Origin of the sequence: Micromonospora sp. PLK6-60 (assembly GCF_019890675.1) — a bacterium.
Lineage (GTDB): Bacteria > Actinomycetota > Actinomycetes > Mycobacteriales > Micromonosporaceae > Micromonospora.
Genome location: NZ_JAIOAA010000003.1, coordinates 451,867 through 567,209, shown reverse-complemented (window position 1 = coordinate 567,209; position 115,343 = coordinate 451,867). Strand labels below are relative to the sequence as shown.

Here is a 115,343-nt window from a genome sequence, read left to right as displayed (position 1 = left end):
CGAAGCTCGGCCCCCGGGTGGACAGCGCGGACCTGCCGCCGTTCTGCCTGACGCTGGAGCGGTTCGAGGCCCGGTTCCTGGAGTCCGGCCAGCCCGAGTTCTTCAACGCCACCGTCTCCGTCGAGGAGCAGGGGAAGGCCGCCCGCGCCGCCGACTTCTCGGTGAACTCGCCGCTGCGGCTCGACGGCGCCAACGTCTACCTGCTCGGCCACGGGTACGCCCCGGTGATCCGGTACACCGACCGGTTCGGCCGCAGCCAGACCAGCACGGTGCCGTTCCTGACCACCGGCGACATGGGGCTGACCAGCGAGGGGCTGGCCGCGTTCCCGGACGCCAACGTCGACCCGAAGACCGGTCGCCGGGACCCGAACCTCCAGATGGCGTTCACCGGTCTCTACCTGCCCACCGCGCCGGACTCCCCGCCGTTCGTCCGCTCGCAGTATCCGACCGAGCGGAACCCGGCGCTCAACCTGATCGCGTACCGGGGGAACCTCGGCCTGGACGCGGGCATCCCCGGCTCGGTCTACAAGCTGGACCAGCGGCAGGTCGACGCGGGCCGGGTCAAGCAGGTCGGGGACAAGCTGCTCCGGCGGGGGGAGAGCTGGAAGCTGGACGACGGCACCACCGTCGAGTTCCTGGGCACCGAGCGGTACGTCACCCTCTCCGTCCGGAAGGACCCCGGCTCGACGCTGCTGCTGGTCAGCAGCGGGACGCTGCTGCTCGGGCTGATGGGCTCGCTGTTCGGCCGGCGGCGTCGGGTGTGGTTCCGGGTGGTCCCGGCCGGTGGCGACCCCGGCAACGGATCTCCGACGAGCGGTAGTAGTTTGGTGGAGGCCGGCGGACTGCCGCGTACCGACAATCCCGGGTTCGCCGACGAGTTCACGCAGCTCGTGACGGCGGTACGCGGGGACGCGAAGCCGGCCGGGAGCCGAGAAGGGGCCGAGTGATGTCCGCACTCTCCGACCAGCTGGTCACGTTCGCGATCCTGGCGTACCTGGTGGCCATGATCAGCCACGCCGTCGAGTACGCCCTCGGCGACGCCCGGCGCCGCACGGCCGCCGCGGCGCCCGCCCGCGAGCTGGTCGGCGCCGGGGTGGGGGCCACCGGCGAGGTCGAGCCGCCGGCCGCGGACGACGCGCCGCCGGTGCGGGACCGGGTGGCCGAGCGCGGCCGGTTGGCCGGCCGGATCGCCGTGGCGGTCACCGCGCTGGCCGCCGCGCTGCACCTGGGCGCGCTGGTCACCCGCGGGGTCGCGGCCGACCGGATGCCGTGGGGCAACATGTACGAGTTCGTGCTCACGGTGACCTGGATCGGCGTCGCGGCCTGGCTGGCGGTGCTGGTCAAGCGCCCCGGGCTGCGGCAGCTCGGGCTGTTCCTGACCCTGGTGCAGGTGCTGCTGCTGGCCTTCGCGGAGCTGAAGCTCTACACCGAGGTGGTGCCGCTGGTGCCGGCGCTGAACTCGTACTGGTTCATCATCCACGTGTCGACGATCGTCTTCTCCTCCGGCATCTTCCTGCTGGGCGTGGTGCCGGCGGTCGCCTTCCTGATGCGCAACGGGTACGAGCAGGGCCGGCGGAGCTTCCCGTACACCCTGGCCAAGCGGCTGCCGGCGGCGGCCGCGCTGGAGCGGTTGACCTTCGGCCTGCACGCCTTCTCCTTCCCGATCTTCACCTTCGCGGTGATCGCCGGGGCGATCTGGGCGGAGGCGGCCTGGGGTCGGGCCTGGGGCTGGGACCCGAAGGAGACCTGGGCGTTCATCTCCTGGGTGGTGTACGCGGGCTACCTGCACGCCCGGGCCACCCCGAGCGTGCGGCGCAACGTGGCCACCTGGATCGCCGTGCTCGGCTTCCTCACCGTGCTGATGAACCTGTTCGGGGTGAACTTCTTCTTCACCGGCCTGCACTCGTACGCGGGGATCTGACCCCGGCCGGTGGGTTGACTGACCCCACCGGCCGGACCCGTACCGGTCAGTGGCAGCTGCCGGTGCCGGAGTCGGTGAAGGTCCCACCGGCCACCGGCAGGAACTGCCAGGTGTAGCTGCTCGGGGAGAGGGTCAGCCGGAGCACCCCGAAGGTGTTCCCGTTCTTGACCTGACTGTTCGCGGCGGGCGAGGGGAACGTGCTGCGCAACGGTCGGCCTCCGGTGCCCACCACCCATTCCCGGATGCCCCGGGTCGGGTCGGCGACCCCGGCCGGGTTCTGCGGGGCGAACCGTTCGTACTGGTGGTTGTGGCCGTTGATGACGATCTCGGCACCGGCGTCGTAGAGCGCCTGGAAGAGCGGCCGGACGTTGGACGACGTCCGGCCGGCGGAGCTGAACAGCGGGTGATGGTACTGCGCCAGCGTGCAGCGGGCCGGGTGCGTGGCCAGGTCCGCGCGCAGCCAGCGCTCCTGGGGTGAGCCAGCCTGGCAGCCGCCCACCTGCGAGCAGTTGGAGTTCAGCACGATGATGTGCCAGCCGGCCTTGTCGAAGGAGTAGTAGCCCTTGCCGGGCGGCAGGACCGACCCGAAGTAGTTGAAGGTGGGGGTGGCTCCGGCGGTGATGTAGTCGTGGTTACCGAGGATGGGCTTCGTGCGGTCCTTGAACCGGCCCCAGGTCGGGCCGTAGCAGTTGGCAAGCTGCGCCGCCGTTCCGCTGTCGGTGAGGTCGCCGCCGGCCATCACGGTGCCGGGCTCGCGGGCGATGATCTGCGCGGTCTGCTCCGCGCCGGTGGTGGAGCAGGCGGAGATGTCTCCGGCGTTGAGCAGCACGTTGTCGCCCGTGTTCGGGGAACCGGTCCCGACGATCAGCTGCGGGGCGAGGGGACCGGACTCTCGGCTGTCGTAGAAGGCGCCGTCCGGGTTGCTGGACGAGAGGGAGAAGGCGACGACGCCGTTGCCGGTGACGGCACCGGTGATGGTGAGCTCGTACCAGGTGTTGCTGTGTACCTTGCCGATCGAGCCGAGCGGAGCGCCGATCGACGCCGGCCGGCTGGCGTAGGTGAGCGTGTTCTCCGACCAGCCGGTGCCGACCTGCTGGACGGTGCCGCCGGCCGGGCTGGGCGCGTTGGCGGTGGTCTGGACGTGCAGCCGGAGCCGGACGCTGGTGACCGGCTCGGTCAGTTGGGTGACCGCGAACTGCAGGTACGAGATCCGGGTCGGGGCGGCACCGACCACCAGAGAGTTGGCGCTGTTGAAGTTCGTGCCCGGGCTCGACGAGCTGACAAACGTGTCCTGGCTGGGGAGGAAGGTCCGGGTGGTGGTCGCCGCCGCCGCCGGCGGTGCGCCACCGAGCAGACCGACCGCGAGGACGAGGGCGGTCAACACGCCCTGGGAAGCGCGTCGGTTCATGGGATCTCCGTTCCGGCGACTCACCTGTGCCGCTTGCTGGGCACGGCGGGACGCTCGTGGTGGGCACCCAGTGAACGCAGCGCGCCGTCACCGGAGTGTGATCGCCGTGCGACCCGCCGTGACGCCAGCGGTCGGCGGGCGTCCCGGTGCCACCGGCGCGGGAGCGACGGTCAGCTCGCCCGCGCGCGGTGGGTCGCAGCCCGGCCGGTGAGCACCCCGTCGACCTGGAGCGTGACCTGGTAGGCGATCTCCGGGATGTCGGCCAGGTCGACCCGGTCGGCGCGCAGAGCCAGCTGGGCGTGCAGCTCGCGGGCCACCGCGTCGCGGATCTGCTGGAGCAGGGGCGAGAGGCCGTCCGGATCGCCGGACACGTACGCGTCACTCATGCCGCCAATCGTTCGCCTCGACCGCGCGCGTGTCATCCCGCCCCGCGCAGGATGTAGAACTACACCTCTTGAAACTGTGGTTCTACGAAATGTGTCAGGTGCCGAACCAGCCGGGCACGTCGAGGCGGAAGACGTCGGCGGCGGTGACCCGGCGCAGGTCGTCCTCCAGCGCGGCGACCCGGTCCGCGCCCAGGGTGGCGCACCACCTGTCGCGCAGGTCGTCGAAGATCACCGCCGATCGGCGCAGCCCGTCGAGGCCGCGCGGGGTCGTACGGACCAGCTTGCGGCGGGCGTCGCGGGGGTCGTCGGTGCGTTCCAGGTAGCCGAGGGCGACCAGTCGGTCCACCGTCTTGCCCGCCGCCTGCTTGGAGACGCCGAGGCGGTGGCCCAGGTCGGAGGCGGTGGTGCCGGCGGTGCCGACGGCCTGGAGGACGAAGCCGTGCAGCGGACGCAGCTCCGGGTGCCCCTGCCGGGCCAGCTCCGCGTGCAGGTCGTCGATCAGGGTACGGAAGCCGGCCAGCAGCAGCAGCGGCAGCGCGAAGCCGGGGCGGTCAGGTGTTGCCATGTTCGACAACCTGGTTTACGGTTTGGTCAACCACATTGACTATCGTATCCGAGAGGGGTCGGCATGTCCCGACCGGCGTTCACCGCACACACCCCCGACACCGCGCCGGCCGCCGCCCGGCCGGTCATCGCCGGCGTCGCGCGCCACCTCGGCCACCTGCCCGCCGCCGTGGGCCTGATGGCCGAGTCACCCGAGCTGCTCAAGGGCTTCCTCGCCGCCAACGCGCTCTTCGAAGCCACCGCCCTCGACCCGGTCGAGCGGGAGGTGGTCGTGCTCACCGTCGCCACCCGCAACTGCTGCCACCTCTGCGTCGCCATGCACACCGCCACGCTCACCCGGCACGGCGCCGCGCCCGAGCTGATCCGCGCCCTGCGGGCCGGCGAGCCGCTGCCGGAGCCCCGGCTGGCGGCGCTGCGCCGGTTCACCGTCGCCGTGCTCGACCACCGGGGCGCGGTCCCCGACGCCGAGCTGGACGCCTTCCTCGCCGCCGGTTGGCGGCCCCGGCACGCGCTGGACGTGGTGCTCGGCGTCGGTACCTACACCATCTCGACCTTCGCCAACCGGCTCACCGACGCCCCCCTCGACGAGCCCCTGATCCCGTACGCCTGGACGCCGGGCGCCGCCGGCAGCGTGCTGCCGGCGGCGTGACGCCCGCGTGGGGTGCCGGTGGCCTGCTGCGGCGGCGTGCTGCCCGCGTGGCCTGTGGCGGCGTGACGCCCGCGCGCTGCCGGCGGTGTGGGCGAGGGGTGGCGTCAGTCGCGCAGGAAGGGCAGCAGCAGGCGGGTCAGCTCCGCCGGGCGCTCCTCGAAGAGCCAGTGACCGCTGTCCTCGACCACCCGGCCGTCGACCGTGTCGGCGTACCGGCGTACCTGGTCGGCCACCTGCCCGCCGAGGCTGGCCCCGGCGCCGACGGCGAGCACCGGCATCGGCAGCGGCTTCGTCCGGTACGTCGCGTTGTCCGTGATGTCCTGGGCGAAGGCCCGGAAGTAGCCGAAGCTGGCCCGCAGGTGAGCTGGGTCGCGCAGGTGCCGGGCGTACTCCTCGATGTCGTCCGCGCCGATGCTGCCCTTGTTGACCATGATCGAGTCGGTGAAGCGGTCCACCCAGAGTGACTCCCGGCCGGTGACCAGCTCCTCGGGCAGGCCGTTGGCGAGGTTGAAGAAGCCGAAGTTCCACACCGCCGGCCCGGCGGCGGTCAACGCGGGAAACGTGTAGACGCTCTCGTCCGGAATCGGCGCCTCGGTCAGCACCAGCCGCGCGACCTCGTCGGGGTGGGCGGCCGCGTAGGCGTACGCGACCATGGTTCCCACGTCGTGACCGACCAGCCGGATGTCGCCGGTCAGGCCGAGGCCGGCCAGCAGGCCGTGCAGGTCGGCGGCGACGGTCTTCTTGTCGTACCCGCCGGCCGGGGCGTCGCTGTCGCCGAAGCCGCGCAGGTCGGGGGCGACCACCTGGTGCGACCGGGCCAGCTCGGGCAGCAGGTGCCGCCACATCCGCCAGCACTGCGGGTAGCCGTGCAGCAGCACCACGGTCGGTCCCTGGCCGCCCCGGACGTAGTTGATCGCCACGTCACCGACCTGGGCCCGCTGCTCGGTGAATCCCGCCGGCACCCGTTCGTCGCCCACGCCATCCCCTTTCCCACGCTGGGGCGCTCGACTACCCGGCTGGCCTCCGTCCATGCCGCTGGGGTGTTAACAGGGGGCCCCGCCTCTACCGAATGCGTTAACAAGGGCCCCTTCCTTGCACCTCAGTGCGGTGGGGGAGGATGGTTGCATGGCTCGTGGGTTTCCGTACACCGATCTCAAGGACTTCCTCGCGGCCCTGGAGGGTGCCGGTGAGCTGCGGCGGGTGAGCGCCCCGGTCGACCCCACGCTGGAGATCAGCGAGATCGTCACCCGGACCGTCCGCGCCGACGGGCCGGCGCTGCTCTTTGAGCGGCCCACCCGGGGCGAGATGCCGGTGGCGATCAACCTGTTCGGCACCGAGAAGCGGATGGCGATGGCGCTCGGCGTCGAGTCGCTTGACGAGATCGGCGCGCGGATCGGTGAGATGCTCAAGCCGGAGCTGCCGCAGGGCTTCGCCGGCATGATGGGCGGGCTCGGCAAGGTCATGCAGCTCAAGTCCATGCCGCCGAAGAAGGTCCGGACCGCCCCCTGCCAGCAGGTGGTCTACCGGGGCGACGACGTCGACCTGGACCGGCTGCCGGGGTTGCAGGTCTGGCCGGGCGACGGCGGGATCTTCCACAACTTCGGGCTGACCCACACCAAGCACCCGGAGACCGGCAAGCGCAACCTCGGTCTCTACCGGCTCCAGCAGCACGGCCGGAACACGCTCGGCATGCACTGGCAGATCCACAAGAATTCCACCGCGCACCACGCGGTCGCCGAGCGGCTCGGCCAGCGGCTGCCGGTGGCGGTGGCGATCGGCGCCGACCCGGCGGTCGCCTACGCCGCCAGCGCGCCGCTCCCCGCCGACATCGACGAATACCTGTTCGCCGGCTTCCTGCGCGGCGAGCGGGTGGAGATGGTCGACTGCCTGACCGTTCCGTTGCAGGTGCCGGCGCACGCGCAGGTCGTGCTGGAGGGCTACCTGGAGCCGGGTGAGCGGCTGCCGGAGGGGCCGTTCGGCGACCACACCGGCTTCTACACGCCGGTCGAGCCGTTCCCGGTGCTGCACATCGAGGCCATGACCACCCAGCGCGACCCGGTCTACCACTCGATCGTCACCTCCCAGCCGCCGCAGGAGGACCACGGCCTCGGCAAGGCCACCGAGCGGATCTTCGCGCCGCTGCTGCGCTTCCTGATCCCGGACATCGTCGACTACGACCTGCCCGCCGCCGGCGTCTTCCACAACTGCGCGATCGTGTCGATCCGCAAGCGCTACCCGAAGCACGCGCAGAAGGTGATGAACGCGATCTGGGGCGCGCACATGATGTCGCTGACCAAGCTCATCGTGATCGTCGACGAGGACTGCGACGTGCACGACTACAACGAGGTAGCGTTCCGGGCCTTCGGCAACGTCGACTACGCCCGGGACCTGCTCCTCACCGAGGGCCCGGTGGACCACCTCGACCACGCCTCGTACCAGCAGTTCTGGGGTGGCAAGGCGGGTGTCGACGCGACCCGCAAGCTGCCCGAGGAGGGCTACACCCGGGGCTGGCCGGAGGAGATGACCATGTCGCCCGAGGTGGTCTCGCTTGTCGACAAGCGCTGGAAGGAGTACGGGATCTGATGGCGACCGCCGTCGAGGAGCGACCCGGACGCGTCACGTCCTTCCTCAAGCTCGTCGCGATCGAGCACTCGGTCTTCGCGTTGCCGTTCGCGTACCTGTCGGCGCTGACCGCGATGCAGGTCAACGGCGGGCGGGTGCGCTGGCTCGACCTGCTGCTGATCACCGTGGCGATGGTCGGCGCGCGGACGTTCGCGATGGCCGCCAACCGGATCCTCGACCGGCGGATCGACGCCCGGAACCCGCGTACGGCGAACCGGGAGCTGGTCACCGGGGCGGTGAGCGTCCGGACGGCGTGGACCGGCGCGGCCGTCGCGCTTGTGGTCTTCCTCGCCGCCGCCGCGCTGCTCAACCCGCTCTGCCTGGCGCTGGCGCCGCTCGCGGTGATCCCGCTGGTGGTCTACCCGTACGGCAAGCGGTTCACCAACTGGCCGCACGCCATCCTGGCGATCGCCCAGGCGGTCGGCCCGGTCGGCGCCTGGCTGGCGGTCACCGGCACCCTCCACGGCTCCTGGCCGGCCTGGCTGCTCGGCGCGGCCGTCGGCCTGTGGATCGGCGGCTTCGACCTGATCTACGCCTGCCAGGACTCGGAGATCGACCGGGAGATCGGGGTGCACAGCGTCCCGGCCCGCTACGGCCGGCGCTTCGCGCTGCACGCCTCGACGTTCGCGCACGTGGTGACGTTCGCGCTGTTCATCTGGTTCGGCGCGCTGGTCGGCTTCGGCTGGCTGTGGTGGATCGGGCTGGCGCTCACCGCCGTGGCCTTCGGCTACCAGCACCTGGTGGTCAGCCCGACCGACCTGAGCAAGGTCAACCGGGCCTTCTTCACCGCCAACGGCTTCGTCGGCATCGCGCTGTTCGTCTTCGCCCTGCTCGACCTGGTGCTCCGCCTCGGTCTGCGAGCGTGAGCCGGTGCGCGAACCATGGGTGGTGGGAGTGTCCGGGGCGTCCGGGACGCCGTACGCCGCAGCGGTCCTCCGCGGGCTGCTCGACGCCGGGCAGCCCGTCGACCTGATCGTGTCCCGGGCGGCGCGGCTGACGATCCTGGACGAGACCGGGCGGCCGTTCCGCGACGGGCACTGGGCCGAGGACCTTGCCGGCTGGCTCGGCCGGGACCTGGCCGACGCGGACCTGCGGCACTGGCCCGCCGGGGACCTCGCGGCCGGCCCGAGCAGCGGCTCCTACCGGGTACGCGGGATGGCGGTGGTCCCGGCGAGCACCGCGGCCTGCGCCGGGATCGCCATCGGGCTCTCCAAGGATCTGCTGCAACGGTCGGCGGAGGTCAACCTCAAGGAACGCCGGCCGGTGGTGGTGGTGCCCCGGGAGACCCCGGTGACCCGCAGCCACCTGGAGCACCTGATCGCGTTGCACGACGCCGGCGCGGTGGTGCTGCCGGCCAGCCCCGGCTTCTACGGCGCCGGCGCCGCCGCCTCGGCCCCGCAACTTGTCGACTTCGTGGCCGGCAAGGTGCTCGACGCCCTCGGCGTGCCGCACACCCTGTTCCGCCGGTGGTCAGGACAGCTGGGAGCGGACCGGTCCTGAGCCCGGTCCGCGTACCCTCGGCACCACTCAGTACATGCCGGCGTTGGCCGGGCCAGGGCCGGTCGAGGCGGTCGGGCCCGCATTTCGCGGCTTGCCCATCTCCTCCGCCTCGTCCAGCATGCCCTCCCCCTCAAGCAGGGCCCGCACCTCGGATTCCCGAAACCGGCGATGCCCGCCTGGAGTCCGGATGCTGCCTATCCGGCCGGCCGCCGCCCATCTCGTCACAGTTTTCGGGTCCACCCGAAACAGCGCAGCGACCTCACCCGGTGTCAGCAGGCGATCTCCAGTGTCCACAGCCCCCTCCTCGCGTCGACGAAGCCCCCGGCTGAACACACTGCCCCCGGCCGGTGCGAGCCCAGAGCCGTCATGAGGGACGTATGGCAATTACAGCACCAGCGACCTGGCCTGTCCGCCAAACGCGAAAAAAGCACTGAGTGGGAAGTTAGTAAATGGTACCGGCGGCGGGGTCCCCTGACTGCGAGTCTGCGAACTGTTACCTGCTGTCATGTCCAACGGACGCCGAGCGCCGGGCGTTACGCCGGGGCAGATAGGGTCACCGTCCGTGGACGCCATCGACCTGAGCCTCGTGGAGCTGCTCCGCGGCAACGCCCGTCTGTCGTACGCCGAGCTGGCCCGGCAGGTCGGGCTCTCCGCTCCGGCCGTGCACGAGCGGGTCGGCAAGCTGGAGTCCAGCGGCGTGATCCGGGCGTACCGGGCCGAGGTCGAGCCGGAGGCGATCGGGCTCGGGGTCACCGCGCTGATCGGCATCGTCGAGGACTCCACCGCCGACACCGACGACGTGCTGGAGGCGTTCCGGCAGATGCCGGAGATCGAGTCCTGCTATTTCATGGCCGGCGTGGAGTCGTTCCTGCTGAAGGCGCGGGTCGGCACGATCGCCGAGCTCGAACAGCTGATCGTGCGGTTGAACCGGACGGCCGGGGTGGCCTCCACCCGGACCGGGATCGCGCTGTCGACGAAGTGGGAGAACCGCCCCCAACCCCTCGCACCCCCCACCCCCTGACCGTCCCCTGACCGCCCCGGCCGGGGCCCACGTGGCCGCGGTCGCCGATGGACCCCGCGGTCGCGGATGGTCGGCTCGCGGCATCACCGTGCTCGGCGACCCGCCGAGGGGGCTGTTTCGGGCGGGCTGGCCCGGGGCCACCCGGCCTGCGGGCACGAGGCCGGCAGGTACCTCATCCACGCCCTACCAACTTGACCTCACAAACGAATCAACGACCCCGCTCTTTGCCGCAGGTCGGCGCTACGGAGCCACCGAATGATTCGTCTACGGCATCAAGTTGGTAGGGCGTGGAACGCACCCATGCGGGGTGTGGTGTCGGCGTGTCGATGCGTCCGGTCGCCTGCGGCCTCGCGGGGCGCGACGTGTCGGGCGTCCGGTCGCCGCCCGCGTCCGGGTCGTTGTCGGGGTGTCGGCGGCTGTAGAGGGGCCGGCTTGCGGCATGTCGCGGTGTCCGGGGGCGGGGAGGTGCCGGCTGCGACGTGTCGCGGTGTCCTCGGCCGGGAAGGGGCCGGCTTGCAGCGTGTTGGGGTGTCCGGGCGGGGAGGGGTGGGCTCTGGCGTGGCCGAGGTCGCGGCGATATCGTGCGCCGATGACGTGGCCGGCACGGGGAGCAGCGCGGGAGGTGGCCGTGGTGACCGGGGCGGCCGGTGGGCTCGGCCGGGCCATCGCCGCCGCGCTGCACGCGGACGGGTGGCGCGTACTCCTGACCGACCTGGACCCCGACGCGGCCCGCGCCGCCGCCGCACCGCTGGGCGGCTGGTCCCGGGCGCTCGACGTGCGGGACGAGGCGGCCTGCGCCGAGGTGGCCGCGACGGCGGCCGACACCCCGGGCGGGCTCGGGCTGTGGGTGAACAACGCCGGCATCCTGGTCACCGGGGCCTCCTGGACGCACGACGCGGCGACCCGGCGGCGGGTGGTCGAGGTGAACGCGCTCGGCGCGATGAACGGCACCATGGCCGCGCTGGACGTGCTGCGCCCGCGCGGTCGCGGGCACGTGCTCAACGTGGTGTCGCTGGCCGGGCTGGTCGCCGCCCCCGGCGAGACGGTCTACGCCGCCAGCAAGCACGCGCTGCTGGCCTTCAGCGTCGGCACCCTCGCCGACCTGCGGCTGGCCGGCCTGCGGGACGTACACGTGTCGTGCCTGTGCCCGGACGGGATCTGGACGCCGATGCTGCACGACCGGCTGGACGACCCCGGGGCGGTGGCCTCGTTCACCGGCGCGATGCTCAGCCCCGAGCGGGTGGCCGCGCGGGCCGCCCGGCTGGCCCGGCGCCCCCGCCCGGTGGTCACCCTGCCCCGGTGGCGGGGCGTGCAGGTACGCCTTCTCGACGCCTTCCCCCGGGCCGCGCTGGGCCTGCTGCCGGTGGTCCGGGCGGCCGGGCTGGCCGGCCAGCGGCGGCAGCGCCGCCGGGTCGGGCCGGAGCCGAGCTGAGCTCACTTGTAACGTTGCCGGCGTGACACATCTGGACCGGTGCGACGAGGCCAGCCGGACGTGGGTGACCGAGGCGATCGCCACGGTCGAGGCCGACGCCAACCGGTCCGCCGACACCCATCTGCTGCCCTTCCCGCTGCCCCGGGCCTGGGGGATCGACCTCTATCTCAAGGACGAGTCGGTGCACCCCACCGGCTCGCTGAAGCACCGGCTGGCCCGCTCGCTCTTCCTCTACGGGCTCTGCAACGGCTGGATCGGCCCGGAGACGACAATCGTCGAGGCGTCCTCCGGCTCCACCGCGGTCTCCGAGGCGTACTTCGCCCGGATGCTCGGGCTGCCGTTCATCGCGGTGATGCCCGCGTCCACCTCGCCCGAGAAGATCACCCAGATCGAGTTCCACGGCGGCCGCTGCCACCTGGTCGACGACCCGGCCCGGGTGGTCATCGAGGCCCGCTGGCTGGCCGAGGACACCGGCGGGCACTTCATGGACCAGTTCACCTACGCCGAGCGGGCCACCGACTGGCGGGGCAACAACAACATCGCCGAGTCGATCTATGCCCAGCTCGCCCTGGAACGGCATCCCGTGCCGGCCTGGGTGGTGGTGGGCGCGGGCACCGGCGGCACCAGCGCCACCATCGGCCGGTACGCCCGCTACCGGCGGCTGGCCACCAAGCTGTGCGTGGTCGACCCGGAGCACTCCGCGTTCTATCCGGCCTGGCAGGCCGCCGACTGGTCGGTCCGGACCGGCCGGGGCTCGCGGATCGAGGGCATCGGCCGGCCGACCGTCGAGGCGTCCTTCCTGCCCTCGGTGGTGGACCGGATGGTGCAGGTGCCCGACGCGGCGTCGCTGGCCGCGATGCGGGCCGGGTCCCGGATCCTCGGCCGCCGGGTCGGCGGCTCCACCGGCACCAACCTCTGGGGCGCGTTCGGGCTGATCGCGGAGCTGCTGACCGCCGGCCGGACCGGTTCGGTGGTGACGCTGATCTGCGACGCCGGGGAGCGCTACGGCGACACCTACTATTCCGACGAGTGGGTGGCCGGGAAGGGGCTGGACCTCGCCCCGCACCTCGCCACCATCGACCGGTTCCTGACCACCGGCGCCTGGCCCGCCTAGACCCTGTCCTGGCGCGGGGTCAGCGCGGGTCGACCCGCTCCGCCAGCCCCGGGTACCGCACCACGAAACCGTCCGGGTCGACCTCCAGGTCGGCGGTGAAGGAGTCGCTGGCGTAGCGCACCCGACCCGGGCCGAGCGAGGTGTAGACCTGCTCGGCGGGAATCACCGCCAGGCCAGGCAGCAGCACCCAGGCGGCCGTGATCGGGTGTGCCTGGTCGGCGGGGAGGCGGCTCAGCCCGAGCCGGCGGATCGGCAGCGTGTTGGTAAGCGGGGAGCCACCCAGGTCGACGTCGAGCGCCTCGGCCAGCCGGTCCGGGTCGTCCGTGCCGGGCAGGCCGGCCGGCGGATGCCCGGCCGCCCGCAGCGCCGCGTCCAGGTCGCCCTCCTCACCGGTCCGCACCCGCCACCCGTCCCCGGCCCGCTCCAGGCGTACGCTCCGCGCCCAGCCGGCGCCCTCCGCGTCGACCTCCAGCCGGCTGGTCGACCAGTCCGGCGCGACGGTCAGCCGGTAACGGCAGGTGTACGGGATCGGGTCCACGGCCAGCGCCGTGCCCTGGGCGGTCAGCCCCGGGCCGTCGTCGAACACGACGTGCTCCGAGCCGGCGGTGTCGGTCCGGGACCAGAAGAGCGACTTCGGCATGCTCGGCACGTTACGCGACGGAACCGACACCGGCAGCGGATGCGCGAACGCCGCCGCCGAGCGGGTGCTCGACGGCGGCGTTCGCGGTGTGCCCCTCGGGGGCCGGGTCGTCAGTGGGTGCGGGCTGGCGGGCGGCCACCGAAGCCGCGCCGGTCGTCCCGCGGCCGGTCGTCGCGGCCCCGCCCCTCGGGCCGGAACCCGCCCCGGCGCTCGGCCGACCGGAAGTCACCCTGGTCGCCGTAGCGCCGCTCGCCGTGGCCGCCCTGGTCGCCGTAGCGCCGCTCGGCCGGCGGGCGGTCCTCGCGGCGGCGGTCGCCGAAGCCCCGTCCGGCGTCGGGCCGGTCGTCGTGCCGCCGCTCACCGAAGCGCCGGTCGTCGCGGGCCGGCTGGCCGCCGAAGCGCCGGTCGTCGCGGCCGTGCTGGTCGCCGTAGCGCCGGTCGTCGCGGGCCGGCCGCTCACCGAACCGGCGGTCGTCGCGGCCGTGCTGGTCGCCGAAGCGGCGGTCGTCGCGGCGCTCGCCCCGGTCGACGTGCCGGTCGCCGCCGAAGCGGCGCTCGCCGCCGGCCCGACCGCCGAAGCGGCGGTCACCGCGTCCGTCCCGGTCGGCGGAACCGCGCGGGCCGCCGCGGCGCGGCTCCGGCTCGTCCCGTACCGGCACCCCGCTCGGCTCGCGCGCGCCGGTCAGCTCGGCCAGCGCCGCGTCGCCGGCCCGGACCCGGAGCTCGGCCGGCTCGACGCCCGCCCGCTCCAGCATGGCCAGCGTGGTGCGGCGCTGCTTCGGCAGCACCAGCGTGGCCACCGCGCCGGACTCGCCGGCCCGGGCGGTACGCCCCGCCCGGTGCAGGTAGTCCTTCGGGTCCTTCGGCGGGTCCACGTGCAGCACCAGGGAAACCCCGTCGACGTGGATGCCGCGGGCCGCGACGTCCGTGGCGACCAGCACGCTCGTCCGGCCCTCGCGGAACTCGGCCAGGGTGCGGGTGCGCATCCGCTGGGTCTTGCCGCCGTGCAACCCGCCGGCCCGGACGCCGACCGCCGCGAGCTGGTCGACCAGCCGGTCCACCCCCAACTGGGTACGGGCGAAGACCATCGTCCGGCCGTCCCGCGCGGCGATCGAGGCGACGACGGAGAACTTGTCATGCGGCGGGATCAGCAGCACGTGGTGGTCCATGGTGGACACCGACGCGGTGGAGGGGGCGGTGGAGTGGGTGACCGGGTCGGTCATGAACCGCCGGACCAACGCGTCCACGTCCCCGTCGAGGGTGGCCGAGAAGAGCAGCCGCTGGCTGTCCGCCGGCGTCTTCGCCAGCAGCTCGGTGACCTCGGGCAGGAAGCCCATGTCGGCCATCTGGTCGGCCTCGTCGAGCACGGTCACCTCGACGTCGTCCAGGCGGCACACGCCACGGGCGATCAGGTCGCCGAGCCGGCCCGGGGTGGCGACCACGATCTCGACCCCGCGCCGCAGCGCGTCGATCTGCCGGTCGTACGGCACCCCACCGACGGCGGTCTTGAGGAAGATGCCCACGGCCTTGCCCAGCGGCAGCAGCGCGTCGTTGACCTGCATGGCCAGCTCACGGGTGGGCACCAGCACCAGGGCGCGCGGGTGCAGCGGCCGGGCCCGGTTGCGGTCGGCCAGCCGGGCGATGATCGGCAGCCCGAAGGCCAGGGTCTTGCCGGAGCCGGTCTGGCCCCGGCCGAGGACGTCCCGGCCGGCGAGCGCGTCCGGCAGGGTGGCCCGCTGGATCTCGAACGGCGTGGTGATGCCCTGCCGGGCGAGCGCGCGGACCAGCTGGTCGGGCAGGCCGAGAGCGGCGAAGTCCGGGGTGCCGGCGGGCTCGGTGGAGGTGTCGAGGGCGGACGGGAACGTGCCGGGGTCAGCGAAGGTGGTCAACAAAAGCCTTTCGAGCGGGCGGGGCGCATCTTCGCGATGGCCCGCCGCGCTGAACGCCGCTGATTCGCCCGCAAGATCGCCCATGGGCGCGGCAGAACGCGCGCCAGGTCAGTGATCCCGACAAGTGTACGGCGATCGGGCCGCTCCGCCCACGCCTGTGGCCGGTAGTGGGCGGGCTCACCCGGCCCGAGGCGCGGCTCACCCGGCCGGCGGCGCGGCTCACCCGGCCCGAGGCGCGGCTCCTCATCCCGGCTGGCGGCGTGGCTCACCCGGCCCGAGGCGCGGCTCCTCATCCCGGCTGGCGGCGCGGCTCACCCGGCCCGAGGCACGGGTCAGCCGGAGAGCAGGTTGCCGAACAGCCCGTCCAGCGCGTCGTTGGCGAGCACGATCACGAGCACGCTGATCGCCACCAGCAGGGCCAGCGCGGCGGCCAGCACGACGACCACCCGTACCGTCCGGGAGCGGGTGGTCGTCGGCTCCTCGGCCCAGCCCTGGGCCAGGATGTGCCCGGTCAGCGACCCGGAGTTCTCCACCGGGTTGCCGGCCGGGAAGGAGACCGTCGCGAATCCCGGCCCCTCGGTGCCCCCGTACCCCGTGGTGGCCAGGTCCGGACCGCCGCGGTAGGCCCGACCGGTGGGCGCGGCGGCGGCCGGGGACCACGCCGGTCCGCCGGCAGCCCCGGCAGCCCCGGCGGGTCCGGCCGGCCGGTCGGACCGGCTGGCCGGCTCCGCCCGGCGGTCGGCCGGCTTGGTCGGCGGCGGCCAGGCGGGCAGCGCCGGAGCCGGCACCACCGGCGGGGCGGCCGGCGCTGGGGGTGCCGACGGCGCTGGGGGTGCCGACGGCGCTGGGGGTGCGACGGCCGGTGGTGCTGGTGGTGCGGCGGCCCGTGCCGCCGGCGGAGCCGGGCGTGCGGCGGCCCGTGCCGCCGGCGGAGCCGGGCGTGCGACGGCGGGCGGGGCCGGGCGTGCGGCGGCGGGTGGGGCCGGCACGGAGGCGGTACCCCGGGGTGCGGCCATCGCGGGCGGCGGCGGGAACGGCGGTGCCGGCATCGGCCCGGGCGGACCCGGCGGTCCGGGGATCGGCGGCCCCGGCGGCGGCACCGGAGGGCCGGGCACCGGGGGGATCGGACCGGGCGGCGTGGGTCCAGGGCGGGGCGGGGCGGGAACCGGCACCGGAGGCGGCACGGGCGTCGGCGCGGGCGTGGGTGCGGGTTCCGGCCCGGGCACGGGCGTGGGCGCTGGTTCCGGCCCCGGCACCGGGCTGGGCGCGGGTTCCGGCTCCGGGGTGGGCGGCGTCGGCGGCTGGGCCGGCTCGGGCGGCTGGGCGGGCTCCGGCGGTTCGGGGTTCACCGGGCCCGACCGGTAGACGGTGGCCTGGCCGCCGTGCGCGGCGGCCGGCGCGGCCTCGGTGGCGGCGACCCGGTTGAGGCCGGGAACCGAGGCGGTGGCCCGGGCCGCGCCACCGGCGGCGGGGAGCCGCCGCTGCTCCGGCAGGTGCGCGGCGGCCGGCTCCGATACGGCGGCCGGCTCCGAAGCGGCGGTCGATCCCGGCAGGGCGTCCGGTTGCGCGGCGGCCTTCGGTTCCAAGACCGGGTTCGGTTTCGAGGCAGCATTCGGTTCCGAGGCAGCATTCGGTTCCGAGGCAGCATTCGGTTCCGAGGCAGCATTCGGTTCCGAGGCAGCATTCGGTTCCGAGGCAGCATTCGGTTCCGAGGCGGCGTTCGGTTTCGGGGCCGCGTCCGGCTCCGAGGTGGTGTCCGGTGTCGTGGCTGCGTTCGGTTTCGGGGCGGTGGTCGCCACGGATGCGGCGGGCGGCTCAAGTGCGGCGCTCGCCTCGGGTGCGATGCCCGACTCGGGTGCGGCGGCAGACTGACTCGGCGCGACCGCCCGGGGCGCGGGCGCGGGTGCCGGGGTGGCGGGCGCGGCGTTGGCGGGCCCGGGGCCCGTGCTGCTCGCCGGCGGGGCTGACGAGGGCGGCCCGGCCTTCTCGAAGGCGGACCAGCTGCCGGCCGTCGCCACCGAGGCGCCGGGTCGGCGCCGGTCCAGCGGGGGCGCCCCGGACGGCGCGGCTGCCGGCGTGCCGGCCCGGTACGTGGTGGCGGTCGCCCGCCCGCTCGGCACGGCGTCGCCCTCGACCGGCGCCGCGGCGGTGGCCACGGTGACCCGGCCCCGGGCCGGCGCACCCGCCGCACCGCCGCTGATCGGCGTGGCGCTGACCGGAACGGCACTCACCGGACGGGCGGCGGCCTCGTCCGTAGCCGGGCTGCCGGGCTCCACGACGGACGGATCCTCGCCCGTGGCACGGGTCGCGCCCGCCCCGGCCGGTACGGGCGGCGGAGTCCCGCCCGGAACCTGTTGCTCACCCATGCTCGACCTCCGCGCCCACGCCCGCTCGGGACCGGGGATGCCGATCCGCGAGTGCCTGATTGTCACCGTGCCACATTCCGGCCCGACCGCACAGTCGGAGCGGACGGTTGCGGTCAGTTGCCGGGGCTGCTGCTGGTCGACGTGCTGGCGGAAGAGCTGGTGGAGGCGTCCGCGGACGAGCTGGTGGACGCGTCCGCCGAAGTGCTGCCCTCGGGGTCGGCGCTGCCGCCGTCCGGGTTGGGCGCGTCGCTGGTCGTCGCCGGCTCGGTGGGGGCGGTGGTTTCGGTGGGTTCGGGCGCGGACGTGGTGGGCGGCGGTGTGGTGGTCGGGGGCGTCGTGGTGGGCGGCGGGGTGGTGGTGGGTGGCGTGGTCGGCGTACCGCTCGGGCTCGGCGTGGCCGACTTGGTGGGCGTCGGCCTCGGCGTGGTGCCGCCGGTCGGCTTCGGAGTCGGGCTGGTGGTGCCGCCCGGCTTCGGCGAGGCGCTCGGCGTCGGTGTCGGCGTGGGCGCGGCTCCGCCGGTGGGCACCGGCTGCGGGATCGTGGTGGGGGCGGCCGGTCCGGGGACGGCGCCGACCACCCGGGTGGCGGCGTAGAGGCGGGACCAGCGGACCGTCGAGATCTTGACGACGTCGCCCGTCCGGGGCGCCTCGACCATCTTGCCGCCGCCGATGTACATCGCCATGTGGTGGATGGTCGTCCAGCTGCTGCCCGAGGCGAAGAAGAGCAGGTCACCGGGGAGCAGGGCGGACGGGTCGACGGTGCGGGTCCGGGTGGCGTAGTACTGGTCGCGGGCGACCCGGGGCAGGCCGTAGTAGCCCGCCGAGCGGTACGCGGCCCAGACCAGCCCGGAGCAGTCGAACGTGTCCGGCCCCTCCGCCGCCCAGACGTACGGGTCGCCGAGCTGGGCGAGCGCGTAGCGGACGGCGGCCAGCGCCTGCGGGTGGGCGGTCATCCCGACCGCGTTGCGGCCGACCCCGTTCGGGCCGGTCAGGTAGCCCGACCCGATCCGCTGGTCGACGGCCTCCTGCTGCTGCTCGATCCGGTTCAGCTGGAGCGCGTTGTCCCGGCGCAGCGTGACCAGCCGGGTCTCCTGGCTGCGCAGCGACTGCTGGGTGCCGGCGAACCGCGCCGCGATGTCCCGGTCCCGCGCCTGCGCGGCCTGGTACGCCTGGTTGGCCACCTCCTCGGCGGCCCGGGCCCGGGTCAGGTCGCCGGTCACCCGGGTCTTCGACGGCTCTCCCCGCTGACCCTGGTTGATCCGCTGGAGCTGGCTGAGCTCCTCGAGGTTGCGGGCGAAGTCGCCGGGCGGCAGCGCGGCGGCGGCCTTGAACGCGCTGGCGGCACTGCGGTCCGCCTGCTCCTGGGCCTGGGCCAGCGCCGCCCGCGCGGCGGTGAGGTCACGCTCGGCGGTGGCGAGCTGGGTGGCCGTCTCGGCGCGCTGCTGGCGCAGGGTGAGCAGCTCGTCGCCGAGCTGCCCGACCTGGGCGTCGACCGCGTTGATCAGGGCCATCAGCGGGCCGTCGGTGGGGCTGGTGGTGGTCGGCACGGCCGGCCGGTCGGTGGCCGGCGGCACCGGTGCGCCGGTGCCGGGCAGGAACAGCGAGCCGGTGACCAGCGGGCGGGACCCGGTGTCGGGCACGGTGTCCGGCAGCGGCGGCTCCGCGTACGCGGGGCTGGCGATCGCCGCGGCGACGACCGCGCCGAGCAGCGCCGCCCACAGGCGCGGGCGCAGTATCGGCGAGATCACCGGGCTCCTGCGTCGTTGCCGTGCCCTGCGCCCGCTGTCGCTCATTCCGCTCCCCGCCCGGCCCCGCCGCCGCGCAGCCGGGCGCGGTGGTCGGGAGCTGTCAGTGTGTGTCGTCCCCCACCATGTCTTACCTCACCAGGGCAAAGATGTCGATGTGCGGAGGGTGACGGTGGGCTGAAGAACGGGTGAGCCAGGTCGCTGCCCGCGCCCGGCCCGCCGGTCCGTCGGGGATCCGACGTAGGCTCGACCGGGACCGCAGGTGGAAGGGACGTGGCTTTCGATGGACGCCGGACTCAAGCGCGAGCTCGAAGCGAAGGTGTACGCCGGGGAGCGGCTGACCCGGGAGGACGGGGTCGCCCTCTACGAGAGCGACGACCTCTCCTGGCTCGGGCGGCTGGCCCACCACCGGCGCACCGAGCTGAACGGTGACCGGGTGATGTTCAACGTCAACCGGCACCTCAACCTGACAAACGTCTGCTCCGCGTCGTGCGCGTACTGCTCGTTCCAGCGCAAGCCGGGCGAGAAGGACGCCTACACGATGCGCATCGACGAGGCGGTCCGCAAGGCCAAGGAGATGGAGGACGAGCAGCTCACCGAGCTGCACATCGTCAACGGCCTGCACCCGACGCTGCCCTGGCGCTACTACCCCAAGGTGCTGCGCGAGCTGAAGGCCGCGCTGCCGAAGGTCAACCTGAAGGCGTTCACCGCGACCGAGGTGCAGTGGTTCGAGAAGATCAGCGGGCTGAGCGCCGACGAGATCCTCGACGAGCTGATGGACGCCGGCCTGGAGTCGCTGACCGGCGGCGGCGCGGAGATCTTCGACTGGGAGGTCCGGCAGCACATCGTCGACCACGCCTGCCACTGGGAGGACTGGTCGCGGATCCACCGGCTGGCCCACTCGAAGGGCATGAAGACCCCGTCGACCATGCTCTACGGCCACATCGAGGAGCCCCGGCACCGGGTCGACCACGTGCTGCGGCTGCGCGAGTTGCAGGACGAGACGGGCGGCTTTCAGGTCTTCATCCCGCTGCGCTACCAGCACGACTTCGTCGACTCGGCGGACGGCAAGGTCCGTAACCGGATCCAGGCCCGCACCACGATGGCCTCGCCGGCCGAGTCGCTCAAGACCTTCGCGGTCTCCCGGCTGCTCTTCGACAACGTGCCGCACGTGAAGTGCTTCTGGGTGATGCACGGCCTCTCGGTGGCCCAGCTCTCGCTGAACTTCGGGGTGGACGACCTGGACGGCTCCGTCGTGGAATACAAGATCACCCACGACGCCGACTCGTACGGCACGCCGAACACCATGCACCGGGACGACCTGCTGCACCTGATCTGGGACGCCGGCTTCCGCCCGGTCGAGCGGAACACCCGCTACGAGACCGTCCGGGAATACGACGCGGCGCCGACGCTGGCGCAGCGGCGGGCCGAGCCGCAGCAGGTCTGGGCCTGAGCGGGCCCGGTCAACCCCTGTTCACCTGCCGGCCGTCCGGCGCGTGACTGATGGTGTCCGGATGGTCCGGCGGCCGGCATAGACCGTCCGTGTGCTCCGAAAACTCGCTGCCCATCTGTTGACCGTGCTGAGCCTGGCCGCGCTGGGCCCGGCGGCCGGTGCCGTCCTGGCCACCCCGGCGCAGGCCGCCCCGCTCGGCGGGGTACGGCTCTCGGCCACCACCGGCACCGTGGACGCCACGCCCGTGTTCGCCGCCGCCACCGCCTCGGCGCCCTGCCCACGCGGCTTCGGCCGTAACGCACAGCTGCGGGTCGGGCCGCCGGGCGGGCCGTACAGCAACCTGGCTCGGCCGCTGGTCGGCGGCGGATACGACCGCCAACCGGTCACCGCCCGGCCCAACCGGTCGTTCGCGATTGCCCTGGGCGGCGCGCCGGTCGACGGCGAGTGGTGGGTCGTCGTCGAGTGCGTCAGCGATACCCAGGGGGTGCATCCCGACCGGTTCGTCACCCCGATCACCGTCTCCGGCCGCCAGTGGCGGGCCGGTCGTCCCGCCGGGGCGCCGGCCGCGACGGCACGCTCCACCAACGGCCCGCTGGTCGTACCCGGCTCCACCGGAGCGGCGGGCGCGCCGCCCGTCGGTCCGGCGCCGGCCACCACCGGCCCCGGGCCGACCGCCAGCGGGGTGGGGGCCACGGGCGGCCCGAGCGTCCCCGCCGCGGCCGCCGCGGCCGGGCCGGAGCCCAGCGCGGCGGCGCCGCGGCTGGCCGGCAACAGCGGGGTGGGGGTCGCCTCGCTGGCCAACGTCTGGTGGATCGTCGCGGTGCTCGGCGCGCTGGCCCTGGTCGGCGCCACCTGGCTCACCACCCGGCGTTCGCCCGGTGCCCCGCGCGGCCCGCGCCGCTGACCGATTCCCCACCGCCGGCCGGTGGCGTCCACACCGGACGCTTCCGGCCGGCGCGTCCGTGTTACCGCCACGAAACCGGCGAAGCGGTCCCCGGTCCCCCCTCTGGCCAGCGGAGGTATCCGAATGGTGGATGCCCCGGTACCCGCTGTTCACATGCTGCACGTCTGGCGTGAGCGGATGACGCCGCACCGAGTCACCGACGCCTCCGACGCTGATCGGCGTCAGGTCCTGGGGAAGCGGCAGCAGGTGCGCGCCGGACGCGCACGATCAGGGAAGGGATCCAGGTGCAGCATTCACGATTCGTGTTTCTCGCCGCGCCGATGCCCGGGCCGCAGCAGGGGCAGTTGGTCGATGGCATCCGTTGGCTGCTCGTCTCGTCGAACAACCGGCCGCTGGGCCGCGGTACGGCCTACCACGAGGTCTACGCGCAGTGCCGGGAATCGGTGCTCGAACTCCAGGCCAACGCGGCGCGGATCGTGGCCCAGGAGGGCACCGTGCCGGCCAGCGGCCAATGGGTCTGGCGCGTCCAGCTGGACGACGTGCCGGTCGCCCTGTCCAGCCGGTCGTACCTGCGGGCGCGGGAGTGCAGCTACAACCTGGAGCGCTTCCTGGAGGCGCTGCCGCACGCCGAGGTGGCGGACGGCACCCGCACCGTGCGCCGGGACCGGCGGCGCGCGGCCGAGCCGGTCAGCGCGGTGGCCGAGCCGGCCGTCGTACGGCTGATCCCGCCGGCGCGGCTGACCTACCGGCTCCCCACCAGGTTGACCCCGCGGAAGCGAGACGCAGGCTGATGACCGTTGTCGTGACACCGTCCGACGCGCCGGCGGCCGGTGCGCCGGCCGACGCCCCGCGGCGGGTACGCCAGCGCCGAACCCCGACGGACCTGGTCTTCCGCGGCGTGATCCGGTTCGGCGGGATCGTCGTGCTGCTGATCATGTTGCTGGTCGGGATCTTCCTGACCCTGCGCGCCGTGCCCGCCCTGCGCACCATGGGCTGGCGGTTCCTCACCGCGCAGGAGTGGGACCCGGTCGGCGGCAACTTCGGCGTCGCCGGTGTGCTGATCGGCACCCTGCTGATCGCCGCCGTGGCGATCGTCATCGCGGTGCCGCTGGCCACCGGCACCGCGCTGTACATCGCCGAGTACGCCCCGCGCCGGATCGCCCCGATGCTTGTCAACCTGGTCGACCTGATGGCCGCGGTGCCCAGCGTGGTGTACGGGATCTGGGGCCTCTACCTGTTGCAACCACACCTGCTGGTGGTCGGTGAGCAGGGCGAGGGGTTGCCCCGCTGGCTCGCCACCTACCTCGGCTGGTTCCCGCTGTTCCGGGTCGACGGCTACGACCCGCGCGACCCACTGGGCAGCAACAGCGCGCTGACCAGCTCCACGTTCATCGCCGGGATCATCGTGGCGATGATGGTCACCCCGATCATCTCCTCGGTGATGCGGGAGGTCTTCTCCCAGGCCCCGGTCGGTGAGCGGGAGGGCGCGTTCGCCCTGGGCGCGACCCGCTGGGGCATGATCCGCTCGGTGGTGCTCCCGTTCGGCCGGGGCGGGATGATCGGCGGCACCATGCTCGGCCTGGGCCGAGCGCTCGGCGAGACGATCGGCGTCTATCTGGTCATCTCGTTCGTCTTCGTGATCCAGCCGCACATCCTGCAGAGTGGCGGCGGCTCGATCTCCTCCCTGATCGCCCTCCGCTACGCCGAGTCCAACCCGATCGGCATCGCCGGCCTGATGGCCGCCGGGTTGGTGCTGTTCGGGATGACCCTGCTGGTCAACTTCGGCGCCGGCCTGATCATCAACCGCAGCCGCTCCGGCGCGGCCAGCGACGCCTGAGGAACCGCTGATGACGCCGAGACACGCAGCCCTGACCGCCGAGCCGGACGTCGCGCCGGTCACCGCGCCGCCGCCTGCCACCACCATCCCGGTACGCCCGGACCGCCCCGCGACCGGCGAACGTCGACGGACCCTCACCACGGTCCGCAACACCGACGTCTTCGCCGTACTCGGCGCGGCGGTGGCCGCGGTCGGGACGACCTCGCTGCTCTTCGCCCAGCTCGCCCCGTTCGACGGCGCGCTCGGCTTCGTGGTGGTGGCGTACCTGCTCTTCCTGGCCTTCCACCTGGCGCTGGTCTCGCTGGACGAGGCCGGCCCGGTGGTCTGGGACCGGTTGGCCGGGGTGCTGGTGCACAGCCTGGCGGTCGCCATGCTGGTGGCGCTGGTGGTGGTGGTCGGCTTCACCCTCTATCGCGGCCGGGACGCGCTCGGCCACCTCAACTTCTATCTGGAGGACATGCGGGTGGCCGGCCCGCTGGACCCGCTGACGGTGGGCGGCATCCGGCACGCGGTCATCGGCACCCTGGAGCAGATCGCCATCGCGCTGGCGATCACCATCCCGCTCGGGCTGCTCTGCGCGGTCTTCCTCAGCGAACTGCCCGGGGCGTTCAGCCGGTTCGTCCGGATCATCGTGGAGGCGATGACCGCGCTGCCGTCCATCGTGGCCGGCCTGTTCATCTACGCGACGCTGATCCTGGCGCTGGGCCGGATGAAGTCAGGGCTGGCCGCCGCGCTGGCGCTGAGCGTGATGATGCTGCCGATCATCATCCGGGCGGCGGACGTGGTGCTGCGGCTGGTCCCCGGCACCCTGCGCGAGGCCAGCCTGGCGCTGGGCGCCTCCCAGTGGCGGACCATCTGGCACGTCGTGCTGCCCACCGCCCGCTCCGGAGCGATGACCGCGATCATCCTGGGCACCGCGCGGGGCATCGGCGAGACCTCCCCGGTGCTGCTCACGGCCGGCTTCACCCAGTTCACCAACGCGAACCCGCTGCAGGCCAACCAGGTCTCGTTGCCGCTGTTCACCTTCGACTCGATCCGGCGCCCGGACGAGACCATGATCGCCCGCGGGTTCGGCGCGGCGGCCGTACTGCTGGCCCTGGTCCTGCTGCTGTTCGTGCTGGCCCGGCTGCTCGGCGGCCGGGCGCCCGGCCAGCTCAGCCGGGGTCAGCGCCGCCGCCGCGCGCTGGCCTCGCGGCGCGACGCGCTGCGCTTCGCCGCCCGCGACCGGGCCCGGCCCGCCGGCGGGCGCCGCACCGATCCCCGGACCGCCACCCCCGGCGGAGACCCCGACCCATCCGATGCGACCACGAGGTAGGACATGTTGACACCGCGGATCCGCCGTCGCCGACCGACGACGTCCCGCCTGGCCCGGCTGGCCGCCGCCGCGGCCGTCGTGGCGATGGTGCTGAGCGTGTCGCCGCCCGCGCAGGCATCCGGCCGGCTGGTGCCGATCGTCGGGATCGGCTCCACCTGGAGCGCCAACGCGATCAGCACCTGGGCGCGCAACGTGCAGGCCCAGAACATCCAGGTCGAGTACGAGGCCGCCGGCTCCACCCAGGGCCGGGTGCAGTTCCGGGAGGGCAAGGCGCACTTCGGTGTCTCGGAGATCCCGTACGGGATGCGGGACATCTTCAACGGCACCGACAGCAAGGGTTCCCGGCAGTCGGCGTACATGCCGATCGTCGCCGGTGGCACCGCCTTCATGTACAACCTGAAGATCGGCGGCCGGCGGGTGACCAACCTGCGGCTCTCCGGCGACGTGCTCGCGAAGATCTTCACCGGCGTGATCCGCAAGTGGAACGACCCGGCGATCAGGGCGGACAACCCGGGGCTGACCCTGCCGTCCCGCTCGATCGTGCCGGTGGTCCGCCAGGACGGCTCCGGCACCACCGCGCAGTTCACCCTCTGGATGAGCAAGCAGCATCCGCAGGTGTGGGACGCGTACTGCGCGAAGTTCAACAAGCCGGCGCCGTGCGGGATCACCTCGATCTTCCCGCGCCGGGCCGGTGACGGCACGGTCGGCGCCAACGGCTCCGACGGGGTCTCCGGCTACGTCCGGCAGGAGAACGCCGAGGGCGCCATCACGTACGTCGAGTACTCGTACGCGATCAACGCGAAGTTCCCGGTGGTCAAGGTGCTCAACGCCGGCGGCTACTACGTGGAGCCGACGGCCGACAACGTCGCGGTGGCGCTGACCAGGGCGCGGATCAACACCAACAAGAGCTCCGACGACTACCTGACCCAGATCCTCGACGACGTGTACGGCTCCGCCGACCCGCGGACCTATCCGCTCTCGTCGTACTCGTACATGATCATTCCGACGAAGCTCGAGTACAACCTGACCACCGACGCCGGGTTCACCCTCAGCCAGTTCTCCTACTACTTCCTCTGCGAGGGGCAACGCCAGGCCGAGGTGCTGGGCTATTCGCCGCTGCCGATCAACCTGGTCAAGGCCGGGATGGAACAGGTCCAGAAGATCCCCGGCCACGGCACTGTCGACATCGCCGCGAAGCTGCGGACCTGCAACAACCCGACCGTGTCGCCGGACGGCGGCAACGCGCTGGCCAAGAACGCCCCGCAGCCCTCGCCCTGTGACCGCCGCGGCAACACCCAGAGCAGCGCCGGCACGGCCGGGGCTCGCCAGGACACCCCGGTCCTCCCGGCGGCCCGCTGCACCGGCACGGGCGCGCCCGCCGGGGGCGGCAACACCGGTGGCGGCAACACCGGCGGTGGGAGCACCGGCGGCGGCAACACCGGCGGCAACACCGGCGGCGGGGCCACCGGCGGGGGCACGCCGAGCGGCGGCGCCACCGGAGGCACTGGCACGCCCGGGGCCACCCCGACGGCCGGAGCCCCCGGCCTGCCGGGCGTACCCGACGGCGGCACCGCCCCGCAGGTCGACCCGGACACCGGCGAGGTCGTCGCGGCCGGCGGCGCCGGGGTGGCCGGCGGTGAGCAGGTCGCCGCGGTGCCGGTGGCGCTGGACGGCGAGGGCGGCTGGCGGCTCCGGCACACCACCATGCTGCTCGCGGCCCTGCTGCTGGTCGTCCTGATCGTCGGCCCGCCGCTGGTCTCCCAGGCGCTGGCCAACCGGCGTCGCGACGACCACCGGGGCGACCGGTGAGCGCCCGCCGACGCTGGGCGGCCCGCGCCGCGCTGCTGCTGGCCGTCGCCGCGCTGCTGCCGGTGCCGCCGGCCGCCGCGCCGGCCCGGGCCGAGGAGACCGGCGGCTCGGCGGTGACCGTGCCGGGCGTCAAGGTGGCCGGCGGCGAGGACTTCAGCGCGCTCGCGGTGACCGTCGACCAGACCCGCGACCTGGTCAACCAGGCCGTGGTGGTCAGTTGGACCGGCGGCACCCCCACCCCCCGCGACCGGGTGCTGGGGGTGGACTTCCTCCAGGTGATGCAGTGCTACGGCGACCCGTACGCGGCCGACGACCCGGACGGGCTGGCGTTCCGGGAGACCTGCCAGTTCGGCGCCAAGGTGGACACCCCGGTCATGCCGTCCGACGTGCCCGCCGCCGCGGCGGCCAACGCCAACTCGCGGGAACTGCGCATCGACTCACCCGACTATCCGGCCAAGGACCCGAAGGAGACGCTGCCGGAGGACGCCCGGATGGTGCCGTTCCGGCCGGTGTCCTGCCCGGTCGGCGCGACCGGCTGCGAGCGTCCGCGCACCCCCGACGGCAGCGCGGCACAGCCGTTCCCGCAGATCACCGACCCGCAGACCGGTGCCGAGCGGGAGGCGTACCCGGACGAGGTGCTGGCCGGCTACTTCAACAAGTCGGTGACGAACGAGTACCCGTACGCGCTCACCGCCGCGGACGGCACCGGACGGATCTCCTTCGAGGTGCAGAACTCCTCCCTCGCCCCGGACCTCGGCTGCGGTGACCCCTACACCGACGCGCAGGGGGCCCGACAGCCGTCCCGGCCGTGCTGGCTGGTGATCGTGCCGCGCGGGCACCGGCACCCGTACACCGGGGCGGACGTGTCGGCCGACGACGCGCCGCAGGGCTCCCCGCTGATGGTCCGCAACTGGCAGTACCGGATGGTGGTGCCGTTGGCGTTCGAGCCGGTCAAGGGCTACTGCTCGGCCGACCAGGCGGAACGCATCACCGCCGGCACCGAGCTGGCGGCCGAGGCCGCGTCCGCCTGGCGACCGGCGCTCTGCGCCACCGCGAACGGGCCGTCGATCAGCTACTCGCCGATCGGCGACGACGAGGCGGCCCGGCAGCTGCTCACCCCGTCGGCCAACGCGCCCGGCCTGATCTACAGCTCCGACCCGGTGCCGACCACCGCCGACGATCCGGTGCTGGTGCACGCCCCGGTCACCCTCTCCGGGGTGGTAATCGCGATGAACATCGACGTCAACCTGGAGAACGTGCCGCTGCCCGAGGAGGTCGCCCGGCTGCGCGGCACGGCGGTACGCGACCTGAAGCTCACCCCACGCCTGGTGGCGAAGCTGCTCACCCAGTCGTACCGCCGGGACGTCCCCGGTGGCGGCGGCAAGGCGCTGGAGAAGAACTACGACAGCATCAAGCGGGACCCGGAGTTCCTCGACCTGAACCCGGTCTTCGCCGACTGGGACCGTCGGGCCGCCGTCACCCTCAACGGCCTGATGGTGCCGAACGGCAGCTCGGTGGCCGCCCGCGCGCTCTGGCAGTGGATCCTCTCCGACCGGGCGGCCAAGGCGTGGCTCAGCGGGATCCCCGACGGCGACATGGTGGTCAACCCGGCGTACGGGTCGCTGTTCGGCGGGGAGGCGCCCGACTACTTCCCGAAGGCGGACCGCTCCTGCTACGAGGAACGGGAGGGCGCCGAGCTCTACCAGCTCTGCTCGCAGGAACTGCGGCCGTACACCGGCGGCTTCGGGCCGGGCGCGGCGAGGACGCTGCGCGGCGACACCGGCGCGTTCGGGCAGTCGCTGAACCGGAACGTGACCCCGCCCCGCTTCGAGAAGCTGCCCCGGGAACAGCCGGGCTTCCGGTTCACCATGTCGGTCACCGATTCCGCCTCGGCGGCCCGGTACGGGCTGTTCACCGCCCAGCTCTGCAAGGCCACCCAGAACGCCGACGGCAGGTGGACCCCGGACGACTGCCGGGCCCCGTCGACGCCGGCGATCAGCGCGGCGGTCGCCACGGCCGGGCCGAGCCAGGTGGCCGGGGTGTCGGTGATCGATCCGGCGACGGCCTGGGCGACCGCGGGGGCGTACCCGTTGTCGCTGCTGACCTACGCGGTCGCGGACACCACAGACCCGATCGACGCGCGGCGCGACTACGCGCGGTTGCTCCGGCACGCGGCCGGTGACGGGCAGCGGCCGGGTGCCGCGCGGGGCCTGCTCCCCGAGGGGTACGTGCCGCTGCCGGCGGCGTTGCGGGCGATGACCGAGGCCGCCGCGGCCCGGCTGGAGCGGCCGGCCCCGGCCACCTCGTCGCCGGTGCCCTCGGCGCCGATCGCGGCGCCCGCGACCTCCGCCCCCGGCGGCGCCACGGGCGGCGGCTCGCCGCCCCCGGCCATCGGTGCGCCGGCGCCACCACTGCCACCGCCGCCGGCGACCGGCACCGTTCCGTCGAGCAACGCGCCGGTGCCCGGCAGCCAGGCGGCCTCTCCGCAGCCGTCCACCCAGCAGGCCGGGAACCGCACGCCGGGCAGCCCGGTCGGTGGCCTCCGCTACGCGATCATCGTGATCTTCGCGGTCGGCCTGGTCGGTGGGGTGGCCGGACCGATCCTGCGTCGATTCGCCGGCCGATTCGCGTCCCCGGGCGGGCCGGAATGAATACGCGTGCGAAATCCCGACTGTTTGTCGGCTGCCGTTCATCCGGCCTGAATGTTGGCGAGAGACCGATCTCCGAAACGTTTGTCCGGGCGCGGTTTCAATGGCCGTGGAAATGTCGAGACGATGACTCCGGCTTGCCCGCCGATCGGGTGAGCGGAATTGTCATGCCCCGCAGAAAGGGAGCAGCATGAAGGTCAGATCCATCAGCAGGGTGGCCGCGGCCGGTTTCGCCGCCGTGGTCGCCACCGGCCTGGTGGCCGCGCCGGCCGGGGCCGACCCCTCGCCGGTCACCGAGTACCGGACGCTGGCCGGTGTCGGCTCGGACACCACCCAGGACGTGATGAACGGTCTGGGCAACGTGATCACCAGCGGTGGCAACAAGGTCATCGCCTCCTGGGACGCCCGGGGCACCAACAACGTCAAGACCCGGGCCGCGAACTGCGACTTCCCCCGGCCGAACGGGTCCAGCAACGGCCGCCGGGCGCTGCGCGCCGCCGAGGGCGAGGACATCGGCCAGGGCGGCCCGGGCTTCTGGTCGAACACCAACGTGGTGAACTGCGTCGACTTCGCCCGCTCGTCGAGCTACGGCGGCGGCAGCGTGCCGTCGAGCACCGGCAACTACACCTACATTTCGTTCGGGGTGGACGCGGTGACGCTGGCCCGCAACGTCAACGGCGACCTGCCGGTGAACGTGTCCTTCGCCCAGGTGCAGCGGGTGTACCGCTGCTTCGACCGGAACATCGCCGGCAACCCGGTGAGCCCGGTGATGCTCCAGTCCGGCTCGGGCACCTGGGACTTCTGGTCCAGCAAGGTCGGCATCACCGAGGTGGAGATCAACCTCGGCGACTACCCGTGCCTGGCCGCCGACACCGACAGCAACCCGGCCACCCCGGCGGTGCCGGTGATCGCCCGGGCCCAGGAGCACGACGGCACGGTCCTCGACGGCTTCCCGACCCGGGTGGTGCCCTTCTCGGCCGGCCAGTTCATCGCCCAGGGCAACGCCACGAAGATCGCCAGCCTGACCGGCGTGACCGTCGCCGACCGGCGCGGCGAGGCCGCCCTGAACGGCATCCGCCCCACCGGCGGCACCCTCCAGCAGCCGGTCGTCGGCGGCGTACTCAACATCAACTTCCCGCTGCGCCGGGACGTCTACAACATCGTCCCGACCGCGGACCTGACCCAGCCGCTCATCCAGTCCACCTTCGTGGGCGCCGGCTCGGCCGTCTGCTCGGCCACCGTCAACGACGGCGGCACCGCGCGGAAGGTCGTGGAGCTCTTCGGCTTCGGCATCCGCCCCACCCTGGTCTCGCCGCTCGAGGCCAACTGCGGTTACACCAACCTCCGGTTCGCCAACTGACGATCCGGTCACGCCGGCCCGGGTGTCCGAACGGCACCCGGGCCGCCCGCCCGACCTCGGGCGGGACCCCACCCGGCGTCCCACCGACGCCGCCCGAGCAGCAGAGGACGTAGATGAGCAGGCCCGGCATCGCCCGCGTCGCGGCGGCAGCGGTACTCGCACTCTCCGTGTGCACCCTCGTCGCCGGGGTGGTACTGACGTTCAGCGGACCGGCCCGGGCCGCGTCGCTGGGCGGCGTCACCCTCTCCCAGACCACCGGCAGCGTGACCGACAACCCCATGTTCACCAGTGCCACCACTGCCGCCTGCCCGGAGGGCTACGGCGAGAACGCGGCCCTGCGGATCGGCCGGCCCGACACCAAGCCGTACAAGAACCTGGCGGTCGCCCTGGGCGGCGGCGACTACGACAAGGCCCCGATCACGGTCAACCCGAACCGGTCCTTCGCCACGGCGGCGGGCGCCACGCCCGAGGCCGGCACCTGGTGGGTCGTGCTCCAGTGCTACAGCCTCACCAAGGGTGAGCACCCGGACCTGTTCCACACCCCGATCCTGGTCTGTGGCAGCACCTGGACGACCGCGGCCACCTGCTCCACCGCGGTCGCCACCAGCACCATGCTGACCGCCGCGCCGACCGGCACCGTGGACGCCGGCACCGAGGTGACGCTGACCGCGAGCGTCGCGCCCACCGCCGCCGGCACCGTGCTGTTCCGCCGGACCACCGCGGCGGAGACGGTCGACGTGGGCAGCGCCCCGGTCAGCGGCGGCAGCGCCGTGCTGAAGACCACCGACCTGCCCGGTCCCGCCGGCAACGAGGCGGAGAAGGTTCACCTGCTGACCGCCACCTTCCAGCCGGCCGACCCGGCCGGCTACCTGCCGTCCACCTCGGAGCCGGTCGAGCTGACCGTGGTGCCCGCCGGCGCGGTCACCGTGACGCTGGCGGCGGACAAGCCGAGCCCGCAGGCACCCGGCAGCGCGCTGACCCTGACCGCCACGGTGGCCGCCCGAGCGGCCGGCGACACCCTGCCGGCCGGCTCGGTGGAGTTCGTCCGGTTCCCGACCGGCGAGGTGACCGGCGAGGTGTCGATCGCCATCGCGGACGTGATCGAGGGCGCCGCGACGCTCGCCGTGCCGGACCTGCCCAAGGGCGGCCACGACCTGAAGGCGCTGTTCGTGCCGGCGCCGGGCAGCCGCTGGACCGCCGCGGAGTCGGCTCGGCTGCCGTTCGTCATCGGCACGCCGCAGTCGACCGCCACCACCCTGGCGGTCCGCCCGACCGGGCCGAAACCGCAGGGCACCGAGCTCACCCTGACCGCGACGGTCACCCCGGCCGCCGCCGCGGGCAGCGTGCAGTTCCTCGACGGTACGGCCGCGCTCGGCGGCGCCCAGCCGCTCACCGCCGGCACGGCGACCCTGAAGACGACCCAGCTGATCGCGGGCGGTCACACGCTGACCGCGGTCTTCACCCCGACACAGCCGGCGGACTTCGCCGCGTCGACGTCCGCGCCGGTGGCCTACCAGATCACCGAGCCCCAGCAGCAGGACGAGCTGACCGTGGTCGACGAGGAAGGCACCACGCTGGGCACGAACCCGACGCTGCGGCCGGGCCAGCGGGTCACCGTGACCGCCCGGGGCTTCGCCGGCGCCGAGCGGGTCACCGTGTCGCTCAACGACGACGCGCCGAAGACGGTCGACGCGGTCGACGGGACGGTCACCTACCGGCTGACCGTGCCGACCGACGCGCCCGACGGCGCCGCCCGGCTGACCCTCGCCGGCGCCGCCCACCGGGTCGTCTTCGACTTCGTGGTGGCCGGCGACGACGGCGACGGGGACGGGGATGGCGACGGGGATGGCGACGGGGATGGCGACGGCGACGGCGACGGGAACGGCACCGGCGACGGCGGCAGCGGTGGCGGCGGTGGCGGCGGTGGCGGTGGCGGCGGTGGCGGTGGCGGTGGTTCCGGCGGAGGTCGGTTGCCCACCACCGGCGTCTCCCTGATCGGCATCGGCCTGACCGGCATCACCCTGGTCGGCGTCGGCGGCGGCGCCCTGCTGCTCGGCCGGCGGCGGCGCGAGCCGGCCCCGGTGATCTGGCCGGACGAGCAGCTCAGCACCTGATCCATCCACCGTCGCCCGGCGGCGGTCTCGCGACGAGGGAAGAGAACCATGTCGACGCTCACCATCGAGCCGGACCGGCCCCGGTCGGCTCCACCGGAACCGGCCCCGCGCGCCATGCCGGGCCTCCAGGTGCCCGGCACGGCGCTGAGCATCCTCGCCGCGCTGGCCCTCAGCCTGGTCTGCCACCTCACCCTGGTCTCCCAACTCGCCTACGAACGGGACCAGCAGACCGCCTTCGCCGAGTTGCGGGGGGAACTCGCCCGGGGCACCGCCCCGGTGGGCCAGTTCCGGACCGACTTCGACGACTCGCCGGAGGGGACGGAACGGCTGGTCGGCCCCGGTACCCCGGTGGCGATGCTGACCATCCCCCGGGTCGGCCTGCGGGCCGTGGTGCGCGAGGGCACCGACGGCGGCGTGTTGCGGGCCGGCCCGGGCCACCGGCGGGACACCGTCCTGCCGGGGCAGGCCGGGACCAGCGTGATCATGGGGCGCCGGGCCGCGTACGGGGGGCCGTTCCGCGACCTCGACCTGCTGGTGCCCGGCGACGTGGTCACCGCGACCACCGGCCAGGGCACCCACACGTACGTGGTGACCGGGCTGCGCCGGCCGGGCGACCGGGCACCCGAGCCGGCGCCCGGGCAGGGCCGGCTCACCCTGATCACCGCGCTGGGCACCGAGTTCATGCCGACCGACGTGCTGCGGGTGGACGCCAACCTGGTCAGCGAGGTGCAGCCCACCCCGGCCCGGCGCTTCGGCGCGTCCGCGCTGCCCGCCGCCGAGCAGGCGATGGCCACCGACCCGGACGCCTGGACCCCGGTGCTGCTGTGGGGGCAGGCGCTGCTGCTGGCCGCGCTCGCCCTCACCTGGCTGCGCAGCCGCTGGGGGCGGTGGCAGAGCTGGATCGTCGGCCTGCCAGTCCTGCTCGCCATCGGCGTGGCCACCGCCGACCAGGCCATCCGCCTCCTGCCCAACCTGCTCTGACCGGCCCCGGCACGGCAGCCGACCGGCGTTCCACGTGGAAGGACGCAACGTGACAAAGCTCGACACCCAGACCGGGCATCCCGGCGGGCCGGCCGACCGGGGGGACACCCTGCTCGACCTGCCCCGTACGCCGGCCGGCAGCGACCTGGCCAGCCTGGACGCCCGGTCCATCTCCGCCTGGTTCGGTGACCACAAGGTGCTGGACCGGGTGTCGCTGACCATGCCCGCCGGGCAGGTGACCGCCCTGATCGGCCCGTCCGGCTGCGGCAAGTCGACCTTCCTGCGGATCCTCAACCGGATGCACGAGCTGGTCCCGTCGGCGTCGCTCGCCGGTGAGGTGCTGCTCGACGGCCGCGACCTGTACGCCCCGGCCCGGCGGATCACCGACGCCCGGCGCCAGGTGGGGATGGTCTTCCAGAAGCCGAACCCGTTCCCGGCCATGTCCATCTACGACAACGTGCTGGCCGGTCTCAAGCTCACCGGCACCAGGGCGTCCCGGGGCACCCGGGACGCCCTGGTCGAGGAGACGCTGACCAAGGCGGGCCTGTGGAAGGAGGTCCGGGACCGGCTGCGGCAGCCCGGCGGCGCCCTCTCCGGCGGCCAGCAGCAGCGGCTGTGCATCGCGCGGTCGCTGGCCGTCCGTCCCCGGGTGCTGCTGATGGACGAGCCGTGCTCGGCGTTGGACCCGACCTCGACCCGCCGGATCGAGGAGACGATCGCGGAACTCGCGGTCGAGGTGACGATCGTCATCGTCACGCACAACATGCAACAGGCGGCCCGGGTCTCCGACCAGTGCGCGTTCTTTCTGGCCGCGCAGGGAACGCCCGGGGCGATCGTCGAGTACGGCCCGACGAAATCGATGTTCGACAACCCACAGGATCAGCGCACGTACGACTACGTGAATGGCCGATTCGGCTAGCCGTCAGTCACGTCGAACCGTCCATTCGGCCGACGGGGAAACACCGGAAATTCGCTTTGCGCACGTTCGGCGGAGACATTCGCCTGCCTGCCGGGACACAGCCCGTGTGGAGCCTGATCGCGGCCGGTCCGTGGGGACCGGACCGGGCTTCACCCTCACGAGAGGAAGTGATTCATGAACAAGCGTGTGCTCGCCCGCGCCGGAGCCTTCGCCGGCTCCGTCATGCTGGCCGCCGGCCTGGTGGTCGGGGTCAGCGCTCCGGCGCAGGCAGCTTCGCTGGGTGAGGTGTCCCTGTCGCAGACCAGCGGCAGCGTCACCGACACCCCGATCTTCGCCAGCGCCACCACGGCGGCCTGCCCGACCGGGTACGGCGAGAACGCCAACCTGCGCATCGGCCGGCCGGGTGGCCCGTACTCGAACCTGGCCGTCGCGCTCGGCGGCGGCGGTTACGACCAGGCGCCGATCACCATCAACCCGAACCGCTCGTTCTCCACCGCCATCGGGGGCGCCCCGGCCGCGGGTGAGTGGTGGGTCGTCATGGAGTGCTACAGCCTCACCGAGGGTCGTAACGCCGACGAGTTCCGCACCTCCATCACCGTCACCGGCAACACCTGGCGGGTGCCGGTGGCCGAGAACACCACCACCTCGCTCGCCGTCTCCCCGGCCAGCCCGGTGTCCCAGGGCACCGAGGTCACCCTCACCGCGACGGTCGCGCCGGCCGCCGCCACCGGCACCGTCGAGTTCCGGCGGGGCAGCTCGGTGCTCGGCACCGCGCCGGTGACCAACGGCACGGCGACCTTCGCCACCACCGCCCTGCCGGTGGGCACCTTCGCGCTGTCGGCGGCGTTCACCCCGGCCGACGCCACCGCCTTCAAGCCGTCCGCCTCGACGGCGACCTCCTTCCAGATCACCGCCGCCCAGGGCGCCATCACCGCGCCCGTGGAGATCATCGCCGACGTCGAGGCGGGCGCCTTCAGCCTCGCCGTGGCGAGCCCGACCGCCACGCTGACCGGCGGCACCGTCGGTGGCACCGCCACCGGCGCGCTGCCCACCGCCACCGTCACCGACCTGCGGGGCACCAACGTCGGCTGGGACCTCACCGGCCAGCTGGAGGACTTCACCCTCGGCGCCGACACCATCGCCAGCAGCAAGCTGAGCTGGAACCCCAGCGCCGCCAAGACCAGCGGCTCGGGTGCGGTGACGGCCGGTGCCGCCGCCGACCTGGGCGACACCCGCACCCTCTGCTCCGCCGCTCCCAACGCCAGCGCCGGCACCTTCACCTGCGGCGCCGGCCTGCGCCTGTCGATCCCGGACGACGTCGCGCCGGGCGAGTACTCCGCGACCCTGACCCTGACCCTGGCCTGACGGCCGGTCTTCCCGGGTGACCTGCCCGGGAAGCAGTGGCGGAGGCGTCACCGGTGTCCAGCCGGGGCGTCTCCGCCGCGTCCGTGCCCGCGTACCCCTCCCGGGAGCCGACATGACCCACCACGCCAACCCCGCACGACGCGTCCGGGCCCTGTTCGTCACCGGCCTGGTCCTGCTCGGCACGCTCCTCGTGCCGCCACCGGCCGCCGCGGTGACCGCCGGGCCGCCGGCCGCCGCCGCCCCGCCCGCCGCCGACGACCCGACCTGGACGATGGTGCCGTCCAGCCCCACCGGGCCCAAGGGCCGCCGGCAGTTCGACTACGAGTTGGCCCCGAAGGAGCAGATCACCGACTGGTTCTCGGTGAGCAACCTCAGCACGCGGCCGATCCGGGTGGACCTCTACCCGACCGACGCGTTCACCGCGCTCGACGGCGGGTTCGCGCTGCTGCCGCGCCGCCAGGCGCCCAGCGGGGTCGGCGCCTGGATCCGGCTGCCCAGGGCCAGCACCACCCTGGCCCCCGGCAAGCGGGCCGACATGTCCTTCCGGCTGGCGGTGCCGGCCGGCACCGCGCCGGGTGACCACGTCGGGGGCATCATCGCCTCGGTCACCGAGCAGCAGGTCGGCGAGGACGGCCAGCGGGTCGAGGTCGAACGGCGGATCGCCGCCCGGGTCTACCTTCGGGTGGCCGGACCGCTCCGGCCGGCCGCCGGGGTCACCGGCGTGCAGGTCGACTACGACAACCCGATCGTGCCGCTGCCCGGCGGACGGATGGCGGTCACCTACCGGATCACCAACACCGGCAACGTGCGGCTGTCCGGCAAGGCCCGGGTCCAGGTCAGTGGGCCGCTCGGCGTACGGCTGGCCACCGGGGACCTGATCGACCTGGCCGAGGTGCTGCCGGACTCCGAGATCCGGCTCCGGCAGGAGTTCGACCACGTCGTACCGGCCGGACCGCTCACCGCCACCGTGGTGCTCAACGCCACCACGACCAAGGGGCCGCTGCCGTCGCTCACCGGCACCGGCTCGACGGTCGCCGTGCCGTGGGCGCTGCTCGGACTGCTGGTCCTGGTGCTCGCCGTGGTGGCGTACCGGCTGTGGCTGCGCCGCTCCCGCCGACTGGTGACGGCACTCGACGCGCCGGCCGCGCCAGCCCGGCAGCCCGAGCGGGTCGGCCGGTGAGCGCTGGCCGGGTCACCAGCGTGGCCACCCGCCGCCTGCTCGGCGCGGTCACCACCGCCGTGGCGGCCCTGGCCGCGGTGCCGTTGCTCGCCCTGGGGTCACCCGCCGGGGCGGCCGTCACCGCGCCGGCACCGGCGGGCAGCACCAAGGCCACGGTCCGGATCGGCGTCTCGATCGGTCCCAAGCCAGGCGCCACCCCGTCCGCGACGCCCGGCGACCCGTCGCCGACGCCCGGCACCCCGTCGCCCACCCCCGGCGACCCGTCGCCGGCCCCCGGCACCCCCGACCCGACCGGCCCGGGCACCCCGATGCCGACCGGTTCGGCGGGCACCCCGCCGGGAGGTGGCGGTGGGGTGCTGCCGCGTACCGGGGTGGCCGTGGGCGGCTTCCTGCTGGCCGGTGGCGCGCTGGTCGGCGCCGGGGTGGCGCTGCGCTGGGCGGCGCGCCGGCGGGCCGTGGCCGAGGGCTGGCTGAGCCGCACCGGCGGCTGACGGCCCTGCCAGGGCGGGGGCGGGGCCTCGCGTACCCTCGTACCGTCATGAGTGAGCAGCGAAGCGCCTTCCCCCGCCGGGACGCCGAGGGACGCGTCCTCACCCTGGGCGACCTGCTCGGGATCAGCCTCGCCGGCTGGCTGATCGGCATGCTGGCGCTGGTGCTCTTCGACTGGGCCTTCGCCGGGCTGGGCGCCGGCTCGTTCGGGCACACCAACGGCTGGCTGGCGGTCATCCTGCCGGCCTGGCTGTTCTGGGACGACTTCCGGGCCTGGGAGTTCGGCGCGGCCCGGGTGGTCGCGGCGCTGGTCGCCGCGGCGCTCGCGGTGGTCGCCGGGCTGCTGCTGGCCGGGCTGGCCGGCGGCCTGGCGCCGCTGGCCACCGGCGGGCTCGCCGCGGCCGGGTTCACCGTGGTGTACGCGGTGCTCTGGTTCCGCGGTGTGCACTGGCTGGCCCGACGGACCGGCTGAACACGTGCCCGGCGCTGTGCCGGGCGGAACGAACGGAGTGGTGGAACGTGAGCGCGGCGGTCAAGTACACGCTGGGCCGGATCGGGCTGTTCGTCGCCGTGCTGGCGGCCCTCTGGTTCGTCGACATGAACATGTTCCTGCGGCTGATGGTGGCGCTGGTGTTCTCCGCCGCGCTCTCGTTCTTCCTGCTGCGTGGCTGGCGGGACGAGATGGCCGGTGAGATGGCCGAGTCGGCGGCCCGCCGCCGGGCGGACAAGGAGCGGTTGCGCTCCGCGCTGGCCGGCGACGACCAGCCGGCCGGGAACGAGCCCGAGGACCGCCGAAGCTGACCCCCGGCGTGGGGTGTTAATAGGGGGCCCCTCCTATGCAAAATGCGTTAACAAGGGCCCCCTCCTTTCACCTCACCAGTTGGTGGAGCCGGGGACGTGCGGCCAGGGCCGGTTGGTGGGCTTGATCAGGTAGGCGATGCCGCCGGAGCCGCCGGCCACCGTGCCGTTGGCCCGGTAGCGCTTGGTGCGCAGCCAGATCTGCTCGAACTGCTCGCGCTGGTACACGTTGCGCACCTCGGCGTTCGACGACGAGGCGGGGTCGTTGACGATCACGTCCCCGTCGGCGGTGAAGCCGACCACCACGAACAGGTGGCCGGAGGTGCCGTAGTTCGAGCCGTCCAGCTCCTCGGCCAGGAAGGACTGCGAGGTGACGACGGGGATGCCGGCCTTGATGAACCGTTCCACCTCGTCCAGCGAGTGCAGCCGGGTCACCTTGGCGTCGATGCCCGGGAAGCTGGCCGCGTACGCGGTGTTGAACGGCCAGTTGCCGGCGCCCTCGTACTCGTAGTCCCAGGTCATCCGGGCGGCGTGGGCGACCTGCGGGTCGGTGTAGCCGGGGGTGACCCAGGCCAGGTCGGCGGGGCTGGGGCCGCGCCCGTAGTACTCCAGGACCATGGTGGTCGAGGTGGGGCTGCACCAGACCTGGCCGCCGCCGCCCCACTCCGGGTAGTTGCCCCGGTGGATCATCTGGGAGCGGGCCGGCACGGGCAGTTCGGTGCCCCAGGCGATGCCGCCCTTGCTGGGCGTGACGGTGAACCGGTCCGGCACGTTGGAGCTCATCGCGCCGAGCATCCGGACCCGGGGCGAGGCGGTCTGCCCGGGCGCCCGGTAGAGGGTCAGCCGCAGCTGGTACGAGCGCAGCAGCACGCCGGCCTCGGCGTCGTCGATGGCGAAGGTGTCGGTCCAGATGCTCGACCAGGGGTCGCCCTGGCCATCCAGGGTGGCCCGCTTGACGTCCTGGTCGCCGGAGGCCCAGCGGCCCAGCACGAACCAGGGGGTCTGCGCGCCGGTGTTGTACGTCCCGTGCAGCTCCACCTGGATCCAGGTGCCGGCCGGGGTGTCCGCGTTCCAGGAGGCGACCAGCTCGGTGGCGTCGAAGCCGATCTGCCGCTCGGGCGAGGTCCAGGTGGCGTACTCCCAGGTGCGGGTGGTGCCGCTGTGTTCGTCGGTGAACTCGGTGGTGCCGGCCGGGCGGCCGATGGTGATCCCGGTGCGGTGGCCGGGGACGGCGTACGTGCCGCGGTGCTCACCGGTACGCCAGTCGGGGTGGCTGGACCAGTCCTGGTAGGTGATCTGCTCGTCGTGCCCGGCCACCGGCAGGTTGTTGCCGGCGTGGGCCGGCACGGTGGTGGCGAGCAGGGTGAGCGCGGTCAGGCCGGCGAGGGTCGCCGTGCGCATCGGGTTCGTGACCATGGCAGCTCCACAGGCTGAGGCATTCTTGCCGTTCACTGTCGCGCCCGGAGGGAACTTTCGCCAGAGGTTCGGGCGAGGAAAATTGTTGCCGAAGTGAGGATCCGGTCGGGATGCCCCCAGACAGTGATGGATATTGATCTGGCGAGGGGTCTCCTGGTGGAGTGTGCGCACAACGGGATCTCCCGTACCCCGAGGAGGTTTTCCATGGCCCTCCGCACGTCCACCCTTCGCCGGCGGCTGGCGCTGCTCGTCGTCGCCGGGCTCGGCGTCGTCAGTGTCGCCGCCACCCCCGCCGCCGCGCGGCCCGCGTCGGACCGGTCCGCCGAACCGGCCGCCGTCGGCTACCGCGTCATCGGTCCGCGCACCCTCGCCGACCGGGACGCCGTCGCCCGGACCGGCGCGTCCGTCGACTTCGTCGAGCACGGCAAGCTGCACGTCTCGGCCACCCGGGCCGAGGCCGCCGCCATCGCCCGCCTCGGCTTCACCCTGGAGCGGGAGGCCACGCCGGACCGGCGGGCCGACGGCGACGTCGGCACCCTCGCCTTCCCGCCGGCCGATTCCAACTACCACGACTACGCCGAGCTGACCGCCGTGGTGAACCAGGCGGTCGCCGACCACCCGGCCATCGCCCGAAAGATCAGCATCGGCACCTCGTACGAGGGCCGCGACCTGATGGCGGTGAAGATCTCCGACAACGTCGGCACCGACGAGAACGAGCCGGAGATCCTCTTCAACGCCCAGCAGCACGCCCGCGAGCACCTGACCGTCGAGATGGCGATCTACCTGCTCAACCTCTTCACCGACAGCTACGGCAGCGACTCCCGGATCACCAACATCGTGAACTCCCGGGAGATCTGGATCGTGCCCACCGTCAACCCGGACGGCAGCGAGTACGACATCGCCACCGGCTCGTACCGGTCGTGGCGGAAGAACCGGCAGCCCAACAGCGGCTCCTCGAACGTGGGCACCGACCTGAACCGGAACTGGTCGTACCAGTGGGGCTGCTGCGGCGGCTCGTCCGGCACCACCTCGTCGGACACCTACCGCGGCCCGTCCGCCTTCTCCGCCCCGGAGACGTCTGCGCTGCGCAACTTCGTCAACAGCCGGGTGGTCGGCGGGGTGCAGCAGATCAAGGCGAACATCGACTTCCACACCTACTCGCAGCTGGTGCTCTGGCCGTACGGCTACACCTACAGCGACACCGCCACCGGCATGAACGCCGACCAGAACAGCACCTTCGCCACCATCGGCCGGCAGATGGCGGCCACCAACAGCTACACCCCGGAGCAGTCCAGCGACCTCTACATCGCCGACGGCACCAGCATCGACTGGATGTGGGGGGTGCACGGCATCTGGGCGTACACCTTCGAGATGTACCCGGGCTCGGCCAGCGGCGGCGGCTTCTACCCGCCCGACGAGGTGATCCCCGCGCAGACCTCCCGCAACCGGGAGGCGGTGCTGATCCTCTCCGAGTACGCCGACTGCCCGTACCGGGCGATCGGCAAGCAGGCGCAGTACTGCGGCACCGGCGGCGGCAGCACGGTCTGGTCGGACACCTTCGAGACGGCGACCGGCTGGACGATCAACCCGGCCGGCACCGACACCGCCACCTCCGGCCAGTTCGAACGCGGCGCCGCGCAGGCCACCACCTCGTCGGGGGCCAAGCAGCTCACCCCGTACGCGGGCAGCAACGACCTGGTCACCGGCCGGCTGGCCGGCACCGCGGCGGGTGACTACGACGTCGACGGCGGGGTGACCAGCGCCCGGTCACCCGCGGTGACCCTGCCCTCGACCGGCACCCTCACCCTGTCGCTGGCCTGGTATCTGGCGCACGGGTCGAACTCGTCGTCGGCCGACTACTTCCGGGTCAGCGTGCTGCACAACGGTGGCACCACCACCCTGCTCAACGTCGCCGGGGCGGCCACCAACCGCAACGGCGCCTGGACCGTGTCGAACCTCAACCTCACCCCGTACGCCGGCCAGTCCGTCCGGATCCAGGTCGAGGCGGCCGACGCGTCCACCGCCAGCCTGGTCGAGGCGGCTGTGGACAACGTCACCATCACCAGTTCGTAACCCCGAGGCGGGGCCCCGGCCCGCCCCCACCGGGGCCCCGCCACCCCCTGTCGGTCTCCGGGCGTGCGCTACCGTGCTACCGACCGTTCCGCAGCGAAGCCGGTGAGAAACCGGCGCTGTCCCGCAACTGTGATGTCCCATCGCACCGGCCCTGGCCGGCGGCGGTGCGGACGAGCCAGGTCGCCTGCGGCGCGGTCGCGACACGCGCTCTCGAGGAAGGGCGCCTCGCGGACGGGCGGCCTCAGCAGTCCTGTCGGCGAAGCACCACGCTCCTCGACCGACAGGAGGACCGATGTCCAGACGTACCCCCCGGGTGCTCACCGCCCTGCTCGCGGCCGCCGCGCTGACCCTCGGCGGCTGCGCCGAGAAGGCCGCCGACCCCACCCCCGCGGCCGGCGGCGACGCCCCCGCCGCCAGCTTCCCCGCCACCGTCGGCGACCTGACCCTGGAGAAGCGGCCCGAGAAGATCGTCTCGCTGTCGCCGACGGCGACCGAGATGCTCTTCGCGATCGGCGCCGGCCCGCAGGTCACCGCCGTCGACGACCAGTCGAACTACCCGGCCGAGGCGCCGAAGAGCGACCTCTCCGCGTTCCAGCCCAACGCCGAGGCGATCGCCGGCAAGGCCCCCGACCTGGTGGTGCTCTCCGACGACCGGAACAAGATCGTCGACCAGCTCGCCAAGCTGAAGATCCCGGTCTTCCAGACCCCGGCGGCCAAGACGCTTGACGACACCTACCAGCAGCTCACCGACCTGGGCACGATCACTGGCCACCCGACCGAGGCCGCCGACCTCACCCAGCGGATGAAGGACGACATCGCCAAGCTGGTCAAGGACCTGCCGCAGCGGTCGGCGAAGCTGACCTACTTCCACGAGCTGGGCCCCGAGCTCTACACCGCCACCAGCAACACCTTCATCGGCTCGCTCTACACCCTGGCCGGCCTGGAGAACATCGCCGACCCGTCGGACGCCGACGGCAAGGCGGCCGGCTACCCGCAGCTGTCCCAGGAAGTGATCGTCAAGGCCGACCCCGACCTGATCTTCCTGGCCGACACGAAGTGCTGCCAGCAGACGCCGGCGGCGGTCCAGGCCCGCAGCGGCTGGGCCGGCCTCAGCGCGGTCAAGAACAACCAGGTCGTCCCGCTCGACGACGACATCGCCTCGCGCTGGGGCCCGCGCGTCGTCGACCACGTCCGGGCGATCGTCGACGCGGTCGCCAAGGTGCCGGCGTGACGGCCCACCGGTGACCACCGTGACACCCGTCCGGCCGGCCGGGACGCGCCCCGCCGCGCCCCGGCCGGCCGGGCTGCGCCCGCGCTGGCTCGCCGTCGGGGTCGGCGCGGTGCTGGTCGCGCTGCTCGCCGGCGTCTCGCTGGGCCCGGTCAGCCTGCCGCCCGGCAGCGTCGCCGTCGAGCTGCTCAACCTGCTGCCCGGGGTGCACCTGGACAGCGGGCTGACCGCGAGCGAGGCCGTCATCGTCACCGAGCTGCGGCTGCCCCGGGCGGTGCTCGGGCTGCTGGTCGGTGCGCTGCTGGCGCTGGCCGGCGGCGCGTACCAGGGGGTGTTCCGCAACCCGCTGGCCGACCCGTACCTGCTGGGCGTGGCGGCCGGCGCCGGGCTGGCGGTGACCGTCGCGATCGTCCTCGGGGCCAACGCCGAGGGGTTCACCGGGATGTCGCTGACCGTCCCGCTGGCCGCCTTCGCCGGCTCCCTCGGGGCGGTGGCGCTGACCTACCTGCTCGGGGCGGCCGGCGGCCGGGACCGCTCGCCGGCCACGCTGATCCTGGCCGGGGTGGCGGTCTCCGCCTTCCTCTCCGCCGGCCAGACCTACCTGCTGCAACGGCACGCCGACACCATCCAGCCGGTCTACTCCTGGCTGCTCGGCCGGCTGGCCACCGCCGGCTGGTCCGACGTCCGGCTGGTGCTGCCGTACTTCCTGATCACCGCCGTGGTGGTGCTGCTGCACCGGCGGGAGCTGGACGTGCTCTCCCTCGGCGACGACGAGGCCACCAGCCTCGGCCTGCACCCGCAACGCTCCCGCTACCTGCTGATCGCCGCCGCCTCGCTGGGCACCGCCGCGGCGGTCTCCGCCTCCGGGCTTATCGGCTTCGTCGGCATCATCGTGCCGCACACCGTACGGATGCTGGCCGGCTCCAGCTACCGGGTGGTGCTGCCGCTGTCCATGCTCTTCGGCGGCGCCTTCCTGGCGCTCACCGACGTGGTGGCCCGGACCGCCGCCGCCCCGCAGGAGATCCCCATCGGCGTGGTCACCGCGCTGCTCGGCGGCCCGTTCTTCGTGCTGGTCCTGCGCACCGCCCGGCGGGTGTTCCCGTGACCGCCGCCGTCGAGGTGCGGGACCTGCGGGTGACCCTGGACGGCGCGCCGATCCTGGCCGGGGTCGACCTCACCGTCGCGGCCGGCGAATGGGTCACCGTGATCGGCCCGAACGGCGCCGGCAAGTCGACCCTGCTGCGCGCCGTCGGCGGCCTGCTGCCCGCCGGAGCCGCGGTCTCCCTCTTCGGTACGCCGCTGCGGGCCCTGAAACCGCGCGAGCGGGCCCGAGTGGTGGCCACCGTCGCCCAGTCCCCGGCGGTGCCCGCCGGCATGTCGGTGCTGGACTACGTCCTGCTCGGGCGCACCCCGTACATCCCGCCGCTGGGCCGGGAGTCGGCCGCCGACCTGGCCGCCGTGCACGACGTGCTGGACCGGCTGGACCTGGCCGCCTTCCACGGCCGGGAGCTGGCCACCCTCTCCGGCGGCGAGCGGCAGCGGGTCTTCCTGGCCCGGGCGCTCGCCCAGGGCGCCACCCTGCTGCTGCTCGACGAGCCGACCAGCGCGCTGGACATCGGCCACCAGCAGGAGGTGCTGGAGCTGGTCGACCAACTCCGCCGGGAGCACGGCCTGACCGTGCTCGCCACCATGCACGACCTCTCCGTCGCCGGCGAGTACGCCGACCGGCTGGTGCTGCTCGCCGCCGGGCGGGTGGTCGCGGCCGGCCCGCCGGCCGAGGTGCTCACCGAGGAACTGCTCGCCAGCCACTACCGGGCGCACGTCCGGGTCGTGCGCGGCGAGCACGGGCCGTTGGTGGTGCCGGTGCGGCCGAGGTAGAAGGAGGGTGCCCTTGTTAACGCATTCTGTATAGGAAGGGCCCCCTGTTAACACTTCCGCCGCGCCCGCCGGGCGAGGTGCGGGGTCAGCGGGTGAGGGCGGTGACCGAGAAGAGCGCGCCGGTCGGGTCGCGCAGCGCGGCGGTACGGCCGCGCGCCGTGTCCCGGGGCGGGACCAGGATCGTGCCGCCCAGCTCGGCGGCGCGGGCCGCGCTGGCGTCCGCGTCGGTAACCGCGAAGAACACCGACCAGTACGCCGGCAGGTCGTCCGGGTAGCCGTCGCCGAGCGGCGGCATCATCCCGGCCACGATGCGTGCCCCGCACCGCCAGCGGGTGTACTCGGTCCCGTCCGCCGGCTGACTCTCCGGATGCCAGCCGAAGACCAGCTCGTAGAAGACCTTCGCGCCCTCCGGATCGGGGCTGACCAGCTCGTTCCAGCACATCGCCCCGGGGGCGTCGAACAGCTCAGCCCCGCGCATCCGCATCGGCTGCCAGACGCTGAACACCGCGCCCGCCGGGTCGGTGAACACCCCCATCCGGCCCTGGTCGAAGACGTCGAACGGGGCGATCAGCACCTGACCGCCGGCCGCCTCGACCCGGGTGGCCGCCAGGTCGGCGTCGTCGGTGGCGACGTACGTCGACCAGATCGGCACCTGGTCGGCGGTGGCCGGCGGGCCGGCCCCGGCGACGGCCCGGCCGTTGCGGAGAAACGTGGTGTAGCCGCCCGCCTCCGGTTGCGGCGCCACCCGCCCGGTCCAGTCGAACAGCTCGGAGTAGAAGCGGGTCGTGCCGGCCAGGTCGGGGGTGGCCAGGTCGGCCCAGCAGGGCGTGCCGGGCTCGATGGCGCTCACGATTACCCCTTTCGGCCGAGGGCGGCCCGGACGGCACGCCCTGCCGGCATCGTGGCATCGCCGGCAGGTCGGGCGCGGAGGAATCGGACAAAAGGTCAGGTGAATCGGCGGCCCTCGTCCCGCCGGTACGCCCACCCGGCCAGCCCGGCCAGCGCCACGATCCAACCGCCGAGCATGCCGAGCGCCACCGGGTCGGGACGCCAGTCGGTGACCGCCGTCCACATCAGCTCCACCGCGCCCCGGCTGGGCAGGTACGGCGCGATCACCTTGACGAACCCGGGCGCGTCGTCCGGCGCGGAGAGCAGCCCGCCGCCGAATGCCAGCGGGAAGAAGATCACCTGCGCCACCACGATCGCCGCCTTGCTCGGCAGCGAGTAGCCGATCGCGAGCCCGAGCAGCGTGAACGGCACCGACACCACGGCGACGCCGAGCGCGCCGAGCAGGAACTGCGCCGCGCTCACCCGGGCCGCGGTGGCCACCGCCGCGATCACCACCACCGGCAGCATCGCCAGGTAGGTAAGCGCCAGGCCGGCCAGGATCCGGCCGGCCAGCCGCGGGCCGGGCCCGGCCGGCAGGGTCCGGGTGTACGGGTTCCACGGCTGGTCGCGGTCCTCGGCCACCCCGATGCCGTACTGGAAGACGTTGGCGCTGAGCACCGCGAAGGTGACCATCGCGGCGGTGGCGTAGGTGGCGCCGACCGGATCGTCCCCGGCGAACGGCACCACGAAGAAGAGCATCGCCGCGGCGGGGAAGAACATGCTGCCGACCACCGCGATCGGGACCCGGAGGATCTCCAGCAACTGGTAGCGGGCGTGGAGCAGGGTGAGCCGCACGTCGAATCTCCTCAGGCGGTGGCGGTGGCGGTGGACGGCGTCGGGTCGCCCTCGGTGATGGCGAGGAACGCCTCCTCCAGCGACGTGGGCCGCACCTCCAGGTCGCGGAACGCCACCCCGGCGGCGACCAGGTCGCGGACCAGCTGGTCGGCGTCGGTGGTGAGCAGGTGGGTACGCCCGTCGGTCCGCGTCGCGCTGACCACCCCGGGCAGTTCCGGCAGCTGGTCGGCGGTCAGGCTGACCCGGCGTACGCCCACCATGCCGCGGACCGCGTCCACCGTGTCGTCGGCGAGCACCCGACCCCGGCCGATCACCACCACCCGCTGCGCCAGTGCCTCCACCTCCTCCAGGTAGTGGCTGCTGAGCAGCACGGTCCCGCCCTCGGCGTGGAACGCGCGGACGGCCTCCCACAGGGTGTGCCGGGCCGCCACGTCCAGGCCGGTCGTCGGCTCGTCGAGGACCACCAGGCGGGGCCGGCCGACGAAGGCCAGCGCCACCGCGAGCCGGCGACGCTGGCCACCGGAGAGCCCGCCGGTCTGCCGGCGTACCTGGTCGGCGAGGTCGAACCGGTCGAGCAGCTCGGCGCGGGGCACCGGGTCGGGGAAGTGCGCGGCGACGAAGTCGACCACCTCGCCGACCCGCAGCGTGCCGGGCAGCCCGGTCTCCTGCGGGGTGACCCCCAGGGCGCGCCGCGACGCCGCGTCGCGCGGGTCCCCGCCGAACAACTCGACCCGGCCGGCGGACGGCTTGCGCAGGCCGACCAGCAGGTTGATCAGGGTGCTCTTGCCGGCGCCGTTCGGCCCGAGCAGGCCGACCACCTCGCCGGCCCGGACCGCCAGGTCGACCCCGTCCAGGGCGATGACGTCGCCGTACCGGCGGGTGACCTGCTCGGCGCGCGCGAGGATCATGGCGGCTCCCTGCGGGGTTGCGGTCCGTCGAGTGTGCCGCCCACCGTTGTAGCGCCCCACCGCCACCCGCAGCCGTCCGCGCCACCGGCGAGGGGTGTTAGGAGGGGGCCCTTCCTATACAGAATGCGTTAACAAGGGCACCCTCCTTTCACCCGAGCGGGGTGGGGAGGGGGGTGGTGTGCAGCACGGTGAGGCGGGAGACCGCCCGGGTCAGCACCACGTACAGCCGGTGCAGCCCGCGCGGCTCGGCGGCCACGATCGCGGCCGGCTCGACGACCACCACGTGGTCGTACTCCAGGCCCTTCACCAGTGTCGCCGGCACCACGGTGACCCGCGCCGCGGCCTCGACGTCGTCGGCGGTCGCGGTCGCCACGCCCGCGTCGGCGAGCGCCGCCCGGAGTCGGTCCACCTCGTCGTCCGCGGCGATCACCCCCACCGAGCCGTCGTGCGCCAGCGCCGCCCGGACCTCGGCCACCGTGGCCGCCGCCAACTCCTCGACGGTACGCACGTCAAGCGTCCCGTCGTGGCGCAGCGACTCGGCCGGGGGTACGTCCACGGCGAGCGCCGGCAGCAGCCGGTTCGCGAACGCCACCACGACGGCCGGCACCCGGAAGCCGACGCTGAGCGGGACCACCACCGCGTCCGGCTTGCCCAGGTGGGCCAGGGTCTCCCGCCAGTCCCGGGCGGCCCACGGGGCGGTGCCCTGGGCCAGGTCGCCGAGCAGCGTGATCGAGCCGTGCTCGCTGCGCCGGGCGATGGCCCGGCACTGCATGGGGGAGAGGTCCTGCGCCTCGTCCACCACCACGTGCCCGAAGCCGCCCGGCCGCTCGATCAGCCCGGCCGCCTCGTCGATCAGCACCGCGTCGGCGGCCGTCCACCGGGTCGCCTTCGGGGTGCGGCCGAGCGCGGTGCCCCGCGTCGCCCGACCCCGCCGGGCCGCCGCCCGGTCGCCCACCGCCCGGCCGCCGGTCGCCTGGTCGCCCGCCGCCTGGTTGTCCGCCGCTCGGTCGCCCGGGGCGGCGGCGCCGCGCAGCAGCGCCTGCTCCTCGGCGGTGAGCAGCCCGTCGGCCGCCGCGGCGAGGAAGTCGGCGTCGGCCCAGAGCAGGTGCAGCAGCCCGTCCGGGGTGAGCGCCGGCCAGACCGCGTCGAGGAACGTGGTCACCGGCTTGGCCTTGCCCATCCGGCGCAGCCAGGCGTCGCTCGGGGACTCCGCCCGCCGCGCCTCGGCCTGGCGTTGCAGCAGCCCCACCACCCGGGCCCGGACCCGTTCGCGGCCGGTGGCGTAGGGCAGGCCCTCGGCACGGGTCTCCTCGACCAGCCGGTGCAGCGGGTCCAGGCCGATCCGCCAGCGGAACGAGCCGTCCGACACCATGATCGGCTCGGTGGGGGCGGCGATGTGCGCGTCGACCGCCCGGCGCAGCAGCTCGGCCATCCGTACGTCGTGCTTGAGCGCCGCCACCGCCGGATCCTCGACCGCGCGGACCGGCACCCGGGCGATCAGGTCCTCCACCGTCGCCTGCTCGACCTCGACCTCGCCGAGCGCGGGCAGCACCGCCGCGATGTAGGACAGGAACGCCCGGTTCGGCCCGACGATCAGCACCCCGGACCGGCGCAGCCGTTCCCGGTGCAGATAGAGCAGGTACGCGGCCCGGTGCAGCCCGACCGCCGTCTTGCCGGTGCCCGGCGCGCCCTGCACGCAGATCGAGTCGGCCAGCTCGGCCCGGACCAGCTCGTCCTGCTCCGGCTGGATGGTGGCGACGATGTCCCGCATCGGCCCCACCCGGGGCCGCTCGATCTCGGCGGTGAGGATCCGGCTGGCGGTGCCCAGCTCCTCGCCCCGGTCCAGGTGCTCGTCCTCGAAACTGGTCAGCACCCCGGTGCTGAAGCCGAACCGGCGCCGGACGGCGACGCCCTGCGGGTCCCGGGCGCTGGCCCGGTAGAACGACCGGGAGACCGGGGCCCGCCAGTCCAGCACCAGTGGCTCGCCCAGGTCGTCGGTGACGTGCCGCCGCCCGACGTGGTACTCCCGCCCGGCGTGGTCCGGATCATGCGCGCCGAAGTCCAGCCGGCCGAAGAAGAGCGGGGTGGTCGGATCGTCGGCCAGCTCCTCGACCCGCCGGGCCATGTGCCGGCCGAGCTGTTCGGCGGTGTACGCGTCGCCGGCCACCTTGTCGCCGGTGGCGAAGAGGGCCTCGGCCCGCTCGCGCATCCGGCGCAGGGCGGCGCGGGAGGCGGCCAGGTGGGCGCGTTCGGCCTGGAGGTCGGTGTCGAGATCGGTTGGGGACACGATGAATCCTCACGGATGGCTCGCTGCTCGCTCGCGTCTCCGGGGCGGATGGCCGGCGCCCGGCGCGGGACGTCCGCTGCGGTGCTGTCTCACCCCGGCCGTCAGGCGGTCGTCAACGTTAGTCGACGGCGCTCCGTGCTTCCACAGAATTTCGCGGTGGCGCGGCGGGGGCGGGATCATGGGGGTATGACGGAGGCGCGTGGGGAGTCGCGCCGGGTGACGATCAGCGACCCGCGGGTGATGCGCGCGCTGGCCCATCCGGCCCGGATCTCGATCATGGATTATCTGAGCACGCTCGACGGCGGCGCGACCGCCACCGAGTGCGCGGAGATCGTCGGCCTGTCGCCGAGCGCGACCAGCTACCACCTGCGGGAGCTGGCCAGGTCGGGGCTGGTCGAGCAGGCGGCCAGCCGGGGGGACGCGCGGGAGCGGGTCTGGCGCAGCGCCGGCCGGGGCTTTGTCGTCGACGCCGGCCAGGCGGCCGGCCCGGAGGCGCGCGCCGCCGAGGTGGCGTTGGTCGAGGCGCACCTGGCCCGGGACGCCGAGCGGACCCGGGAGTGGTTCCGGCGCGCCAGTGACGAGTCGCCCGAGTGGTACCAGGCGACGCTGTTCAGCGACACCGTCCTGCTGCTCACGGCCGCCGAGTTGGCCGAGTTGAACGAGCGGGTGCTGGCGCTGTTCGCCCCGTACCGCCAGCGGGACCGGCGCGGTGCCGCTCCGGCGGGGGCGCGCCCGGTGGCCGCCCAGTACAAGGTGCTGCCGCTGCCGTAGGTCTTGTGTCGATCAGTTGTGAAGGATTATTTTCGAAGTATGTCCTTCACAACTGACGGCTCGCGCTGGTCCGACGTGTGGATCGCCGCGATCACCCGCGGCACCACGATCTGCGGCGAGTTCCTCGCCGCCACCGCCCTCGCGCTGGCCCTCCAGGGCGCGGGCGCCGGCGGGCTCGCCGTCTCCGGACTGCTCCTCGCCGCCACCCTCCCGCTGGTGCTGCTCGCGCCGCTGACCGGGCGGCTCGCCGACCGGTGGGACAGTCGCACGCTGCTGATCACGGTGGGCGTACTCCAGTCCGGGATCTGCCTGCTGCTCGCGTACGCCGAACACCCGGTCCTCATCGTGGCCCTGGTCGGCCTGCTCGCCTGCGGCCTGGCGGTGACCCAGCCCTGCCTGGCGGCGCTGCTGCCGACCATGGTCCGGCGGGCGGACCTGCCCCGGGCCAGCGCGATCCACCAGACCGCGGTCTCACTCGGCGCGCTCGGCGGACCGGCGCTCGCCGGCCTGCTGGTCGGCCAGTTCGGCACCCGGGTGCCGCTGCTGCTGGACGCCGTGAGCTACCTGGCCCTGGTCGGCGCGGGCCTGCTGCTGCGCACCCGCCGGGGCGGCCGGCGGCCCGCCGCCACCGGCACCACGACGGGTGGCCCGGCGCCGGCGTGGCGGCTGCGCCGGGACCCGCTGATGCTGGCCATGGTGGTCACCACCGCATCGGTGATCACCGCGATCGGCGGCATCAACGTGGTCGAGGTGTTCTTCATCCGCGAGACGCTGTCCTCCTCGACCACCATGTACGGCCTGGTCGGCGCGGCCTGGATGGCGGGCATGCTGCCGGGGAGCTGGCTCGCCGCCCGGCTGGCCGGCCGGCTCAGCGACGACGGCGCGCTGGTCTACGGGGTGCTCACCACCCTGGGCGGCTGCGCGCTGATGGTGGTGTGCGCCGCGTTCGTCCCGGCGGCCGGGTTCCTGATCCCGCTCTGGCTGGTCGGCGGGGCGGCGAACGGCGGCGACAACGTCTTCGCCAACCTGCTCACCGCCCGGCGGGTGCCGGAGGCGGCGCGCGGTCGGGCGTACGCGGTGAACGGCGCGGCGGTGCAGGGCGGCTCGATGACCGGCTACCTGATCGGCGGCGCGCTGCTGACCGTGTTGCCGCCCCGGCCGGTGATCGCCGGCCTCGGGGTGGCCGGCCTGCTGGTGGTGGCGACGTTCGTGCCGTTCGTCGTGCGGGCCGTCCGGCGGGCCGGGGGACTCCCGACCGGTCGGGCGGCGCGGGTGTCGGAGCGGGCGGTGGCCCCGGCGGGAGCCCCCGGGATCCCGGCGGTGCGGGACGGGGCGGATGCGGAGTTCGCCACTCGGTGGACCGCCCGGTGAGCCGGCGCCTCCCGGCAGGGATACGGTCGGGCCATGGTCGATCGCGTCGCGCGCCCCCGGGTCGGGCACATCCAGTTCCTGAACTGCCTGCCGATCTACTGGGGGCTGATGCGCTCCGGTGCGCTCATCGACGTCGACCTGCACAAGGACTCGCCGGACCGGCTGAGCGCGGCGCTGGTCGCCGGCGATCTGGACATCGGCCCCATCTCCCACGTGGAATACCTGCGGCACGCCGACGAGCTGCTGCTCCTGCCCGACCTGGCCGTCGGCAGCGACGGGCCGGTGCTCTCGGTAAACGTGGTCTCCACGAAGCCGCTGGCCGAGCTGGACGGCGCCCGGGTGGCGCTGGGCTCGACCTCGCGTACCGGGGTGCTGCTCGCGCAGTTGCTGCTGGCCGAGCGGTACGGGGTGCGGCCGGAGTACTTCCGCTGCCCGCCCGACCTGACCCAGATGCTGCTGGAGGCGGATGCCGGGGTGCTGATCGGCGACGTCGCGCTGCGCGCGCTCTACGAGGCGCCCCGCCGTGGGCTGGCGGTCACCGACCTCGGGCAGGCCTGGCGGGACTGGACCGGGCTGCCCATGGTCTTCGCCGTCTGGGCGGTCCGCCGGGACTTCGCCGCCGCCCACCCGGGCCTGGTCAAGGAGGTGCACGAGGCGTTCCTGCGCTCCCGTGACCTCTGCCTCGCCGAGCTGGACCAGGTGGCCGAGGCGGCCGCCCGCTGGGAGCCGTTCGACGCGGCGACGCTGGCCACCTACTTCCGGACGCTGGACTTCTCGCTCGGCGAGCGCCAGGTGGCCGGGCTGCGCGAGTTCGCCCGCCGGGCCGCCGCGATGGGCGAGGTCCCGGCGCTGCCCGAGGGCGGCCCGAAGTTCTTCGCCGGCTGACCGCCCGATTCCGCCGGGTCGGGCTCACCCCGCTGGCCCGGATCGTCTCCACCGGCCGCAGCCGGCCGGGCACCCGGTCGTCGGGGCGCAGACCGCCGCGGGACCGGTCGGGGCTCAGACCGCCGGGCGAAGCAGGGCCTTGGTGATGCGCTGGCAGTTCTGCATGCCGTAGTCGTAGCCCAGGCCGATCGGGTAGCGGACCATCACGCCCATCGTCCAGGTGTCGCCGATGGCCAGGCAGTTGATGTGGATCTCCTGCTCGCGCTGCCGGTCGATCCAGCCGTTCTTGATCGCGATGGTCTTCCGCTCGGCGGCCGGGAACGCCTTGCGGATGCCGAAGTCGCCGGGGGCGTTGACCTGCCGCATCTCGTTGAGCAGCCACTTGGTCCACTTCGGCCCGGCGGCCCGGCCGTCGGAGATGCAAAGCCCCATCCGGGCGGTGTCGCGGGGCGAGAGGTTGGTCCGGCTCCAGCCGCCGTCGGCGGCCGGCTTGCTGTCGGTCAGGCCGCAGGTCGAGATCAGTCGCTTGATCGACGGGCTCCGTCCGACCAGGTTGTAGAACTGCTCGGCGCGGGTGTTGTCGCTGTCCCGGATGACCAGTCGGGCGTCGGCGAGCCGGGCGTCGCTCGGCGTCTTGCCCTGCTCGGCGGTGCGGCGCAGGTAGTCGGCCACGATCCACGACTTGATCATCGAGGCGGTGGTGCTGGTCTGCGCCATGTTCTTCGAACCGATGATGGCGCCGGTACGGGTGTCCAGCACGCTCCACGAGTACCAGCCCTTGATGCCGAGGCTGGCCAGCGAGCGGGCCTGGAACGGCAGCGGCTCCAGCGACGGGGTGGGCGACGGCGTCGGCGAGGGGCGCGAGCTGCGGTTGGTGGGCGCCCCGGTGGACCGGTCCGGCGTCGAGCCGGACCAGCTCGGCGCGGCGGCGGTGGCGAGCGGGGAGCCGGGCATCAGCCGCAGCGAGACCAGCGCCACCCCGACCAGAGTGATGACGACCGCCACGAACAGCAGCGGTGAGTTCCGGTTGCGCCGCCGGGGGGCGCGCCGGGTGCCGGCCATCAGAGCTTCCCGGCCGGGGTGGGCGACGCCGTCGGTGTGGCGGCCGGCTGCGCGGCCACCAACTGGGTGGCCACGCTGGCGCAGACCTTCGCGCCGTACGTCAGGCCCTGTTCGGTCGGGTACCGCATCATCACTGCGAGGCTCCACTTGTCGGTCACGGCGAGGCAGTTGACGTGCCAGTTGCCGTCGTACTGCAACGGGGTCCAGCCGTTCTTGATGCTGACCCGGGTCCGATCGGTGATCGACGGGGGCAACCCGTCGATGATGCCCCATCGACCACCACCGAAACGCTTCTGCTGGTCCGCCACCGAGCCGCGGACCTTCGACATCTCGTCCAGCACGAATCCGGTCCACTTCGGCCCGGCGGCCCGGCCGCCGGCGACGCAGTCGCCGAGGCGTACCGCGTCGCGGGGGGACATCTGGGTGAAGCTCCACCAACCGAGGTAGCCGCGCACGGTGCCGGGGTGGGTGTCGGTCAGCCCGCAGGTGGAGATCATCCGGTCGATGGTGGCGGCGCCGCCGGCCGCCTTGTAGAGGGCGTTGGCCGCGTCGTCGTTGCTGTCCCGGATCGCGGTGACCACGTTCTGCCGCATCTCCTCGGGCGGCTCCTGGTCGCCGAGCCCGCGCAGGTAGTCCGAGGCGAACCAGATTTTGATCATCGACTCGGTGGAGCTGGTCGACGTCATGTTCGTCGCGCCGGAGATCCCGCCGGACGTGCGGTCCAGCAGCGCCCAGGAGAAGAACTCGCCGTCGAAGTCCACCGCGACCGGGCCGGCGGCCAGGGTGGCCGGGCCGGTCACCGTGCTCTGCGGCACGGCCACCCGGTCCGCGGCGCCGTTGCCGGTGACGACGTCGTCGCCGACCAGCCGGGCGTACGCGGTGGGAGCCACCGCGACGCCGCCCGCGAGCAGGGCGGCCGCGGCCAGCGCCAGGGTCATGCGAGGTCGCATGAGCGGGTGAACTCCAGATGTCGGGGCCGGGGGGACCGGCGGCTGTGGCGAATCTGCGGCCTGACCGGCCGGGGGACGCGGCCTTCGCCGGGCTGGCGATCGTCAGGTGCCGATCGTTCTGGGCCGAAAGTCTACGTCCGGACGGGCGACGCGCCAGTGTCCGACGCGCCTGGGAGGGCCCGGAGCACGGGAAAAAGAGCGGCTTTGCCGCGCTTGGGAGGATTCATCTTTGAAAAGTGGTCGAGGTCACAGCGGCCGGCCGCTCCGGAGCCCCGCGGGGTTCCCGGCCTCCCAGCGGTTCCGGTCACCGGAATCCTGTTACACGCCTCTGGCGTGCCGATCGTCGAGCTGTAACACTGTCTGCATGTATGGCAACGACTTCTCCGCCCCGGACGACCCGCCCGGCGGCGGCCTGCTCGGTGAGGTCGAGGCCGCCGAGGCGGCGCTGCGCGAGGCGGCGGCCCGGGCCCGGCGCTCCGGGGCCGCCCCCGGCGAGGACCTCGACGCCTACTTCGCCGACGTGATCGAGGCGGACCAGAAGATCGAGCCGCGCGACTGGATGCCGGACGACTACCGCCGCACGCTCATCCGGCAGATCGCCCAGCACGCGCACTCCGAGATCATCGGCATGCAGCCGGAGGGCAACTGGATCAGCCGGGCCCCGTCGCTGAAGCGCAAGGCGATCCTGCTGGCCAAGGTGCAGGACGAGGCCGGTCACGGCCTCTACCTGTACGCCGCCGCGGAGACCCTCGGCATCGACCGCGACGAGCTGGTCGAGCTGCTGCTGTCCGGCCGGCAGAAGTACAGCTCGATCTTCAACTACCCCACCCTCACCTGGGCCGACGTGGGCGCGATCGGCTGGCTGGTGGACGGCGCCGCGATCGTCAACCAGGTGCCGCTCTGCCGCTGCTCGTACGGGCCGTACGCGCGGGCGATGATCCGGGTCTGCAAGGAGGAGTCGTTCCACCAGCGGCAGGGCTACGAGATCCTGCACACCCTGGCGCACGGCACCGAGGGCCAGAAGGCGATGGCGCAGGACGCGGTGGACCGCTGGTGGTACCCGTCGCTGGCGATGTTCGGCCCGCCGGACGCCGACTCGACCCACTCGGCGAAGTCGATGGCCTGGAAGATCAAGCGCTTCTCCAACGACGAGCTGCGCCAGCGCTTCGTGGACATGTGCGTCGGCCAGGCCGAGGTGCTCGGGCTGACCCTGCCCGATCCCGACCTGCGCTGGAACGACGAGCGGCAGGCGTACGACTACACCCAGCCCGACTACGACGAGCTGATGCAGGTGATCAAGGGCAACGGCCCGTGCAACCGGCAGCGGATGGAGCACCGGCGCCGCGCCCACACCGAGGGCGCCTGGGTCCGGGAGGCCGCCGCGGCGTACGCCGCCAAGCGGGCGGAGAAGAAGGAGAAGGTCGCCGCATGAGCAAGGAAACCTCGCCGCTCTGGGAGGTCTTCGTCCGGGCCCGGCGCGGGCTGTCGCACACCCACGTGGGCAGCCTGCACGCCCCCGACGCCGAGCTGGCGCTGCGCAACGCCCGGGACGTCTACACCCGCCGCCAGGAGGGCGTGTCGATCTGGGTGGTGCCGGCGAGCGCGATCACCGCGTCCAGCCCGGACGAGAAGGACGCCTTCTTCGACCCGGCCGCCGACAAGGTCTACCGGCACCCGACGTTCTACGAGGTTCCGGACGGGGTGGCCCACCTGTGACCGGGACGCACTTCGAGTTCGCCCTCGGCCTCGGCGACGACGCGTTGATCGCGGCGCAGCGGCTCGGCGAGTGGACCTCCCGCGCGCCGGAGATGGAGGAGGACATCGCGCTGGCCAACATCGCCCTCGACCAGCTCGGCGCGGCCCGCCTGCTGCTCACGTACGCGGGTGAGCTGGAGGGCGCCGGCCGGGACGAGGACGCGCTGGCGTACCTGCGCGACGACCGGCAGTTCCGCAACTGCCTGCTGGTCGAGCTGCCCAACGGCGACTTCGCGGTCACCATGGCCAAGCTGTTCTTCCTGTCGGCGTACCAGCTGCCGCTCTACGCCGCGTTGGCCGGGTGCGCCGACGAGCGGCTGGCCGCGATCGGGGCGAAGGCCCGCAAGGAGTCGGCGTACCACCTGGACCACGCCGCGCTCTGGGTGAAGCGGCTCGGCGACGGCACCGAGGAGTCGCACCGGCGCATGCAGGCCGCGGTGGACGAGGTCTGGCCGTACGTGCACGAGCTGTTCGCGGCGGACCCGGCGGCGCCGGTCGACCCGGCCACCCTGCGGGCCGACTTCGACGCCACCGTCGCCGACGTGCTGGACGAGGCGACGCTGACCCGGCCGGCCGACGGCTGGGCGCCGGGCGGCGGCCGGGCCGGCGTGCACACCGAGCACCTGTCGTTCCTGCTCGCCGAGATGCAGGTGCTGCACCGGGCCCACCCCGGAGCGCGCTGGTGACCGACGCCAGGGACGCCGTGGCGGCGGTGGTGGACCCGGAGATCCGGGTCATCACCATCGACGAGCTGGGCATCCTGCGGTCGGTCGACGAGGACCCGGCCACCGGCCGGGTGGTCGTGACCATCACCCCCACCTACACCGGCTGCCCGGCGATGGACGTGATCCGCGCCGACATCCGCCGGGCGCTCGCCGCGGCCGGTCACCCGGAGGCGGAGGTACGCACGGTCTACAGCCCGGCCTGGAGCACCGACTGGATCTCCGAGACCGGCCGGGCCAAGCTGACCGCCGCCGGCATCGCCCCACCCGCCCCGGCGCGGGTCGGCACCGTGGTGCCGCTGACCCTCGCGGTGCGCTGCCCGCGCTGCGGCTCGCCCGAGACCGAGCAGGTCAGCCGCTTCGGCTCCACCGCGTGCAAGGCGCTGTGGCGCTGCCGCTCCTGCTTCGAACCCTTCGACCATGTGAAGGCGCTGTGACTGTCACCATCACCCGCCCGGTCCGTCGCCGGCCGGCCTTCCACCCGCTGAGCGTGACGGCCGTCGACCGGTTGACCGACGACGCCGTCGCCATCACCTTCGCCGTGCCCGAGGAGCTGCGGGGGACCTTCGCGTTCTCCGCCGGTCAGCACCTGACCGTGCGGCTCCCCGGCTCCGGCGGGGCGAACGGGGAGGACGTGCGGCGGTCGTACTCGATCTGCTCGACCCCCGGCGACCTGGCCCGGCACGGCCGGCTGCGGATCGGGGTGCGGGAGATTCCCGGCGGTGCCTTCTCCGCGTTCGCCTGCGGCGCGCTGCGGCACGGCGACACCGTGGAGGTGCTGCCGCCGCTGGGGCACTTCACCACCGCGTTCGCGCCGGACCGGGCCCGGCGCTACGGCGCGGTGGTCGCCGGTTCCGGCATCACCCCGGTGCTGTCGCTGGTCGCGACCGCGCTGGCCGTCGAGCCGGCCAGCACCTTCACCCTGGTGTACGGCAACCGCACGGCGAACACGGTGATGTTCGCCGAGGAGCTGGCCGACCTGAAGGACCGGTACCCGACCCGGCTGCACCTGGTGCACGTGCTCTCCCGGGAGCAGGGCGAGTCGCCGCTGCTCAGCGGGCGGATCGACGCCGACCGGCTGACCCGGCTGCTGGAGACGGTGGTGCCCGGGGACGCCGTCGAGGAATGGTTCCTCTGCGGCCCGTACGCGATGGTGCTGGACGTCAAGGCGGTGCTGACCGCGCGCGGGCTGCCGGAGTCGGCGGTGCGCACCGAGCTGTTCCACGTCGACGCGCCGCCGGAGCCGGTGCGCCGTCCCGGCGACGAGCCCGGGTCCGGCGCCGAGGTGACGATCGTGCTGGACGGACGGTCGTCGACCTTCACCATGGGCCCGGACGAGCGGGTGCTGGACGCCGCGCTGAAGGTCCGCGGCGAGCTGCCGTACGCCTGCAAGGGCGGGGTCTGCTCGACCTGCAAGGCCAAGGTGGTGGTGGGCGAGGTCACGATGGCCCGCAACTACGCGCTGGAGCCGGACGAGGTCGCGGCGGGCTACGTGCTGACCTGCCAGTCCAGCCCGACCACCGACAGGCTGACGGTCGACTACGACGCGTGACTCCGGGGCCCGTTGGGCGCGGACGTGACTCCAGGTGATCGCCGGGCTGGCCCCGACCACCCCCATCGCCGCCTTTGCTCTGCTGCCGCGGAGGCAACACGTGGCCTGAGCAGGAATTCCTGGGATGGTCCGGCGGGATCGAGGCGGGGACACGTCCTACCGCGGGTGACTGTTGCGGATGAGGCAGCAGAGCAAAGGTTGGCGGGTGAGGGTGAGCCGCGGCGTCGACGTGACGGAGGGTGTCGGCCGCCTCCGCCCCACGCCGGAGACGTCACATCGGGGTGGCCGCTCGTCGTCCGGACGGGACGGCCGACGTAGGCTCGGGGGCGTGACGGTGAGCCGGGAGATCGACGACATCCTGCAGCGCGGCGCGGACGGCGGGCGGATCACGCCCGAGGAGGCCCTGCTGCTCTACACCGAGGCGCCCTTCCACGCCCTGGGCGAGGCGGCCGACGCGGTGCGCCGACGGCGCTACCCGGACAACGTCGTCACCTACCTGATCGACCGCAACATCAACTACACGAACGTCTGCGTGACGGCGTGCAAGTTCTGCGCCTTCTACCGCGCGCCCAAGCACAAGGAGGGGTGGACCCACCCCACCGAGGAGATCCTGCGGCGCTGCGGCGAGGCGGTCGAGCTGGGCGCCACCCAGGTCATGCTCCAGGGCGGGCACCACCCCGACTACGGCGTGGAGTACTACGAGGAGCTCTTCTCCTCGGTCAAGAAGGCCTACCCGCAGCTGGCCATCCACTCGATCGGCCCGAGCGAGATCCTGCACATGGCCAAGGTCTCCGGGGTGAGCCTGGACGAGGCCATCGCCCGGATCAAGGCCGCCGGGCTGGACTCGATCGCCGGCGCCGGCGCCGAGATGCTGCCCGAGCGCCCGCGCAAGGCGATCGCCCCGCTCAAGGAGTCCGGCGAGCGGTGGCTGGAGGTCATGGAGCTGGCCCACCGGCAGGGGGTCGAGTCGACCGCCACCATGATGATGGGCACCGGCGAGACCGCCGCCGAGCGGATCGAGCACCTGCGGATGATCCGCGACGTGCAGGACCGCACCCAGGGCTTCCGGGCGTTCATCCCGTGGACGTACCAGCCGGAGAACAACCACCTCAAGGGGCGCACCCAGGCCACCACCCTGGAATACCTGCGGCTGGTCGCGGTGGCCCGGCTCTTCTTCGAGACCGTGCCTCACCTGCAGGCGTCCTGGCTGACCACCGGCAAGGACGTCGGCCAGCTCGCCCTGCACATGGGCGTGGACGACCTGGGCTCGATCATGCTGGAGGAGAACGTCATCTCCTCGGCCGGCGCCCGGCACCGCTCCAACCTGCACGAGCTGATCGGCATGATCCGCACCGCCGGCCGGATTTCGGCCCAGCGGGACACGCTCTACCACCGGCTGGCCGTGCACTGGACCCCGGCCGACGACCCGAGCGACGAGCGGGTGGTCTCGCACTTCTCGTCGATCGCCCTGCCCGGCGGCGGAGTCGGCCGGTCGCTGCCCCTGGTCGAGGCCAACTGACCCGCGAGCCACGGGGCATCGCCCGAGGTCGAAACCCGTTATCGTCCCGTCGGTACGTTTCCGTACCCACCTACCGACGGGGACCGAATGAACCGCGCCCACAGACTTCTGCGTACCGCGGCGGCGGCGCTGCTCGCCGCCGGCGGGCTGCTCGTGCCGGCGGCGCCGGCGCAGGCCGCCGGCACCGCGACCGACCTTGAGGTGGTCAGCTTCTCCGGCGGCCGGCTGACCGTCGACACCTACGTCAAGACCGGATTCGCCCGGATCCGCAACAACGGTCCCGGTACGCCGTCGCGTCTGGTGGTCACCCTGGACCGCAGCCAGGTCCCCTTCCAGTACCTGATGGTCCAGCCCGCCTGGCCGGACTGCACGTCCAACCAGTACGGCACGGTGGTGACCTGCCCGGTGCCCCAGGACCAGATCCCGGGTCCGGGCGGCACCCTCGAGTTCCCGTTCGTCGTGGGTCGGATGGACTTCGATTCGGTGACCGCGTACGCCGAGTTCACCCTCAGCGTCGCCGCACCGGAGGACACCACGCCCGGCAACAACTCGGCGACCTTCGGGGTCGAGGTCAGCGAGGAGAGCGGGGTGGACCTCGGCGTCCTCGCGCCGGACGTCACCCGGCAACTCACCTGGCCCAGCACGCCGGAGCAGGACGCCGAGGCCCCGCCGCTCAAGCCGGGCACCGAGACCCTGGTGTACGCGGACATCGTCAACCAGGGCAACCGGGTGGCCGGCGGGCTCGGCGTCGCGGTCCGCCTCCCCGAGGGGGTCACCTTCACCGACAACCTCAAGGAGTGCACCTACACGCCCGACCGGCGTACCGCCGAGTGCCGCTCGGCCCTGCCGCAGCTCGCCCCGCGCGAGGGGGTGGTCGGTGTCTTCCCGGTCAAGGTCTCGGCGGAGGTGCCGGTGCCGGCCCGGCTCACCGGCGGTCAGGTGGCCGTCTGGGCGCTGGATGAGCTGCCGGCCGATCGGGGCGGCCTCAGCCGGTCGACGCTTCCCGGCTACCTGCGCGCGCTCGACGCCGAGGAGGTGCGGGACTTCGACCCCACCGACAACACCGACGACTTCGCGGTGCTGCTCGCCAAGCCGAAGCCGGCCACCCCCAGCCCCAGCCCGAAGCCGAGCGACACCGGGGCGCCGACGCCCGCGCCCACCCCGAGCCACGGCGACGGTCAGGGCGGTGGCACCGGCGGTGCCGACGGCGGCCTGCCGGTGACCGGCGCGCCGGCCGTGCTGATCGGGGTCGTCGGGGCCGGGGTGCTGCTCGCCGGTGGGGTGCTGCTGCTGCTCGCCCGCCGACGCCGGGTGGTGCTGGTCAGCCCGGGCGACGAGGATTCGACGACCTGACACCGAGGGGGCCGACCGGTCGGTCCCGGCGGCCGAACGGGGGAGCGCCCACGCCGACCAGGGCGGGCAATTCCGCCAATCGCGACATCACCGACCCGCCGCTGGTCACAGCCCGGGAAAGATCGAGCGTGGAGGCTGGTGTGCGGGTCCGGCGGCCGCTAACGTCGCGGCTCGTAGCGCTCCTCACCTCGGCCTCGGCGGGGTGTTGACCAGGGGAGGAGCGGCGGAGGCTCGTCCTCCATCGGCCCAGGAGGGCCGTTCACATAACGCACGGCAGTCGGGAGCGGGACGATCTCGTCCCGCTCCCGCTGTGTCCGCGGACACAGCGACATGCCGCGAGTCGGCCCCTGCCCGGCCGCGGACACCGCGACATGCCGCAGGTCGGCCCCTCCGCGATCGTGGGCGAAACCCCGGCGGGGGTCCTGGCATGGCGGGGCGGCCTTCGATAGCGTCCGTCGGGTTCCGCAACTTCCCGTCCCTTACCCCGGGGGATCGATGATCTTCAGCAAGTGCTCGTCCCTGGCCCGGGCCGGTGCCGCAACCCTGCTGGCCGTGGGTGGCCTGGCCGCCGCGGCCCCGGCCGCGACGGCCGCGCCGCCGGCCCCGCCCGCCCGGCCGGGGTCCGCCGCCCCGGAGTCCACGCAGGTCGCCGACCTGGCCCTGGTGCCGCTCAGCACCCGGCTGGCCCAGGGGGTCCAGGAGGCTCGGGCCAAGCCGTTCAAGTTCACCGTGGACAACACCCGGGGCGGGGCCACCGCCCGGGGCGTGACGTACACCGTCGACGTCAGCAACCTCAACCGGGACCGGGTCGGCTACCTGGTCGACCCGGACTGCGCGGCGGACCGCGGCCGGGACAGCTTCACCTGCCCGATCGGCGACGTGGCCGCCGGCACCAGCGAGGACTTCGGCATCCCGCTGTTCAGCACCGGCGGCCGGGGCGGCGCCGGCAGCCTCACCGTGACTGTCGCCTCGGCCACCGATCCCGAGTTGGGCGACAACACCGTCGACCTCGACGTCACGGTGACGGAGCCGGGTCACGACCTGATCGCCTGGGCCCAGGACGTCCACGCGGACACCGAGGTCGACGGCGACGACGCCGGGGAGCGCAACCTGAAGGGGGTCCGGCCCGGCGAGACGGCGCCGCTGGACTGGCTGGTGCACAACGCCGGCAGCCGCCCGACGACCGGTGTCTTCTACGGCATCACGCTGCCCGCCGGGGCCACCTTCGCCCAGTTGCCGCCGGGCTGCGTGCGGCAGGAGATCGAGGGGCTGGCCCAGGCGCTCTGCGAGGACGCCGGAGTCGTGCTCGGGCCGGGTCAGGTGTACACGGACACGGTCCGGGTGACGGTCGACGCCCGGGTGGAGGATCCGGTGCTGCGGATCGGCAACCTCTTCGCGGTGGGCCTGGACCGGGCGGCGGCGGCCGGCCGGGCCCGGCAGGCGCCGCGGGGCGTCACCGAGGCCCAGCGCCGGGCGCTGGCCGAGGTCGACGAGGGCGACGACAGCGCGGTCTTCGACGTCTTCGTCGACCTGTCCGCCCCGCCCTCGCCCGATCCGACCGGTCAGCCCACCCCGTCGCCGACGGTGGCCCCGACCGGCGAGCCGACCGGGGAGCCGACGGTGGCCCCGACCGGGGAGCCGGACGGGTCGCCGACGGCGGCCCCGCCCGCCCCGCCCACCGCGTCGCCGGGCGTCGGCGGACCGGCCGCGCCGGGCGACGGCGGTGGGGACGGCGGTGGCCGGACCGGCGGCGGGTTGGCCCTCACCGGTGCGAAGGTCGGTCTGATCGGCGGCGTCGGGGCGGGCGTGCTGCTCGTGGGCGCCGCGCTGCTGGTGCTCACGCGTCGCCGCCGGACCGTGCCGGTCGCGCCCGGCGACGAGCGGCCCGCCGACTGAGCGTGCCCGGTCACGAGGGGGCGCGGTGCTGTCACCGCGCCCCCTCGCCGGTCCGGGGGGCGGCGACCCGACCGGCGTACGGGCGCGGTCGGCTGGCAGAGTGGAGGGGTGAGCCGTACCCCGCAGGGCCAGCGCGCTGGCCTGGACAAGCAGCCGCACGAGGTCGCCGCGATGTTCGACGGCGTGGCGGCTCGCTACGACCTGACCAACACCGTGCTCTCCTTCGGCCAGGACCGCTTCTGGCGGCGGGCCACCCGGGCGGCCCTCGGGCTGCGTCCGGGGGAGCGGGTGCTGGACGTGGGGGCCGGCACCGGGGTCTCGACCGAGGAGCTGGCGCACTCCGGGGCGTACGCGGTCGGTGCGGACCTCTCCCTCGGCATGCTGCACGCCGGCAAGCGGTCCCGTCCGGCGGTCCCGCTGCTGGCCGGGGACGCGCTGCGGTTGCCGTTCGCCGACGCCAGCTTCGACGCGGTGACCATCTCCTTCGCGCTGCGCAACGTGACCGACACCGACGCGGCGCTGCGCGAGCTGGCCCGGGTGACCCGGCCGGGCGGGCGGCTGGTGGTGTGCGAGTTCAGCACCCCGGTCAACCCCGCGTTCCGCACGGTCTACCTGTCGTACCTGATGCGGTCGCTGCCCGCGGTGGCCCGGACGGTGTCCAGCAACCCGGACGCGTACGTCTATCTCGCCGAGTCGATCCGGGCCTGGCCGGACCAGGTGGGGCTGGCCGCGCGGATCCAGCGGGCCGGGTGGGGCCGGGTGGCCTGGCGGAACCTGACCGGCGGGGTGGTGGCGCTGCACCGGGCCGTCCGCGACTGACGGTCGGGTTCCGGCGCAAGTACGGCATATGGAGGAATAGTCCACTTTGCCCACGTAAGCTCGGGCGCATGACCCGAGCAGAGGCCGAAGCGACGGACCAGGACGCCGCGGAACTCATCGCCCAGCTCCGCGCGCTGGCCGGCGCGGACCCGGCCGACGTCCGGCAGGTCGTCGCCGAGGTGCTGGCGGCGCTGGACCGGGCGGCCGGCGGCGCGCTGCGTGAGCACCTGCCGGAGGCGATCCGCGCCGACGCGGGGCTGGACGTGGCGCGGCGCGGCTGACGCCCCCAGTGGATGCTCACCGGCTGTCACCTCGGTGAGTTAGGCACCCCTAACCCGGCTTCCGTATGACGCCGGTCATAGACTCCAACCCGATCGGCTTGTGAACCATTTCACGAGCATGCGGGAGGAGGCGCAGATGACCGCGGTGGAGAACGACGCCGACGTGATCGTCGTGGGCGCCGGTCCCGGAGGATCGGCTACCGCGTACCACCTGGCGCGGCACGGCGTACGCGTGCTGCTGCTGGAGAAGACCGAGTTCCCCCGGGAGAAGGTCTGCGGCGACGGGCTGACCCCGCGCGCCGTGCGCCAGCTCGTCCGGATGGGCGTGGACACCTCGCCCGAGGCCGGCTGGCTGCACAACAAGGGCCTGCGGGTGATCGGCGGCGGGGTACGCCTGGAACTGGACTGGCCGGATCTGGCCAGCTTCCCGAACTACGGCCTGGTCCGCACCCGGCTGGACTTCGACGACCTGCTCGCCCAGCGCGCCGTCGCGGCCGGGGCGAAGCTGCGGACCGGCGTGAACGTGCTGGGCCCGGTGCTCGGCGCCGACGACCGGGTGATCGGCGTGCAGGCCGAGGTGGGTCCGGACAAGGAGCCGGCCACCTTCCACGCCCCGCTGGTGGTCGCCGCGGACGGCGTCTCCGGCCGCTTCCCGCTCGCCCTCGGGCTGGCCAAGCGGGAGGACCGGCCCATCGGGGTGGCGGTCCGCCGCTACTACCGGTCGCCGGCCAAGCACGACGACGACTACCTGGAGTCGTGGCTGGAGCTGCGGGCCAAGGACAGCGACGCGCTGCTGCCCGGCTACGGCTGGATCTTCGGGCTCGGCGACGGCCGGGTGAACGTCGGCCTCGGCGTGCTCAACTCCTCCGCCGCCTTCGGCAAGACGAACTACCGGCGGCTGCTCACCGACTGGCTGGCCAACACCCCGGAGGACTGGGGGATGACCGACGAGGCCAACGCGGAGGGCCCGATCCTCGGTGCCGCGCTGCCGATGGGCTTCAACCGGGTCCCGCACTACACCCGGGGGGTGCTGCTGGTCGGCGACTCGGGCGGCATGGTCAACCCGTTCAACGGCGAGGGCATCGCGTACGCGATGGAGTCCGGCGAGCTGGCCGCGGAGGTCGCGGTGCAGGCGCTCGCCCGGCCGGCCGGCGCCGACCGGGAGCGGGCGCTGCTGGCGTACCCGCAGGAGCTGAAGGCGCGCTTCGGTGGCTACTACCGGCTCGGCGGGATCTTCGTGAAGCTGATCGGCCGCCCGGAGGTCATGCGGATGGCCACCAAGCACGGCATGCCGCACCCGATGCTGATGCGCTTCGTGCTCAAGCTGCTGGCCAACCTGACCGACCCGCGCGGCGGGGACGCGATGGACCGGGTCATCAACGCGATGACGAAGGCGGCCCCGGCCGTGTGATGCCCACCGACCAGCGGTTCCGGGGGCGACGGCGCCCCCGGCCCGACAGAGATCGACCCCCCGCCGGCCGAGGTCACGAGGGACGTGAATAGTGTGATTTTCGCCAACCGTCGAGGTCAGGGAAGGACGAGCAGGAGACAACGATGACGCTCTCGCCTTACGCACCGATCATCGGGCTGTTCGCCCTCGCCGCGGCGTTCGCGCTGTTCTCCGTGGCCGCCGCCCGCTTCGCCGGTCCCCGCCGGTACAACAAGGCCAAGCTCGAGGCGTACGAGTGTGGCATCGAGCCGAGCCCGCAGCCGGTCGGCGGCGGCCGGTTCCCGATCAAGTTCTACCTGACGGCGATGCTCTTCATCGTCTTCGACATCGAGATCATCTTCCTCTACCCCTGGGCGGTCTCCTTCGACGCCCTGCCGATCTTCGGCTTCGTGGAGATGGTCCTGTTCATCGTCGCGGTCTTCGTCGCGTACGCCTATGTGTGGCGGCGCGGCGGCCTGGACTGGGACTGAGGGAGGTACGTCAGATGGGCATCGAGGAGAAGCTCCCCGCCGGCGTCCTGCTCACCTCCGTGGAGAAGCTGGTCAACTGGTCGCGGAAGTCGTCCGTCTGGGGCGCCACCTTCGGCCTGGCCTGCTGCGCCATCGAGATGATGGCCGCCGGTGGTCCGCACTACGACATGGGCCGCTGGGGCATGGAGGTGTTCCGCGCCTCGCCGCGGCAGGCGGACCTGATGATCGTGGCCGGCCGGGTCAGCCAGAAGATGGCCCCGGTGCTGCGCCAGATCTACGACCAGATGGCGGAGCCCCGCTGGGTGCTCTCGATGGGCGTCTGCGCCAGCAGCGGCGGCATGTTCAACAACTACGCCATCGTGCAGGGCGTCGACCACGTGGTGCCGGTGGACATGTACCTTCCGGGCTGCCCGCCCCGGCCGGAGATGCTGATCGACGCGATCCTCAAGCTGCGCGAGAAGATCATGTACGAGCCGCTGGGCGCGAACGGCCGCAAGATGCTGGCGGCCCGCCAGGAGCGCGGCGACGTGCCGGTGGTCCCGTACGGCTCGATGCCGTCGTCGTACCGCAGTGACAAGGCCCGGCGGGCCGAGTGGACGAAGGCGGTCCGCGAGGGGCGCGAGGAGCAGCTGCGGATCGAGAACTGGATGAAGGCGCAGAACCACCTCCACCCGCACGGGGGCATCAAGTGACTGAGGGCAACCAGAACACCGGTGGGGTGCCGGTACCGGTCAACCCCGCCGGCGCGAGCACCGGCGCACCGGCCGAGTACCCGCCGGCCAGCCCGGCCGGTCGCGGCATGTTCGGCATCCACGGCACCGGCGACGTCTCCGGCTTCGGCGGCCTGGTCCGCCAGCGCAAGCCGATCGAGGAGACCTCCCGGCCGTACGGCGGCTACTTCGACGAGGTCCGCGACGCGCTGGAGGAGGCGTACCCGGAGTTCGGCGACGCGATCGAGAAGGTCGTCGTCGACCGGGGCGAGCTGACCATCCACGTCCGGCCGGAGCGGATCGCCGAGGTCTGCCAGGTGATGCGGGACGACATGGCGCTCCGCTTCGAGCTCTGCTCCTCGGTTTCCGGGGTCGACTACCTCGGTGCCGACGAGCGGCGGCTGCACGTGGTCTACCAGCTCACCTCGATGACCTACCGCCGCCAGGTCCGGCTGGAGGCCGCCGTCTCCGTCGAGAACCCGCACCTGCCGAGCGTCACCGCCGTCTACCCGACCGCCGACTGGCAGGAGCGGGAGGCGTACGACATGTTCGGCGTCGTCTTCGACGGCCATCCCGCCCTGACCCGGATCCTGATGCCGGACGACTGGGAGGGGCACCCGCAGCGCAAGGACTACCCGCTGGGCGGCGTCCCGGTGGAGTACAAGGGCGCCGAGATCCCGCCGCCGGACCGGAGGAGGTCCTACCAGTGACCACGTCCAACTACGCCACCGAGCGTGAGACCACCGAGGGCAAGGTCTTCACCGTCACGGGTGGGGACTGGGACGAGGTCGTCTCCGGTACCGACCCGATCAACGACGAGCGGATCGTCGTCAACATGGGTCCGCAGCACCCGTCCACGCACGGCGTGCTCCGGCTGGTCCTGGAGCTGGAGGGCGAGACGGTCCGCGAGGTCCGCTCGGTCGTCGGCTACCTGCACACCGGCATCGAGAAGAACCTCGAATACCGCAACTGGGTCCAGGGCTCGACCTTCGTGACCCGGATGGACTACCTGGCCCCGATCTTCAACGAGACGGCGTACGCGCTGGCCGTGGAGAAGTTGCTCGGCATCACCGACGACATCACCGAGCGGGCCACCACCATCCGGGTGCTGATGATGGAGCTGAACCGGATCTCCTCGCACCTGGTCTGGCTGGCCACCACCGGCATGGAGCTCGGCGCGATCTCGATCATGCTCTACGGCTTCCGCGAGCGGGAGTACATCCTCGACATCTTCGAGAGCATCACCGGCCTGCGGATGAACCACGCGTACGTCCGTCCGGGCGGCGTGGCGCAGGACGTGCCGGACGACGCGATCGTCAAGATCCGCAAGTTCCTGGCGATGATGCCGAAGCGGCTCAAGGAGTACGAGGACCTGCTCTCCGGGCAGCCGATCTGGGTCGAGCGGACGCGCAACGTCGCGGTGCTGGACGTCACCGCCTGCCTGGCGCTGGGCGTCACCGGCCCGGTGCTGCGCTCCGCCGGGCTGGCCTGGGACCTGCGCAAGACCATGCCGTACTGCGGCTACGAGACGTACGAGTTCGACGTGCCGACCCACCCCGACGGCGACGTCTGGGGTCGCTACCAGGTCCGGCTCGCCGAGATCCGGGAGTCGCTGAAGCTGGTCGAGCAGGCGCTGGACCGGTTGAAGCCGGGGCCGGTGATGGTCTCCGACAAGAAGATCGCCTGGCCGGCGCAGCTGGCCATCGGCGTGGACGGCATGGGCAACTCGCTGGAGCACGTCGCCAAGATCATGGGCCAGTCGATGGAGTCGCTGATCCACCACTTCAAGCTCGTCACCGAGGGCTTCCGGGTCCCGCCGGGCCAGGTGTACGTCGGCATCGAGGCGCCCCGCGGTGAGCTGGGCGTGCACGCGGTCTCCGACGGCGGCACCCGGCCGTACCGGGTGCACTACCGGGAGCCGAGCTTCGTCAACCTCCAGGCCCTCCCGGCGATGGCCGAGGGCGGCCTGATCGCCGACGTGATCGCCGGCGGCGCCTCGCTGGACCCCGTGATGGGTGGTTGTGACCGATGACTGTGTTCACTGACGAAACCCGGACCCGGGCGCGGGAGATCATCGCCCGGTACCCGGCCGACCGGTCCCGCTCGGCGCTGCTGCCGCTGCTGCACCTGGTCCAGGCCGAGGAGGGGTATGTCTCCCCGGCCGGCGTCGAGTTCTGCGCCGAGGTGCTCGGCCTGAACAAGGCACAGGTCGGCGCGGTGGCCACCTTCTACACCATGTACAAGCGCAAGCCGACCGGTGACTACCTGGTCAGCGTCTGCACCAACACCATGTGCGACGTGCTCGGCGGCCAGGCGGTCTACGACGCCCTCGCCGAGCACCTGGGGGTCGGGCACGAGGAGACCACCGCGGACGGGAAGATCACCCTGGAGCACGCCGAGTGCCTGGCGGCGTGCGACTACGGCCCGGTGATGACCGTCAACTACGACTTCTTCGACAACGTCGAGCCGCAGGGCGCGCTCGGCGTGGTGGAGGAGCTGCGCGCGGGTGGCCGGCCGATGCCGACCCGGGGCGCGCGGCTCTGCACGCTGAAGGAGATGGCGATCCAGCTGGCCGGCTTCGCCGACGAGCGGGACGGCGCGGTCGCCGACGGCGGGCCGGGCGAGCCCAGCCTGCGCGGCCTGCGCCTGGCCGAGCAGCACGGCATCTCGGTGCCGGGCTACGACCCGAACACCCCGATCCGCAGCAAGGCCGAGGCCGACCGGGCCGCCGCCGAGGCGAAGGCGAAGGCCGAGGCCGCGAAGCCGGCACCCGAGCCCGCCAAGCCCGAGCCCGCCAAGCCCGAGCCCGCGGCCGGCAACGCGGGCGTCGGCGAGCCGGCCCGGCCCGAGGCGGCCACCGGCAGCACGGCGCCCGACGTCAAGGCGCCGGACGACAAGTCGCCGCAGGTGCGTACCGCGGAGACCCGGCACCCGGACGCGAGCACCGCGGTGCCGGACGCGCCCGGCACCAAGGTGCCGACCGACTCGGTGCCGCCCGCCCCGCGCGACGCGCAGAAGGCGGAGGCGGCCGGCGTGGCGGCGAACCCGACGGCCGGTGACGGCAAGGCGGCCGGCGACGAGGCCGGGGCGCAGGAGCGCAACCTCAAGGAAGCGGAGGCCGGGACCGGCGCGAACGGCGCGGGCTCGGCGGTCGCGAGCGAAACGGGGGTCCAGAAGTGACCACTCCTCGGCCGGAGACCCTGGCCAAGCTGACCCCGGTGCTGACCAAGCGCTGGCTGTCGCCGGACGCCTGGCAGCTCCGCACCTACGAGAAGCTGGACGGCTACGCCGCCCTGCGCAAGGCGCTCAAGGCGCACCCGGACGACCTGATCCAGCTGATCAAGGACTCCGGGCTGCGCGGCCGCGGCGGCGCCGGCTTCCCCACCGGTCTCAAGTGGGGCTTCATCCCGCAGGGCGACGGCAAGCCGCACTACCTGGTGGTGAACGCCGACGAGGGCGAGCCGGGCACCTGCAAGGACCTGCCGCTGATGACCCACGACCCGCACTCGCTGGTCGAGGGGGTCATCATCGCCTCGTACGCGATCCGGGCCAACCGCGCCTACATCTACATCCGTGGCGAGGCCGTGCACGCCGCCCGCCGGCTGCGCAGCGCGGTCGCCGAGGCGTACGCCAAGGGCTACCTCGGCCGGAACATCCTCGGCTCGAACTTCGACCTGGAGCTGGTGGTGCACTCCGGCGCCGGGGCGTACATCTGCGGTGAGGAGACCGCGCTGCTGGACTCGCTGGAGGGCTTCCGGGGCCAGCCCCGGCTGCGCCCGCCGTTCCCGGCGACCCACGGCCTGTACGCCAGCCCCACGGTGGTCAACAACGTCGGCACCATCGCCAGCGTGCCGCCGATCGTGCTGGGCGGCGCGGACTGGTGGAAGACCATGGGGACGGAGAAGTCCTCCGGCCCGATGATCTACTCGCTCTCCGGCCGGATCGCCCACCCGGGCCAGTACGAGGCCTCGATGGGCATCACCCTGCGCGAGCTGATCGAGCTGGCCGGCGGGATGAAGCCCGGGCACGAGCTGAAGTTCTGGACCCCGGGCGGCTCGTCGACGCCGCTGCTCACCGCCGAGCACCTGGACGTGCCGCTGGACTTCGAGGGGGTGGCGGCGGCCGGCTCGATCCTGGGCACCACGGCCACCCAGATCTTCTCCGACCAGGACTGCCCGGTCTACGCGACCTATCGGTGGCTGGAGTTCTACCACCACGAGTCGTGCGGCAAGTGCACCCCGTGCCGGGAGGGCAACTACTGGATGGTCCGGGTCTACCGGCGGATCCTCGCCGGCCAGGGCACCCACGAGGACCTGGACACCCTGCTCGACACCTGCGACAACATCCTCGGCCGCTCGTTCTGCGGTCTGGGTGACGGTGCGACCAGCTCGGTGACCTCCTCGCTGCAGTACTTCAAGCAGGACTACCTCGACTACATCGAGGGACGTACCGCTCCGAAGCTCTCCGACAAGCAGCTGGTTGGAGCCCACTGATGACGGACGTAGCCAAGCAGACCGAGACGGTCACGCTGACCATCGACGGCGTCGAGGTCACCGCGCCCAAGGGCGCGCTGCTGATCCGGGTCGCCGAGCAGCTCGGCACCGAGATCCCACGGTTCTGCGACCACCCGCTGCTGGCCCCGGCCGGCGCCTGCCGGCAGTGCCTGGTGGAGGTGGAGGGCCAGCGCAAGCCGGTCGCCTCCTGCACCCAGCCGGTCGCCGACGGCATGGTGGTCCGCACCCAGCTCACCTCCCCGGTCGCCAAGAAGGCGCAGGAGGGGGTCATGGAGCTGCTGCTGATGAACCACCCGCTCGACTGCCCGATGTGTGACAAGGGCGGCGAGTGCCCGCTGCAGAACCAGGCGATGTCCACCGGCCGGACGGACTCGCGGTTCCACGAGCACAAGCGGGAATATCCCAAGCCGCTGCCGATCAGCACCCAGGTGCTGCTGGACCGCGAGCGCTGCGTGCTCTGCCAGCGCTGCACCCGGTTCTCCGAGGAGATCGCCGGCGACAAGTTCATCGACCTGATGGGCCGGTCGTCCGCCGAGGAGATCAACATCTACCGGGACGACGCGTACGGGGAGGAGGGCGACGAGGGGGACGTCCCGTTCAACTCGTACTTCTCCGGCAACACCGTGCAGATCTGCCCGGTCGGCGCGCTGACCGGCACCCAGTACCGGTTCCGGGCCCGCCCGTTCGACCTGGTCTCCAGCCCCAGCGTCTGCGAGCACTGCTCGGCCGGGTGCGCCCAGCGCACCGACTGGCGGCGCGGCAAGGTGCTGCGCCGGCTGGCCGGCGACGACCCGGCGGTGAACGAGGAGTGGAACTGCGACAAGGGGCGGTGGGCCTTCCAGTACACCCGCGCCTTCGACCGGATCACCACCCCGCTGGTCCGCGACGAGCGCACCGGTGAGCTGCGCGAGGCGTCCTGGAGCGAGGCGCTGACCCGCGCCGCCGAGGGGCTGCGGGCGGCCCGGGACGGCGGTCGGGGCAGCGCGGTGCTCACCGGCGGCCGGCTGACCGTCGAGGACGCCTACGCGTACGCCAAGTTCGCCCGGGTGGCGCTGCACACCAACGACATCGACTTCCGGGCCCGGCCGGTCTCCCGCGAGGAGGCCGACTTCCTGGCCAGCAACGTCGCCGGGGTCACCGACGTCACCTACGCCGACGTCGAGAACGCCCCGGCCGTGGTGCTGGTCGGCCTGGAGCCGGAGGAGGAGTGCCCGATCCTCTTCCTGCGGCTGCGCAAGGCGTACCTGAAGAAGACCCTGAAGGTGTACGCCATCGCGCCGTTCGCCAGCCGTGGCCTGGAGAAGCTCGGCGCCAAGCTCGCCCGGGTCATCCCGGGCGAGGAGGCGCAGGTCCTGGCCGAGCACGAGACGGTGACCGAGGCGCTCAGCGCCCCCGGCGCGATCCTCGTCGTCGGCGAGCGGCTGGCCGGCGTGCCCGGCGGCCTCTCCGCGGCGGCCGGCATCGCCCGGCGTACCGGGGCCAAGCTGGCCTGGGTGCCGCGGCGCGCGGGCGACCGCGGCGCGGTCGACGCGGGCTGCCTGCCCAACCTCCTGCCCGGCGGCCGGCTGGTCACCGAGCCCGCGGCGCGGGCCGAGCTGGGCGAGGCGTGGGACATCCCGGCCGGGGTGATCCCGAGCCAGGCCGGCCGGGACACCGACGGCATCCTCACCGCCGCCGCCAACGGCCAGCTCGACGCGCTGGTGGTGGCCGGCGTCGACCCGGCCGACCTGGCCGACCCGCGGCTGGCCGAGGCGGCCCTGGACGCGGTGCCGTTCCTGGTCAGCCTGGAACTGCGGATGACCGCGGTGGCCCGCCGGGCGGACGTGGTCCTGCCGGTCGCGCCGGTGGCCGAGAAGGCCGGCAGCTTCCTGGACTGGGAGGGCCGGCTGCGGCCGTTCGACGCGGTGCTGAAGACCGCCGCGATGACCGACGGGCGGGTGCTGGACGCGATCGCCGCGCAGCTCGACGTGCGGCTCGGCACCGGTGACGTGATGAGCGTCCGCCGGGAGCTGGGCGGGCTGCCGCCGACCCGGATGGACCGGCCGAGCGCGCCGGACGTCGAGCCGGCCGCCGTCGCGCAGCCCGGCCCCGGCGAGGCCGTGCTCGCCACCTGGCACCAGCTGCTCGACCTGGGCAGCCTCACCGACGGCGACGAGTACCTGCTCGGCACCGCCCGCCCGCCGGTGGTCCGGCTGGGCAAGGGCACCGCGGAGGCGCTCGGTGTCGCCGACGGTGACCCGGTGACGGTGGGCACCGAGCGGGGGGCGCTGACCCTGCCCGCGGCGATCACCGAGATGCCGGACGGGGTGGTCTGGCTGCCCACGAACTCACCCGGTTCGACCCTCCGGCGCAGCCTCGGCGCGGCGTCCGGCGCGGTCGTACGGATCTCGACCGCCGCCGTCGCGGCGGACGCGACCGGCGAGCCGGGTCCGCTCCTCAACACCGGGAGTGTTGTCCAGTGAACATGTACCTCGCGGCGCAGGACCCGACGCTTGCCGACTTCGGCAAGGATCCGTGGTGGCTGGTCCTCATCAAGATCGTGTTCGCCTTCGTCTTCGGCCTGCTGGCCACGCTGCTCGGCGTCTGGTTCGAGCGGCGGGTGGTCGGCTTCATGCAGGTCCGGCCCGGCCCGAACCAGGTCGGCCCGTTCGGCCTGCTGCAGACCCTCGCCGACGGGCTGAAGATGGCCTTCAAGGAGGACATCCTCCCGAAGGCCGCGGACAAGGTCGTCTACTTCTTCGCGCCGGTCATCTCGGTGGTCTGCGCGGTCACCGCGCTCTCCGTCATCCCGTTCGGCCCGATGGTGAGCATCTTCGGCCACCGGACGCCGTTGCAGGTGACCGACGTGTCGGTGGCGGTGCTGGTGCTGCTGGCCTGCTCCTCGCTGGCCGTCTACGGCATCGTGCTCGGCGGCTGGGCCTCCGGCTCGACCTACCCGCTGCTGGGCGGCCTGCGCTCCAGCGCCCAGATGATCTCGTACGAGGTCGCGATGGGGTTGAGCATCGTGGCGGTCTTCATGACCGCCGGCACGATGTCCACCAGCGGGATCGTCGCCAAGCAGGGGGACGCCACCCGGCTGACCGTGCTCGGCACCGAGATCCCGGCCCCGGGCTGGTACGCGATCCTGCTGCTGCCGAGCTTCATCATCTTCTTCATCGCCATCGTCGGTGAGACGAACCGGGCCCCGTTCGACCTGCCCGAGGCGGAGTCCGAGCTGGTCGCCGGCTTCATGACGGAATACAGCTCGCTGAAGTTCGCGCTCTTCATGCTCTCCGAGTACGTCGCCATGGTGACCATGTCCGCGGTCACCGTGACGCTCTTCCTCGGCGGCTGGCGCGCGCCCTGGCCGATCACCATCTGGGAGGGCGCCAACTCCGGTTGGTGGCCGATGCTGTGGTTCTTCGGCAAGGTGATCGCGCTGGTCTTCGTCTTCGTGTGGCTTCGCGGCACGCTGCCCCGGCTGCGCTACGACCAGTTCATGCGGCTGGGCTGGAAGGTCCTGCTGCCGATCAACCTGGTCTGGATCCTGGTGCTCGCCGGGCTGCGCTCGATCGAGGACTGGGAGTCCCGGGACCGGCTGCTCGTCACCGCCATCGGCGCCGGCGTGCTGCTGCTGGCCACGCTGCTGTGGCCGAGCCGGAAGAAGGCGCCGAAGCCGACGGTGCAGGAGCAGGTCAACAACCGGCCGCACGGCAGCTACCCGCTGCCCCCGATGGACCTGCAGGTTCCACCGAGCCCGCGCACCAAGCGCGTGGTCGCCGAGCGGGAGCCGGCCAACGTCGCCGCCGGCCCGGACTCCAGGGAGGTGTGACGTGGGCGCGATCACCGGAACGTTCAAGGGCTTCGGGGTCACCTTCTCGCACATGTTCAAGAAGGTCGTCACCACCGACTACCCGTTCAAGCCGCCGACGCCGGCCCCCCGGTACCACGGGCGGCACATCCTCAACCGGCACCCGGACGGGCTGGAGAAGTGCATCGGCTGCGAGCTGTGCGCCTGGGCCTGCCCGGCGGACGCGATCTACGTGGAGGGTGGCGACAACACCGACGAGCAGCGCTTCTCGCCGGGTGAGCGGTACGCCAGCGTCTACCAGATCAACTACGCCCGGTGCATCTTCTGCGGGCTCTGCATCGAGGCCTGCCCGACCCGTTCGCTCACCATGAGCAACGAGTACGAGCTGGCCCGGGACAACCGGCAGGACCTGATCTTCACCAAGGAGCAGCTGCTCGCGCCGCTGCTGCCCGGGATGGAGCAGCCGCCGCACCCGATGTTCCTCGGTGACAGCGAGAAGGACTACTACGTCGGGTCGCTGACCAACCCGGGGACCTCGGCCGGCGCCGAGCGCTCCACGATGACCCCGGGCAGCGGGTACCGGGTCGAGGAGCACCCCGGGGTGACCTTCCCCGGCGCCGAGCAGGCCGCCCAGCGGGCCGCCGCGGGCAAGGGAGAGGAAGCATGACCACGCAGACGGTGCTCGCCGCCGCGGCGACATCGGTGTCCACCGGCGAGGCGGTGACCTTCTGGATCCTCGCCCCGCTCGCCCTGCTCGGCGCGATCGGGATGATCGTCGCCCGCAACGCCGTGCACTCGGCGCTCTGGCTGGTGCTCACCATGCTCTGCCTGGGCGTGTTCTACGTGCTCCAGGCCGGGCCGTTCATCGGCATGGTGCAGATCATCGTCTACACCGGCGCGATCATGATGCTGTTCCTGTTCGTGCTGATGCTGGTCGGCCGGGACGCGTCGGACTCGCTGATCGAGACGCTGCGCGGGCAGCGGATCGCCGCGATCGTGCTCGGGCTCGGCTTCGCCGGCCTGGTCGGCGGCGGCCTCTACCGCGCGCTGGAGGGCGTACAGGCGGTCGGCCTGGACGAGGCGAACGCCGAGGGGAACGTGCAGGGCATCGCCCGGCTGCTGTTCACCAAGTACGTCCTCGCCTTCGAACTGACCTCCGCCCTGCTGATCACGGCGGCGGTCGGCGCGATGGTGCTGGCGCACGTCGAGCGGCGCAAGGAGGACCGGATGGACCAGGTCGCCACCATGAAGGCCCGGTTCCGCCCCGGCAACTACCCCGGCCCGAAGCCCGGCCCGGGCGTCTTCGCCACCTCGTCCTCGGTGGCCACCCCGGCCCGCCTGCCCGACGGCCGGCTGACCGAGCGCAGCACCCCGGACATCCTGCCGGTGCGCGAGCTGACCGCCGAGGAGACCACACTGAAGGGGACCGAGCGGTGAGCGCGAGGAGTGCAGCGGAGCGGAGCCCCGCAGTCGCGAACGAAAGGCGGGCTCAGCGGTGACTCCCGACTACTACCTGGTGCTCGCCGCGGTGCTGTTCACCATCGGCGCGGCCGGGGTGCTGATCCGGCGCAACGCGATCGTGCTGTTCATGTGCGTCGAGCTGATGCTCAACGCCGCCAACCTCACGCTTGTCACCTTCAGCCGGATCAACGGCGACCTGAACGGCCAGATCATGGCGTTCTTCGTGATGGTGGTGGCGGCGGCGGAGGTCGTGGTCGGCCTCGCGATCATCATGTCGATCTTCCGGACTCGGCGCTCGGCGAGCGTCGACGACGCCAACCTGCTGAAGTACTAAGGGGCCCCAGTGGAACAGACTGTGGAATACGCGCAGGCCACGGGGCTGCTCGGCAGCGTCTGGCTGCTGGTCGCGATCCCGCTGGTCAGCGCGGCGATCCTGCTGCTGCTCGGCCGGCGCGCCGACCGGTGGGGGCACTGGCTCGGGGTGGGCGCGGTCGGCGCCGCCTTCGTGCTCGGCCTCACCTACTTCTTCCAGCTGCGCGGCCTGGAAAACAAGTCCGTCGAGCGCAGCCTCTGGCAGTTCATCGTGGTCGGCGACCTCAAGGTGGACTTCGGGTTGCTCTTCGACCCGCTGGCCGCGGTCTTCGTCCTGCTGATCACCGGGGTGGGTTTCCTGATCCACCTGTACGCGGTGGAGTACATGGCGCACGACGAGGGCCGGCGCCGGTTCTTCGGGTACTTCAACCTGTTCGTCGCGGCCATGCTGCTGCTGGTGCTCGGCAACAACTACGTGATGCTCTACTTCGGCTGGGAGGGCGTCGGTCTGGCGTCGTACCTGCTGATCTCCTTCTGGTACGAGCGGCCGAGCGCCGCCACCGCCGGCAAGAAGGCGTTCCTGATGAACCGGGTCGGCGACGCCGGCCTGGCGATCGGCATCTTCATCATGTTCGCCACCCTGGGCACCACCCAGTACGACGAGGTGTTCAACGGGATCAGCGGGCTGGCCGGCGGCACGGTGCTGGTGCTGGGCCTGCTCCTGCTGCTCGGGGCCACCGGTAAGTCCGGCCAGTTCCCGCTCCAGGCGTGGCTGCCGGACGCCATGGAGGGCCCGACCCCGGTGTCGGCGCTCATCCACGCGGCCACCATGGTCACCGCGGGCGTCTACCTGATCGCCCGGTCCAACCCGATCTTCTCGGCCAACGCGACGCTCCAGCTCGTGGTGGTCAGCGTCGGTGCGCTCACCCTGCTGATCGGCTGCGTCATCGGCGCGGCCAAGGACGACATCAAGCGGGTGCTGGCCTGGTCGACGGTGAGCCAGATCGGTTACATGTTCCTCGGCGTCGGCCTGGGCGGCGCGGCGTACGCGCTGGCCATCGTGCACCTGCTGGCGCACGGCTTCTTCAAGGCCAACATGTTCCTGGGCGCCGGCTCGGTGATGCACGGGATGAACGACCAGGTGGACATCCGCCGCTTCGGCAACCTGTCGAAGTACATGAAGGTCACCTGGCTGACCTTCATGATGGGCTGGCTGGCCATCATCGGCATGTTCCCCTTCTCCGGCTTCTTCTCCAAGGAGCCGATCATCGTGGCCGCGTTCGAGCGGGAGGGCTGGACGGCCTGGCTGTTCGGCCTGGCGGCGCTGCTCGGCGCCGGGCTCACCGCGTTCTACATGACCCGGCTGTTCGTGCTCACCTTCCACGGCCCGGCCCGCTGGACCGAGGACATCGAGCACCCGCACGAGTCGCCGAAGCTGATGACCATCCCGCTGATCCTGCTGGCGATCGGTTCGGTCGGCGCGGGTGCGCTCATGGCGGGCCCGGTGCCCAAGTGGCTGGAGGCCACGGCAGGGCTGGGCGGCCAGGAGGCGGCGCACGAGGCGGTGCTCTCGCACGCCGTGATCACCGTGCTCTCGCTGCTGGTCACCGTGCTCGGCGCGGGGCTGGCCTGGATGCTGTTCCGCAACGGCACCGCCACCGCGCCGCAGCCGGCCGGGGTGCTGGTCACCGCGGCCCGGCGCAACCTCTACACCGACGCCGTCAACGAGGCGGTCTTCGAGAAGCCGGGCATCTTCCTCACCCGGGCGCTCGTCTACCTCGACAACCGGGGCGTGGACGGGCTGGTCAACGGCCTCGCCGCGGGGGTCGGCGGTGGTTCGGGCCGGCTCCGGCGGCTGCAGACCGGCTTCGTCCGGTCGTACGCGACCTCCATCCTGGCCGGCGCGCTGCTGGTGGTGGCGGCGTTCCTGGCGGTGCAGGCGGGGTGGCTGGCGTGATCGACCTCTTTACGGCCGCCCCCGCCGGCGGACCGCGCAGTCACGACGGAGGTAAGGCCGCATAATGTCCAACTTCCCGTTCCTCTCGGTGCTGACCGTGCTGCCGCTGGTCGGTGCCCTGGTCGTGGCCCTGCTGCCGCGGCGCAACCCGGACCTGGCCAAGCTGGTGGCGTTCGGCTGGTCGCTGCTGGTGCTGGTGCTGTCGGTGGTCATGTGGATCGCCTTCTCCGCCGGCGGCGACCGGTTCCAGTTCCGCGAGTCGTACCCGTGGATTCCGACCTGGGGCGTCCGGTTCACCTTCGCGGCGGACGGCATCGCGCTGGTCATGCTGATGCTGATCGCGATCCTGGTGCCGCTGGTGATCCTGGCGTCCTGGCACGACGCCGAGTCGTCCAAGCGCTCGGTGCCGGTCTACTTCGCCCTGCTGCTCGTCCTCGAGTGCACGATGATCGGCGTCTTCGCCGCCGCCGACGTCTTCCTGTTCTATGTGTTCTTCGAGGTCATGCTCGTCCCGATGTACTTCCTCATCGGCAGCTACGGCGGCCACCAGCGGCAGTACGCGGCGGTGAAGTTCTTCCTCTACTCGCTGGTCGGCGGCCTGTTCATGCTGGCCGCGGTGATCGGCCTCTGGGTGGTCGGCGGCCGCACCTTCGACTGGGCCGAGCTGGTCAACGCGGACATCTCCACCGGCACCGCCCGCTGGCTGTTCCTCGGCTTCTTCATCGCGTTCGCCATCAAGGCGCCGTTCTTCCCGTTCCACACCTGGCTGCCGGACGCCGGTGGCGCGGCCCCGGCCGGCGCGGCGGCGCTGCTGGTCGGCGTGCTGGACAAGGTCGGCACCTTCGGCATCCTGCGCTACTGCCTGCCGCTGTTCCCGGAGGCGGCCCGCTGGTTCGCACCGTGGGCGCTGGCGCTCGGCGTGATCGGCATCATCTACGCCGCGTTGCTGGCGGTCGGCCAGAACGACCTGAAGCGGCTGGTGTCGTACACCTCGATCGCGCACTTCGGCTTCATCGGGGTGGGCATCTTCGCCTTCACCACCCAGGCCGGCACCGGCGCGGTGCTCTACATGCTCAACCACGGGCTGGCCACCGGTCTGCTCTTCCTGGTGGTGGGCATGCTGATCGCCCGGCGCGGCTCGGCGATGATCAGCGACTTCGGCGGCGCGGGCAAGCTGGTGCCGCTGCTGGCCGGCGTGCTCTTCTTCGCCGGTCTGGCGTCGCTGGCGCTGCCCGGCACCGCGCCGTTCATCTCCGAGTTCCTGGTGCTGATCGGCACCTTCACGGTCAACAAGCCGGTCGCGGTGATCGCCACGCTGGGCATCATCCTGGCCGCCGCGTACGTGCTGTGGATGGTGCAGCGCACCACCCAGGGCACGCTGAACCCGGCGCTGACCGAGGTCGAGGGGATGCGCCGCGACCTGAACCTGCGCGAGAAGCTGGTGGTCGCGCCGCTGATCGCACTGATCGTGCTGCTCGGCTTCTATCCGAAGCCGGTCACCGACGTGATCAACCCCGCCGTCCAGGCGACCATGCAGGACGTCGGCAAGACCGACCCGGCTCCCGAGGTCGGCAGCGTCCAGGAGGCCCAGCGGTGAGCGCGAGGAGTGAACGAGCGGAGCGAGTGAGCCCCGCAGTCGCGAACGAAAGGTCGGTACAGTGACCGAGCTGAAGTTGCCGTCGATCGAGTACGGCGCGATCGCCCCGATCCTGATCATGCTGGGTGCGGCGTTGCTCGGCGTGCTGGTCGAGGCGTTCGTGCCCCGGCGGCTCCGGCACTGGACGCAGCTGCTGCTCGCCCTGGCGGCGGTCTTCGCCGCGCTGGCCATGGTGGTCGTCCACGCCGACACCCGGCTGGTCACGATCGGCGGGGCGATCGCGGTGGACGGGCCGACCCTGTTCCTCCAGGGCGCGATCCTGATCCTGGCCGCGATGGCGCTGCTGCTGATCGGCGAGCGGTCGGTGGAGCGGGGCGGATACTTCGTGGCCCAGGCCGCGGTCACCGCCGAGTCGGCCGACGACCGCCGGCAGGCGGAGGGCGCGAGTGGCGCCACCGAGGTCTACCCGCTGACCACCTTCGCCATCGGCGGCATGCTGATCTTCGTGTCGGCGAACGACCTGCTGACCATGTTCATCGCGCTCGAGGTCTTCTCGCTGCCGCTGTACCTGCTCTGCGCGCTGGCCCGTCGCCGCCGGCTGCTGAGCCAGGAGGCGTCGATGAAGTACTTCCTGCTCGGCGCGTACGCATCGGCGTTCTTCCTGTTCGGCGTGGCCCTGGTGTACGGCTTCACCGCCGGCACCCCGGGCCGGTCGGCCGGCGTCGACTTCGCCACCGTGCACGCGGCGGTCAGCGGCTCGCCGGCCAGCCCGCTGCTGCTCTTCGCCGGCATCGCGCTGCTCTCCATCGGCCTGCTCTTCAAGGCCGCCGCGGCGCCGTTCCACGTCTGGACGCCGGACGTCTACCAGGGCGCGCCGACCCCGGTGACCGGCTTCATGGCCGCCTGCACCAAGGTCGCCGCGTTCGGCGCGCTGCTGCGGGTGTTCCACGTCGCGTTCGGCGGGGCGGCCTGGGACTTCACCCCGGTGATCGGCGCGGTGGCGGTGCTGACGATGCTGGTCGGCGCGGTGCTCGCGGTGACCCAGACCGACATCAAGCGGCTGCTGGCGTACTCGTCGATCGCGAACGCCGGTTACCTGCTGGTGGGCGTGCTCGCGCCGAGCAAGGACGGGCTCTCCGGCACGATGTTCTATCTGGTCGCGTACGGCTTCTCGGTGCTCGCCGCGTTCGCGGTGGTGACCCTGGTCCGGGACGCCGACGGGGAGGCCACCCACCTGTCCCGCTGGGCGGGGCTGGGCCGGCGTTCGCCGTTCTTCGCGGGGATCTTCACCTTCATCCTGCTCGCCTTCGCCGGTATCCCGCTGACCAGCGGTTTCACCAGCAAGTTCGCGATCTTCGCCCCGGCGCTGGACGCGAACCAGGCGTGGCTGGTGGTGGCCGGCGTGCTGACCAGCATGGTGCTGGCCTTCCCGTACCTGCGGGTGGTGGTGATGATGTGGCTCTCCGAGCCGGGCGAGTCCACCCCGACGGTCGCCGTGCCGGGTGGGCTGACCGCCGCCGCGCTCATGATCGGCGTGGCCGCCACGCTGGTCCTCGGCGTGGCGCCGGCGCCGCTGCTGGACCTGGCGAGCGGTGCCGCCGAATTCGTCCGATGACGGACGTCCGCGAGGCCGGGGGCCGGTACGCCGATGGCGTGCCGGCCCCCGGCCCGTCCGCCCCGTCCGAAGCCAGGTCGAACGGGTGTGGCATGGTTGATGACGTGGCGAATCCGGCTGGCGAGCGTTCAGGTGCCACCGGCTCCGGCGAGGGACGGAGCCCGGTGGCCAGGGGTCAGTTCGGCGCGCTCGGGCTGCACCTCGCCGACCCGGCCGTCGAGCGGTCCGTGCTGGGCCTGCTGGAGGCCGTCGAGGGCCAACTGCGGGCGAGCGTGGCCAGCGCCGACCCGCTGGTCACCGAGGCCTCGCGGCACCTGATGGAGGCCGGCGGGAAGCGGTTCCGGCCGCTGCTGGTCGCCCTGGGCGCGCAGTTCGGCGACCCGTCCGCCGCGCAGGTGGTGCCCGCCGCGGTGGTGATGGAGCTCACCCACCTGGCCACCCTCTACCACGACGACGTGATGGACGAGGCGGCGGTGCGCCGGGGCGCCACCAGCGCCAACTCCCGCTGGACCAACTCGGTGGCGATCCTGGTCGGCGACTACCTCTTCGCCCGGGCCGCGGACATCGCGGCCGAGCTGGGCCCCGAGGCCGTGCGGCTCCAGGCCCGCACCTTCGCCCGGCTGGTGCACGGCCAGATCGCCGAGACCGTCGGGCCGCGGGACACCGACCCGGTCGCCCACTACCTGCACGTGATCGCCGAGAAGACCGGTTCGCTGATCGCCACCTCGATCCGGTTCGGCGGCATGTTCGGCGGAGCTTCCCCCGCGCACGTCGAGGCCCTGGCCGGCTACGGCGAGACGATCGGGGTGGCCTTCCAGCTCTCCGACGACCTGCTCGACATCGCCTCCGAGTCGATGCAGTCCGGCAAGACGCCCGGCACCGACCTGCGGGAGGGCGTGCCGACCCTGCCGGTGCTCTACGCCCTGGCCTCGGACGACGCCGACGCGGCGGGGGTACGGCTGCGGGAGCTGCTGGCGACCGGCCCGCTGGTCGACGACGCGCTGCACGCCGAGGCGCTCGGCCTGCTCCGCGAGTCCCCGGCCCTCAAGCGCGCCCGCGAAACCGTCCGCAGCTACGCCGAGGACGCCCGCGCCCAACTGGCCCCGCTCCCACCCGGCCCGTCCCGCCGCGCCCTCGAATCCCTCTGCGACTACATCGCCGACCGCACCAGCTGACCCCTCATGCGTTGATCATGAAGTTTGCGTCAGGCCACACCGGTGCGGCCGACGCAAACTTCATGATCAACGCCGCTGGTCGGGGGGTCAGCGCGTGAGGAGGCGGTTGGCCGTGAGCATGAGGGTGGCGGCCAGGAGCATGGCGGCGGCGGCTAGCAGCCACATCGTGGGGTAGTCGAGGTGGGTGGCGGCGGCGCCCAGGCCGAGCGGGCCGAGGCAGCCGCCCGCGTACACCCCGGTCTGGGTGATCGAGGTGGCGGCGGCCGGGGCCTGCGGGTGGAGCTTGACCACCGCGAAGTTCATCAGCCCGGGCCAGGCCCAGCCCAGCCCGAAGCCGAGCACCACGCCGGCCACCAGCGGCACCGGGCCGGCCACCGCGAGCAGCCCCAGGCCGACCGCGCCGACCACCAGCATGCCGGCGATCAGCGCCACGTGCCCCTCGGCCCGCCGGTCGGCCAACCAGCCGGCGCCGACCCGGGCGGCCACGCAGACCGCACTGCCCAGGGTGAGGGTGAGGCCGGCCAGCCCGGGCGCGAGGCCCCGGGCGACCGACGAGTCGACCACGAAGGTGCCCAGCGCGTTCGCGGCTGCCGCGGCCAGGGTGGCGGCGGCCCCGACCACCAGCAGGGGCAGGGTCGCCCGGCCGCCGGCCCCCCGGGTGGCCCGGCGGGTGTTCGCCGGTCGGGCCCCGGCCGGTACGGCCGGCAGCGCGGCCAGGGCGGCCCCGGCGGCGGCGACGAACGCCCAGCGCCAGCCGACGGTCAGCGCGACGGCCGGCACGGCGGCCCCGGCCAGCAGGGTGGAGACCGGGATGGCGGCCTGCTTCACCCCGAACGACAGCCCCTGCCGGCGGGCCGGCACACGCTCGGCCAAGGCGGCGTTGCTGGCCAGTTGGCCCAGCGCGTTGGCGGCGGCGCTGAGCCCGAGCAGGACCACCAGGACCGGGTACGACCGGGCCAGCCCCGCCACCGCCAGCAGCGCCCCGGCGGAGAGCAGGATGCCGGCGCGGGCCACCGGCGCCGGACCGAACCGCTCCACCAGCCGTCCCGAGGGCACCGAGGCGAGCGCGCTGATCCCGAAGTAGATCGAGACGGCCAGCCCCAGGCCGGTGGGATTGAAGCGCAGTTCCCGGCCCATCTGCACGGCCAGGCCACCGACCAGGAAGACCGGGAGGACGCAGGCGATGGTGACGGCGGTGGCGCCGGCGGCGGCCCGTACCGGGCGGGGTGGCGCGGACCGGGGCGGGGCGGCGAGAGCGGTGTCGGTCATGATTCGGCAAACCTACGCCGCCCGTCGCGGACAACGCATCGTGTCCGTCGCCGCACGCGCTGTGGGCGACGATCTGGCATCCTCGACCCGAACAGGCATTTCGCACGGGGCCCGCATTTCATATGGTGTAAGTCCCCGGCGGCGGAGGTGGTTGTGCGCGACCCCTTGGCGGAACCTTCGGACCTGATCCGGAGTGTGTCCCGCGCGCTACGCGTGCTCGAGTCGGTCGGCCGCGCGCCCAGAGGGCTCACCGTGAAGCAGATCGCCCGGCGCTGTGAGCTGACCGTCGCCACCACCTACCACCTGGTCCGCACCCTGGCCTACGAGGGCTACGTGATCCGCCGGGAGGACGGCACGTACATCGTCGGGATGGAGATCGCCGACCGCTACCGCGAGCTGGTCACCGCGTTCCGGGGGCCGGCCCCGGTCGGGGAGTCGCTGCGCCGGGCCGCCGGGGAGACCGGCTACAGCCACTTCCTCGGCCGCTTCGTGGGCGGGCAGGTGGCGATCACCGCGACCGCCGAGGGGCCCCGCTCGCCGTACCTGGAGGATCTGGTCCCCGGCTTCGACGAGGGCGCGCACGCCACCGCGCTGGGCAAGGCCCTGCTCGCCACCCTCACCCCCGACCAGCGGCTGCGCTACCTGCGGGAGTACGGCATGCGGCCGTTCACCACCGCCACCCTGACCGCCGCCGACGCCTTCGAGGCGGACCTGGCGGCGGGCGACCGGCGCGGCATGCAGTTGGAGCTGGGGCAGTTCCGGCAGGGCGTGGCCTGCGCCGCGGTGCTGGTCACCCCGGACAAGGACCTGGAACGCCGGCTGGTGCTCGCCTGCGCGCTGCCGGCCGGCGAGATGATGACCTCCGCCCGGGTGGTCCGGGCGAAGCTGCTCACCGTCGCGCGCAGCGTCGCCGACGCGGTCGCCGCGGAGAACTGACGCCGCGGTCGCGGCACCCCGCGGCGCGCCGCCCGTGACACGCCCGCCCGGTCGGCGGTGGCCCGGCGCGGGTGGGCCGAAGACGCGCCGCCGGGCGGCGCGGCACCCCACGGCGCGGCACCGGGCGGCCGGAGACGCCGGAACGCCGAGGGGCCCTTCCCCCGGCTGGGAAAGGGCCCCGGGCGGCGGTCCAGCGCCGGACCGCCGAGGAGGGTCAGCTGCCGATCGGGCCGCCGTCGAGCCGCCAGGCGACCACCACGCCCGGCTTGGCGTAGTCGCCGTCCGGCCAGGTCGAGGCCGGCTTCTCCACCGACGCGCCGGTGATCTCGCCGGGGTGCTGCACGGCCACGAAGACCGAGCGGTTGTCCCCGGTGATGAACGGGCCGCAGGTCTCCGCGCCCAGCGGCACGGTGAGGAACTGCTTCAGGTGGCCCCGCTCCGGGCCGTCCACGGCGGTGGCGAAGAGTCCGTCGTTGCTGCCCAGCGCGTTGCCGTCGGTCGAGATCCAGAGGTTGCCGGTGGCGTCGAAGGCGACGTTGTCCGGGCAGGAGATGGGGGAGACCCTGGTCTTGTCGTACCCGGCGAAGTGGGTGGCCGGGTCGGCCGGGTCGCCGCAGACGATCGGCAGCGACCAGCCGAACGACTCGGCGGTGTTGTCGCCCCGGTCCTCGACCAGTTCGAGGATCTGCCCGTGCCGGTTGGCGGTGCGCGGGTTGGCCTCGTCGGCCTTCGGGTTGCTGCCGACGCCCCGGTTGCTGTTGTTGGTCAGCGCCACGTACACCTTGCCGGTGAGCAGGCTCGGCTCGACGTCCTCCGGCCGGTCCATCTTGGTCGCGCCCACCTTGTCCCCGGCGAGCCGGGTGAAGGTGAGCACCTCGGCGGCGGTCATCCCGTCCACGTACGAGCGGTTGCCGCTGACCAGCTTGATCCACTCGCCGCGCCCGTCGAACGCGCCGTCGGAGGGCAGCTTGCCGCTGCCGTCGATCTCGGCGGCGCTGTTCCCGGCCAGCCGGGCGACGTAGAGCGTGCCGGACTCCAGCAGGGTCAGGTTGTGCCGGCGGGCCACCGCCGAGTTGCCCGGCAGGAACTTCTTGTCCGAGACGAACTTGTACAGGTAGTCGAACCGCTCGTCGTCACCCATGTACGCCACGACGTGGCCGTTCTTCGCCACGATGACGTTCGCGCCCTCGTGCTTGAACCGGCCCAGCGCGGTGTGCTTGCGCGGCTTGCTGTCCGGGTCGAAGGGGTCGATCTCGACGATCCACCCGAAGCGGTGCGCCTCGTTGGGGTGCTTCGCCAGGTCGAAGCGCTCGTCGGCCCGCTCCCACTTGCGGCTGCCGCTCGGGTAGCGCACGTCGGTGGGGATGCCGTACCGGGAAAGCTTCGGCTTCAGCTCGGCGGGCGCGCCGTCGCCGCCGACGAAGTACTGGTTGAAGTTCTCCTCGCCGGAGAGCACCGTGCCCCACGGGGTGACCCCGCCCGCGCAGTTGTTCAACGTGCCGATCACCGTACGGCCCTTGGGGTCGGCGGCGGTGCGCAGCCAGTCCGCGCCGGCGGCCGGGCCGGTCAGCTCGAACTTCGTGGCCAGGGCGGTGACCCGCCGGTTGTAGCGGCGGCCGTTGCGGACCGGCCGCCACTGCCCGGTGCTCTCCACCCGCTCCAGCTCCACCACGGACATGCCGTGCGCGGCCATCGCCACCCGCAGCTGCTCCACGGAGAGCGCGTCCAGGCCGGTGAAGCCGGGGAACATCAGGTCCTCGTTGGTGTACTCGTGGTTGACCACGAGCAGCGCCCGCTTCCGGTCGATCGGCAGCACCCCGACGAAGTCGTTGTTGTAGCCGAACTGCCGGGCCTGCGCGGCGGCGGTCTGGTCGTGCAGGTCGAACGCCGGGGCACCGGGGACGACCGGGTCGCCCCACTTGATGACCACGGCGTGGTCGTAGCCGTTCGGCACCACCAGGTTGTCGAGCTTGTTCGGCGGGATCGGGCTGAAGGTCAGCGCACCGGTGCCGACCCCGCCCGGACCGGCCGGGCCGCCCTGCGGCGCGGCGGGCGCCGCGCCGGCCGGAGCGGCGCCGGCCAGCGCACCGGCGGCGGCGCCACCGAAGCCCAGGACCAGGGCGCCGACCGCGCCGGCCCGGACCACCCCGCGCCGGGAGACCTCCGCGTCGACCAGGTCGCCGAAGTACGGGTTGTCGGAGGAGTTCGGTACCGGGTGGTCGCAGGCGTTGCCGCACCGGTACAGACAGGTCATCGCGTCGCGGCTGCCGTGCCGGCGGTTGGTGCCGAGCAGCGGGAGCAGCCGGGGACGGTCGCTCATGGGCAGTGGCCTCCTGAGAAGACGTGGTGAGCACGCCGGGTTCACCCGCGCGCGTACCGGCCGGACGCTGCCAGGGTGCGGTGAGCGGGGACCGGCGGGTGCGTGAACCGGGCGTGAACACCTGCGCCGCGAGCTGCGGATGAACCGAACGGCGTCGCCGTACGTATGCAGGAGCGGACCCCACCGCCGGACTCGCCGCCGAGAGCGAGGGAGACCGCCATCAGCGACCACGACGCCCAGCTGCTGCGCGCGCTGCACGACGAGCACGCGGAGGCGCTCTTCGGCTACGCCCTGCGGCTGGTCAACGGGGACCGGCCGCGGGCCGAGGACCTGGTGCAGGAGACGTTGCTGCGGGCCTGGCGGCACCCGGAGTCGCTGGACCCGCGGCGCGGCTCGGTGCGCGCCTGGCTCTTCACCACCGCCCGGAACCTGGCCATCGACGCCTGGCGCCGCCGGTCCAACCGGCCCGGCGAGGTGTTCACCGACCAGCTGCCCGACCAGCCGGGCGTGGTCGACGAGGCGGAACGCGCGGTGGAGGCGTGGACCGTCGCGGAGGCGCTGAGCCGGCTCAGTCCCACCCACCGGGACGTGCTGGTGGAATGCTTCTACCAGGGACGGTCGGTGGCCGAGGCCGCCGCCCGGCTCGGCGTGCCGCCGGGCACCGTGAAGTCCCGCACCCACTACGCCCTGCGTTCGTTGCGGCTGGTCCTGGCCGAGATGGGGGTGACCGGATGACCCGCTGCGAGTTCGCGCACGACGACGGCGCGTACGTGCTGGGCGCCCTGACCCCCGGCGAGCGGGCCGCCTATGAGCGGCACCTGACCCGCTGCGCGGCCTGCCGGGAGGCGGTCGCCGAGATCGCCGTGCTGCCGGGGCTGCTGGGCCGGCTCGACGCGGCGGCGCTGGCGGAGTTCCTGCCGGCGGCGGAGGACACGAGGGTGCCCGCGCTGCTCGCCGCCGCGTCCGAGCGCCGGCGCCGGGAGCGGTCCGGCATCCGCCGCCGGTACGCGCTGACCGGGCTGGTCGCCGCGGCGCTGGCGCTGGTGGCCGGGGTGACCGTGGCCGGCCTGCTGCCCCCGGCGGCGTCGCCGCCGGCCGCCGCGCCGGTGCGGATGGTGGCGATGACGCCGGTGGCGGCGGGGGCGCCGGTGCGCGCCGAGATCGGGCTGACCGGCACCCGGTGGGGCACCGAGGTCACCATGCGCTGCGGGTACGACGCCACCGCCGGCTACCACAAGGCGTACGCCTTCCGGCTGGTGGCGCACGGCCCGGACGGCCAGACCGAGCAGCTCGGGTCGTGGCTGGCCGCTCCCGGCGACGACCTGCGCCTGTCCGGCGCGACCCGGTTCACCGGCGCGGAGCTGGTCCGCCTGGAGCTGACCCGGGCGGACGGCACGCCGGTGCTCGCCTACGACGTGGACTGACCGGGGTCAGCGGGCGGCGGGCACCGGGGCCGGTACGCGGCGGGCGTCGGCCCGGGTGCGCCGGGCGTGGCGGACCGCGTCGGCGGTGAAGACGATCAGCGCCACCCAGACCAGGGCGAAGCCGGCCAGCCGGGCGGGCGGCATCGGCTCGTGGAAGATCAGCACGCCGCAGCCGAGCTGGAGGATCGGCGCCAGGTACTGGATCATGCCCAGGCTGCTCAGCGGCAGCCGGTTCGCCGCGCCGGCGAAGAGCAGCAGCGGGATCGCGGTGGCCGCCCCGGCCAGCACCAGCAGCCCGGTGTGCGCCGCGGAGACGTGCCCGAAGGTCGCGTCGCCGCGCTGCGCCAGCCAGCCCAGGTAGGCCAGCGCCGGCAGGGCCAGCGCCGCCGACTCGACGAAGAGGCCCTCCGTGGCGGGCAGCCCGAGCCGCTTCTTGACCAGCCCGTACCCGGCGAAGCTGAAGGCTAGGGTGAGCGCCAGGTAGGGCAGCCGGCCGTAGTCGACGGTCAGCACCAGCACCGCCACCAGCCCGACGCCGAGCGCCGCCCACTGCCCGGGGCGCAGCCGCTCGTGCAGCACGAACACCCCGAGCAGCACCACCACGAGGGGGTTGATGAAGTAGCCGAGCGCGGTCTCCACCACCCGGTCGGAGTTGACCCCGTAGATGTAGGTACCCCAGTTGATGCCGATCAGCACGGCGGCCGCGCCGATCCCGGCCAGCGCCCGGGGCCGGCGGGCCAGCGCGCGCAGGAAGCCGATGTTGCGGGCGGCGGCGAGCAGCAGCGCCACGAAGAGCACCGACCAGACCACCCGGTGGGCGAGGATCTCCACCGGCCCGGCCGGGCGCAGCAGCTTCAGGTAGAGCGGGAAGAAACCCCAGAGCAGGTACGCGCCGACGCCGTACAGGTAGCCGAGACGGAGCTGGTTCACGCCTCCACCGTAAGTGGCGAATCGGGGTTTTGCTCCTTTCCGGTGAGGTGACTCACCGGAGCTTTCTCGCGCTGGTCCAGCTCCAGGTAGCGGTCCGCGACGATCGGGCCGAAGCCGAGCTTCGCGTACACCCCGTGGGCGTCGACGGTGGCCAGCAGGATCCGCCGTACGCCCAGGGTGGCGAGGTGGTCGCGGGCCGCCGCGGCGAGCCAGCTGCCCAGCCCGTGGCCCCGCTCGGCGCGGTCCACGTAGACGTCGCAGAGCCAGGCGAAGGTGGCCCCGTCGGTGACCACCCGGGCGACCGCCACCTGCCCGCCGTCGCCGGGCCGGTAGACGCCGAACCCGACGGAGCCGGCGAAGGCCCGCTCGACCGTCGCCCGGTCCCGCCCGAGCGCCCAGTACGCGTCGGTGCTGAGCCAGTGGTGCACCAGATCGAGATCGAGGCGGCCGGGGTCGGTGCTGAGCTGGTAGCCGTCGGCGCGGGTCAGGGTGAGCACGCCGATCACGCTAGCGCCGCCGTCCCCCACCCTCGCCGGCCAATTCCCGATCGCTGGACCGGCGGCTCCGGCCGGCCGCCCCCGCCCGGGGACGGCCGGCCGGGCCGGTGCTCAGTCGCGGTCCAGCACCGCGCCGAGGATCCAGGTGACCAGGCTGACGAAGAGCGCGCCGAGCACCGCGGCCGGCCAGAAGCCGTCCACGTGGAACGGCAGCCCGGCCTGTCCGGCGATCCAGCTGGTGAGCAGGAAGAGCAGGCCGTTCACCACCAGCGCGATCAATCCGAGGGTGAGCAGGTAGAAGCCGCAGCCGACGGTCTTGATGATCGGCTGGAGGACGGCGTTGACCACACCGAAGATCACCGCGACGAGCACCAGGGCGGTGACGGTCTCGGTGGCCGACGAGGAGTCCAGCGAGATGCCGGGGATGAGCAACGTGGCCAGCCAGAAGGCGAACGCCGTCGCCGCCAGCCGGATCAGAATTCCCTTCAGAAAACCCATGGCCGGCATCGTGCCACGGACCTTGCCGGAAAGGAGGGGGCCCCTGTTAACGCATTTTGTATAGGAGGGGCCCCCTCTTAACACCGCTGGGCGACCGGCCGGCGTGGGGCCGATCAGCGCCGGGCCGGTCAGCGTCGGACCGGTCGGCCGATCACCTGGGACTCGATCGGGGTCGGGGAGAGCAGCGCCCAGCGCAGCGCCCGCCGGTTCACCACCGCGACCATGTCCTCCCGGATCCGGGTCAGCCACTCCGCCGAGCCGCCCAGGCCGAGCGCCGTGCCGGCCAGCCCCGCCTCCGCCGAGGTCAGCGGTTGCAGCACCGCCAGGTCGGCCCGGGCCAGCGCGTCGACGTCCGCCGCGGTCAGCTCGTCGCGGACGACCAGGGTGGACCGCCACGGCGGACCGGGCGCCGGCTCGGCCGGCACCGGCCCCACGTCCAGCACCAGCAGCAGCGGCCGCAGGGACGTGCCGGCAGCGTCGCCCACCGGGCGCCCGGGCGGCAGCACCGGGATCGCGCCGGCCGGCGCGGCGACGCCCCGGACGAACGGCTCCCAGGCCCGGGGCCGAGCGGTCTGCACCACCACCGCGGCGCCGAGCGCCATCGCGCGGACGGTCAGCAGCTGCGCCGCGCGCAGCCCGCCGACCAGCATCACCCGGGTCGCCTCCGGCCGGAACAACCGCACGGTCACCGCGCCGCCGTGCCGGTTGGCGCCGACCATCAACCCGGCGTCGTCCACCGTCAGCTCCGCCGGGCCGTCCGCGCCGTCCGGGCCGGGAGCGCCGGGCAGGGCGGCCAGCGGGAGCGTGGCGGCCAACCCGGCCAGCTGTTCGCCGTCGAGCCGGCGCACCCCCGCACCGAGCGCCTCGGCGGAGAGCCGCACCGACTGCACGGCGGCGGCCAGCTGCGCCGAGGTCGGGCCGGCCAGCCGTACGGTGATCCCGCTGGGCGCCGGGCCCGCCTCGGCGCCGGTGCCCGGCCCGGCGCAGATCGACACGGTGGTGGCGGTGGCCGGCGTCGCCAGCAGCCGGGACACCAGGTGCGCCCAGGTCGGCGCGGCCGACGGCCGTACCCGCAGACTGCACTGCAACAGCTCGCCGGTGCGTACCGCCTGCCACGACTCTCGGGCCGGCCGGGCGTCGTCGAGGTGGGCGAACTCCGCGACGGCGCGCAGCACGGCGGCTTCGCCCAGCGGGCGGGCGGTCGACGGTCCGAGCCGCCGGGCGATCCGGCGGACCGTGCCGGAGAGGGCCCGGCGCAGATCCTCGTCCGACCAGCCGTCGACCCGCAGCACCCGGACCGCGAGCACCGCCCGGGTCCACCCGGCCAGCCGCCCGTCGGTGAGCTGCCGGTAGGACGTGCCGGCGGTGCCGCCGGCGACCGACGGACCGGGTGCCGGCGCCGCGACCAGCAGGAGCTGGACGCAGACCGGCGGGCCGTCCGGCGGGGCCGCGGGCAGCAGCGCCGCCGGTGCCGGCAGCGCCCGGGGGCCGCCGCCCAGCAGGTCGCCCGGGTCGCCCACCTCCAGCACGGCGGTCAACCCGGTCGGGTCGTCCAGCACCGCGGCCGGCCCGCCGGCCAGCTCCACCGGGTGGACGACCGCGCCCGGGGCGACCAGGTCGAGCAGGCCGGCCGGTCCGTCCGCCCGGGCCAGGGTCCGCCGCCGGAGCAGGTGGCTCAGGCCCACCGCGAGCCACTCGAAGAGCCAGCGACCGCGCCACCGCCCGGCGACGGCGGCGGTCAGCAGCCCGGCGGTGACGCCGGCCGCCACCAGGACCGCGCCGCCCCGGCCGACGACCGCCAGCGGCAGGGCGACCGCCACCTGCCCGACAGCGACCTGGCCGGCGCGCAGCCGCGGCCGGCGCCGCCGGCCGGCCGGCATCCACAGTGGTGGCAGGGGCTGCCGCGCCGGTGCCGGTGCCGGTCCCCCGGCCATGGTCGCCGTCACCGTGTCTCCTCCGCTCCCGCCGGGCAGGGTGGTGGGGCCGGCGGCGGGGTCGGTGGGTGCCGCCCGCGCCGCGCCGCCCCGGTGCGGCCCATCGTAGGGCCGCGAGGGTCACCGCGGGGACACGCATTGTCCACAGGAGAGCCCACGGGGGTAGCAGAAAGGCGACAGGACGGCTACCGTCAGCGACGAGTTTCGGCGACCGGCCGGCGGCCGGGCGCCGGCGACGGCCGGCGACCCTCCGGTCAGGACGGTGGCCGCGAGGACAACTACCGAGAGATGAGGTGACGGATGGCCGAGACCCAGGCGGAAGCAGTGGTCATGCAGCAGACCGCCGCGAAGTTCGAGCAGGTGGACCAGTCACTGCAGAGCATGCTCAGCAGCCTGATGGCCGAGCTGGAGGTGTTGCAGCAGGCCTGGCGGGGCGCGGGCGGACGCTCGTTCGAGCAGGTCAAGCAGCAGTGGTCGCAGGACCAGGCCGCGTTGCACCGGGCGCTGCGGGAGACCGCCACCGCCATCCGCACCGCCGGCCGGCAGTACGACGTCTCCGACAGCGAGGCGTCGGGCCGGGTCGCCGCCACCAATCGCGGCGGCATCCAGCTGCCGCTCTGACCGTACGGGGAGGGAACACCGATGAACGACGGCGTGCTGGTCGTCAACTTCGCCGCGCTCCAACAGGCCGGCGCGGACATCCAGAAGGCGTTGAATACCCTGGACAGCCAGCTCGGGCAGCTGGAACGGGACGCCGCGCCACTCGTGGCGAGCTGGTCCGGCGAGGCCCGTCAGGCGTACGAGCAGCGGCAGGCCCGCTGGCGCTCGGCCTCGCAGGATCTCCAGGCCATGCTGCGGGACATCAAGCTCGCGGTGGACGACTCCGCGTCCGACTATCTCGACACCGAGAAGCGGAACGCCAATCTCTTCCAGTGAACGTCGTGCGGCGGCGCGGGGCGGGTGCGCGCCCGGCGCCGCCGCGCACCGCCCGGTGGCGGAGCGAGCGGTGGCGGGGCGGCGGGCACCGGAGGTGGTGCGGCCGCCGGTGTCGCCGGGTCGGCTCAGGCCGACCCGGCGGGTCGCCAGCGGCGGCGGGCGCCCCGGGGCAGCACCACGGCCAGCAGCACCACCGCCAGCACGGCCGCCCCGGCGACCAGTGCCACCAGCACCGCGCGGTGCCGCGCGGTCTCCCGGCGCTCCCGTTGCGCCGTCGCCGCCGGGTCGGCTCGGTCGAGCGGCAGCGCGCCGGCGGCACCGGCCGGCCGGGCCGGCCCGGGGCCGGTCTCGGTGACCGCCCGGTACGGGTTCAACACCCCGGCGCCGTAGCCGCCCCGCCGGCCGTCGCCCGGGGCCGGGTCGGCGGTGGCCAGGATCCGCCGGGTCACCTGCGCCGCGCTCCAGTCCGGGTGATATTCCCGCAGCAGCGCGGCGGTGGCCGCCACGAAGGGCGCGGCATAGCTTGTTCCCTCCGCCACCAGGTGACCCTGACCGGGGGCGGCGGTCAGCACCTCGCCACCCGGGGCGACCAGGTCGACGTACGAGCCGGTCTGGGAGAACGCCGACCGGGAGCCGTCGGCCCCGATCGCGCCCACCCCGAGCACCCCCTCGTACGCCGCCGGGTAGGGCCGGGGGTCCCCGCTGTCGTGCAGGTTGCCGGCGGCGGCCACCAGCACCACGTCCCGGTCCCGGGCGTGGTCGACCGCGGCCCGCACCGCCGGGTGGTCGGCGTAGAGCACGACGGAGAGGTTCAGCACGTCCGCGCCGTGGTCCACCGCCCAGCGGATGGCGCGGGCGAACTCGGCCGCGCCGACCGTACGCCCCGCCTCCCGTCCGTCGACCACCTGCTGCTCACTGACCCGCACCGGCAGGATGCGGGCGTCCGGCGCCAACCCCCGGAAGGCCACCCCGGCGACCGGCCCGGCGGCGATGACGCTCGCCACCCCGGTGCCGTGCCCGGCGCAGTCCCGCCGGCCGTCGCCGCCGGAGTCCAGCAGGTCGGTGCCGGCCAGCACCCGGCCGGCGAGCTGCGGGTGCCGCCCGTCGACCCCGGAGTCGACCACGGCCACGGTCACCCCGGCGCCGGTGGCGAGCGGCGCGAGCCGCTCCGGGGCGTACCGTTGCTGTGGCCACGGCCGATCGGTGACCGTGCGGGCCGGGGCGAGTGGGTTGGCGCAGGCGGGCGGAGCGGCCGGCGCGGCGCTGGCCGGCGCGGCGGCCAGCGAGGCGGCCAGGGCGGCGGTGAGAACCGGGCGGGCAACGGGCCGGGGCATCGACGGCCTCCGTATCGTGTGGGCTCCGGGACGGGATGTTATCGCCTCCCCGGCCGCCCGGCGCACCGCCGCCGGCCAGCCATTGTGATCTTGTTACTACCTTGTAGGTTGTACGCGATGCCGTTGGCCTTTTCGTGGGAGGAGAGGTGGCCGTGACCGACTGGGAGCCGGCTACCGAGGCCGAAGCGGCGATGCGGGACGCGTTGCGCGGCAACGACCAGGAGCTCTACTTCCGCATCCTTGCCCGCACCGACCTCCTGCTGCCGGTGTCCGGTCTGACCGCCGCCGGGGAGACCGCCGGCTGGGGCACCTGGACCACCGGCGGGCGGACCCACGTCCTCGGGTTCACCTCGCCGGCTGCGCTGCGCGCCTGCCTCGGCGGGAGCGCCGGCCCCACCCGCCGGGCCGCCTACGCGGACCTGGCCGAGGAGTGGCCGAACCACGAGTGGTGGCTGGCGGTCAATCCGGGCCTGCCCATCGAGGGCTATCTGCCGTCCTGGTTCGTGTCGCAGCTCGCCCGGGGCGATGTCCGGCTGCCCGGCCGCACCATGGGCGCGCGGGCCCGGCTGGAGCGGGTGGAGTCACTGGCCCGGGCGCGGGCGAACGCCACCGCGCCGGACCGGAACGCCACCGCGCCGGACCGGAACGCCACCGCGCCGGACCGGAACGCCACCGCACCGGACCGGAACGCCACCGCGCCGGACCGGAACGCCACCGCGCCGGAGCGGGAGGCCGCCGGGTCCCCGCCGGCGCCCGCGTACCGCCCGCCGGTCGAGCCCGCCGAGGTGCCACCGCGACCCGCCGCCGACCCCGGGCCGCGACCCGGTCCGGAGAGCCGGGTCACCCAGTCGGACGGGCGGGCCGAGCCGGCGTCGATCGCGGCGGCGACCAACGGCTGGCCGACCCCGCCGACCGGCCGGTCGTTCTTCGAGCCGGCCGCCCCGAGGCGCGGCGCCGACGAGCCCCGCCGGCCAGGTGAGCGGGCCGTGCCACCGTCCCGACTCGGCCGGGGTGGCCAGCCCTTCCCCCGCCGCCGGCCGCTGGACGAGCCGGTGCCCGCCCGCCCCGCCGGGGACGCCGGCGAGGAACCCACCCAGCGGTTCCGGGTCGGCGGTCCCGACGAGGCGCTCACCCAGGCGCTGCCGAGGCGGGGGCCGGGGTCCGCGGACGACGCGACCCGGGCGTTCCGGCTGGCCCCGCCGCACCCCGATCCGACGGTCCCGCTGCCGCACCGGGCCGAACCGGCACCCGACGAGGTGACCCAGGCCCTGCGGCTCGCCGGGGCGGCCGACCGGCCGGCGCGGCCACTGAGCCGCCGGGAGCCGGGCATCGAGGATCAGACCCAGCGGCTGACCGGCACCTCCCCGGCGTACGGGCCGGCGGCCGGCGACGACCCGCCGAGCATCGCCGAGCCGGTCTCCAGCCCGCCGGCCCCGCGCCGCACCTTCACCCCGATCGTCATAGAGGGCACGGTCATCGAGTCCCGCGACCTCGGCGGCCCGGAGCAGGCGGCACCGCCCGCCGATCGCCCGTTCCGGTCCGCGGCGCCCGGCCGCTTCGCCGCCCCGCCCGTACCCGACCCGGCGCGGCCCGCCGAGCCGCCGACGGTCCCGGTGCCGCCCACGGTCCCCGTGCCGCCCACCGTCGCGGTGCCGCCCACGGTTCCGGTGCCGCCGACCGTTGCGATGCCGTCCACGGTTGCGGTGCCGCCGACGGCGGCGGGGCAGGCCGGGCCGGCGACGGGGGAGGCGTCGCCCGTCACGCGGCCGGTCCGCTCCCCGGCACCCGAGCCGGCACCGTCCCGACCGCCCGCCGAGCCCGTCCAGTCGCAGCCCGTTCAGCCCCAGCCTGTCCAGCCCCAGCCCGTTCAGCCGCAGCCCGTCTCGCCGGCGGCCGGGCCGGTCCCGCCGCCGTACCCGACGCAGGGCGCCGGACCGGGGCGCCCGGCGCCCGACCCGCCCGCCGGGCCGGCCACGACCGGGCCGGTGGCGGCCGACGCCCCGGCGGCACCGCCGGCCGCCGGCTTCCTGCCGGCCAACGACGTCGAGGAGGAGCTGTACGCCGCGGCCGGCGCCGGCAACACCGACAGTTTCCTCTCCACCCTGCTGCTGGCCCGGGTGCTGCTGCCGGCCGCACCGGACTCCGCGCCCGGCAGCCGGCCGGGTGACCCCGGCTTCGTCTGGCGGACCGCGCAGGTGGACGGTGAGCCGCACGTGGTGGTCTACACCTCGACCGAGCGGATGGCCGAGGACGGCGCCCGGGCGGTCGACACGGTGCTGGTCCGCTTCGTGCAGCTGATCCGCCGCTGGCCCGACCGCGACTGGTCGTTCGCGGTCAACCCGGGCACCCCGGTGGGGGCCAAACTGCCCGGCGAGCAGATCCTCGGGCTGGCCAACTGGGCTGCCGACGTCGGGCTGGGCGACGACCCGGAGACCGAGCCCGAGCCGGCGGCGGCCGAGTCGCCGGCCAGCCGGCCCCGGGTCGCCCCACCGGTGGCCGACCCGACCCGCCCGGTGGTGATGCAGAAGGCGGTCGCGCCGTCGCAGCTCGCCTACTACCTGGAGCGGGGCTACGACCGGGTCTCCGGCTTCGTGCACCGGGCCACCGAGCTGGCCCACCTGCATACTCCGGCCGAACTGTACGACGCGCTCGGGCTCGGCCACCCCGACTCGCCCTTCGACCGGGCCGCCGAGGACATCTACGTGCTCCGCTGGCCGGCGCACCGGCCCAGTCTCTACCGCATCCCGTACGGCGGGCAGCACGAGGCGGCGATGCGCGCCATGGAGGGCTGGGTCATCGAACGCCCGCCGTTCCGGGGCAACGGTTTCGCCCCGGGGGAGAGCACCGACGTGGTGGCCGAGTTCAAGGTGGACAGCGCCCGGCTGCCGCACGGCGCGCAACTGTGGCGGATCGGGGCGGACGGCAACGAGCAGGTGGTCGCCGTGCTGGACGCCGACGCGGTGCGCTGGCGACGGGTCGGTGAGGACTGATGCGCGACGGCTACGTGGCCCGCTGGCAGGGCCGCGAATACCAGGCCAGCCCGGACGGCGACGACGTGCGGCTGTACCAACCCGGCCCGGGCGACGGGTTCGACGAGGTCCGGCCCGGCCGGTACGTGCGGGTGGTGCCGGCCGGCGAGGTCGAGGACCTGGCGTACGTCCGGACCACCTGCACCTGGCAGGGGCAGCCGTTCATCGTGCTGGGCGAACACGACGGCTGGCTGCGGGTGGAATACACCGGCGGTCGCTGGCCGGTGGCCCGGGCGATGGGCCTGGAGGTCTTCGACTTCGGCGTCTACCAGGGTTGGGCCCCCGCCGCGGAGGTCGCGGACCTGCGCGAGCAGCGGGTCTGAGTCAGGACTTCGTCCACCGCAGGATCTCGCCCAGCACCAGGTCACGCGCCTCGACGTGCGGGAAGTGCCCCACCCCGTCCAGCAGCCGCCACTCGTAGGGCGCGGTGACGTACCGGCCGGAGCCCTGGGCGGTGCGCGGCAGGGTGGCCACATCCGCCGCGCCGTGCAGGTGCAGCGTCGGCGTGACCAGGGGCTTCTGCATCAGCCGGACGAACCGGTAGCCGTGCAGCCGCAGCACCGATCGGAACGCCCACCGGTAGCCCTCCAGCGCGCAGAAGGCGGCCTGCGGGATCCGCATCGCGGTCCGGCAGGCCTGGGCGTACGCCTCGAACTCCGGCCCGTCGACCCAGGCCGGCCCGCCCCAGCGGCGCAGCACGGCCGTCACCTCGGCGGCGTCGTCCCGGGTCAGCACGTGCTCGTAGCGGGGGAGCTGGAACTTCAGGGTGGGCGTGGAGGCGGCGAACTGCCCGCGCGGGTCGGCGAAGATGGCCGCCCGCAGCCGCAGCGGGTGCGGGGCGCCCAACACCACCAGCCGCCGGACCAGGGTCGGGTGGAACGAGGCGACGGTCCACGCGATCATGCCGCCGGCGCCGGTGCCGACCACCGTGGCGGAGCGTTCGCCGAGCGCCCGGATCAGGCCGGCCACGTCGGCGGCGAGGGTGTAGCCGTCGTACCCCCGGGGTGGTTTGTCGCTGGCGCCGTAACCGCGCAGGTCGACCGCGACGGCGCGGAAGCCGGCATCGGCGACGGCCGGCAGCATCTCGTGCCAGGCCCACCAGTATTCCGGGAAGCCGTGCAGGAAGAGCACCATCGGCCCGGTGCCGGCCTCCACCACGTGGAAGCGGCTGCCGTTGGCGCCGACGAACCGGTGCGTCCACGGCCCTTCGGTCAGGACGCAGGACTCGTCGACGGCTCCGCCGCGCTGCTCGGTCATGGGCCCAGCCTAGGACCCGGTGCCCAGCACCCGGCCCGGCCCGTCGGCTCGGGGCGACGGCCGCCCGGTGAGCCGACCGTCAGATCGGCCCCGCCCCGACGGCCCGACGCGCCGCGCGGGCGGCCCGGCATGCCGCAACCGGGTCCGCCACGCCGCGCGGATGGCCCGGAATGCCGCAACCTGGTCGTCCACGCCGCGCGGGCGGCCCGGCATGCCGCAACCGGGTCCGCCACGCCGCGCGGATGGCCCGGAATGCCGCAACCTGGTCGTCCACGCCGCGCGGGCGGCCCGGAGTGCCGCAACCCGGCCGAGGCGCCGGGCGGACCTGGGGCGCGGCGTCGACCGCCCCCGGCGTTCAGCCGGTGACGATCCGCAGGGGGATGCCGGGGCCGCAGTCGACGCCGTCGGTGCGCGGGGCGACCCGCAGCGTGACGAACGCGCCGATGGGCAGCTCTCCGGCGTCCGGGCCGTGCAGCGCGTACTCCCGGTCGTTCTCGTCGACCAGCCCGTAGCAGGGACCGCTGCCACCACGGACGATCCGGCCGGCGATCAGGTCCCGTGGGCGGTTGTCGGTGGGTTTGCGCGGCGGCGCGCTGGGCCGGCCCAGGGTGGGCAGGTCGGTGGCCGAGAGCGGGGGCCGGCCGGCGGGCGGCACCGGACTTCCCGCCGTCCCGGCCGGTGGCGTCGGGGCTCGGCCTTCCGCCGTCCCGGCCGACGGCGTCGGGCCTTGCGCCGTCCCGGCCGACGGCGTCGATTCCGGCTGGCCGGCCCGGTCCGCCTGCGTGCTGGCCTGGTCGTCGGGCATGCCAACTCCGTCCCCGGCCGTGGCGCAGCCGGTGAGAGGGACGAGCAGTGCCAGCAGGAGACCGGCGGGCACCACCACGGTACGGGGCTTCACACCGGTCCGACTCCCGTGGCGGCCGGTCGGTTCCCGCCGGAACAGGGCGATGCCCCGGGCAGGTGACCTGCCCGGGGCATCGTGTGGGAGATGGAGCGCTGACCCTTGGGGTCAGGAGATGCGGATCTTGATCGAGGTGCCCTTCTGCTCGAGCACCTTGATCTTGACCCCGTTCTTCGGCACCTTCACACCGTGGTTCGGCAGCTCCGGGAACCAGTACTGCTTGCTGTCGTCGAACAGCGGAGCGGCGCCCTGGCCACGGATGTACTGCGGCTGGCTGTTCACGTGGAGGGTGAACGAGTCCGCCTTCTTGAGGCTGAACGGCGCGTCGTAGACCTGGACCCGGGCCCGCCAGGGCTGACCGGTCAGGTTGTAGATCGGCCGCGGCCGCGAGTCGATGTACAGGTTGCGGCCCTCACCCGGGTGACCGTTCGGGTTCGCCTTCGACTTCGGGGCGGTGTTGTTGTCCGGCCAGCGCAGGTTCCAGTACGAGATCAGCAGACCCTCCTGGTACGCGTAGTGGTCCACGTAGTCCGGGCGGGTGTTCGCGTAGCCGAAGTAGTACGGGCCGGTCTTCAGGTACTGGTCGTACGAGACGTACGACCGGTTGCCGGCGATGTAGTAGTTGTCGAACATGCGGGTGTAGGTCTCCTCGACGGCGCTGAAGCCGTCGAAGGTCCAGCCGTTCGCACCACTCTCGGCGCCGTCGCTGAAGATCGTCTGCCCGTCGGCGGTCACGGTGATGGCGTCACCGTAGAAGCCGCCCTCGGAGACCGCGCCGTCGGTCTGGTACCGCAGCCGGAACTGCACCACCTTGCCGGCGACGGAGTCGAGCGGGATGTTGACGTCGACCCACTTGCCGTCGGTGTAGCCGTCCAGGGCGTAGCGCCCGGGCGAGATCTCCTTGAACGGGTTGCCGTTGGCCGTGCCGGGCAGCGGGGCCCAGCTCTGGCCACCGTCGGTCGAAGCCTCGAAGAAGAGGTAGTCGAAGTCCTCCTCGATGCTGTAACGACCCTTCATGGTCAGCGCGGCGCTGCTCTTCCCGGTGAGGTCGATGGTCCGCGTCATGGTGTTGTTGGCAGCGTCCTCGTCGCCCGAGAAGTACTGCTTGCTGCCCTCGAACGGCGTGCCGGCCTCGAACGTGTACTCCCGCTGCGGGAGCACCACCACGGCGCCCTGCGCCTTGGCGGAGTTGTACTCCTGCGGGCCCAGCTCCAGGGTCCGCTTCTGGCCCGCGACGACCACCTCGTAGTCGAGCCAGCCGAGCTGGAGCTTGTTCCAGGCGCCGAGGTCGCCGCCCCGCTCACCGATGCCGCCGTCGTTCTTGGCGCCGAGCCGGCTCTGGGCCATCAGGGTCCAGTGCTCGTTGTTGTTGTCGGCGCTGATGCCCACGTTGTAGTCGTCCGGCAGACCGAGGTCGTGGCCGTACTCGTGGTAGAAGACGCTCCGGCCACCGTTCTCCGGCTGGATGGTGTAGTCACCGATCCAGACGCCGGTGTTGCCGATCTCGGTGCCGCCGCCCGGGTTGTCCGCCGGGCCGGTGTTGCCGATGTCGGAGGCGTAGGCGTACCAGCGGTGGCTCCAGATGGCGTCCTCACCCTGGTGCGGGTCGCCGTCGGCCTCGTCACCGCCGGCGTGGACGATCTGGAAGTGGTCGATGTAGCCGTCCGGCTCGTTGAAGTCGCCGTCGCCGTCGAAGTCGTACCGGTCCCACTGGTCCATGGCCCGCACGTCGGCGGCGATGTCCGCGTCGCTGCGGCCCTGGGCCTTCTGGTCGGCGACCCACTGGTTGGCGGCGTCCCGGACCAGCGCCCAGGTGTTGCTGCAGACGTTGCTGGTGCAGGGGTAGCCGCCGGAGCGGCCGTACCGGGCCTCGTTGTACTTGACCTTGACCCAGTTGGTGACCTCGCCGTCGACGCTGTAGCGGCCGGAGGACTGGGCCTCGTAGTACTGCTTCAGCGACTCGTCGCCCTGGCCGGTGCCGAAGTACAGCTTGCGGTAGTGGTCCGCGTTGTAGTCCGGCTGCCAGACGGTGGAGTTGTCCACCGCCCGGTTGGGCTGGGGGATCTTGTTGTGCAGCGGTCCGTCGAACGTGGTCGGGCCCGGGGTGTCCGGGTCGGTGTCCTGGTCCGGGTAGTTGGGGTGCCGCTCATCGCCGAACTCGGCGAGGATCACGAAGATCTGGTCGGTCCGCTTGCGGGAGAGCTCGACGTACTGGTCCTGGGCCGGGCCCTTGCCGGCCTTCGTGCTCTTGGCCGACCTGCCAGCCTTGGCGCCCTTGGCGGCCTTCTGGCCGACCTTGACGACGGTGCTGCCGTTGATCTTCTGAGCCTTGGAGCGCCCGGAGAGGACGGAGCTGAGCCCCTCCTGGCGAAGCGCGCGCCGCTTCTCCTCCAGCGGGTTGGGCAGGTCATGGTCGATCTGAGCGGGCTCGGCGACCGCCGGGGCGGCGGCCGGCAGCTTCGGCGTCGGTGCGGCACTGGCGGATGAGGCCGCCACCAGTCCGGTCGCCGTCAGCGAGAGCCCGAGCAGACCCACTGCGACTTTGCGCACGTGGTACCTCCGGTGTGAGGGAACCGGCCCAACGGGGGTTGCGGGCCGGTACGAGTCCCGTAACTGGGACCAATGGTGAACATAGACACTCCTGTGGCGGGTGGGAAGACTGCTGCGTCGATTTGTGGCAACTGATTGTTGGAGACGCTTTCACCCGTCACATCCGTGACCGCCCGGCCTCCCGACACGCGGAAGGGGCCGGTGGCGTCGCCGCCACCGGCCCCTTCGCTGTGCTGCTACCCGATCAGTTGGTGACCTTGACGACCATGTCGCTGGTCGGGGTGGTGCCCTGCTCCAGGATCTCGATGCGGGTGCCGCTGCCGGCCACCTTCACCGAGTTCTGCGGGTTGCCCGCGTTCCAGTACTTGCCGCTGCCGTTGTCGCTGAAGATCGGCTGCGGCTCGAGCGCCGGCACGGTGACCGCCACGCCGTTCTTGTGGAAGATCTGCGCCGGCTTGGTGAACTTGCTGAACGTCGCGTCGTAGCCGCCACGGCGGTTGGTGATGGTGCCCTGGCCGCCAACATTGATCTTGTCCGGGCGGACGTCGACCGGGAGGTTGAAGCCGTAGCCCGGGTGCTGCGACGTGTTGTTGTCGCCGTAGGCGTAGTTCACGTACCAGACCAGCATGCCGGGCTGGTTCGAGAAGCGCTCGACGAAGTCCGGCTTGGTGTTGGCCCAGCCGAAGTTGTACCCACCGGTCCGCAGCGTGTCATCGTAACCGAAGTAGGTCCGGTTCTCGGCGATGTAGAAGCGGGGGTAGGTGTTGGTCACCGAGCCGGTGATCCGGGTGAAGCCCTTGACCGACCAGTCCGCCGACAGCGTCTCCGCGTCGTCGGTCCAGGCGACCGTCCCGTTCTTGACCAGCTGGATGTTGTCCAGGAACGGGCCGGCCAGGTGCACGCCGCCGTCGGTGGCGTAGCGGTAGCGGAACGTCACCGTCTTGCCGGCGTACGCCGACAGGTCGTAGCTCAGGTCGACCCAGGCGCCGCTGGTGGAGCCGTCCACCCCGGTCTCGCCCTCATCGACGAGCGAGTTGGTCAGGGCGGCCCAGGTGGCGCCGCCGTCGGTGGACACCTCGGCGTAGAGGAAGTCGTAGTCCTCCTCGATGTCCCACTGGGCCTTCGCGGTGATCGACGCGGAGGTCGACCCGGTCAGGTCCAGGGTCCGGCGGAGCGTACTGTTCAGGTCGTCCGCGCTGCCGCCCCACCACTCGTACGACCCGCCGAACGGCGTGTTGTAGTTCGTGGTCTGGGTCTGCGAGGGCAGGTTGACCACGATGGCCTGGGCCTTCGGCCCGTCGCTGTCGCCCGCCGGCCCGAGCGTCACCTGGGTGGTGCCGCTCTTCTGCTCGACGGTCGAGTAGTTCAGCCAGCCGAGGAACAGCTTCGACCACGGGTCCATGTAGCCCGGGGTCGACCCGATGTCGTCGGTGCCGTGGCTCAGCCACGAACCCGAGGCCATCAGGCTCCAGAAGCCGACGCCGTTGTCGCCGCCGGCGGTGTCGTACAGGTCCGGCAGGCCGAGGTCGTGGCCGTACTCGTGGGCGAAGACGCCCAGGCCACCGTTCTCCGGCTCCGTGGTGTAGTCACGGATCCACATCCCGGTGTCGCCGATCTGCACGCCACCGGCGAGGTTGCCGGCCGGACCGGCCTTGCCCTCGAGGTTAGGGAACGCGGCCCAGCGGTGCGACCAGATGGCGTCCTCGCCCTGGGCGCCGCCGCCGGCCTCCTCGCCCTCGCCGGCGTGCACCGCCTGGAAGTGGTCGATGTAGCCGTCGGGCTCGTTGAAGTTGCCGTCGCCGTCGTAGTCGTACCGGTCCCACTTGTCGAACTGGGCCAGGTAGTCCTTGATCTGCTGCGGCGTCTTGCCGGCCTTGACCTGGGCGTCGTACCAGGACGTGGCGCTGTCCTTGACGAAGTTCCAGTAGCCGTCGGCCTCGGAGATCTTGTTGCTGCCGTACCGCGCCTCGTTGAACGGCACGGTGACCCAGTCGCTGACGTCGCCGCCGACCGTGTACCGGCCGCCGGACTGCTTCAGGTAGAAGTCCCGCATCGACTCGTCGGCACCGTAGAACATGTCCAGGTAGTGCTCGCGGTGGAAGTCGGAGCGCCACAGGGTGCTGTTGTCGTCGGTGGGGCTGCCGTCCCAGTTGCGGTCCGGCTCGGGGATCTGGTTGACCACCGGGCCGGGGGTGCCGCCGGTGCGCGGGTCGGTCTTGTCGCCGAAGTTGACAAGCATCGTGAAGATGGGGTCGGTCTTCGGCGCCTGCTGGTACTCGACGAACAGGTCGTCCTTGACCTGGATGACCTTCGAGCCGTTGCGCGTCTGAAGCTTGGCCTTGCCCTTGAGCAGGTCAGAGATGGCCTGCTTCCGGACCTCCCGGTGCTGATCCGCCTTCGGGTCCGGGAGGTTGTCCTTGCCGACCTTCGCCTTGTCGGCGCGCGAGGGCTCCGCCGAGGGGGTTGCGGCGGATGCCGGCGCGGTGACGACGCCGGCCGCCAGCAGCGCGGCCGCAGCCGAGGCCAGGCCCGCTGTGACTTGTCTCCTCAAAGGTCCTCCTCCTTTGTGGAATCTGTTACATGACGATGTCGAACTACGTCGACGGATGTCATGTGATTCGTCACTGACGATTGCACGGCGTTTGGCCGTTGTCACTGGGCAAGCAGCCGATTTTCTGGCAATTTTTTCCGGCAAAATTGGGCGAAAGCCTCGGCAGCGTAGTGAGATTCTCAGCTTGTTGTCAGGCAAAGATCACCGATTGTGATCGCGATTATGAGGTCCCCAAAGGGGAGCGCGGCAGGGCCGAAAATTGTCACACGCGACACGATGGGGCGGGCCCGGCCGGGCCCGCCCCATCGTCGTCCGCAGTGGCCGGTGTCAGTCCTCGCCCTTGCCGCTCTGCATGCCGGAGGAGATCAGCTCCATCACCGACGAGTCCTGGAGCGTGGTGACGTCACCGAGCGAGCGGTTCTCCGCGACGTCCCGCAGCAGCCGCCGCATGATCTTGCCGGAGCGGGTCTTGGGCAGCTCCGGCACCAGCATGATCTGCCGCGGCTTGGCGATCGGGCCGAGCGTCTTCGCCACGTGGTTGCGCAGGTCGGTGATGAGCTGCTCGCCGGCGTCGCCGGAGGTCTCCGCGCTGCCCCGCGGGATGGCGAACGCGACGATCGCCTGGCCGGTGGTCGGGTCGGTCGCGCCGACCACCGCCGCCTCCGCCACCGAGGGGTGGCTCACCAGGGCCGACTCCACCTCCGTGGTGGAGATGTTGTGCCCCGACACCAGCATCACGTCGTCCACCCGGCCGAGCAGCCAGATGTGCCCGTCGTCGTCCTTCTTCGCGCCGTCGCCGGCGAAGTAGATCCAGCCGTCGCCGCCGGTGTTGCCGGCGCCCGCGCCGAACCGGGACCAGTACGTCTCCAGGAACCGGTTGTCGTCGCCCCAGACGGTACGCAGCATCGACGGCCACGGCTCCTTGAGCACCAGGTAGCCGCCGCCACCGTTGGGCACCGACTGGCCCTGGTCGTCGACCACGTCGGCGACGATGCCGGGCAGCGGCGTCATCGCCGAGCCGGGCTTGGCCGCGGTCACCCCGGGCAACGGCGAGATCATGATCGCGCCGGTCTCGGTCTGCCACCAGGTGTCGACGATCGGCAGCTCGCCCCGGCCGACGTGCTGCCGGTACCACATCCACGCCTCGGGGTTGATCGGCTCACCGACGCTGCCCAGCAGCCGCAGCGAGGACATGTCGTAACCGGCCGGGATCTCCTCGCCCCACTTCATCATGGTGCGGATCAGGGTCGGCGCGGTGTAGAGGATGGTGACCTGGTACTTGTCGACGATCTCCCAGAACCGGCCCTTGTGCGGCGTGTCCGGGGTGCCCTCGTACATGACCTGGGTGGCGCCGTTGGAGAGCGGACCGTAGACGATGTAGGAGTGGCCGGTCACCCAGCCGATGTCGGCGGTGCACCAGTAGACGTCGGTCTCCGGCTTCAGGTCGAACACCGCGTGCGTGGTGTACGACGCCTGGGTCAGGTAGCCGCCGGTGGTGTGCAGGATGCCCTTCGGGCGGGCGGTGGTGCCGCTGGTGTAGAGGATGAACAGCGGGTGCTCGGCGTCGAACGGCTGCGCGACGTGCTCCGGCGCGGCGGTCTCCACCGTCTCGTGCCACCAGTGGTCCTTGTCCGACCAGGCGACGTCCTCCCCGGTGCGGCGGACGACCAGCACGTGCTCGATCGTCGGACAGTTCGCCACCGCCTCGTCGACGGTCGGCTTGAGCGCCGACGGCTTGCCCCGGCGGAAGCCGCCGTCCGCGGTGATCACCACCTTGGCGCTGGCGTCCTGGATCCGGTTGGTCAGCGCGTCGGCGGAGAAGCCGCCGAAGACCACGCTGTGCGTCGCGCCGATCCGGGCGCAGGCCAGCATCGCCGCCGCCGCCTCGGGGATCATCGGCAGATAGATCGCCACCCGGTCGCCGGCCACCACGCCCAGGTCGGTCAGCGCGTTGGCCGCCTGGCAGGTCAGCTTGTGCAGGTCGGCGTAGGTGAGGGTGCGGGTGTCGCCCGGCTCGCCCTCCCAGTGGATCGCCACCTTGTCACCCCGGCCGGCCTCCACGTGCCGGTCCAGGCAGTTGTACGCCACGTTCAGCTGCCCGCCGACGAACCACTTCGCGAAGGGCGCGTTCGACCAGTCGAGCACCTGGTCCCACGGCTTGGCCCAGGCCAGCCGGCCGGCCTGGCGCTCCCAGAAGGCGAGCCGGTCCCCGGCCGCCTCCTCGTACGCGTCGGCGGCGACGTTGGCGTTGGCCGCGAGCTCGGTCGGGGGCGGGAACTGCCGCGTCTCGTTCAGCAGGTTGGCCAATGCCTCGCTCATCCAGTGACTCCCTCGTCGCGTGACCTGCGTCTCCTACCCGGCGAGGTTATCCCCGCCCCCCGCCCCCCGCGACAAGTCGCCCCCCGCCCACGCGCCCAGCGGCCCGCGCCGCGCGCCGAGATGCAAGCACGGGCCCCCTGTTAACGCCTCCGGTATAGGAGGGGCCCCTTGTTAACACCCGCTTACCCGTGGCGGGGATCGCGATCGGGGCGACTGCCGGGCGGCGGCGCCGGGCGGGTCGCTAGCGTGGCCGGGTGACCACCGATCCGCTCGCCCCGCTGCTGGAACTCGCCGACATCGCACCCGCCGTCGAGCGCGCCCGCGACCGGGTCGACCAGGCGATGCGGCACCGCGCCCTGCGCCGCCACGGCGGCCAGGTCGCCGCCGAGGTCAGCCTCCGGTCCGCGGTGGCCAGCGCAGCCCTGGAGGGGTACGTCCACGAGCGCGAGGCGGTCCGCGCCGGCACCGTCACCGAGCCGGTGCTCCAGGGCGCGCTGCGGGTGGCCGGCGCGCTGCCCGGGCTGGTCGAGCTCTGGCCGAGGGCGCCCCGGCAGGCGCTGGCCAAGCTGCACGTGCTCGCCGCCCGGGACGTCGTACCCGAGCCGGAGCTGGGGCGGCCGGTGGCCGACGCGGTCGTCGCGGCCCGGCTCGACGGCCTGGCCGCGCTGATCGCCGGCGGCACCCAGGTCTCCCCGCTGGTGCTGGCGGCCGTGGTGCACGGCGAGTTGCTCAACCTCCGGCCGTTCGCCGGCCCGTCCGGCGTGGTGGCCCGGGCCGCCGCCCGGCTGGTGCTGATGTCGCGGGGGGTCGACCCGCGCGGCCTGGTCGCGGTGGACGTCGGGCACCGCGAGCGGGAACCGGAGTACGTCGGCGCGGCCGGGGCCTTCGCCACCGGCACCCCGGACGGGCTGCGCTCCTGGCTGCGGCACTACCTGACGGCGGTCGAGGTGGGCGCGGACCAGCTCACCGCCATCGGGGACGACCTGCTCGCCGCCTGAGCGGGCTCAGTCCCGGCGGACCGCCCGGTTGACCTTCGCCCGCAGCGCCCGCCGGGCGATCGGGCCGAGGTCGTCGACGATCTCGATGAGCACGGCGAGCTGGTCCAGCGCGGCCAGCGCCTGCTGCGCGCCGGGCCGGTCCACCCCGTCGTACAGCTCCAGCCCGACGAAGGCGGCGGCGACCGCCCGGGCCAGCCCCGGCACGTCGGCGATCTCGGCGAACGGGGAGCCGGCCAGCAGCCGCCGCAGCACCGGCTCGATCTCGTCCACCCACAGCTGCAACGCGCCGGCCGTCGGGGCGGCCAGCCGCTCGTCGGTCTGCGCGCCGGCCAGCAGCTGGGCCAGGAACGACACGTTGCCCAGCTGCCGCTCCTCCTCGTGCAGGGCCCGCCCCACCGCGAGCAGCTCGCGCAGCGACCGTGCCCCGGCGAGCCGGTCGGACCAGTGCGCGACCCGCTCGGCGGTGCCCGCCCGGCAGGCCGCGGCGAGCAGGTCGTCCACGCTGCCGAAGTGGTAGAAGACCAGCGCCTGGTTCACCCCGGCGGCGGCGGCGATGGTGCGGGCAGAGACCCCGGCGATGCCGTGCTGCCGGATGGCGACCAGGGTGCCGTCGAGCAGACGCTGCTTGGTGTCGGACATCCTGCTCCTCGCGGGGTCGCCGGGTGCGGCGCAGCGATCATCGCATCGGTCACCAGTTGCGCGAACCAGGTCACCCCGGGCAGCCGCAGCGTCCAGCCGACCAGGGCCCAGCCGAGGCCGAGGTGTTCCAGGGCACGGGCGACGGCGGCCACCCCCCGTTCCCGGTGACCGTCGCCGCCCGCGTACTCGGCCCGCCACAGCACCCGGTGGTGCGCGGTGGCGGAGACGACGGTGAGTCCCACCGGATCCCGGCGGGCCAGGAACCGCCAGGTCGCCGCGCACGGCCCGCAGTCGTCGTCGAGCCACAGCACGGCGGGGTCGCCCGCGACGTACGGCCGGCGGCGCGGCCACCAGTCGCGGACCCGGCGGCGGTAGTCCCGCCACGGCCCGCCGTGCCGCCGCGCCAGGTCGTGCCGCTCGTGCGGGCCGGCCACCGCCGCGCCGAAGGCGGCGGCGGACACCGCGGCGGCGGCCAGGGTGAGACTGCCGGTCACCGCCGCGGTGAGCAGCAGCAGCGCCACCGCGCTGCACTGCATGGGGTTGGCCAGATAGGCGTACGGCCCGGTGGTCACCAGGCGCGGCGGCGGATCCCAGGGGTACGGGGTGCCGCCGCCCCGCGTGACGAACTCGCGTACGGCGGCGAGGGCCGGCGTGGCGACCAGCAGTGCGACCTGCGCGAGCACCAGCAGCCAGGTCCCGGACAGCCCGGTCAGCCGGGCCCACGAGCCGTCGCCCAGCGCGAAGGCCACCGTGGGCACGAACCAGAGCAGCAGCGCGGCGAAGAGGCCGAGCTGGAGCACCGCCCGCAGGGGCAGGTGCCGGCGGTCCGCGCCGAGCCGGCCGAGCAACTGCGCCGGCAGGGCCACGCCGAGCAGGCCCACCACCTCACCCACCAGCCAGTACGGCCCGAGCCGCACCAGTGGTCCCAGCGCCGGCATCGCCACCACGTCGACCCAGAGCAGCAGGCCGAGCGCGACCGGCAGGGGCAGCACCCGGCGCAGCAGCACCGGCAGCGGTCCCCAGAGCGCCGCCCAGCCCAGCCACAGATCCACCGGTACGCCCCGGAACGCGCCGTCGACCGGGGCGTACGCCCACCAGCCGGCCGGCCGGGCCAGCTCGTTGAGCGCGGCGACGCCGATCGCGGCGGCCACGAAGGCCAGCAGCGCGGCCCCCCGGGTGGCCCGGTCGCGATCCAGTCGGGTGGTCCGGTCGTGGTCCAGCCGGGCGGCACGCCGGGTGGTCCGGTCGTGGTCCAGTCGGGCGGCGGCCAGCACGGCGAGCACGGGGACGGCCAGGCTCAGGTAGCGGGCGGTGGTCATCGCAGCGTCATCATGTCCAGCAGATGGCCGACGCCGGCGTCGAGCAGGGCGTCCTGGAGGGGCCCGAAGTACCAGGACGGGTCGAGGCCCCGGCGGTAGTCGACCCGGATCCGGACCTCGGTGTGGCCCGGGTCGACGGCCCGCCAGCGCAGGTCCGCCCGCTCGAAGGCGAGCCAGCGGCCGGTGATCGAGGTGTTCTCGACGAACCCGAAGCTCACGTGTCCTGGCTCGTTGGCGCGTACCTCGGCGAGCAGGTGGCCGCCGGGGCCGTGCGCGCTGCCGTGGTAGCCGAACAGCCACCGGTCGCCCGGGTCGAGCCCGTCCCCGGAGACCTGCCCCGGGGCGGGCACCCCGAGCAGGCGCAGCGGCACCGACCGGACCGGCACCGGGCGGGGGCCGGTGGCGAGGCGGTCGGCCACCTGGTCGGCGGGGAGCGCCACGACCCGGACCACCTCGACGGACTGCTCCGGGGCGAGCCGGGGCGCGAGACCGCTGCCCTCCAGGCCGGGCAGGAGCAGCAGCGGCACGAGCAGCGCCGAGTAGGTCCGGGGCACGTCGCGCAGCGCGCGGAACAGCGCCGTGGTGCCGTGCGCCACCGCGTACACCAGCGGGGCGGCGAGGATCACGCAGACCGCGCCCTCGTGCAGCACGACGGCCGCCAGCAGCAGGGCGATCGTGGTGGCCGCGAAGACCCGGCCGTGGGTGGTGCGACCGGGCCGGCCGGCGGCCAGCGCCGCCGCGAGCAGCACCGGCAGCGCGACGAAGAGCAGCGCGCTGTCGGCCCGCCCCTGCCGTACGGCGGACCCGAAGACCACCGCCCCGAAGATCAGGATCAGGCCCGCCAGCACCAGGTTGGCGTGGTTGCGGCCGACGGACTCCTCCGCCGGTTCCTCGGCTGCGCCCGGCTCGGTCATTCTTGCCCTCCTCGCCTCTTGAGCGGTCGCTCAAACGCGAGGATAGGCGTTTTTGAGCGACCGCTCAAGAGGCGCGTACCCCGCCCCCGCAACCTCCGAGGCCCCGCCACCTCCGCCACCTCCCACGCCTCCGACGCCCTGGCCCCTCCGACAGCGGCATGCGGCATGTCGGCCTGTCCGGGCTGGTGGATAGGCCGGAATGCGGCGTGTCGGGGTGTCGGGGCTGGTGGCTGGGCCGGGGGACGGTGTTGAACGTGTGGGCGCTGGTGGCGCCCGTATCCGGCATGCGGGCCGGTCCGGGTGGGTGGATAGGCCGGGCTGCGGCGTGTCGGGGCTGCTGGCTGAGCCGGGGTGCGGTGTTGAGCGTGTGGGCGCTGGGCGCTGGTGGGCGGCCGCATGCGGCATGTCGGCCGGTCCGGGTGGGTGGATGGGCCGGGCTGCGGCGTGTTGGGTGGCGAGGCTGGCGGATGGGGCCGGAGCGCGGCGGGTCGGACTGGTCCCGCCGGGGGCGCGGGTATGTCTGGTGGTGGTGTGGGTCAGGCGGCGGAGGCGGAGCGGGTGCGCCGGTGCCGGCCGTACCAGGCGATGCCGATGGCCACGCCGACCCCGACACCGAGCGCCGCGGCGGCGACCGGCACGGCGGGCCGCTCTCGCAGCCGCCGGCCCAGCGGGATCGGGTGCCGGAACTCCAGCACCGGCCAGGCGTTCTCCGCCGCGAGCTTGCGCAGCGACCGGTCCGGGTTCACCACCGTGGGATGGCCGACGCACTCCAGCAGCGGCCGGTCACTGTACGAGTCGGAGTACGCATAGCAGTCGCTGAGGTCGTAGCCCCGCTCGACGGCCAGCTCGCCGACCGCGTCGACCTTGCTCGGCCCGGCGGCGTAGAACTCCACCTCACCGCTGTACCGGCCGTCCACCACCGCCATCCTGGTGGCGATCACGTCGGTGACGCCGAGCAGCTCGCCGATCGGGCGGACCATCTCCTCACCCGAGGCGGAGACCAGCACGACGTCCCGTCCGGCGGCCTGGTGCTCCTCGATCAGGGCCGCCGCCTCGGCGTACACGTAGGGGTTGATCAGCTCGTGCAGCGTCTCCGCGACGATCTGGCGGACCTGTTCCACCTGCCAGCCCTTGCAGAGCGCGGCCAGGTAGTCCCGGGTTCGGGCCATGGTCTGCTCGTCGGTGCCGCCCAGCCGGAACATCAGCTGCGCGTACGCCGACTTCACGACGTCCCGTCGGGTGATCAGGCCGTCCCGGTAGAACGGCCGACCGAATGCCAAGGCGCTCGACTTGGCGATGACGGTCTTGTCCAGATCGAAGAAAGCGGCACTTCGGCCCACGGCGCGAAAGTCTAGCCCGATGGTCTAGGGTCGGCGGGTGCCCGGGGTCCGGAGTGGGAATCGATCTCCGGGTCGACCCCGGCCAACCCACCCATCGTGATGCCCGTCACACTCAGGGTCGACGAAATTTCGCGGTGAGTAGGGCTGGCAGCACTCGACGTGTGCACGTTGCTCAGGCATGCTAGTGCTCACGACTACTGTTCACGTCTGGCAACGAGAACGGCCCTCGGCGGTTGCACCCCCCGCAGCCGTCGAGTGGTTCGGCTCAATCCCCCCCGGAGCCGAACCTCCGACGACCCCCGTCACCCCCCGACGGGGGTCGTCCCTATCTGCCGCCAGCAGGGCAGTGCCCGGCCCCGATGACTACCTTCGATATGTCCCACGCGGCGGCGGGTGTCTGCCGGGACAGTCGGGACTCCATTGAGGGCAGGTGTCCCATGCGCCCGGCGATCCGGGTCGACCATCCTCGGGCTGATTTCGGCTCCGAGGAGGCATCTCCCGTGCACAGCGAAAAATTCCGATCCCGTCAGGCGGTGGCGATAGTGGCCAGCCTGACGCTCGTGGCGAGCTTGGCGGTCACCCTCGCCGACTTCGCCCGGTCCGAGGTGAAGGCGGCACCGGACTCCACGATCACCACCGACTACCGCAAGGACACCTATCTCTCCAAGGACCAGGTGAAACTCCTCGACGCCCTCGACGCGAAGTCGACGGTCCGGCTACGTGCGGAGAGCTGGCCGCAGGCCCGCACCGTGGCCCGGCTTGAGCTGCAGACCCCGAGCGGCCTGGATGCCAAGGCGTCCCTCACCGAGCACGCCACCGCGTTCGTCCAGCAGAACCTGGCGCTGTGGAACCTCGGCGACATACGCGACACCCGGGTCACTCGGGTGGTCAGCGCCGGCGAGTGCTCGACGGTGACGTTCAGCCGCGTCGCCGCCGACAAGTTGGTGGTCGCCAACGCCACGATGTCGGTTGTGCTCACCCGCGACGGCGTCATCCGGGGCGTGGCGGGCCAGCTGACGGGGGAGAAGCTGGGCGACGTCAACGCGACCAGGCTCGACGCCGCCAAGGCTGTCGAGGTCGTCCGGGCCTACCAGGCCGCCCGGGGACACGACGACGCGGACGTGGCGGTGCTGCCGACGCCGACGCCTGTCGTCATCGACCCGTTCTTCCTGACCGGTGGGGCGCACTCGCCACGGATGGGCTGGCTCTTCGGCACCCCGGCGTGGCTGGAACCCGCCAAGGAGGTTCCCGCCGGCATGCAGTTGGTCGACCAGAGCACCGCGACCGTGGCCGCCACCGGGCCCGGCCTGACGTTGACCGACAAGTCGGTGGCGGGCTGCCAGTTCATCAACCCCGTCGCGTGGTTGCAGCGGGTCGCCGTCGACCCCACCACCGGTACGCCCGCCTGGGTGGGCCTGGGTCACCTGGGCGTCGCGACGCAGGGCGCCACGGCGATCGAACGGGCCCGCGATCTGCTGGCCAAGCCGCTGTTCGCGCAGCTCTATGGCACGCTGCGGCCGAGCCAGCACCTGCGGGCGCCGCAACAGTTCGCGGATGTC

General features: G+C 73.3%; 100 protein-coding genes and 1 riboswitch (2 of these 101 only partly in view). Of the genes, 68 read left to right on the top strand and 32 right to left on the bottom strand.

Annotated elements, in window-relative coordinates; genetic code table 11:
- Both K7640_RS08935 and ccsB read left to right on the top strand, forming a co-directional pair.
- On the top strand, positions 1-947 hold the 3' portion of the coding sequence (locus tag K7640_RS08935) for a cytochrome c biogenesis protein ResB (protein ID WP_222954226.1). It extends 682 nt beyond the left edge of the window; only the last 947 of its 1,629 coding nucleotides appear in the window; its start codon lies off the left edge, out of view; it ends in the stop codon at positions 945-947.
- A complete protein-coding gene (gene ccsB, locus K7640_RS08930; RefSeq protein ID WP_222954225.1) occupies positions 947-1,921 on the top strand; it encodes a c-type cytochrome biogenesis protein CcsB in 975 nt (324 codons plus the stop codon). Before K7640_RS08935 ends, ccsB begins: the two co-directional genes overlap by 1 nt.
- Before the next feature lie 46 nt (positions 1,922-1,967).
- Here the strand turns inward: ccsB and K7640_RS08925 are convergent, their stop codons facing one another.
- From K7640_RS08925 to K7640_RS08915, 3 genes are all read right to left on the bottom strand, one after another.
- Positions 1,968-3,329: a DNRLRE domain-containing protein gene (locus K7640_RS08925; protein WP_222954224.1), complete on the bottom strand. Its 1,362-nt coding sequence runs from the start codon at positions 3,327-3,329 to the stop codon at positions 1,968-1,970.
- A 170-nt stretch (positions 3,330-3,499) separates the two neighbouring features.
- Positions 3,500-3,715, bottom strand: coding sequence for a hypothetical protein (locus K7640_RS08920; protein WP_222954223.1), 216 nt, complete (start codon positions 3,713-3,715; stop codon positions 3,500-3,502).
- Between the two features lie 94 nt (positions 3,716-3,809).
- Positions 3,810-4,280, bottom strand: a complete 471-nt coding sequence (locus K7640_RS08915) for a MarR family winged helix-turn-helix transcriptional regulator (RefSeq protein ID WP_222954222.1) — start codon at positions 4,278-4,280, stop codon at positions 3,810-3,812.
- Between the two features lie 63 nt (positions 4,281-4,343).
- Between K7640_RS08915 and K7640_RS08910 the strand changes: the two genes are divergently transcribed.
- On the top strand, positions 4,344-4,928 hold the full coding sequence (locus K7640_RS08910; protein WP_222954221.1) for a carboxymuconolactone decarboxylase family protein: 585 nt from the start codon (positions 4,344-4,346) through the stop codon (positions 4,926-4,928).
- Between the two features lie 104 nt (positions 4,929-5,032).
- On the opposite strand, the gene K7640_RS08905 is transcribed toward K7640_RS08910, so the two are convergent.
- Positions 5,033-5,905 carry an alpha/beta fold hydrolase gene (locus K7640_RS08905; RefSeq protein ID WP_222954220.1) on the bottom strand — a complete coding sequence of 291 codons (873 nt, stop codon included), beginning with the start codon at positions 5,903-5,905 and terminating at the stop codon, positions 5,033-5,035.
- 148 nt (positions 5,906-6,053) lie between these two features.
- Between K7640_RS08905 and K7640_RS08900 the strand changes: the two genes are divergently transcribed.
- From K7640_RS08900 to K7640_RS08890, 3 genes are read left to right on the top strand one after another with little or no spacing between them, the layout of a single operon-like run.
- Positions 6,054-7,511, top strand: a complete 1,458-nt coding sequence (locus K7640_RS08900; protein WP_222954219.1) for a menaquinone biosynthesis decarboxylase — start codon at positions 6,054-6,056, stop codon at positions 7,509-7,511.
- Entirely contained in the window at positions 7,511-8,416 is a 906-nt protein-coding gene (mqnP, locus tag K7640_RS08895; protein ID WP_222954218.1) for a menaquinone biosynthesis prenyltransferase MqnP, read from the top strand. The genes K7640_RS08900 and mqnP overlap by 1 nt, the downstream gene beginning before the upstream one ends.
- 4 nt (positions 8,417-8,420) lie before the next feature.
- The gene (locus tag K7640_RS08890; RefSeq protein ID WP_222954217.1) at positions 8,421-9,050 is read left to right on the top strand and encodes a UbiX family flavin prenyltransferase; all 630 of its coding nucleotides are present in this window, start codon (positions 8,421-8,423) and stop codon (positions 9,048-9,050) included.
- A gap of 27 nt (positions 9,051-9,077) precedes the next feature.
- Here the strand turns inward: K7640_RS08890 and K7640_RS08885 are convergent, their stop codons facing one another.
- Positions 9,078-9,344 (bottom strand): BldC family transcriptional regulator, encoded by a 267-nt coding sequence (locus tag K7640_RS08885; RefSeq protein ID WP_222954216.1) that lies wholly within the window; start codon positions 9,342-9,344, stop codon positions 9,078-9,080.
- 268 nt (positions 9,345-9,612) lie between these two features.
- Between K7640_RS08885 and K7640_RS08880 the strand changes: the two genes are divergently transcribed.
- The 3 genes from K7640_RS08880 (at position 9,613) to K7640_RS08870 (ending at position 12,617) form a co-directional block, all read left to right on the top strand.
- A complete protein-coding gene (locus K7640_RS08880; protein ID WP_222954215.1) occupies positions 9,613-10,071 on the top strand; it encodes an Lrp/AsnC family transcriptional regulator in 459 nt (152 codons plus the stop codon).
- A gap of 589 nt (positions 10,072-10,660) precedes the next feature.
- The gene (locus K7640_RS08875; protein ID WP_222954214.1) at positions 10,661-11,503 is read left to right on the top strand and encodes an SDR family oxidoreductase; all 843 of its coding nucleotides are present in this window, start codon (positions 10,661-10,663) and stop codon (positions 11,501-11,503) included.
- 22 nt (positions 11,504-11,525) lie between these two features.
- A complete protein-coding gene (locus K7640_RS08870; RefSeq protein ID WP_222954213.1) occupies positions 11,526-12,617 on the top strand; it encodes a PLP-dependent cysteine synthase family protein in 1,092 nt (363 codons plus the stop codon).
- A 19-nt stretch (positions 12,618-12,636) separates the two neighbouring features.
- On the opposite strand, the gene K7640_RS08865 is transcribed toward K7640_RS08870, so the two are convergent.
- The 3 genes from K7640_RS08865 to K7640_RS30075 all read right to left on the bottom strand — a co-directional run bounded on the left by K7640_RS08865 (position 12,637) and on the right by K7640_RS30075 (position 15,937).
- Positions 12,637-13,257: a putative glycolipid-binding domain-containing protein gene (locus tag K7640_RS08865; RefSeq protein ID WP_222954212.1), complete on the bottom strand. Its 621-nt coding sequence runs from the start codon at positions 13,255-13,257 to the stop codon at positions 12,637-12,639.
- A gap of 110 nt (positions 13,258-13,367) precedes the next feature.
- Positions 13,368-15,146: a DEAD/DEAH box helicase gene (locus tag K7640_RS08860; protein WP_374198067.1), complete on the bottom strand. Its 1,779-nt coding sequence runs from the start codon at positions 15,144-15,146 to the stop codon at positions 13,368-13,370.
- Positions 15,147-15,478: 332 nt separating this feature from the next.
- A complete protein-coding gene (locus tag K7640_RS30075) occupies positions 15,479-15,937 on the bottom strand; it encodes a hypothetical protein (protein WP_308042489.1) in 459 nt (152 codons plus the stop codon).
- 577 nt (positions 15,938-16,514) lie between these two features.
- Here K7640_RS30075 and K7640_RS08850 point away from each other — a divergent pair.
- The gene (locus K7640_RS08850; protein WP_222954210.1) at positions 16,515-17,018 is read left to right on the top strand and encodes a hypothetical protein; all 504 of its coding nucleotides are present in this window, start codon (positions 16,515-16,517) and stop codon (positions 17,016-17,018) included.
- A gap of 607 nt (positions 17,019-17,625) precedes the next feature.
- On the opposite strand, the gene K7640_RS08845 is transcribed toward K7640_RS08850, so the two are convergent.
- Positions 17,626-19,305 (bottom strand): C40 family peptidase, encoded by a 1,680-nt coding sequence (locus tag K7640_RS08845; protein WP_222954209.1) that lies wholly within the window; start codon positions 19,303-19,305, stop codon positions 17,626-17,628.
- A gap of 235 nt (positions 19,306-19,540) precedes the next feature.
- On the opposite strand from K7640_RS08845, the gene mqnE reads away from it, so the two are divergent.
- From mqnE to K7640_RS08765, 16 genes are all read left to right on the top strand, one after another.
- Positions 19,541-20,710 (top strand): aminofutalosine synthase MqnE, encoded by a 1,170-nt coding sequence (gene mqnE, locus K7640_RS08840; protein WP_222954208.1) that lies wholly within the window; start codon positions 19,541-19,543, stop codon positions 20,708-20,710.
- Between the two features lie 91 nt (positions 20,711-20,801).
- Positions 20,802-21,614 carry a hypothetical protein gene (locus K7640_RS08835; protein ID WP_222954207.1) on the top strand — a complete coding sequence of 271 codons (813 nt, stop codon included), beginning with the start codon at positions 20,802-20,804 and terminating at the stop codon, positions 21,612-21,614.
- A 284-nt stretch (positions 21,615-21,898) separates the two neighbouring features.
- The gene (locus tag K7640_RS08830; RefSeq protein WP_222954206.1) at positions 21,899-22,405 is read left to right on the top strand and encodes a hypothetical protein; all 507 of its coding nucleotides are present in this window, start codon (positions 21,899-21,901) and stop codon (positions 22,403-22,405) included.
- A complete protein-coding gene (gene pstC / locus K7640_RS08825) occupies positions 22,405-23,451 on the top strand; it encodes a phosphate ABC transporter permease subunit PstC (protein WP_222954205.1) in 1,047 nt (348 codons plus the stop codon). The genes K7640_RS08830 and pstC overlap by 1 nt, the downstream gene beginning before the upstream one ends.
- A gap of 10 nt (positions 23,452-23,461) precedes the next feature.
- Positions 23,462-24,766 (top strand): phosphate ABC transporter permease PstA, encoded by a 1,305-nt coding sequence (gene pstA, locus K7640_RS08820; RefSeq protein WP_222954204.1) that lies wholly within the window; start codon positions 23,462-23,464, stop codon positions 24,764-24,766.
- Positions 24,767-24,769: 3 nt separating this feature from the next.
- Positions 24,770-26,575 (top strand): phosphate ABC transporter substrate-binding protein PstS, encoded by a 1,806-nt coding sequence (gene pstS / locus K7640_RS30555; RefSeq protein ID WP_305072205.1) that lies wholly within the window; start codon positions 24,770-24,772, stop codon positions 26,573-26,575.
- The gene (locus K7640_RS08810) at positions 26,572-29,226 is read left to right on the top strand and encodes a hypothetical protein (RefSeq protein WP_222954203.1); all 2,655 of its coding nucleotides are present in this window, start codon (positions 26,572-26,574) and stop codon (positions 29,224-29,226) included. The genes pstS and K7640_RS08810 overlap by 4 nt, the downstream gene beginning before the upstream one ends.
- Before the next feature lie 187 nt (positions 29,227-29,413).
- Positions 29,414-30,583: a hypothetical protein gene (locus tag K7640_RS08805; RefSeq protein WP_222954202.1), complete on the top strand. Its 1,170-nt coding sequence runs from the start codon at positions 29,414-29,416 to the stop codon at positions 30,581-30,583.
- Positions 30,584-30,696: 113 nt separating this feature from the next.
- A complete protein-coding gene (locus K7640_RS08800; protein WP_222954201.1) occupies positions 30,697-32,697 on the top strand; it encodes an Ig-like domain-containing protein in 2,001 nt (666 codons plus the stop codon).
- A 48-nt stretch (positions 32,698-32,745) separates the two neighbouring features.
- A complete protein-coding gene (locus tag K7640_RS08795) occupies positions 32,746-33,678 on the top strand; it encodes a sortase domain-bontaining protein (protein WP_222954200.1) in 933 nt (310 codons plus the stop codon).
- A gap of 145 nt (positions 33,679-33,823) precedes the next feature.
- Positions 33,824-34,597, top strand: a complete 774-nt coding sequence (locus K7640_RS08790; RefSeq protein WP_222954362.1) for a phosphate ABC transporter ATP-binding protein — start codon at positions 33,824-33,826, stop codon at positions 34,595-34,597.
- Positions 34,598-34,771: 174 nt separating this feature from the next.
- Positions 34,772-35,962 (top strand): Ig-like domain repeat protein, encoded by a 1,191-nt coding sequence (locus tag K7640_RS08785; protein WP_222954199.1) that lies wholly within the window; start codon positions 34,772-34,774, stop codon positions 35,960-35,962.
- 112 nt (positions 35,963-36,074) lie between these two features.
- Entirely contained in the window at positions 36,075-37,142 is a 1,068-nt protein-coding gene (locus tag K7640_RS08780; RefSeq protein WP_222954198.1) for a DUF916 domain-containing protein, read from the top strand.
- Positions 37,139-37,633 carry a hypothetical protein gene (locus K7640_RS08775; protein ID WP_222954197.1) on the top strand — a complete coding sequence of 165 codons (495 nt, stop codon included), beginning with the start codon at positions 37,139-37,141 and terminating at the stop codon, positions 37,631-37,633. The genes K7640_RS08780 and K7640_RS08775 overlap by 4 nt, the downstream gene beginning before the upstream one ends.
- A 47-nt stretch (positions 37,634-37,680) precedes the next feature.
- Positions 37,681-38,103, top strand: coding sequence for a hypothetical protein (locus K7640_RS08770; RefSeq protein ID WP_222954196.1), 423 nt, complete (start codon positions 37,681-37,683; stop codon positions 38,101-38,103).
- Positions 38,104-38,150: 47 nt separating this feature from the next.
- Entirely contained in the window at positions 38,151-38,432 is a 282-nt protein-coding gene (locus K7640_RS08765) for a DUF4229 domain-containing protein (protein WP_222954195.1), read from the top strand.
- A gap of 72 nt (positions 38,433-38,504) precedes the next feature.
- Here the strand turns inward: K7640_RS08765 and K7640_RS08760 are convergent, their stop codons facing one another.
- Positions 38,505-39,845 (bottom strand): C39 family peptidase, encoded by a 1,341-nt coding sequence (locus tag K7640_RS08760; protein WP_222954194.1) that lies wholly within the window; start codon positions 39,843-39,845, stop codon positions 38,505-38,507.
- A 204-nt stretch (positions 39,846-40,049) separates the two neighbouring features.
- Between K7640_RS08760 and K7640_RS08755 the strand changes: the two genes are divergently transcribed.
- The 4 genes from K7640_RS08755 to K7640_RS08740 all read left to right on the top strand — a co-directional run bounded on the left by K7640_RS08755 (position 40,050) and on the right by K7640_RS08740 (position 45,024).
- Positions 40,050-41,918, top strand: coding sequence for a M14 family zinc carboxypeptidase (locus K7640_RS08755; protein WP_222954193.1), 1,869 nt, complete (start codon positions 40,050-40,052; stop codon positions 41,916-41,918).
- 98 nt (positions 41,919-42,016) lie between these two features.
- Positions 42,017-42,098: riboswitch (cobalamin riboswitch) on the top strand.
- A 112-nt stretch (positions 42,099-42,210) separates the two neighbouring features.
- On the top strand, positions 42,211-43,149 hold the full coding sequence (locus K7640_RS08750; protein ID WP_222954192.1) for an ABC transporter substrate-binding protein: 939 nt from the start codon (positions 42,211-42,213) through the stop codon (positions 43,147-43,149).
- A gap of 19 nt (positions 43,150-43,168) precedes the next feature.
- Positions 43,169-44,251: an iron ABC transporter permease gene (locus K7640_RS08745; protein WP_222954361.1), complete on the top strand. Its 1,083-nt coding sequence runs from the start codon at positions 43,169-43,171 to the stop codon at positions 44,249-44,251.
- A complete protein-coding gene (locus tag K7640_RS08740; RefSeq protein WP_222954191.1) occupies positions 44,248-45,024 on the top strand; it encodes an ABC transporter ATP-binding protein in 777 nt (258 codons plus the stop codon). The genes K7640_RS08745 and K7640_RS08740 overlap by 4 nt, the downstream gene beginning before the upstream one ends.
- A gap of 85 nt (positions 45,025-45,109) precedes the next feature.
- On the opposite strand, the gene K7640_RS08735 is transcribed toward K7640_RS08740, so the two are convergent.
- The 4 genes from K7640_RS08735 to K7640_RS08720 all read right to left on the bottom strand — a co-directional run bounded on the left by K7640_RS08735 (position 45,110) and on the right by K7640_RS08720 (position 49,902).
- Positions 45,110-45,874, bottom strand: a complete 765-nt coding sequence (locus K7640_RS08735; protein ID WP_222954190.1) for a VOC family protein — start codon at positions 45,872-45,874, stop codon at positions 45,110-45,112.
- A gap of 95 nt (positions 45,875-45,969) precedes the next feature.
- A complete protein-coding gene (locus K7640_RS08730; RefSeq protein WP_222954189.1) occupies positions 45,970-46,707 on the bottom strand; it encodes an ABC transporter permease in 738 nt (245 codons plus the stop codon).
- An 11-nt stretch (positions 46,708-46,718) separates the two neighbouring features.
- Complete coding sequence (locus tag K7640_RS30550) at positions 46,719-47,615, bottom strand: ABC transporter ATP-binding protein (protein WP_222954188.1); 897 nt, start codon at positions 47,613-47,615, stop codon at positions 46,719-46,721.
- A 148-nt stretch (positions 47,616-47,763) separates the two neighbouring features.
- Complete coding sequence (locus tag K7640_RS08720; RefSeq protein ID WP_222954187.1) at positions 47,764-49,902, bottom strand: AAA family ATPase; 2,139 nt, start codon at positions 49,900-49,902, stop codon at positions 47,764-47,766.
- A gap of 186 nt (positions 49,903-50,088) precedes the next feature.
- Here K7640_RS08720 and K7640_RS08715 point away from each other — a divergent pair, with 186 nt between their 5' ends.
- Genes K7640_RS08715 through K7640_RS08705 form a run of 3 tightly spaced genes read left to right on the top strand, consistent with a single transcriptional unit; the run spans position 50,089 to position 52,929 of the window.
- Positions 50,089-50,673: a winged helix-turn-helix domain-containing protein gene (locus tag K7640_RS08715; protein WP_222954186.1), complete on the top strand. Its 585-nt coding sequence runs from the start codon at positions 50,089-50,091 to the stop codon at positions 50,671-50,673.
- Positions 50,674-50,712: 39 nt separating this feature from the next.
- Entirely contained in the window at positions 50,713-52,044 is a 1,332-nt protein-coding gene (locus tag K7640_RS08710; RefSeq protein ID WP_222954185.1) for an MFS transporter, read from the top strand.
- A 33-nt stretch (positions 52,045-52,077) separates the two neighbouring features.
- Complete coding sequence (locus K7640_RS08705; RefSeq protein WP_222954184.1) at positions 52,078-52,929, top strand: menaquinone biosynthetic enzyme MqnA/MqnD family protein; 852 nt, start codon at positions 52,078-52,080, stop codon at positions 52,927-52,929.
- A gap of 114 nt (positions 52,930-53,043) precedes the next feature.
- On the opposite strand, the gene K7640_RS08700 is transcribed toward K7640_RS08705, so the two are convergent.
- Together K7640_RS08700 and K7640_RS08695 are read right to left on the bottom strand one after the other, a co-directional pair.
- Positions 53,044-53,991, bottom strand: a complete 948-nt coding sequence (locus K7640_RS08700; protein ID WP_222954183.1) for a serine hydrolase — start codon at positions 53,989-53,991, stop codon at positions 53,044-53,046.
- Positions 53,991-54,941 (bottom strand): hypothetical protein, encoded by a 951-nt coding sequence (locus K7640_RS08695; protein WP_222954182.1) that lies wholly within the window; start codon positions 54,939-54,941, stop codon positions 53,991-53,993. The genes K7640_RS08700 and K7640_RS08695 overlap by 1 nt, the downstream gene beginning before the upstream one ends.
- Positions 54,942-55,305: 364 nt before the next feature.
- Here K7640_RS08695 and paaA point away from each other — a divergent pair, with 364 nt between their 5' ends.
- The 26 genes from paaA (at position 55,306) to K7640_RS08565 (ending at position 83,889) form a co-directional block, all read left to right on the top strand.
- Positions 55,306-56,373: a 1,2-phenylacetyl-CoA epoxidase subunit PaaA gene (paaA, locus tag K7640_RS08690; protein ID WP_222954181.1), complete on the top strand. Its 1,068-nt coding sequence runs from the start codon at positions 55,306-55,308 to the stop codon at positions 56,371-56,373.
- Positions 56,370-56,657: a 1,2-phenylacetyl-CoA epoxidase subunit PaaB gene (gene paaB / locus K7640_RS08685; protein ID WP_222954180.1), complete on the top strand. Its 288-nt coding sequence runs from the start codon at positions 56,370-56,372 to the stop codon at positions 56,655-56,657. The genes paaA and paaB overlap by 4 nt, the downstream gene beginning before the upstream one ends.
- Entirely contained in the window at positions 56,654-57,382 is a 729-nt protein-coding gene (gene paaC, locus K7640_RS08680; protein ID WP_222954179.1) for a 1,2-phenylacetyl-CoA epoxidase subunit PaaC, read from the top strand. Before paaB ends, paaC begins: the two co-directional genes overlap by 4 nt.
- Complete coding sequence (gene paaD, locus K7640_RS08675; protein ID WP_222954178.1) at positions 57,379-57,855, top strand: 1,2-phenylacetyl-CoA epoxidase subunit PaaD; 477 nt, start codon at positions 57,379-57,381, stop codon at positions 57,853-57,855. The genes paaC and paaD overlap by 4 nt, the downstream gene beginning before the upstream one ends.
- A complete protein-coding gene (gene paaE, locus K7640_RS08670; protein WP_222954177.1) occupies positions 57,852-58,970 on the top strand; it encodes a 1,2-phenylacetyl-CoA epoxidase subunit PaaE in 1,119 nt (372 codons plus the stop codon). Before paaD ends, paaE begins: the two co-directional genes overlap by 4 nt.
- A gap of 328 nt (positions 58,971-59,298) precedes the next feature.
- Complete coding sequence (gene mqnC / locus K7640_RS08665) at positions 59,299-60,489, top strand: cyclic dehypoxanthinyl futalosine synthase (protein WP_222954176.1); 1,191 nt, start codon at positions 59,299-59,301, stop codon at positions 60,487-60,489.
- A gap of 87 nt (positions 60,490-60,576) precedes the next feature.
- On the top strand, positions 60,577-61,842 hold the full coding sequence (locus K7640_RS08660) for an LPXTG cell wall anchor domain-containing protein (RefSeq protein ID WP_222954175.1): 1,266 nt from the start codon (positions 60,577-60,579) through the stop codon (positions 61,840-61,842).
- Between the two features lie 495 nt (positions 61,843-62,337).
- A complete protein-coding gene (locus tag K7640_RS08655; protein ID WP_222954174.1) occupies positions 62,338-63,738 on the top strand; it encodes a PT domain-containing protein in 1,401 nt (466 codons plus the stop codon).
- Between the two features lie 108 nt (positions 63,739-63,846).
- Positions 63,847-64,557, top strand: coding sequence for a demethylmenaquinone methyltransferase (locus K7640_RS08650; protein ID WP_222954173.1), 711 nt, complete (start codon positions 63,847-63,849; stop codon positions 64,555-64,557).
- 68 nt (positions 64,558-64,625) lie between these two features.
- A complete protein-coding gene (locus tag K7640_RS08645) occupies positions 64,626-64,838 on the top strand; it encodes a hypothetical protein (RefSeq protein ID WP_222954172.1) in 213 nt (70 codons plus the stop codon).
- Between the two features lie 136 nt (positions 64,839-64,974).
- Positions 64,975-66,249, top strand: coding sequence for a geranylgeranyl reductase family protein (locus K7640_RS08640; protein WP_222954171.1), 1,275 nt, complete (start codon positions 64,975-64,977; stop codon positions 66,247-66,249).
- A 143-nt stretch (positions 66,250-66,392) separates the two neighbouring features.
- Positions 66,393-66,758 carry an NADH-quinone oxidoreductase subunit A gene (locus tag K7640_RS08635; protein ID WP_091593239.1) on the top strand — a complete coding sequence of 122 codons (366 nt, stop codon included), beginning with the start codon at positions 66,393-66,395 and terminating at the stop codon, positions 66,756-66,758.
- A gap of 14 nt (positions 66,759-66,772) precedes the next feature.
- Positions 66,773-67,450 (top strand): NADH-quinone oxidoreductase subunit B family protein, encoded by a 678-nt coding sequence (locus tag K7640_RS08630; RefSeq protein WP_222954170.1) that lies wholly within the window; start codon positions 66,773-66,775, stop codon positions 67,448-67,450.
- Positions 67,447-68,178, top strand: coding sequence for an NADH-quinone oxidoreductase subunit C (locus tag K7640_RS08625; RefSeq protein WP_222954169.1), 732 nt, complete (start codon positions 67,447-67,449; stop codon positions 68,176-68,178). Before K7640_RS08630 ends, K7640_RS08625 begins: the two co-directional genes overlap by 4 nt.
- Positions 68,175-69,500: an NADH-quinone oxidoreductase subunit D gene (locus K7640_RS08620; RefSeq protein ID WP_222954168.1), complete on the top strand. Its 1,326-nt coding sequence runs from the start codon at positions 68,175-68,177 to the stop codon at positions 69,498-69,500. The genes K7640_RS08625 and K7640_RS08620 overlap by 4 nt, the downstream gene beginning before the upstream one ends.
- On the top strand, positions 69,497-70,648 hold the full coding sequence (gene nuoE / locus K7640_RS08615) for an NADH-quinone oxidoreductase subunit NuoE (protein WP_222954167.1): 1,152 nt from the start codon (positions 69,497-69,499) through the stop codon (positions 70,646-70,648). Before K7640_RS08620 ends, nuoE begins: the two co-directional genes overlap by 4 nt.
- Positions 70,645-71,961: an NADH-quinone oxidoreductase subunit NuoF gene (nuoF, locus tag K7640_RS08610; protein WP_222954166.1), complete on the top strand. Its 1,317-nt coding sequence runs from the start codon at positions 70,645-70,647 to the stop codon at positions 71,959-71,961. Before nuoE ends, nuoF begins: the two co-directional genes overlap by 4 nt.
- A complete protein-coding gene (locus K7640_RS08605; protein ID WP_222954165.1) occupies positions 71,961-74,444 on the top strand; it encodes an NADH-quinone oxidoreductase subunit G in 2,484 nt (827 codons plus the stop codon). The genes nuoF and K7640_RS08605 overlap by 1 nt, the downstream gene beginning before the upstream one ends.
- Before the next feature lie 2 nt (positions 74,445-74,446).
- Entirely contained in the window at positions 74,447-75,793 is a 1,347-nt protein-coding gene (gene nuoH / locus K7640_RS08600; protein WP_222954360.1) for an NADH-quinone oxidoreductase subunit NuoH, read from the top strand.
- 1 nt (position 75,794) lies between these two features.
- Positions 75,795-76,439: an NADH-quinone oxidoreductase subunit NuoI gene (gene nuoI, locus K7640_RS08595; protein ID WP_222954164.1), complete on the top strand. Its 645-nt coding sequence runs from the start codon at positions 75,795-75,797 to the stop codon at positions 76,437-76,439.
- The gene (locus K7640_RS08590; protein ID WP_222954163.1) at positions 76,436-77,209 is read left to right on the top strand and encodes an NADH-quinone oxidoreductase subunit J; all 774 of its coding nucleotides are present in this window, start codon (positions 76,436-76,438) and stop codon (positions 77,207-77,209) included. The genes nuoI and K7640_RS08590 overlap by 4 nt, the downstream gene beginning before the upstream one ends.
- A 58-nt stretch (positions 77,210-77,267) precedes the next feature.
- Positions 77,268-77,567: an NADH-quinone oxidoreductase subunit NuoK gene (gene nuoK, locus K7640_RS08585; RefSeq protein WP_222954162.1), complete on the top strand. Its 300-nt coding sequence runs from the start codon at positions 77,268-77,270 to the stop codon at positions 77,565-77,567.
- 9 nt (positions 77,568-77,576) lie between these two features.
- A complete protein-coding gene (nuoL, locus tag K7640_RS08580; protein ID WP_222954161.1) occupies positions 77,577-79,502 on the top strand; it encodes an NADH-quinone oxidoreductase subunit L in 1,926 nt (641 codons plus the stop codon).
- A gap of 64 nt (positions 79,503-79,566) precedes the next feature.
- The gene (locus K7640_RS08575) at positions 79,567-81,099 is read left to right on the top strand and encodes an NADH-quinone oxidoreductase subunit M (protein ID WP_222954160.1); all 1,533 of its coding nucleotides are present in this window, start codon (positions 79,567-79,569) and stop codon (positions 81,097-81,099) included.
- Positions 81,100-81,160: 61 nt separating this feature from the next.
- Positions 81,161-82,714, top strand: coding sequence for an NADH-quinone oxidoreductase subunit NuoN (nuoN, locus tag K7640_RS08570; protein ID WP_222954159.1), 1,554 nt, complete (start codon positions 81,161-81,163; stop codon positions 82,712-82,714).
- Positions 82,715-82,806: 92 nt separating this feature from the next.
- Positions 82,807-83,889 carry a polyprenyl synthetase family protein gene (locus K7640_RS08565; protein ID WP_222954158.1) on the top strand — a complete coding sequence of 361 codons (1,083 nt, stop codon included), beginning with the start codon at positions 82,807-82,809 and terminating at the stop codon, positions 83,887-83,889.
- An 87-nt stretch (positions 83,890-83,976) separates the two neighbouring features.
- On the opposite strand, the gene K7640_RS08560 is transcribed toward K7640_RS08565, so the two are convergent.
- Complete coding sequence (locus K7640_RS08560) at positions 83,977-85,158, bottom strand: MFS transporter (protein ID WP_222954157.1); 1,182 nt, start codon at positions 85,156-85,158, stop codon at positions 83,977-83,979.
- A 153-nt stretch (positions 85,159-85,311) separates the two neighbouring features.
- On the opposite strand from K7640_RS08560, the gene K7640_RS08555 reads away from it, so the two are divergent.
- Complete coding sequence (locus tag K7640_RS08555; RefSeq protein WP_222954156.1) at positions 85,312-86,094, top strand: IclR family transcriptional regulator; 783 nt, start codon at positions 85,312-85,314, stop codon at positions 86,092-86,094.
- A 214-nt stretch (positions 86,095-86,308) separates the two neighbouring features.
- On the opposite strand, the gene K7640_RS08550 is transcribed toward K7640_RS08555, so the two are convergent.
- Complete coding sequence (locus tag K7640_RS08550; RefSeq protein WP_222954155.1) at positions 86,309-88,414, bottom strand: PhoX family phosphatase; 2,106 nt, start codon at positions 88,412-88,414, stop codon at positions 86,309-86,311.
- Between the two features lie 240 nt (positions 88,415-88,654).
- Between K7640_RS08550 and K7640_RS08545 the strand changes: the two genes are divergently transcribed.
- On the top strand, positions 88,655-89,149 hold the full coding sequence (locus K7640_RS08545) for a sigma-70 family RNA polymerase sigma factor (RefSeq protein ID WP_374198075.1): 495 nt from the start codon (positions 88,655-88,657) through the stop codon (positions 89,147-89,149).
- Complete coding sequence (locus K7640_RS08540) at positions 89,146-89,838, top strand: anti-sigma factor (protein WP_222954154.1); 693 nt, start codon at positions 89,146-89,148, stop codon at positions 89,836-89,838. Before K7640_RS08545 ends, K7640_RS08540 begins: the two co-directional genes overlap by 4 nt.
- 6 nt (positions 89,839-89,844) lie before the next feature.
- Here the strand turns inward: K7640_RS08540 and rarD are convergent, their stop codons facing one another.
- The 4 genes from rarD to eccE all read right to left on the bottom strand — a co-directional run bounded on the left by rarD (position 89,845) and on the right by eccE (position 93,709).
- Complete coding sequence (gene rarD, locus K7640_RS08535) at positions 89,845-90,768, bottom strand: EamA family transporter RarD (RefSeq protein ID WP_222954153.1); 924 nt, start codon at positions 90,766-90,768, stop codon at positions 89,845-89,847.
- The gene (locus K7640_RS08530) at positions 90,765-91,265 is read right to left on the bottom strand and encodes a GNAT family N-acetyltransferase (protein ID WP_222954152.1); all 501 of its coding nucleotides are present in this window, start codon (positions 91,263-91,265) and stop codon (positions 90,765-90,767) included. The genes rarD and K7640_RS08530 overlap by 4 nt, the downstream gene beginning before the upstream one ends.
- Before the next feature lie 111 nt (positions 91,266-91,376).
- Entirely contained in the window at positions 91,377-91,763 is a 387-nt protein-coding gene (locus tag K7640_RS08525; RefSeq protein ID WP_222954151.1) for a phage holin family protein, read from the bottom strand.
- 128 nt (positions 91,764-91,891) lie between these two features.
- Positions 91,892-93,709, bottom strand: coding sequence for a type VII secretion protein EccE (gene eccE, locus K7640_RS08520; RefSeq protein WP_308042488.1), 1,818 nt, complete (start codon positions 93,707-93,709; stop codon positions 91,892-91,894).
- 288 nt (positions 93,710-93,997) lie between these two features.
- On the opposite strand from eccE, the gene K7640_RS08515 reads away from it, so the two are divergent.
- Together K7640_RS08515 and K7640_RS08510 are read left to right on the top strand one after the other, a co-directional pair.
- Positions 93,998-94,318 (top strand): WXG100 family type VII secretion target, encoded by a 321-nt coding sequence (locus K7640_RS08515; protein WP_222954150.1) that lies wholly within the window; start codon positions 93,998-94,000, stop codon positions 94,316-94,318.
- Positions 94,319-94,339: 21 nt separating this feature from the next.
- Positions 94,340-94,633, top strand: coding sequence for a WXG100 family type VII secretion target (locus K7640_RS08510; RefSeq protein WP_222954149.1), 294 nt, complete (start codon positions 94,340-94,342; stop codon positions 94,631-94,633).
- A gap of 125 nt (positions 94,634-94,758) precedes the next feature.
- On the opposite strand, the gene mycP is transcribed toward K7640_RS08510, so the two are convergent.
- Positions 94,759-95,967 carry a type VII secretion-associated serine protease mycosin gene (gene mycP, locus K7640_RS08505; protein ID WP_222954148.1) on the bottom strand — a complete coding sequence of 403 codons (1,209 nt, stop codon included), beginning with the start codon at positions 95,965-95,967 and terminating at the stop codon, positions 94,759-94,761.
- Between the two features lie 152 nt (positions 95,968-96,119).
- Between mycP and K7640_RS08500 the strand changes: the two genes are divergently transcribed.
- Both K7640_RS08500 and K7640_RS08495 read left to right on the top strand, forming a co-directional pair.
- A complete protein-coding gene (locus tag K7640_RS08500; protein ID WP_308042487.1) occupies positions 96,120-98,957 on the top strand; it encodes an SseB family protein in 2,838 nt (945 codons plus the stop codon).
- Positions 98,954-99,319 carry a hypothetical protein gene (locus K7640_RS08495; RefSeq protein ID WP_222954356.1) on the top strand — a complete coding sequence of 122 codons (366 nt, stop codon included), beginning with the start codon at positions 98,954-98,956 and terminating at the stop codon, positions 99,317-99,319. Before K7640_RS08500 ends, K7640_RS08495 begins: the two co-directional genes overlap by 4 nt.
- A gap of 1 nt (position 99,320) precedes the next feature.
- Here the strand turns inward: K7640_RS08495 and K7640_RS08490 are convergent, their stop codons facing one another.
- The 5 genes from K7640_RS08490 to acs all read right to left on the bottom strand — a co-directional run bounded on the left by K7640_RS08490 (position 99,321) and on the right by acs (position 108,574).
- Positions 99,321-100,253 carry an alpha/beta fold hydrolase gene (locus K7640_RS08490; RefSeq protein WP_222954147.1) on the bottom strand — a complete coding sequence of 311 codons (933 nt, stop codon included), beginning with the start codon at positions 100,251-100,253 and terminating at the stop codon, positions 99,321-99,323.
- A 355-nt stretch (positions 100,254-100,608) separates the two neighbouring features.
- Positions 100,609-101,058: a hypothetical protein gene (locus K7640_RS08485; RefSeq protein ID WP_255608395.1), complete on the bottom strand. Its 450-nt coding sequence runs from the start codon at positions 101,056-101,058 to the stop codon at positions 100,609-100,611.
- A 204-nt stretch (positions 101,059-101,262) separates the two neighbouring features.
- Complete coding sequence (locus tag K7640_RS08480) at positions 101,263-103,689, bottom strand: immune inhibitor A domain-containing protein (RefSeq protein WP_222954354.1); 2,427 nt, start codon at positions 103,687-103,689, stop codon at positions 101,263-101,265.
- A 259-nt stretch (positions 103,690-103,948) separates the two neighbouring features.
- Positions 103,949-106,255 (bottom strand): immune inhibitor A domain-containing protein, encoded by a 2,307-nt coding sequence (locus tag K7640_RS08475; protein ID WP_222954146.1) that lies wholly within the window; start codon positions 106,253-106,255, stop codon positions 103,949-103,951.
- A gap of 327 nt (positions 106,256-106,582) precedes the next feature.
- Positions 106,583-108,574: an acetate--CoA ligase gene (gene acs, locus K7640_RS08470; RefSeq protein ID WP_222954145.1), complete on the bottom strand. Its 1,992-nt coding sequence runs from the start codon at positions 108,572-108,574 to the stop codon at positions 106,583-106,585.
- Positions 108,575-108,828: 254 nt separating this feature from the next.
- On the opposite strand from acs, the gene K7640_RS08465 reads away from it, so the two are divergent.
- Positions 108,829-109,572: an oxidoreductase gene (locus K7640_RS08465; RefSeq protein WP_222954144.1), complete on the top strand. Its 744-nt coding sequence runs from the start codon at positions 108,829-108,831 to the stop codon at positions 109,570-109,572.
- Between the two features lie 6 nt (positions 109,573-109,578).
- Here the strand turns inward: K7640_RS08465 and K7640_RS08460 are convergent, their stop codons facing one another.
- From K7640_RS08460 to K7640_RS08445, 4 genes are all read right to left on the bottom strand, one after another.
- Positions 109,579-110,211 (bottom strand): TetR/AcrR family transcriptional regulator, encoded by a 633-nt coding sequence (locus K7640_RS08460; protein ID WP_222954143.1) that lies wholly within the window; start codon positions 110,209-110,211, stop codon positions 109,579-109,581.
- Positions 110,106-111,530: a methyltransferase gene (locus K7640_RS08455; RefSeq protein ID WP_222954142.1), complete on the bottom strand. Its 1,425-nt coding sequence runs from the start codon at positions 111,528-111,530 to the stop codon at positions 110,106-110,108. The genes K7640_RS08460 and K7640_RS08455 overlap by 106 nt, the downstream gene beginning before the upstream one ends.
- Positions 111,527-112,444 (bottom strand): hypothetical protein, encoded by a 918-nt coding sequence (locus tag K7640_RS08450; protein ID WP_222954141.1) that lies wholly within the window; start codon positions 112,442-112,444, stop codon positions 111,527-111,529. Before K7640_RS08450 ends, K7640_RS08455 begins: the two co-directional genes overlap by 4 nt.
- Positions 112,445-112,980: 536 nt before the next feature.
- Entirely contained in the window at positions 112,981-113,784 is an 804-nt protein-coding gene (locus K7640_RS08445; RefSeq protein WP_222954140.1) for an HAD family phosphatase, read from the bottom strand.
- Positions 113,785-114,344: 560 nt separating this feature from the next.
- Here K7640_RS08445 and K7640_RS08440 point away from each other — a divergent pair.
- On the top strand, positions 114,345-115,343 hold the start of the coding sequence (locus tag K7640_RS08440) for a M4 family metallopeptidase (protein WP_222954139.1). 2,073 nt of this gene lie beyond the right edge of the window; the window shows 999 of its 3,072 coding nt (coding positions 1-999); it begins with the start codon at positions 114,345-114,347; its stop codon lies beyond the right edge, outside the window.

Excerpts from the sequence above, each read along its gene's own strand:
- ccsB (WP_222954225.1), top strand. The coding sequence starts at position 947 with ATGTCCGCACTCTCCGACCAGCTGGTCACGTTCGCGATCCTGGCGTAC.
- K7640_RS08925 (WP_222954224.1), bottom strand. The coding sequence starts at position 3,329 with ATGAACCGACGCGCTTCCCAGGGCGTGTTGACCGCCCTCGTCCTCGCG.
- K7640_RS08920 (WP_222954223.1), bottom strand. The coding sequence starts at position 3,715 with ATGAGTGACGCGTACGTGTCCGGCGATCCGGACGGCCTCTCGCCCCTG.
- K7640_RS08915 (WP_222954222.1), bottom strand. The coding sequence starts at position 4,280 with ATGGCAACACCTGACCGCCCCGGCTTCGCGCTGCCGCTGCTGCTGCTG.
- K7640_RS08910 (WP_222954221.1), top strand. The coding sequence starts at position 4,344 with ATGTCCCGACCGGCGTTCACCGCACACACCCCCGACACCGCGCCGGCC.
- K7640_RS08900 (WP_222954219.1), top strand. The coding sequence starts at position 6,054 with ATGGCTCGTGGGTTTCCGTACACCGATCTCAAGGACTTCCTCGCGGCC.
- mqnP (WP_222954218.1), top strand. The coding sequence starts at position 7,511 with ATGGCGACCGCCGTCGAGGAGCGACCCGGACGCGTCACGTCCTTCCTC.
- K7640_RS08875 (WP_222954214.1), top strand. The coding sequence starts at position 10,661 with ATGACGTGGCCGGCACGGGGAGCAGCGCGGGAGGTGGCCGTGGTGACC.
- K7640_RS08865 (WP_222954212.1), bottom strand. The coding sequence starts at position 13,257 with ATGCCGAAGTCGCTCTTCTGGTCCCGGACCGACACCGCCGGCTCGGAG.
- K7640_RS08845 (WP_222954209.1), bottom strand. The coding sequence starts at position 19,305 with ATGAGCGACAGCGGGCGCAGGGCACGGCAACGACGCAGGAGCCCGGTG.
- mqnE (WP_222954208.1), top strand. The coding sequence starts at position 19,541 with ATGGACGCCGGACTCAAGCGCGAGCTCGAAGCGAAGGTGTACGCCGGG.
- pstC (WP_222954205.1), top strand. The coding sequence starts at position 22,405 with ATGACCGTTGTCGTGACACCGTCCGACGCGCCGGCGGCCGGTGCGCCG.
- pstA (WP_222954204.1), top strand. The coding sequence starts at position 23,462 with ATGACGCCGAGACACGCAGCCCTGACCGCCGAGCCGGACGTCGCGCCG.
- pstS (WP_305072205.1), top strand. The coding sequence starts at position 24,770 with ATGTTGACACCGCGGATCCGCCGTCGCCGACCGACGACGTCCCGCCTG.
- K7640_RS08805 (WP_222954202.1), top strand. The coding sequence starts at position 29,414 with ATGAAGGTCAGATCCATCAGCAGGGTGGCCGCGGCCGGTTTCGCCGCC.
- K7640_RS08800 (WP_222954201.1), top strand. The coding sequence starts at position 30,697 with ATGAGCAGGCCCGGCATCGCCCGCGTCGCGGCGGCAGCGGTACTCGCA.
- K7640_RS08795 (WP_222954200.1), top strand. The coding sequence starts at position 32,746 with ATGTCGACGCTCACCATCGAGCCGGACCGGCCCCGGTCGGCTCCACCG.
- K7640_RS08785 (WP_222954199.1), top strand. The coding sequence starts at position 34,772 with ATGAACAAGCGTGTGCTCGCCCGCGCCGGAGCCTTCGCCGGCTCCGTC.
- K7640_RS08780 (WP_222954198.1), top strand. The coding sequence starts at position 36,075 with ATGACCCACCACGCCAACCCCGCACGACGCGTCCGGGCCCTGTTCGTC.
- K7640_RS08770 (WP_222954196.1), top strand. The coding sequence starts at position 37,681 with ATGAGTGAGCAGCGAAGCGCCTTCCCCCGCCGGGACGCCGAGGGACGC.
- K7640_RS08760 (WP_222954194.1), bottom strand. The coding sequence starts at position 39,845 with ATGGTCACGAACCCGATGCGCACGGCGACCCTCGCCGGCCTGACCGCG.
- K7640_RS08755 (WP_222954193.1), top strand. The coding sequence starts at position 40,050 with ATGGCCCTCCGCACGTCCACCCTTCGCCGGCGGCTGGCGCTGCTCGTC.
- K7640_RS08750 (WP_222954192.1), top strand. The coding sequence starts at position 42,211 with ATGTCCAGACGTACCCCCCGGGTGCTCACCGCCCTGCTCGCGGCCGCC.
- K7640_RS30550 (WP_222954188.1), bottom strand. The coding sequence starts at position 47,615 with ATGATCCTCGCGCGCGCCGAGCAGGTCACCCGCCGGTACGGCGACGTC.
- K7640_RS08715 (WP_222954186.1), top strand. The coding sequence starts at position 50,089 with ATGACGGAGGCGCGTGGGGAGTCGCGCCGGGTGACGATCAGCGACCCG.
- K7640_RS08710 (WP_222954185.1), top strand. The coding sequence starts at position 50,713 with ATGTCCTTCACAACTGACGGCTCGCGCTGGTCCGACGTGTGGATCGCC.
- K7640_RS08705 (WP_222954184.1), top strand. The coding sequence starts at position 52,078 with ATGGTCGATCGCGTCGCGCGCCCCCGGGTCGGGCACATCCAGTTCCTG.
- K7640_RS08700 (WP_222954183.1), bottom strand. The coding sequence starts at position 53,991 with ATGGCCGGCACCCGGCGCGCCCCCCGGCGGCGCAACCGGAACTCACCG.
- K7640_RS08695 (WP_222954182.1), bottom strand. The coding sequence starts at position 54,941 with ATGCGACCTCGCATGACCCTGGCGCTGGCCGCGGCCGCCCTGCTCGCG.
- paaA (WP_222954181.1), top strand. The coding sequence starts at position 55,306 with ATGTATGGCAACGACTTCTCCGCCCCGGACGACCCGCCCGGCGGCGGC.
- paaB (WP_222954180.1), top strand. The coding sequence starts at position 56,370 with ATGAGCAAGGAAACCTCGCCGCTCTGGGAGGTCTTCGTCCGGGCCCGG.
- K7640_RS08660 (WP_222954175.1), top strand. The coding sequence starts at position 60,577 with ATGAACCGCGCCCACAGACTTCTGCGTACCGCGGCGGCGGCGCTGCTC.
- K7640_RS08655 (WP_222954174.1), top strand. The coding sequence starts at position 62,338 with ATGATCTTCAGCAAGTGCTCGTCCCTGGCCCGGGCCGGTGCCGCAACC.
- K7640_RS08645 (WP_222954172.1), top strand. The coding sequence starts at position 64,626 with ATGACCCGAGCAGAGGCCGAAGCGACGGACCAGGACGCCGCGGAACTC.
- K7640_RS08640 (WP_222954171.1), top strand. The coding sequence starts at position 64,975 with ATGACCGCGGTGGAGAACGACGCCGACGTGATCGTCGTGGGCGCCGGT.
- K7640_RS08635 (WP_091593239.1), top strand. The coding sequence starts at position 66,393 with ATGACGCTCTCGCCTTACGCACCGATCATCGGGCTGTTCGCCCTCGCC.
- K7640_RS08630 (WP_222954170.1), top strand. The coding sequence starts at position 66,773 with ATGGGCATCGAGGAGAAGCTCCCCGCCGGCGTCCTGCTCACCTCCGTG.
- nuoE (WP_222954167.1), top strand. The coding sequence starts at position 69,497 with ATGACTGTGTTCACTGACGAAACCCGGACCCGGGCGCGGGAGATCATC.
- K7640_RS08605 (WP_222954165.1), top strand. The coding sequence starts at position 71,961 with ATGACGGACGTAGCCAAGCAGACCGAGACGGTCACGCTGACCATCGAC.
- nuoH (WP_222954360.1), top strand. The coding sequence starts at position 74,447 with ATGTACCTCGCGGCGCAGGACCCGACGCTTGCCGACTTCGGCAAGGAT.
- K7640_RS08590 (WP_222954163.1), top strand. The coding sequence starts at position 76,436 with ATGACCACGCAGACGGTGCTCGCCGCCGCGGCGACATCGGTGTCCACC.
- K7640_RS08575 (WP_222954160.1), top strand. The coding sequence starts at position 79,567 with ATGTCCAACTTCCCGTTCCTCTCGGTGCTGACCGTGCTGCCGCTGGTC.
- K7640_RS08565 (WP_222954158.1), top strand. The coding sequence starts at position 82,807 with ATGGTTGATGACGTGGCGAATCCGGCTGGCGAGCGTTCAGGTGCCACC.
- K7640_RS08560 (WP_222954157.1), bottom strand. The coding sequence starts at position 85,158 with ATGACCGACACCGCTCTCGCCGCCCCGCCCCGGTCCGCGCCACCCCGC.
- K7640_RS08550 (WP_222954155.1), bottom strand. The coding sequence starts at position 88,414 with ATGAGCGACCGTCCCCGGCTGCTCCCGCTGCTCGGCACCAACCGCCGG.
- K7640_RS08540 (WP_222954154.1), top strand. The coding sequence starts at position 89,146 with ATGACCCGCTGCGAGTTCGCGCACGACGACGGCGCGTACGTGCTGGGC.
- K7640_RS08525 (WP_222954151.1), bottom strand. The coding sequence starts at position 91,763 with ATGGGTTTTCTGAAGGGAATTCTGATCCGGCTGGCGGCGACGGCGTTC.
- K7640_RS08515 (WP_222954150.1), top strand. The coding sequence starts at position 93,998 with ATGGCCGAGACCCAGGCGGAAGCAGTGGTCATGCAGCAGACCGCCGCG.
- K7640_RS08510 (WP_222954149.1), top strand. The coding sequence starts at position 94,340 with ATGAACGACGGCGTGCTGGTCGTCAACTTCGCCGCGCTCCAACAGGCC.
- mycP (WP_222954148.1), bottom strand. The coding sequence starts at position 95,967 with ATGCCCCGGCCCGTTGCCCGCCCGGTTCTCACCGCCGCCCTGGCCGCC.
- K7640_RS08490 (WP_222954147.1), bottom strand. The coding sequence starts at position 100,253 with ATGACCGAGCAGCGCGGCGGAGCCGTCGACGAGTCCTGCGTCCTGACC.
- K7640_RS08485 (WP_255608395.1), bottom strand. The coding sequence starts at position 101,058 with ATGCCCGACGACCAGGCCAGCACGCAGGCGGACCGGGCCGGCCAGCCG.
- acs (WP_222954145.1), bottom strand. The coding sequence starts at position 108,574 with ATGAGCGAGGCATTGGCCAACCTGCTGAACGAGACGCGGCAGTTCCCG.
- K7640_RS08460 (WP_222954143.1), bottom strand. The coding sequence starts at position 110,211 with ATGTCCGACACCAAGCAGCGTCTGCTCGACGGCACCCTGGTCGCCATC.
- K7640_RS08455 (WP_222954142.1), bottom strand. The coding sequence starts at position 111,530 with ATGACCACCGCCCGCTACCTGAGCCTGGCCGTCCCCGTGCTCGCCGTG.
- K7640_RS08450 (WP_222954141.1), bottom strand. The coding sequence starts at position 112,444 with ATGACCGAGCCGGGCGCAGCCGAGGAACCGGCGGAGGAGTCCGTCGGC.